We start from the raw sequence: 115343 nt of genomic DNA on the forward strand, positions 1-115343 counted from the left end.
ACTGGTTCGTCAGACATGCGGGGACAGCTACATCGAGACCGCTTTCAATGAAGCCCGTTTATACGTGGTGTTGCATGTTTCATCAAAGGGAACCACCGCGCTCACGACGTTCGCAGGAAAAGCCAGCGGCAGCATTGGCCTGGACGTCGGGTCGGTCAGTTCCTCCATCGGCGGCGACGCGACCATCAAACAAGCGAATAAAAGCGGAGCCATTAAAGTCGAGGTCTTTTCAGTCGGTTATGGGAACCCGCCTCCGGCGGCCGAGCCAATAGGCATCGCTCCCGCCGATGGGCTGGATGATATCGCCACAAAGGTAAACAAATACCTTAAAACGCTGACCATTACCGGGCAGCCCGTCAAATATCAGCTTGCCCCGATGCCTGGCATGAGAAACGGTTCGTTGCTGGATCAGCAATTCACCACTGCCATAAAGGAACTCAAGGCTGGCTATCTATCGGTGGAAGGTCGGGCAACGAATGTCACCCGGCTTCAAGGTAGCGATCCCCGCCGCGTCGCCTTCAGACAGCCAGACGCCGACAATGCCTTACAGTTATTGTCCCGAAGCCTTTCGCAATACTCCCGGGCAGTCGCGCGAGCACATGAGATCTGCCGGAAGGCCTCGGACATCAGCGTTTGTGATGCCGCCGTTCGGGAAGCCGGTCTGCCGCCTCCCATAGAGAGCATTGAACTACCGCCTGTTTCGTCACTGGCAGGCGAGCCGGTTAACGGTAATTTCATATTTGCCGTCGATGGCCGCCCCGTCTCACCGTCACAAAACATTTCGCTGTCAAGCGCTGCGGGGCAAACTCTTCTGGAAGCCGCGAGGAAGCAGGTTTCACCCGATGCTAAAAATGTCGATCTGATCGCGCCTCTACCCTCCCCATGGGTCGCGTACGTTGACTTGCTGATCGAGACACCACAATGGCCCAAGCCCTCTGTCATCATCGGTCGAACCCGCTTATTTACGGAGGATCTCGAACTGCCATATTATTTTCGACAGCGGGGGCTCGGGCACTATGCGATTCAGGTCGCACATGCTGACGAAGCAAGGCCTTGTAAAATCGGCGCGGCGCCGAGCGCTATATTGCCGCTTAGCCTGCTTGAACCCTCCTGCCTGACAGCGACCGGGCAGATCCTCCGGAATGTCGCATCGGCGTCAGCAGCGAGCCACGCGCTGTACGCAAAAACTCACGGTGCGATCAATTCATCAGAGATTCTGACCGCTGTTATTACGGATTGCTTCGGGAAACACATGGCTGCCAACGCCGCTAACCTAGCCTTCACAGTTTCGCTTGGTACAAATATCTCAGCAATGCATTCATTGTCGGTTCAAACCGCTGGTGGGATCTTCCAATTGAGCGAAGGAACCGAATCGCGAAGTTTTTCTGACTGGCAGAAGGTAGCAGACCAGCGCACAGGTGAATTAACCGGACCACGACAATTTCTGTTCGCGCCGTCGTTGTGCACGAGTCATTTACCGTAAAGCCGTAAATCTGGCACATCGCGCAGGGTCAACGCCAATTACGTTCGTTCAGATGGCCGAGATGGAATGGACACCGCTTTTTCCACTAGGGATGAATCACCGTTTGGAGCACTCGCGTTCAATCGGTCGATCTCGCGCTGACGTACCGTCTCGAGCTCGCCAGACCCCTTTGGGGCCCTGATTTCTACAGCCATCCTCATCGGCTTTAGCGCACTGGCAACCACAACTGTTTCTACGAGCCGTTTTATGTTGTCGGCCAGCACTTGACAACTCATTCTGGTGTGCACTCGCCCAAGCGTGGAGGTTACGTCGTGGGTGGCAGCCATCCATTGCCTGAACGTATCGAATACAAGCCCGACAGTGCTTCTGCGCATGGTCATTGTCCCGCGCTTGCGCTCAGGACGACGTTACACGGCTTCCAGTGTGTATGCATGTCAGTGCGTATTCCCGTCGCCAACTGCATCAATCGTCTCGGGGCGAACAACGCGCCATGAGCAGGAAATGCGAGCAGGTGCTGGTCCTACACATTCCGTCGACAGGGACGGACCGAAACAATGAGGGTACGCAAGACGCTCAACAGAAACAACCCATTCGTGTCGTAGCGGGCATTGCCTGCTGAACCCTGCGCCCGTAGGCAACCGGTGCGCCTAGGCGCGAAGGCAGTGCGTCGTGTTTTATGTTTCGGGCGTTACGCCCGGATCCACGAATGTTCGATGCCGCACAGACGACGCAGGAATTCCAGGCGTCCAATGGACGCTAAACCATTGACAACCGCTGCCTGCATGCCCCCCGCTGTGACGGTGATTTCACAGACCGTCCAGCCCCGCTTTCCCGATACCGGCTGACCATCCCCCCTCGTCACACCCCGGGTGAACGGCTTGGGCACAGACACAGATCGCGGGCATTGCACTGATTCATGCGGGCGCATCGATTCCGGGCCGATCGTGAACATCCTGCAGATGGTTGAAGCACGTAGGGCACTCAAGGTAGCAGCAGATCGCCCGGACCCGCCGCAGAGGGAACCCGCCAGCTGTCGGCCGCCCGACGCACCCGTGTACACGCCAGCCCCCGCACACCGTGTCTACCCCGTCTCATGCCCGCCCGGGTCCCGACGATCCCACCGGACGGTGCGTGCACGCATGCCCCGCGCACACGCTCGCCGGCACCCACCGGACTTGCGCGCACAACACCCTGTGCAGCCACACCACGTTGGCCATACAGCCTGGCCAGCCCCCGCGCCCGGATGAGTGGCGCCTTCCTAGCGCCAGGTGCAGACCATGCATTACGCGACGTGCTCCCCCCAGGAGATGTCCGGCCAGACAGTCGCGATCAGCTTTTCCGGGGGCCACGCGAAGATGACCCGCTCCAGGTCCACCTTCGCACCGCCCTGTCAAAGACCGGGAGACAGACATGGATCTATGGTATGGAACGAGCTGGGACAAGCGTCAACAGATCGATGTGGGCAAACCCGGCAGCCCGGTCACAGCGCCCGGGCAGGTGTGGATCGGTCTGAATGCGCACACACGAATACTGCTGCGCACGGGAGTCGCCACTATCCAGCGGCACAGCGCAGTCACCGTCGTGCAATGCGACCCGCAATCGCTGCTACCCGGTGACCGCACCCTGTGCGAGGTGACGTTCGAGCTCACCGCGTCAGCGCTCACACTCAAGGTACGCGGCCCATCACCATCGCATCGCTGGATAACCGTTGATCTGGACGTGAAGGCAGACGTTCAGGCGCGCTGGGGCAGCAACCTCCCCGTACCCCAGGACGCATGTCAGCGCGTCCTCGCGGCGCTCGCGCACCCGACCGAGCAATACAGTGGCAAGAACCTCATGCTCGGCGTGGGCCTCGCAACCTTGCCGGGTCCTGGCCGGGACGAGTTCGAGCCTGCGTGGATGATCTACCCGTACCTGTCACTCAGGTCAGGCGTCAGCCAGCGCGCGCCCATCTATCTCGCGTATCTGCGAAAGCTGGAAGTTGCCAACGACAGTGGCATGACGGCCTACACGGGGTCCGGCGTATTCTGGAGAAAACTGCCCGTCGCCTCTGCGCACACCGCACGGTGGTACGGGCTCATCGACAACTGGCCGCGCGTGCAGCGGGCCAGCCCAAGCAATCCGGGCGCGGCGCCCGGGCGCGGCCTGATTGCACAGGACGCCCTCCAGGCGTGGAACCGGGCCGCGCTTGCCGGGCTCTTCGGGGCGCGCCAGGTGCGCGCCGGCACCCCCTGGTGGTTCGTTCCGCTGATTCAGGCGAAATCACCCGGCACGCCCGCGATGTTTGTCCAGGCAGGCCCATCGGGGCTCGACGTGCTCGGCGCCTTTCCAGCCGCCCAGGGCCAGCCCGGCTCGCTCGACAAGCTCACGCTTCGATGGCCGTGGCAGGCCACAGGCCTGCCACCGTATGCATCGCCCGCACTCGACGGGGAGAGCGATAACCTTCGCGAACCGGCCCTCGTGCTTGAGTTCGATCTGGACCCGCAAGAGGAACAACATCACCTGAGCCTGGGGCGTGACGTCACAGATTTCAGGCCCGCGGCGGGAGCGGCCATCCGCGATCTCGTTTCCTTCATGCAGCCCAGCCCCCCGCGCCCCCTGATGGAGCTGCACCTGTGCGGCAATCCGAAATCGCCCCCACCGACACTCAGTTTCGTTATCGGCGGCCTGGCGTTCCGCCTGGACCCCTCTCGCTGGCACAAGGCGCACGCGCGCCTGAGCATGAGCGGCGTGTGGCGCTCATCCACGTGCGATGTGTACCCCGACGTATTGCTGCACCTTCCCTGTTCGGTCAGCCTCTCGGGTACAGCTGACGTTCAGGATAACGATACAATGGTGATTCTGGATGGCGGACACACCCTCATTGACCGGCTTCAGCGCCCGTCGGCGCCCATCATTGACGGTACAACAGAACTGATGCAGCAGGCCATGCTCGAGCTGCACGTAAAAGGGGCGAGCGGCCAGAGCCTGGTCGCAGCCCTCAAGGTGACAGGCACACCCGTTGAGAACGCAGCGGGCGGGGCCCGGCTCATCCAGATGCGACCTTTCATGGTGGCCGAGCTCACGAAGGTCGTGTTCGAATCGCAGGATGCGTTCACCTGGCGCAGCGACGACCCGGATGGCGCGCAGTGGCGCGTGCCCTCGCAGACGCAGACGTTGCGTCTGCCGCCCCAGGCCGTCGGTGAAGAAATGGAGCGCGGCTGCCGGTTCTGGACCGACACGGCCGCAAACGCAGATGGCAGCCTGCGCTTGGTGAGCTACATCGACCCCGTCCGCCCCGTGCGCTACGTGTTCTCGCCGCCCACATCGATCACGCTGCGGCCCGTGAAGCGCCGCCGCTACACGACGCTGCCCGCCAACCTGCTGGAGACCGTCGCGGACTCGGCCGTGGTCTCCTTCATCACGGAACCCGTCTATCCGCTGCAGATCACCTTCAAGCGCGACGAGAAGGATCTGCCCGATCTCAATCTCGCCGAGCTTGGCACATTTCTCGGCTCGCCTGCGCCCGCTCTGCCGGCCGCGCCCGCGCCCGCACAGGGCGCCCCAAACCTGGAAGAATGGCGCGTGCTGCTGCGCCGGGTACTCGTCGAGGATCTGGTGGATGCCGTGCCCGATGCCCGCATTGCAGATGTGGCGAGCCGCTACGATGCGCTTCGCCTGCGTGCGGCCATTGCGCGCGCGAACTTCCATTCGCGTCTGGCCGTCCTGAGACTTTACGATCCCGGGCGGGCGGACCGCGGATTGCGCCTTGATCGGGGCCTGACGTTTGTACTGCGGGACACGACGCTTGGCGCACCAGCCATGCTCAACCCCTTCGCGTACGGGGAGGATCTCACCGCGCGTGAGAAGACTCTGGTGGCAAGCTTTCTTGACGCGCACGGGCAATGGGGCACCCGCGCGGCGGGCTCGCTGGCCGCAGGCCTGCTGTACAGCATCGAGGACCCGGGCGAGCTGCGCAACATCCTCCAGAAACCCTCCAGCACTATGGGCACCATCGAGCGGCTGAGCTTCTCCGCGCTGGGCGCGTCGGGTTCACTCTCCGTCGCGTTCGATTCCGGCCTGACCGAGTTCACGGCGACCTTCGAGTTTGGCCAGCTCATGCGCCTTGAACGCCGCCGGCTCGGACGCGCAGGCCTCATGTGGAACAGGGCGCGCCACGTGGTCGTCTATGAGCGCACAACCGAGCGCTCGATTCAGTTCGAAAACGAACAGAGCGCCGGTTTCGATGGCTGGCCGATCCTGCGCAAGACAGAGGAATTTGTCGAGCCGATCGAAAAAACGCGCCGCTTCGCAGAAGAGAGCAATGCCCCGCATACCGCGACCGTCCCCGTGGACGCGGGCCATTTCGCCTCTGAACGCATCTATGTCAACGGAGCGTGGCGCAGGCGCACAGGGCCACCCGGCAACGAAACCGGTTACGAGATTCCTCTGTGGGACCCCGATGCCGATGCGCAATCGTATCCGAAACCGTCCATCGCCATTCTGGCGCACAACGGCAGTACCGAACGCTCACGGCAGCGCATTGCCAAACCCCAGAACGTGTATTTCTATTCACGCACCGCCCCCGACACGGATCCGGATCCGGACAGATGGCCGTCGCTGCCGGGTCTTGATGTCTCGCGGCTCGGGCGCGTCGGACTCGCCGTGCGGCCAGATCAAGGGCGCGACGGCTCTGCGCTGCAAAGCGCAACTTACCTGGCGCCAGCGGTCGGTTTCGCGGAGCCGCGCTTTGCCCTCGAGGTCGAGCCCGACGGACCCACGAACCTGCTGCACGGGCGCGGCGATGACGTGCTGCTCGCACCACTGCGCGTGATCCACCTCGGACGTGCAAGCGCACAGGAGCCCCAGGCGCCGGTAGCCAGTACCGATCGCGCCGCGCAGCTGGAGCGCATGGCGACGGCATCGGCACGGCTTGCGCGGGTGGACGCGGAATTCAAGGCATTCGTCTCGCGTGTGAACGCCGTGCTGGCGGGCATTTCAAGACTCGATTGCGCGCAGATCCAGCGCCAGCTTCACCGGGAGCGGGAAAACTGTCTATCAGGCCTCTGCAAATCGTGGCAGGCAGCACTCAGGGAAGATCTGACGGCGCTGGTGCAGAAGCAGGGCACGCAGGCAAACCCGCGCTGGCAGGCCGACATCCGGCAACAGCTGCTCGTTGACCCGCAGATCCTGGTCGAACTCGTACCTGGCCTGCTTGAGCGTTTTGCGCGCATCCGGGACATGACCGATGCCGCCATTGACGCCGATCGCGACGGCTGTTTGCAACGTATTACCGCCGTGATGGCCGAGGCCTTCACGCTGCTCGCACGCCTTCACGACAACGCAGCCGCCATCACGCGCTTTGAAGAGGCGGGCGAAGCCCTGAACACGGCGGCAGTCAACGTGCTTGCTGCCCTCCCGGGCTTTGACGCCACCCTCGCCGCCTACCTGCGCGCGCCTGGAGCCCCCGGTGCACAGACGCTGCTCGCCAATGCGAGGTCACAGCTGGACGCCATCCACATCGCGCTCGCGCCCCTTACGGACAAAAACTACCGGGACGCGGGCAGCGCGCTGGCCGCCGTGGCTGACATGGCGAACGCCGCACTGGCGATGGCGATGGCGATGGCACAGTTGTCCGATCCACAAGCGATCGTTAGCGCAACAGCGATCGTTAGCGCATGCAAGACCGCCAGCGGCGCGCTCGCGACGAAGCTGGACGCGTGCCACACGGCACTCAGGGCATTCAATACGGATGTCGGCCACGTGGCCGCTACCGTCAGTGCGCATGTGGCGCAGTCAAAGACGCTCGCCGAGCAGGCGGTGACGACGGCAGAGCAGTACGCTGCAGGCCAGGCGGGCGTGAGTGCAGCGCAGGTTAAACAGGCGCTCGCATCCACGCTGGGCGAGCTGGAACAGTTGCTGTGGCCCGTCGGTGAAACGCTGGAGTCGGCCGCGCACAGCGCCTGGCGTGAGCTGCAGGGCATAACCGGCAATGCACTTGCCGCGCTCGCCGCAGCCGTCTTTGACATCATGACGGGTATCCAGAATGAGATCACGGCACTCCAGCTGTCGGTCGGGAACGCCTCAACCCGGATCGCCAATAATATCGAGCACGTCATCAAACAGCTCGACACGGACATCACCGCGATCATTGACGCGGCAACAGCCGGATGTGCGAACCTCCAGCAGCAGCTGGAGGACGTCATCACAAAAACGCGCGACAGCGCACAGGACCAGGCGCTGGCGCTGCGCTCGCGCTGGCTTGACAGTGAGGCGCAGAAGCTGCTCGCCGAAATCGGGGCAGATGTCACCGAGGTGAAGGACATCGCCGGCACGAGCATGAAGCTCATGAAATGTGTGGGCGGCCTGCCGGCCTTGCCATCCATGACCTTCAACATCGAGCAGGCCGAATACGTCTTCCTTGACGACATCAGGACGGCGATTGGCACATCCGGGCTGGTGGCCCGCCTGCACGACGCCGAAGGCTATCTGAAGGAACTGGGGCTTGCCCTGCCCACATCGTCGATCGCCAGCCACATGATGGCCGACATGGCCCAGATCCAGGCCATCAAGGCGCGTATCGGACAGATCATGGATGGCCTGTCCGGGTTCGACATGCGCCTGTTCCAGTTTGATTTCCCCCATGCGCCCGACGGTGTGCGCATCGCACACGGGCTGGACAAGGCCACGCGCACAGCCTGGGTCGCCGCAGAAGTGAACATGGCGCAAAGCGGCGAAAACAGCCTCTTTGAAAAGTTCGGCTTCGAGCTGCGGGCGCGCGATGTTCACATGCAGGCGCGCGCACAGGTGACGGTTAGGCCCGGGTTCGCACCCGTGAGCACCCAGACAGGATCGCTCACGGCAGACTGGATGCTGGTGTTCGCCGGCGAGAAGCTGGCCGTGTTCCGCCAGACCACCCTTTCCATGGGTGCCAATGGCAGCTTCAGCTTCGACTGCTCTGCCGAGCGCATCGAATACCACGAGGTGCTCAAGTTCATCGCAGACTTTGCGCGCCGGTTGCAAAATGCCGTGCCCGATGACGTCACGCTGGAGTGCGACCCCAACACGGGCCGCCCCGTTGGCGTGAGCGCATCGGCCACGATGCCCGTCGCGCTGCCCCCCCTGGGTGCCGTGGAAATCGCGCCTTTCGAGATCGCGTCGGGCTTTGGCATGCGCGCAACCCCGGATGGATTCTCGCTGTTTGCAAAAGTATCGGTCGGCTCAAAGGCGTCGCCCGTGTTCGTGCAGATCGGTTACCTAGGCGGCGGCATGTGGCTTGAGGCCAGGGCCGAGCAGGTGAAGGGGCAGCTCGTGCCCCACGTCTCGGCTGCCCTGGCTGTCGGCGCCATGCGCGCTTTCAACCTGGGCGGTATTGCCCAAGGCGGCTTTAGCATCCACCTTTTTCTGGAGGTCGAGGTCGATGCAACGGGCGGCCAGCTGCATGCGGGCCTGCGGCTCGAGGGTGGCGCCCGCATCCTGGGCTATCTCGACGCGTCAGTGCGCCTGCTGCTCGAGGTCGAGCACTCGGGCGGGCAGATGAAAGGGCGCGGCACGCTCGACGTCAGGGTGAAAATCTGCTGGTGCTACACAGCCCGCATCCGCAGACAGGTCGAGCACGATTTCTAGCACGGGGAGGATTGGGCCATGGCAGCATCGAAAGCGTTCGGCTGGTCACTGCACGTCTCGCGCTGTGCTACGTGGGATGATCCCGCCCTCGGACGGGCCTTCAGCGTCAACCTGCTCCTGCCCTGGGGCAATCCGGAGGATGCAACCTACAATCCCGGTGCGCCCACGAACGACAGCAGTACTGCGACCTGGGACACGAGTTCGCATGGTGAGCCCGAACAGATGGCACCTGGCCTGTTTCGCCCATGGAAGTGGACATTCGACGCCAGCCCCTGGCGCGCCTTTCGGCGAACGACCCCGGGGACATGGGAAGAACTCGACCATGTGCAGGTCATGGCGTGCATCCCGCTCCCACCCGCTGAGCTCACGGGTCTGCGCGACGCCGTCGACGATGATTTCACGACGGCGACCCGCGACTGCAGCAAGCCCTTCTCGACAACTCAGGAAACCATCGCCATCGCGCACAACGCGAAGGACGGATATGGACAAAGCATGGCGCATCTTGCCTGTGCGCTCACACACCAGGTCGCCGTACTCACCAGGCAGGTGCTCGGCATGAACTGGATGCTTCATGTGGACGGGCTGGCCGATACGGACACGATCCTGCTGCTGCCCTCAGCGCAACTGGAAAACGCCATGACGCTCTCGCCCACCGTCACCGCGCGCGTTCTGGACGTGCGCGGCGAGAAGGCCGGGATCGTGTGGGCGAGACTCGCGTCAACGCACAATGGATCGACCGACGTCCAGTTCGTCACCAACACCGCCTCCGTCAACGATCCTGCGGATGTCGCCAGTCAGATCCTGCCTGCTGCAATCGAGCTCGACAGTGTGCCCGTCCAGAAACTGGAGTCGCTCGCCATAGCGCATCTGAACCCCATATCGCTTTTCGGGCTGGGGCTCGCCCGCGTCGAGCCGCAGCAGCCAGGCTGCCCCACGATCGAGGACCTGGCTGAATCACTCGCGACGCTGTGGGGCCTGGGCTTTGAAGCGCTTGAGCAGGACGAAAGGCAGCTACCCGGTATCGTTCCCCGGCACGTCGCCGAGCTCAGCGAGCCGTTACGGACACACCTCGCCAGTGCCCCCAACACGCAGGGAAAAATCTGGCAGCAGGCGCTCTTCGATGCGCGGCTCGACGCGAGCGTCGTGCCGCGCGTCGTTGCGCAATTCTGTGACCGCCTGAAGGCAGCCGGGCTTGCCGATGATTACGCATACTTCGGCCAGCTCGACAGGAATCGCGGCGTGCCGTTCAATGGCTGGCATGACGTGGCCGGGCGTGTCAGTCAATGGCAGTGGACGCTCTGGCGCCACTGGCTTGTCGCAACGCTGGTCGTCCACCTCGGGGCGTCAGAAACGGAAGTCGCGGACATCACCGAGGCGCTTACTGCGACGCAGCGTGCTGACTGGTTCAGGCGCATGGGGCTGGGCGCCTGGGACGCACTCGGGTTTGACCCGGTGCCGCTGAAAAATGACGCGCAGCAGACTATCGAAAATGGCGCGAAGCAGCGTCTGTCGAAGGTATGGAGTGCGATCGAACCAGGGTGGACAGCGGCCCTGCAGCAGGCGCTCGATGAACTGGCGCGCGCCACTGCGAACGCGCGCGCCCAGCCCGGTGTCGATCACCCGCCCCGGTTGTACGTCAACCCGGGCTCGCATCCCGGCAACGAGCGCGAAATACAGGGCATCGCACTGTGTGTGGGTACAGGCGTGTCAGACGCAAGCGGAAAACTGACATGGGGCGCATCCGCCTGGGTAACCCAGCACGAGCTCGCCTGGGGCGCGCCCCGCTCACGCACGCGCACACGCGGCGTGATCGCACAGGGCGCGATTCCCGTGAACATGAGCGACGGCCGGCCGGGCCTGGACCACGGGTATGAGGGGCGACCGTGGTCGGGCTCAGGTGCACCCGACATGGGCACGCCAGTGTCCATCAGGCCCGTGTGGTCGTCCGCATGGGAAGTACCTGCGCTGGGCTTTGGCCTGGTCTATCGTGCGGCGTTCGTGCCGATGAACAATGTGGGTGCCCCTGTTCCCCAGACAGGCGGTCTGGACAGATCCTACCCACCCGTGTTCCCCCAGGCCGAGGCGCTGCTTGACGACCTGCAGCCACCCGCCTCCACGCCCTACCTGTCGCGTGTCAAGCCTAACCGGGTTGAAGTTACCGTGCTCCCCCAGGCACCTTTCACGCTGCAGGACATGACGGAGCTTGGGGCGCAGTCCCGCGCGCTTGCGACCCTGCAGGACGGCGAAGCGCTCACGCAGGCAAACCGCACCGTCCATATGCTGCAGGGACCCAACGCCCACAGGTGGTACACGCCGCGCGCAACAAACCTCACGCTCAGACTCGATGTCCCGCGCGCAAGCGTCCAGTTTTATGAACGCTGGATAGCGGGTGATCTCGTGCGTCGCAAAGCTGGGATTCGTGACGGGTTGACGCCCTCGCTTGATGCGATCGATCTGCTCACGCTCACGCACATGCATGAGCAGGCCATGGCGTTGCAGGACACGCGCATCACGCAGCAGAACCAGCCTGATCTGCAGACGTTCGCGCACCCCGCCGTATGCGGCTACGGCATCAGCGTGACCTTCAATGACAGACCGGATCCCAGCGTGTTCGTGATGCCGCTCGCCCCGCATGCGCACACTGCCTCGCTTGTGGTCGAAGGCGCAACGCACTCCGGCGTGGACGCCGGGGCCGCACGCGTGAGCGTGGCGCCCGGTGAGTTTGCGGCCGTACGGGTTTTCGCACTGATCGAGGAGCACTGGTTCAGCTCGCCCGGTATCAGCCGCTTCACCCCCGCGCTCATCTCAGAATACCCCCTGGCGGGGGTAGACCCCCACTACCGCTGGTTCAGTCCGCACGAGTTCCTCTTCGAGGTGGTCCCTGACTTGGATCAGGTCTCGGCTTCGGCACCCCTCACCCTGACGCTGCCAATCCTCGTCGACCGACTGGACACAACGACGCTATGCGTGCGCAACGAAGCCGATGTGAACCTCGACCAGATCGCCGCCGTCTCACTCACCAGTCACGTTCCCGAATGGAGCGGTCTGCCCGTGCAGTTCCCAGCCGACATGGATGGCCCGGAGTTGCTCGCCGAAAGACTGCTCGCGACCGCAAACAGCGCAACGCGTCCGCAGCCCGAGCGCAAGGTGCTCACCGCCAGGCGCGATCGCACGAGCGGCACCTGGACCTTTCCAGCCGCCCAGGCACTATGGGACAGAATGCAGCCTGCCGAGCGGGGCGCACGCCTTCTCGCCGTGGTCGCCCGACCCGAGGCACGCTTCGCCAAGTGGCTGTTGCCGGGCCTCGTCAAAACCGTTCCACGCGCGACGATGAAGCCTGTGCGCGGTGCCTCCTCGTGGGTCGACCATGGCCGCCTGCCCCCGCCTGTGCTGATGCAGCCCGTTGCGCTCACATCAACCCTGCAGCAGGTGGGCAACACCGGCATGAAAGCGGGCACCAACGGCTGTCTGATGCTCTTTGACGAAGCGATCTATCGTACAGACGATCTTGCCCGCTACGGCGGCATCGGGGAAGTACTTGAGCTTGAGGTGGAAGACGCGCGACAGCAGAACCGCTCACAGGCGGGCGTGAACCCCATCGTGCATCCGCTGAAGGACAACGATGACCTAGGCGTGAAGCTGTCCATGGGGACACCTTTCGGACTGTCACAGGACCTTGTCGCAGGGGGACTGCAAACCCAGACGGCCGTGATCGTGACGCCCGGATTCAAGGCAGGCTCACCGGCGAGCCGATGGATACTCGCCAAAACCCGTGTGCGCCGCATGGTGCTCCCGGAAACCCTCGAGCAGCCAGCCGCAGGGGTCGCGCCACCGGGCCACGCAACAGGATTGCGCGTGAGACCGTCGCAGGGCGGATGGGTCCCGTACGACTTCTGCCTCGATTGCACGAGCCTGCCAGCTGCGCCCGCGCAAGTGATCCTGAGCCTGCGCAATTCGGCGGGCACTGCGTGGCAGTGCACCCTGGCACTGCCTGCAGGCGCGAGAACATCGCCGGGACCCTACCGTTTCCTGGTAACGTGGCACCAGGGGCGCTGGCAGGGTCAGGGCGACCCGATATGGCGCGCGCAGACGCTCCTCCAGGAGCGCTCGCCAGACGTCCTGCTGTGGCGCGAAACAGCCAGACTGAGCGCCTGGCAGCAACCCGGCTCGGAGTTGCCGGCCGCGTGGAGCGCGGACCGTGGACAACCTCTGGCCGCCATCAACGCGGGCGCCGGCTTCCTGCCCGTCCTCTATCCACAGGTGAGCGACTATGGCGAGCCTGTATGGCTGCATTTCATCGGGTCCATGGGCGAGAGCGTCGGCCTGCCAGAGAACTACCGGTTACGCATTGGCGCGGATAACGCACTGACACTGTTCGAGCGAAACAGCAGCACCTGGGTGCCAAGCCAGCTGCGCCTGCCTGGGCCGGGCTCCCCCAATCCCCTGGCGCCAACATCGTTTCACCTGCTCCTCGTGGTGCGCCCGGTGGCCGACCTGATCCGCGGCGATCTGGCACCCGACAGCGGCGCGCTCATTGCCGTATACGAGTGGTGCGAAAAAGGAAAAAAGCCGCCGTGCGCCGGCTCCTTCATTCCATTCGGGCAGCGCCAGAGGTCCAGGCCAGGAAGCGGCGACCTCGCATATGTCGTCACCTTCATGCACCCCAACACCGATCTGGCGTTCACCCCGCCCACGTCATGGGATGAGATCTGGCAGCAGATGTTTCCCCCTGCGCCAGTGCAATCGGCACTGCGCATGGATGCGCGATTCCTTGGACCGATCCTGCTGGAATAGGCAGGTACGCGCGGGCGTGCAGGTTTGCTGCGTCAGACCTGCGTCCGCCGTGAGCCCGGGCTCTTCATGGACAGTCCCGCGGCCACGGGCACTAACGCAGGCGCAATCAGTCGTATAGGGCGGGACCCGGGGATGCGTTCGAACACCGTATCATAGTGGCAGCTATTTTTCATGTAACGCATTAGACATCCTAACTGTGATACAAATCGTATGCGGTCGAGAAACGACACTTTAATCAGAACGCTCCATTGCATTGCATAACTAAACATAAGGCTAGTGTCGCCAAACGGCGAATCTAAACTGGGGCTGTGCGCGATCGGGTGCAGTACCTGTGACTGATTGAAGGCTATCTGACGCTGAATTGCATGCGGCCGCGATACGATGGCTGCTACGAGTGACACGGCGCTGCTCTTTGTGAGGTTCATCATCGACATCAATAGGGGAATTCCGGAATTTGATGACGCGTTCTCGGGAACGTCAAACGCGTCGCTCGAATGCTCGTAAGCGAGAAACGCAGCGAACGAGGTGGCATTGCAGGCGTCGCATCGTTGTGGTGCGGCTAGGGGTAAGAGACCCTCGAAAGCATCGCTCAACCCGTGGTCGGGGAGTTTTTCAATACAATGCTATAAGCAGCAGCCACTCGAATGATCAAGTGACGGATGCAATGAATAAACCGCTCGTGGACCGAACTCTGCCCGACACAGACCGCGATCGCTCGCCGCTCACGGAAATCATGCGGATGGCGTAAACCGACCGTCATCAACCGGTCGTAATCTCGAGATGGGATTGACGATCACTTCAGACGGCTGGATTGTGTCGGGAGTTTCACGTGACGTCACGTTCGCGATCATTGTTGCGCGAATGCATGTGCGCAAGCCCACATAAGGTCTGAACTCGGGCACCTGCCCACTCCTATCATTCGTTCGAACAGCCTGATGGGGGTGTCGTTTGTCAGTGCTGCAGGCTCTGGTACAACTGCGCCCGTCTGCATTCGACCCTGCGCCATGTCAGCCCAATGTGAGTCGAGCTAAACTGACTTGCGGCTCACCCTAGGCAAGCCAACGCGTGACTCGGTTATCTTTCGCGACTCTGATGAGGTTGGCACTGAAATCATCTCGATCATATTTGAAATGAGGAGCTGGGGCGATCGCACCGCGACGAAGAACAGGAGCGATGACTTGGCCCGATTCAACTTCCTGATCGCCACGTCCTGTACGGGAAACAGTCAGAGAAACAACCCGACGAGCAGTGATCGCTGACGGAGTCGGATTCACGCTCGATGACGGGCGACGCCGCGTCGAATTGCGCCCTATGTGTATGAAGATAAATGCATCTGCCGGGAAGGTCGAATGAACACGAGATACGTGTTCCGCCGTTTGATCGCTATCCTGCCGGTATTCCTGGCTGGTTTAAGCATTGCGTTTTCGCGGGCGGCCTCGTCAGCGCCAGCTTTTGCGTCTGCTTCTTCAGCGACAGAAGCGTCCGGCGCGCCATCCATGATCGTGGCAGATCTGGCAAGAGCTCTTGCGTGGCCCTTGACCGCACTGGCAATTGCGGTTATTTTCCGTACACCGCTATCCCAGTTTGTCTCCGCAATCGGTGGTCGCGTCAACAAACTGTCGGCCTTCAAGATTGAAGTTGAACTCGCATCCGCGAGTGCTCCGACTTATGCGCCACTGCTCGACTATATCCGTACCGGCACAAGCATAGCGCCTCTGGCTGACTCATCCAGCACGCTTATTGACCAGCTCAAATCGACAGAGCCTGCGGATTTTGCGGTGATCTACATTGGCGATGGAAAGCAGTGGATAACCTCGCGCCTATTTCTCGCGTCGGTCATGATGGAACGTATGCGTAGCGTGAAGGTGTTCGTGTTCGTCGAACGCGCTGCCCAGACAGACCGGCATTTCGTTGCCGTGATATCGGTTCGGGAACTGCGCTGGCTGTTGGCCATGCGGTATCCATGGCTCCAGGTCGCATTGGTGAAAGCAGAAGCGGACACGCTACAGTACGACGACCCGGCAACGAGTGACGTGAAGCGAATCACCACAAACACTGGTGCAATCGAAACCTACAGCGCGCAACAACTTGCAGACAATTTTATGAAGGCAATACAGCGGCCGATCCAGGACGACGCCGAGCAGGGGATTGTCGGAGCCGCTGCAGTTCCACCCAGAGGCTGGACGAAGCTCGAGACCTATGAGGAGCGTGCACGATGGGTAACACGAGCCTTTCTGACATCATTCCTTCCGTCCGATGCGTTCGAAGCGGCAGCAAAAATCCCAAGTGAATATTCCAGAGCCAGACGTGCCCGCGCCCTACTTCGCTGCCGTGCCCCCTTCGTTGCGCTGATTGACGACGATCGACGATTTGTTCGCCTCGTTAACCGACTGGCTTACCTTGAAGAAGTGGCTGCCGCGCTCGGCGAGGAGCCAGACTCTGGGAGCGGCTGACGTAGGAACACTGGGAGCGCAAACGCTCCGTTTCGGGGACGTTCACGTCCTTCGTCTGATCCGGGCGCACCTCGGCGTGATAAATGATGGTGCGGTCCTGGAAGGTGTGCAGTCACTCAAGACCCGGTCTATTGCCCCGATGCAAGCTCGTGGCCTGTCTATGCAGCACCGCGAAGAAGCGGTCGAGCTCAGTCTGCACACGGGCACAGTTGCAGCCGAGAAACCAGCTGATCAGTGTGGCGAAATCCAGTTTGCGGAGACGGCTGAAATGTCTCGGATCGGCAACATGACGCGTGCGCAGTTCCGCGAAATGAAGGTAGCTGATGAACCCGCTCAGTATAGGGATAACCCGAGTTCATATCGTGATAATGAGGACTACGGCAGCCTGCAACCTACCCGTTCAGCCCGTGTTTACAGGCGAAAGCGCTTAAATTACGAGGATCGGGTGAAGAGGCACAACGCACAAAATATCATTGATGCGCATGGAGAGGCCCTGCTAGAAATAAAAGCGCTATACCCAAGAAACATGGAAATACCATCATTGAGGAATTCGGGGGAAGGGTGAAAACGTCAAACGGAATCAGGTCACGGGCGCCGAGGTCGATGAAGCTTGCCTCGTGAAACTGATCCGAGAAGACCTGCCACCGCCTAAGAAAAACTTCTATCGAGAGGCAAGAACCTGTAGCGAACTATCCGCGCTGCACAGATTCCTAACCGACGATAGTGTACTAGTCGCAGGAATTTGCGACACGTTTGACGGTCGGATCAAATCGATTCCGTATATGATATTTGTTCGGGATTAGGAAGGCCGAAACCTTGATCTGCCGGAGATGTGCTCCAGATCTTTTACGGGCTAGTCCCACGCTCGCTGGACCACCGGCCGCCCGATCGTGCGAGACATCGTGCCTGCCGATAACACAAAGGGGGTATCACCGTCATTACTCATGGTCGCTCAGCGGAACGGCTTGAACGGTTGCGAGCGCAGGCAACGCACATGCCGCTGCGCATCGCGCGCCGTGGGGCGAGAGGGCTCGTACCGGAAAACACGATCGACGCGTTCAGGAAGGCCGTCGAGCTTGGCAGCGATATGATCGAGTTCGACGTTCATCTCTCCCGCGACGGGCATGCCGTCGTCATGCACGATGACACGCTCGTCCGATGCAGTGATGTAAAGCGCCGCTTTCCGAACCGCTCAAGCTACTTCGTGTCCGATTACAGCCTCGCGGAGCTTCAGTCGCTTGATGCAGGTAGTTGGCATGTCGATCAAATCAACCTGCCAGCGGACGTTCGGCAGGCTTATCTTCGGACGTTGCGGCCTGACGAGCTGTGTCGTCACGTTTCCGATTCGGAATGGAGGTGGTTCGAATCGGGGAATGTGCGAATACCTTTGCTAGCGGATGCTTTGTCCTTCTTTGCCGAGACCGAAATATTAATCAACATCGAACTCAAGACGATTCCGCGCATGTATCCGGGTATCGCCAAAAAGGTGACCACGCAGATCAAGCATCACAGCCTTGAGACCCGCGTGCTCATTTCTTCTTTCGACCATGAGCAACTTTTGAGAATCCGTGCGCTCGACTGTGACATGCCGACTGCGGTCCTGACAAGCGACCGACTATCCGCGCTGACGAGCTACCTCGACGCGATCGATGCTGACGCCTTTCATCCGGGCTGCTACGCAGAGTACGACACGCTGGGATTCGGTTCGGTTGACGGGGCACTGCAACTGCAAACCGTCGCCGAAGTGTTGGCATCAGGTAGATGGGTCAACGCGTGGACTTGCAACGACGAAAGTCAAATCAGTGCCTTATCCGCGCAGGGTTTAGCGGGATCATGACGGGCTATCCAAACCGCTTTGGACCTTTTTAGCGACGCCTCCAAACCAAAAGGGATGCAAGGTCAAGTCCAAACCGAGTTCCCACATAAGTAGTATGGACGTAACAGCGCTTGCGGGTGCCGGATGGCAGCGTGCAGTATTAAGCGGCGGTTGGAATGACCTCCTCACTGGATCGGTGAGCGACAGCAAGTTGCCGGTTGCGCGCGCTGAGTTGTACCGGCTCAACGCGGCCACTGGCCCGAGCGAGCGGCACCTTCCCGACGGCGGCCCTACGAGGCATGCGCTGAAAGCATACAATCGGCCGAGAGCCGCCATTTATCGGTTGTATGAGCCAAGGTAGGCCATCCGTCCGCGGCGTCGAACAACATGTTCTAAGAGGTTTTATTTTCGATTGATCGGACTCTCCGAAGGTTCGAATTCGTCTGGAAAAGCGTCAGTAAAATAAAAACACGAAAGCTCGCGTACACCAAATGTGGCGAACGTTTCTGGATGGAGGTCCGACAAGCAGATAACGTTAAGGCGAAGGAAAATGATTGGCCGTTGCAGATCCTCTCGATGAAAGGGGTAAGCGTTACGATCAAAACTTTCACAAGCGCTCGGACCCTCGCATTCGATCTCAGCGCGACAAGCCATTTTCCCCGTTTCTGAGCCAGCCCATGATCCTTAAACTCAGGTCGTAATTTTCGACAAGGTTCGAATGGTTGATCTCCAAGTACTCCGGATACTCGCGAAAGTGTCGACGGCTAGAGAAGCAGCCTGCGAACAATTGGCTCGACAGCGAACTGCTCGTTTCGGAAACGAGCCCGTCATTGTCACCAGGGTTCAGGAGTCTCTGGAGTCGAAAATTCATTGCCGCGTTGTAGAGCGGATTCTTTCCGAACTGCAGCCGCCGCCTGCCACCGGAGATGCTGAGCACGGGAATCGATTGCGCATTCGGGTTATTTTCGCTCAGGCGATCGAGCAGTGCGGGGCGATCCTCATTACCTGTTAGCTGGCGTGCAGACAGACAGCCCTTTTCGGTGAAGCCGGGCACAGACTCAGTGACGAATTCCCCCCATCGCAGGAAACAACTCACGATGAAGCTGTTTCCTAACGTTCCACTATGCGGGGTGCCGAGTGTGACGATCCGCTTTACATACACGCAAGCGCCATGTCGATGCGTAAATGCGCGTGCTACCAGCCCGCCCATGCTGTGACAGACCAGATCGAACCGCCTGTGCTCAATGGTTCCCCTGGCGCCTAAGTCGACCAGCGATAGCTTATCGAGTCCGGCAATTAATGCGTGCAAGGTTTCCGCCGCCTTTTGAATTCCCCGATAAGAGTTGTAGTTGAAAACGAAACAGTTGAAACCGTTTTCGCCGAAATAACTGCTAAGTGTCTTGAGATAGGTCCCGTGAGCCGTGAACCCATGTATGAAAATCACGTTGTCCTTGTGATCGAAATCTGCGATTTTCGCGCGCAGGTTCGTACTGCAATAAATCAATTCGTCGCCCTGAAAAAGATGCCGCAGGGCCGGATTCAGTTCTTTTGGCATTTAGCCAACCTCCACGCCTACGATGATTACTTGCGACTCTAAATTTCCGTTGTAGGCCGATTCGTCCATGTCCGCATCGGGATCTAACAATTCGAGGCCATCGCTGATTTCGATGTGTACTCCGCGTGCGGAAGAATGAATGACCTTGCCTATGCTACGGATCGCGCCGCTGCCGAAAACACCCACAACGCCAACGCTCGGGAATAGGTCGGGTGCAGCGATTGTCTCGAGAGACCACGCAAGCTCAATCTCCATCGTGGGAATGGAAGCTAGATGCTGAACGAAATCATCCAATGTCGAACATGGGTCTGTTTTCAATGCGACACCAAGGCCCGTCGTACAAATGTAGTCGGCGTATGGCGAATCGTGTTTTTCGAGTAATGCTCGAAGTTCCTGTGGTTCGATCCGTTCCGATATGACCACGACCTTTGCTCCATTCTCCTTATGGAGTCGCTTGGTACCATCTTCAGGCATCCGTTCGGGTTCGGCTTTCGTGAGCCTCTCTCCTTTTGCTATGCGCTGAACCGTTCTTTCGATAGCCCGCTCCACTTCGCGCATATTCCTGTGTGGCATCCCACCTTCGCCCGCGTGCACCACAATATAGAGTTGGGCAAGCGGCCACTCGTCTGACAGATACGGCCTGATCTCGACACTGGCGCCATTGAACGCCTTCATCAGCATTCTGCCAATGTGGCGGCGAAGTTTACTGTTAAACGCGTCGCGCGGCACGAACACAAGGCAGGAGATGAAACGGTTGAATGGGTCGCGACCTACGAATGCGCGCGTACTTGGATATCGATCAAGGCGAAGGATGCGCAAAGTCAACCGAACGAGCGCCGCGGTGTTTGCCTGAAACAGTTCTTCCCGTGGAAGCCGCTCGAAGAATGCGCGTAACCATTCTTCAGACGCCCATTTACCCACGCGTTGCACGATGGTAGCGCACTTGCGGCGCACGATCGGAATCTCGAAGGGCGGGACCATGTAGGCGGTCGACGTATAGAGGCCAACAAAGCGCCGCTCGCCGATGACCGCGCCATCCATGTCAAGCCGCTTCACGCTCACGTAATCGAGATATGCCGGCCTAAGCACCGTCGAGCGCTCGGTGGACTTGGTCAGGAAGATTGGCGCCTTGTCTTCGAAAATCGCAACTGCTTCCCGTGACAGTGCAAAGGTGCTGTCCTTGCCGGATGGACGCAGCGTCTCGCGCAGGATGCCCGCGCCTGATTCCGGTCTGCCGCGCAACGTCAATGCGCCATCGGTGCCGAAGAGATCGTAGTCACCATAGCCGAGGAAGGTGAAATGATCAGCGATCATCCATTCCAGAAACGCGCGCGCCTCGATGCCATCACGGCTCTCGTTCATAGTCCTAAGTCTGCCGACGGATGCGCGCGCCAGACTGACGATCTTCAACCAATCTTCCACGGCGGCACGCACGTCTTGCAGGACGCGTACTATGCACAGGCGCAACTTGACGAGTTCCGATTTCTCGTCGCAGCGGTCAACCTCGAAACGTATGAAGGCTTCGATCGAGGACCTACCGTCGCCGGATCGATTTTGCACGACGTCCATACGCACGATCTCGCGCGAAGAGCCGCGCCATACTCGAAAGACAGGATGTGCCGGTGCGCGTAGCGCAAGTTCAAGTTGGTTGATTGCCGCCGTCACGGAGTCGAGGAGAAAAGGCATGTCGTCGGCGACTATTTCGACGACCGTGCCATCTGAGCGGTAGCCGTCACGCTCTGGGTCGGGGTTGTAGACGCGCACCACGTAGGCGCCCGTCGTGAACCTCTGCGCGAACCGCCAATGCGCCATGGCGGCGCCGTACAAGTCCACAGGATCGATGTGCTGGAGGTCGTCAATGTCCGCGAGTTCGTAGTATCCTCTCAGGAAGGGTTCAACGACCGTGAACACGTTGAGTGGTAATGTGGCACGCGCAATCTCCACTATCCCACCGAACGTTCTCTCAGCGATTTGCTCGTTCGTTTCCGTGATGGCCTCCGGGGGTGACCAAAAAGGGCGACATATAGTCGGCCCTGATCGAAACTGCGTGCATCGGCGACGGCAAGATTATCTCTCGAATTTCGACACTTAAATATAGCCGCTTTTGAAGCGACTAGGCTATTTTAGACGACCTCGATTGACTCCCGGAAAATTAACCGTTCGCTTCGGCCTCCGCGAGGTCCTGCCGGTCGACACCCGGTGCGCCCCTGTTCGAGCGACACTGGGCGTACGCATGTACCAGCACATCCTCACAATAGATCGCGTCGTCCAGAGCATAGAGCGGTTCCCGGCTTCTGCCTTCGCTTTCGCGTGTAACGCCATCTGCAGCTTCTGAACACGAATCGGAGTTGATAGGTTACCCAATGTCCACGTCCTCTCTACGTACTTAGCGCTTAAATTTTCTCTTTCTGGATCCAACGCGTCGCACAAGATCAGAAAGTAACCATTTCGCAACCAGTTCCGGACTCGTAACTCCATATTCGGCAAACTTGATTTCACTCCCGTAATAGTTGACGTCCATTCGCCCAGAGTATGCGACCCATTGCCAGCAAGACTTTCCACTGCTCCCAGAGAAGCACCTCATAAGCACACTGCTTCATTCCCAGCAACAAGAAATCCTTGCCATGCCTATTCGTCAAGGCCCAGAGAAGGTGTGCGCGATGGCACATCTCGTGCTGTCTACTTTCGACGAAGAGAGTCTGATCGCTCCACCGCGCTCCACACCTTGACTTTAGAGAATGCACATGACGTCACAAATCGAACTGGAAAAATCACCGCTTTCATCCGGCACCGACTACGAACTACTGGCCGCCAAGTTCAGGCCGATCTTCAAGCGCATTGCGGAGGGTGCGCTCGAACGCGAGCGCGCACGTGCGCTGCCTTATGAGCAGATCATCTGGCTGAAGGAAGCCGGGTTCGGCGCCGTCAGAGTGCCGGTCGAGTATGGCGGTGCCGGCGCGTCGCTACCTCAGCTCGTGCAACTTCTGATCGAACTGGCCGAGGCCGACTCGAGCTTGCCGCAAGCATTGCGTGGCCACTTCGCTTTCGTCGAGGATAGGATCAACGCGGCGCCTGGCGCTGCCAGGGAGAAATGGCTTCAACGCTTCGTTGCGGGTGAAATTGTCGGCAATGCGTGGACCGAAGTCGGCGTAGTCAAGATAGGCGATGTGATCACACGCGTGTCGCGCAACGGCGGCCAATGGGTTGTCAACGGGACGAAGTACTACAGCACAGGAAGCATCTTCGCCGACTGGATCGACGTCTACGCGCAGCGCGACGACAACGGCACCGACGTCATCGCCGCGGTGAATACGCACCAGTCAGGCGTCAAGCAAAGCGATGACTGGGATGGCTTTGGCCAACGCACCACCGGAAGCGGGACCTCCGTATTCGAAAATGCGATTGTCGACGAGGAAAACATCATCGACTTCTCCACGCGCTTCAAATATCAGACGGCGTTCTATCAACTCGTGCTGATCGCTGCGATCGCGGGAACGGGCCGCGCGGCATTGCGCGACATTTCGGATGAGGTCCGCAAACGTACACGCATTTACAGCCATGGCAACGCGCCACGCGTCAGCGAAGATGCTCAGGTGCAGCAGGTGGTGGGACAAATCGCGGCGTGCGTGTACGCTGCAGAGGCGGCCGCTGTACGTGCGGCCGAACCGTCGCAAAGGGCGTACGAAACGCGCTTCGGCACCGACCGCAGTGCCGAACAGGCCGCAAACGTGGCAGCGGAAATCGAATCTGCAAAAGCACAGGTGGCTGCCGCGGGTCTGATTCTGCAGGCGACGACTGACCTGTTCAACGCGCTCGGAGCTTCCGGCACGAGCGAAAACAAACTGTTAGACCGTCACTGGCGCAACGCTCGCACCGCGGCATCGCACAACCCGCTGATTTATAAGGAACGGATCGTCGGCGACTGGGAAATTAACGGCAAGGAGCCGCCCTTCGTCTGGCAGATCGGCAACAGCCGAACGGCCACCTAGTCCGCTACCGCCAAGGCGTGCGTCGTCGAGTGGGTCGGTCTCGCGGCCGGTCCGCTTCGATCTCCGATGCCACGCAATCAACTGCCTCGACGACCACGCGCTTGCGTCTACTTCTGCGCCGAAATCTGCTTTGCGCGAATCGTAGAAAAAAATAAGTTTGTCACCTCTTGCGGAATAAATTCGTCAACCCAACGCTAGTCAATCTGGTCGATAGCAGGAATCTCACACAATCAATGGATTGAGACGAGCGAATTAAAGTTGACACCTCTTGTCCACACGCGAAGTGTCAATCCGAGATGAAAACGACTGAAGCCGACGATCGATTGCTCACGTTCTGACGTTTAACCCCAGCATCGCGCAAAATAACGACGCGTGAATGCCGTGCGATGCTCCGGTATCATCGGCCGTGCAATATTCGGTAACCAGTAAGGTCGGGTGTATGGCATCAGACAATTTCCACACCGGTATGGTGCCTCTAGTAGTTGCACGTTCACGCGATAAGGAGCCTCACAGCCACAGCGCTGACACATCGCTTCGAGCGCGCAACGATGTGCTGGACACTGATCCGTTCCTTCGAACTGGTGTACGACACTGTGATACCCCCGCGACAGGCAGCGTCGACAGTAGCGAAATACGCCTTTACAACTTCGCTGCTCCCTTTGCCTGATCAGCGAGGCGCGAAGCGTTTTTAACGGCAAGCCGAGTGTGAGCCGAAGACGATCAACATCGATGACGTCCTGACAAGGCGCAATACCTTCATAGGGGTCAACGTCCGGCCCCACGAGCCGCGCAAGTACAGTGCCGGACAAGCCATTGGCTCTTTCAAATTTCCATAGTATCGAGATCAGTGACTCATGCGGGTAGAGCCACTGCTTCCTGAACACATAACCCAGCGCCGGTGTCAGCCTGCTTTCGTCTAGCGCGAGAATCGGGAATTTCAGGGCCTGCAGTGGCGCGACGGGCGCGACGCTACGCCGCTGCGACAAGGACGCGGCCGGTTGCATGGCGGGTCTGTATATAACCACACTGGCGCACTGCGTGCTCCCACAGGATCTGGTCCGGACAGTAATCGCGCGCGTCTCTCAGTTCACTGTCCTTGAGAACGATCTCGACTGCACGTGCGAACGACTCCATCGGAATCTCCAGTTGGCCAGGGAGATTTGCCTTGTGATGAGCGGCCTCGAATGTATTCCACAGCGTATCGGCATCATTGACCAAACGATATCCGCCATCGAAGGCTTGCGGAACGTAGAAGCGCGTGAAGCTCCATGCACTTCCTTCCGGGTAGGCGGTCTGATCGTAGCCGTCCAGACACGTCGCAACATCGTGTGCATTGCGAATACCGTAAAACGACAACTCTTCAACCATCAGACGTGCAACGATCTGAGTTTTGCCCGCGACCTGCAACGCAGTCTTCTGCGCGAGCAGTTCCTGCTGCCCAACCAGGAACGTGAACAGCTTGATCTGTTGCCGGTCTAGCGCATCGTGTACATCGCGTAACCATTCATATTCGTTGTCGTTGTAGCGCTGTGCTTCATCACAGAATAGCAATACCACGCCACTACCTGCACGGGATGCCGCCTGGCGGATCCTGAGCGTCAAACGCATCCGCTTTGACTGGCTAGACCCGGCGTTGGGATCCGGATCACCCACCGCCTCCAGCAGATTCGAAAAAAACGGTCCTTCTGCATGCCGTGGCTTATGCTCGCATTGTGCGTGATAGCTCGTCATCCGCCGATAATTGCGCGCCATTAGCAGTCTTACATATTCAATCGCCCGGGTCTTCCCGATGCGTGAGGGACCGTAGATGAGCGCACCCATGATCCGGTAATGCAGGCACCGGGCGACGAGTTCATAGAACGCTTCGATCGCTGGTGTGGCGATGCGATAGTTGCCTGTCACCAGCGGGTGTAGTGACGGATCGACTGGACGAGGAATATCTAGCGACATAATGCCCTCCAACGAGGGAGTGTTAAAAGACCTGGCCGTTACCTATAGTGAGTCTTCGAGGACGCGTCGGTGTCCGCACTACGGGTTCCCTTTCTGGCTTTGCTTCCGGCGACCGATTGGATACCGTTGTCGCGACCATCGCGGCTTTGGCGGGACCGACAGGTGTGCGTGCAGTTGGTGCAGCGGAGAGCATTCTCTTCGCCTGAGCAAGCTCGGAGGCCGCCCTGCGCGCCTTCTTGGCCTTCGTGAGTTTGTCGTGCACGTATTCTTCAATCGGGTTGGCATAACCCGCCGTATCCGAGCGTCGGTTTCCCTTCTCCTTCAGGATTTGCTGTCGAAGTTTGAGGTTGTGTGGTACCACTCGCCACGCTCCCTGTGCGTCAAGAACGCCAAGCTCTGCGCCATCCGGCAGAAATGCACGCACGCTACGCAGGTCATCGGCATTCACATAGACAAGCAACCGCCTGCCAATCAGGTGCGTGCTGCATGCGAGCGTGTCACTCGTATAGCGCGCGCCGTACAGGTTAATGTGCGGACGGACGCCCTTCTCGAGATAGGCTCGCACCGGGCACCGCATCGCTGACTGCATCAGGCATAACGTGCGGCGATGATGTTCTGGCAGCCACATAAGCAGCTGCTGCCTGCCACGAACAAAATACTCCATCGCCTCCAGTGGCGTGACGTTGTTGAGACCGGCGTGCGGCGTTCCGTGGTAGCTCGCGATCGCGAACTCGATGAGTTCATCCAGCTCATCGAGTGAAACATACAGTCGCAGGTTGCCCTTCGGGTCTGCCAGTGCCCGTCGGAGATCACGGGTATGTGAGCCCGTGTAGCCCGGTAGTCGGGACGACAGTCTGCTGGCTATGGTGCCAAAGAACCGCTCGATATACGGCCGCTCATCTGGGCTATACGTAGGCCCGGCGTCAACACAGCAGCCGACAAATTCACACAAGGCGGCACGCGACTCGTTCGCTAGATTCGCCTTCGCGTTGTCAAGCTTCATCCATTCCCATGTGACGTAAGCGAGTTCTGCCAGCCGTTGGGACGGGAATCCATCACGCGGTCCATACGCAAGGCCTGGAATCGTAAAGCATCTGGCGCGATGCGGTTCCAGCGCATTCTCAATGGTCTTGATTACGTCATAGCGGCTGTATTCGCGTCCGAGCGCGATGTGATAGCCAAGAACCGCCCGGGTGCACACGTCGATGATCGCAAGCAGCCACACCCGCTCAATCTCGAACGCCTGCTCGACACCCAACTGGTCAAGTACTACGACTTTAAGCCGGATATCGAGCCGGTGACCGTCAAATTCCACGACCTGATATGGCCTGGTAGCAGCCGGACTGCGAGCTTCCTCGCCATGATAGGGCAGACCTTTAAGATGCGAGGCTCCCGCTGAGCGGGCGGCCGTTGCGAACGTGTGCAGCATCTCTGCTTTCAGATGCGCAGCAAGCGAGCGTATCCCGCGGCCATCTGTATTGAATGGATAATCTGCAACTGTGATCCCTGCATCACGGCATCGACAGAGAAACTCGGCGTGCAGCGGTTTCAGTCCTCGCAGTCGCGTATGCAAACGGCCTTCAGTATGTATCTGGACGAGTACCACGCGACGACGCTTGACCTGCAGACGTAACCACGCTGACAGGGCAGTGTGGCGTTCAAGAAGCTGAGAGAATGCACCAGCAAGTCCACGGCTGCCCCGCTCTCCTCTCACCGCAATCTGGCCAAGTCGGGCATATTCCTTGACCCTCACATAGCTTTGCAACCCGCGGAAGCCAAAAATCCGTCCGTCCGGATGAGGTGCCAGTGCACGTTCCAGCCATCGATAGATCTGGCGACGGTTCACACCGGCTGATCGCTCGATGTCCCCTATAGCGTCACCGCGTGCAAAGCGCTCAATCGCCTGTATCCGGTTCGAGAAAACCTTGCGCGCCCTCGCCTCATAATCCGTCCATGCAACAGTAGGCCACGACGCGAGATCGAGCGCCTGCAATTCAGGCTTGCGACGACTCATGATAGGCGCTCGCGGGAAGTAAAGCGGGTCATCAACGACAATGCGTCGGACCACAGTTCAGAGGCACTGGCGCGACCCGCATACAACAGCCAGAACGCCGCCGCCCGGGCGAGAATTGGATCACCACCTGAAAACTCGCGCTCGATTGCAAGTAGTGACTGTGGGCCGGAGATAAAGCACTGCACGGCATCAAGGAGGGCAGCAGACATCAGGTCGCGTGTGACCACGATACTGGGCAGCATGCGCTTCCAGTTATCAATCCACATCCGCGCCGCAGCCAGATCTGTGTAACTCACGGCCCGAACGCTCGCCGCCTCGTCATCGCGGGAACCGAAGTCATACTCGGTGCCGTCCTTGATTACCGCCCCCGGCAGAACGATCAGTTCCTGCCGATCTGATAAGGCAATCCAGAAGTCCACGAGTTGTCGCTGTCCATCAGCTTCAACGTATCCGGGACGCTCGCAAAACGTGCGTACCGTTGGGTCGGTTTCGATCAGGATCCACTGATCAAACGCGCAGCGCCGATATAGCGTCAACCGCCGGTTCAGCTTCGGACTGAACGCTTCTATCCAGTGCGCACCGCGTGGCCGGACGAGTGCAACGGGCTCAGGAGTCTTCATACATTCCTCCATGAGATCAATACATTAGTCGCGAGATTCGAAGTCTAGAACGCGAATTGACGAATTTAATGCGTATTTATGCGAATTGACTGATTTATTTGGCCTCGATTGCGAATAAAAATGTCAAGCTATTCGGCGGTGAGCCCCCGTCGCGCCCTTAACCGCGATTCTTGATTGACAAATTCATTTGGATTTACGAAAGCGGTGCCCGGGCTCGGCGTGGCCAGCGCCCGCGCGATCGAGGCGTTCTTCGCCGCGTGGCCGGCTCTCACGGAAAAGGCGCGTGCGCTGGTGGTCACCCGCCAGCGCAACGACATCGTGCCGTGGGAGGCGATCCGCCTGCCGTACGAGGTCGACGGGTCAGCGGGTACCTTCCGCGCCCCGCGTGCCACCTGTACGCTCGATGCGACCAGCGACTATCAGGCAGTCCAGACCTGGCTCGCGCTGCACGAATCCCCCGCGACCGTAGTACAAGACAAAACTGTCAACCTTTCCAAAATAAGATTGTCAATTGATTTAATGGCGACCATCCCGAGTGATAAAAACATCATAAAATCAATAGACTAGATATCCTGCACTGGAACTATCGGCGCTTCCTTCATGCGAAGCGTCAACTGAAAGGTCGCAACGCGAAATTCGACGTGCGGACTTGCTAAGAGGATCGACAGGCATCACGTCATCGGTAAGCGACGCCGCTAGTCAATCGCGGCCTATGCGGAACTGACCTTGTCTCGGATGGTCTCGGGGTATCGGCATCTAAGGTTACGAAAAAGCCTACCTTTCCAGCATATGATTTGCATCGGGGCTTGCCATCCCTCAATCAATTCGCAGTCCATATCAAATAGAAACTGGTTCTATAAATGGAGACCGTTTATCTTCTAGGCGGCGAAGACCTCTAAGATCAGATACGAGTGCCGCAAGTCGGGTCTTTTGATGTTGTAAGCTATACCTACCGCCTCGCCGTACTCGCAACGACGAAAAACACAATACTATCAATTGTTTGGGTGGCCACTTTGGTCTTCGAACATCAGTTGACTACTTTAATCCGATCTCATGTGAGTTGACGGTTTTGTTTCGTTGGAAGTGAAATTGATCTTGTCAGCCCAATCCCGCGCTTCCCTATCCAGCTTGCCTTTTCGGGGATTCTGGATTGACAGAATTATTTCGGCTTACGGCAGCAGTCCGACTGCGCTCGACGCCTCGCGCGCCTTTACGGACGGCGAATGGGCGCTGGTGCGCACGATCGCTGACGGGCTCGAGTGGTCCTATGGATGGAGCGCACCCGCCGCGCAGCGGCTGCGTTTCCTGCTCGATCTCGGCTACGCGACCGGCCTGCGGGCCAGCGAACTGGTTGGCGCAACCCTGGGCCAGGCAGAAACGGATGCACGCGGTGAACACTGGTTACGGGTTACGGGTAAAGGCAAAAAGCTCGCACGCGTCGCGCTGCCGCCGCTCGCGTGGGAGGCACTCGCGCGCTATCTGGCCGAACGGGGTCTGCCAGTTGTGCCTGTGCGCTGGCATCCGTAAACGCCCGTCATCGGCAGTCTGGAGACGGACAGCGGCGCGGCTATCAGCAGTGCACGCCTGTGGGTCGTGATGCGACGGTTTTTTTTGCTTGCCGCGAAGTCGATCGAAGCGGATCACGCGCCGCTGGCCGACAAGCTGCGGCGGGCCAGCCCCCACTGGATGCGCCACACGCACGCCACGCACGCGCTGGGCAGCGGTGCGGAACTGACCGCCGTGCGCGACAACCTCCGGCACGCCTCGGTCTCCACCACTTCAATCTACCTGCATAGCGATGAGGTCAAACGCGCGCGCCAGTTCGCGGAGGCCTTCGCCGTTCGAAAATGACGCTGCGGTATGTGCAAACCGGGTACATGTGCGGCCAGCTTACGGTGAGCTTCTTCAGGATCATCGAAGGCGAAGCGTCACAAACCAGGCAGCGATCGGGTACCCCAATATTCACGCCGCATTCTCTGTGCAACAATCATTCAACCGCTTCTTTGCCTTCCGTGCTGATTCCCATGGACACCCTTGAAGTCGCCCCTCAGGTGCTCGCCGGTCGCGGCGTAGCGTTCAGCCTTCCTGGTCCCCAGGGGATAGTTGAATGCGTGGTGACGATCAGGGCATTGCAGGACTGCTTCTGGCTTGAACCCCAGGCCGATGACATCCGGATCCTGCGCGCCTTCCAGAATAGCTACGGCCGTATCCGCGCGATCGCCGAGCGCAAGGTGCTCGCTCATCCAGCCACGCACCTCGAACTGACGGCCGCCGATTTCGCGCGCCCGTGAACGCGTAGCCATGTCATGTTCGAGTTTTCCGATCAGTAATCGCCGCCGTTGCGGCCAGCGTGCTCGAACCATTTGCGATTAGCAGCTTGCGCAGTCTCCGGGCTGTATTCGCGGCCGGACGCAACCAGCGCAGGTTCGTCAACGTCCGTTCGGCGCCATCGATGCTGTCCGTGTTCCGATCGCTTCAAGTTGCAACCTGAAGCACGTATTGAAGCGCCGGTTTTCCGCTGAACTGATCCGTTATCTTCTGCGGCTCGCCCAACCCGATCTTTTCGGCTACCCGCTGCGAAACAGCGTTGTCAGCGCCGACGATCGCTTCAATGCAAAAGCTTTTCACGCCTGCGCGCCCAAACCCGTGTTGCATTTCGGCAATCGCTGCAAGAACTAAGTCTGATGCAGATCCGTGCCCCCTATATACGGGAGGCACCGCATAGCCGAGTTGAAAGCAAGCAACGCCTTCGATCGGCTCGACAACGACGAAGACACCAAGCGACGTGACCGTCTTGCCATCTAGGCGTACGTAGGTAAAGCGAGGCTTACCGTTGGGATGGTCCAGATGGACAAAAAGCTCGCGATCCAGCTTGCATCTTTCGGGCGTCAGTAAGCCATCACGCAAGGCTTCCTGAAATGCAGTGAGCGTGTCGGTCGGATCAGTCATTCGCGGCACATCGTTGCCACGCTGCTTGGCTTGCTCTACTCGCTGAATCCCGCGACCCTCGTTGCTTTGCTTGTCCCATGTGCCTCTCTCGTTTTCCGTTCTCTCTGATTTCGGGCACGCGAAAATCGCTGTTGTGTTTCCGTTGTCTCAATGCCCTACGGAATTGTGACCGCGGCGGGAGGCCCGAGAGGCCGCCGCGCCTACCAGCATCGCGATACCTGCGATTAGGAGCACCACCGGCAGCCGGAATCCGACGATGACGTATCCAGATAGCCATTGAAAGACCGATTCGAACGCCGCATCGGGTGCTGGCAAGCCGACTACGAAAAGCAAAGCGCCAAAATAAATCAACAGCGCGGCGGGCGCGAGCCATAAGCCGAAAACGCGCCCCATGTCTTGAAAAAGTCTAAAGACAGCCCACACTACCCCGATCGGCGCCAGCAGCACGAAGAAAAGCACGCTAATCATTTTTAGTTCCTGTTTTCCTACGGGTTCGAGCCTGATTTGTCGCCCTTCATAAATCCAATGGCGATGCAGGACATGCCGCCGATCAACCCAACGGTTGCGCCGACAGCAGACCACGCATAGCCGTGTACTAAGTGGTACGGCAGAGTTATTCCGCACATGCCAACCATCAAGCCACCGAACGAGCCAAAGAACACGTTGCTCTTGGTCATATTGCTGTTTTCCGTTATTCGGGATGAAATTCTCGCGACAGCACGTCATCGACGGACCACGGTAGTACTTCGGGGAACACATCAAGATCAAGGCCCGTTTCGTTGCTCGCGAGACTACGCGCCTTCGACCAGACGATGTCGAGCCAAGCCGCATCGTTAAACTTGCCGCGTAGGCTCGGCGCTTCATTGAGCACGTAGTCCACTTCCTTGCGCTGCGTGCGGATCGTGAACTGCCAGCTTTTGCTGCGACGTGACGGCTGAAATTGCCATTTCAACAGATGCGCGAGAAGTACCGACATGCGGCTCGCCAGTTCACGTTGCTCACTCTTGCCCACGTCCTCGATCTCCTCGGCGATATGCTCGACGTCGATGGCCGACAGTTTGCCAGCGCGCAGCAGCGCGGCTTGCTCGCCCGCCCACGCCACTACGTCCTGTTCGTATCTCGTTCCCATGACAGCTCCCTATCGAGACATTGATTAGATTATATGGTGCACATGTGCACCTCGTCAATGCCCTTTTGGAACCTTGCCAATCGTCTTTCTGGCATGTTCAAGGACGTTGATTGGGCATACCCGCCGCCGTGCACTATCAGGTGCTGCGAGATATGCTTTCCACGTGGATAGGGCAATTGGGAACGCTTGCCCCTTGTTCAGGGCGGCAAGCGCATCAGCCTGCGTAAGTCCGGCCTGCTCGATAAGGGCGCGTAGCGCGATGCCGTTGTCAGTAGCCTCGTTCATAGCTCAACAATTTGGTGTACAAGTGCACCAAGCATAACACGCTCGACAGTGCATTACCGGCCTTCGGGGCACACCCCGGCGCGCACCGCTGGCCCAGAGGCAGGCCCCGCATTCGGGGATTGTGCTACCTCGTGGTCGGCGAGCTTGTGGCCATGGCACGCACGGGTGTGGCTCAGGACGGATCATCTGGTCGAACTCTCGCTCGTCTGGATGCGCGCCAACGGTGTGAATCCAGAATGGCGGGACCGTATCGGCATAGTCCGCATGGCGGTCGACCGGGCACCCGACAGCCTGGCGATGTTCGGGCTCACGACCGAGAAAGCCATGGCTTTACTTTTTACGAACGGTGGCTGTCTCGATTATCGCGTGCCACTCGTGGGCCAGATTCACGATCAGTTTGCTGCGAGATTGCAGCCCGCGTAGACACACCGTGCGAGCCTCTATCCGCGAAGGGCCTTCCGTGAGAAATTCTCGCCACGAAAAAACGCCCACGGCCGGTATGGGCGGTGGGCTTCAACACGCACCAAAAGTCAGGGGTACTGCTTCTTTTGGAGCCGTCGATGCTACATGGGGTCCGTTAACGGAGCAAGCCACCCGACCGAAAACAGTCAGGTGATCAACGCTCCCTCGCGGTAGCCAGGCCGCCCGTCATGTCGGGCCGATATCAGCCTGCATTGACAGCGTCCTTGAAGGCCTTGCCTGCCGTGAACTTGACGGTCTTCGCCGCCGCAATTGTGATGGTCTCGCCGGTAGAAGGATTGCGACCGGTGCGTTCCGCGCGGGCCCCCGTCGAAAATGAGCCGAATCCGATCAGCTGGACTGTGTCGCCGCGCGTGACTGCGGCCGTGACGGCCTCGAGAATGGCGTCAATGGCTTCGCCTGTGCTGGCCTTGCTTTCGCCTGTGGTAGCAGTAATAGCGTCAATCAGTTCGTGCTTGTTCATCTGTCAGTCTCCCTTTGTGTAATAAGGTCCGCGATGCTCGCGGACCGGTCGCCACCCTACCGCACGGGCGCTGTCCCGGCAACCTTCGTCTTGACCGAGAACGTAGCACCTCGCCTCACATGCCCCCGTCCTGTCGGCTGCTTTTTCGGCGCAGCTGGATTGGGTTACGGTGTGCCAGACAGTTAGTTGCGCGATGGCTCACTTGCAGTTCGCAGTTCTGAGTCTGCATGGTCAGGATCGGTATGCTTCGCGATGATTCTTGACCCACGATGATTAAACAAAAACCCTACGGGCTCCACACATGCAACAGCGACGCATGACTACACGACGCTCGTTAGTGGTCGCTGGTTGCGCAACCCTTCAAGCGAAAGCGCCCGACCTCAAGGATCTGAAGCCCCCAAAACGGCAACGTGCCACGTCTCAGGATTTATGTAAAAATTGGATAACGCTGGGCACTTTCAGCGCGACAACTCTAAGACTAACCACCTTCTGGCAGCCTCAAAGGTCGTAATCCGACTAATGTCGAATTCCATCTTTGCGATTCGGGTTGCATAGATGATCACCAATCGAAATAAGCGCGACAAGACCGTTCGATGCAAAACCAATATTTGAAGTTACTACGGGGAAGAAGCAAAGACGTTCCTTCCCATCGAAAGCTTCCGATCTAAGTGTCAAGATAGCTTTCCGAGGCTAGGTGTTGATAAAACTACAGCGGAATACATGTCGTATCGTGCCTTAGGCCAGATTACGACTCTCCCGGGCGACATGTCCCATGTCCTCTCTTGCGATATTTTAAACACGTTGCCCGACTACTATGAATCGTTTATTGATGCCTGTGCCACAACACTGATTCATTCTACGAGCGACGTTGAATTATCGAAGGTCGTTTCAGTACTTATTGCACTCGATTCCGCAGGTTTCACAGATTTTCGAATCTCAAAACTCCTATTTCTATGCGGCGTTAGCTGCTCACTGCAGTCAAATGGGACCAGTGACCGCTGCTCTCACAACACAAGCACTAGTCTACGAATTTCGACCGCGGGTGGTGGTAATGACGGGGATCTGCGGTGGGATTGACTCCAAGATTCAACTAGGCGATCTAATCATCGCTGACCGCAGTTGGGACTGGCAAAGCGGAAAGTGGAACGCAGATGGAGAGTTTGAGGCGGCACCTGATCAGTTTTCAGCGACACCGGGGTTACTCCAGGCGGCGCAAGCAGAAAGTGCCAGTCTTCCCGAACTTCGATCCTTATTTAGAGGTCCCGCACCGAAAGAAGTGAATCTCATTCCAGGCCCAATGGTATCCGGTAGTGCTGTCGTAGCCAGAGCGTCGATGCACGAGATGTTTAAACGCCAGCATCGGAAAGCATTGGCGGTCGACATGGAGTGCTTCGGCGTATATAGCGCATGCAACTCTGTCACGTCAGCGAAGCCAGCCGTCGTTTGTTTGAAGTCCGTTTCCGATCTCGCAAACCGCGATAAGGGAGACGATTATCAGCCATTTGGCAGCTATATCAGCGCGAAATTTGCGGAGCGTATGCTCGATCGATTTTTTCAAGACTTAAAGTATTGAAGTCTGGATCGTGCCTCTGACCTCTTGCGGGCACGCTCGATTCGCGGTATCAAGATTCATCAACTCGACTACGACTACTCGGAACTCACTGGCCGCTTTTCAGTGCGCGAGGTCACCATGCAAACGCCGTCCAGCGAACTGTCCAAAATTCAGTCATGCAAACGAGTCATTACTCGATCTTGGTAGATGGTTTCCACATTGGGAACAGTCTCCTGGGAGTTCACTCCTCGAATCATCGCACGTCGAGTCTCAGCATATTCGCGCCCGGCCGCCGTAGCCCTGCCCATGACCTAGTTCATTGTTGGTATTGCCGGCGCGGGCTTGGCAGCATCATCGGGAGCGGCGTTCACCGCGACCTCGGCCCGCTCTCCGATTTTCGGATTTTCTTGAGCACCTTGGGCATGGCGTTCCGGCTTTTATCGGGCAAGGCGAGACGTCGGCCTTTATCCGCGTCCGTCGCCATCAACAGTGCCAATACACCACGAGCCAGCGGATCGGTTCGCCGCGTGCCCGGTGCGTCCGCCATGCCCGTTCGAACCAAGTCAATACCGAATCTGCCGCCAATCTGTAAGCACGCACGTGTCTGGCAATTCTGTCTCGATGAACCGATCCGCGTGTGTCAAGGCGCCGAACGACACGCCGGCTTGAGTTTCGATCCAAGCTAGCGATCGCTGATATGTCTTGAACGCACCGAAGACAAATTCATCACCGGTGACGAGTTCTTTCTGCGCCATCGAATAGCCGGTCACGCTCAACTCTCCGGTCGTGTCGTGTACGAACGCAATCACTTTCCAGAACGTCAGCGGAATCCGCACGCCGTCGCGCAACGGGTCCGAAGCAAGCAATACCGGGCCGCTGATGACGCAGATTTTCATGCTGTCTTGGCGCGCGTGCTTTAGCGCATAGTCTTCCAGCCCGAGCCACAGACCGGCGTTGAGGCTTTGCATTTGCGGTACGACATTAGTGACGTGCATCGAATCGGCGTTGCCGCGCTCGGCTTCGGCGGCTGTGCCCCATGCCGGATCCTCGCGTCGCGTCATATGCCCCCGGCTGAACTTCGGCGGATTGCCGTAGCACTCGCGTAAGATCTGCCGATCTTTCGGAATGCGCGGGTCCAGCATCCATCCCGGCCGGATTGTTCTTCTATATCGATTGCCGTCTATATTCACCGCGCTGAAGAAACACATCCGGCGAGTCGCGTGCATCACCACCGAAAAATGTAGATAGCGAAGTTCCGTCTCCCGCTCGTTGCCATCAAACGAAAAGGAGAGCACCTGATCGGCGTCACGTACTACGCGCGGCAGCGCCACGTCGATGCCGTCACCGAGAAAATTGCGCAAGAACCCCTGCCGGCCCACGTAGTCCTGAGGTTTGCCTTCCGGTTCGACCTCGATGTCTGTGTCGGGCGATGAGGGAGCCGCAAGCGAGGCCACGACGCTGACCGACGATGTCGCGGAAGGCGTCGACGTGGCATGCACGCCGCCGTCGAGGCGAGCGATGAGGTCGCCAACATCGATCGTGACGTGAAGCGGAATCGTCAACGCAATCTGCTGGCGCGGCGACGCAGCCGGCTGAACCTGTACCGGCAAGCCCGGCCATTGCTCTACGCCCTGCTTCGTCGCAGACAGTGCGGACCGCTTGCCGCTCAGCACGCGATGTAATGCCTCTTCGAGTAACGCCGCCGGAACCGCGTAGTTGGCCTTCAGGAAGCGTCCAGCAAAATGCAGCCCGAGCGCGTGTCCGGTGGCGAGGTCGACGATCAGCGATCCCGAGTTGCCGCCAAGCGTCGTGCAGTCGTGGAGCAACGCCGCGTCGTCCGCGAAGGTGATCTGCCCCGGCGCGAAGCGCTTGCAGTCGTACACGTTGCCGAACAGCCGGTCCATCAGCGGCGCATCCGGAATCCGGCTGTCGCGCGCAGGATAACCGATAACGGCCACGGTCTGCGCCAGACGGCTGGGACGCGTCGACAGTTTGACCGGCGCCGCGAAATCCGACTCTGCAATGCGGAGAAAGGCGAAATCCGGCCCGTCGTCTTCTTCGATATGGAGCACCTCGCGTAGCGCCAGTACACGCCGTTCTTCACGCTCGAATTCAGCGAGGAAATTCACGTCGACTTCCATCGACGGTTGACCGACGCCGATCCTGAACGTGAAACCGTCGCCGGAGCGCTTCGCAAATTCGCGCGCCACGTGGCGGTTGGTGACCATCACGTCCGACCGAATCAACCATCCGGTTCCGACCCAGGTCAGGTACGGATGGCCTTTCAGTTCGATCCGTCCGACGCCGCGAATTGGCTGATTCAACACGGCGCTCGCCTGCGCAATCCGCGCGCGCCACGTCTCACTCTCGGCAAACTGCACGTCGAGGCGCACCGCGTCCTCGCGAATCCCCAGCACGGGACGGCCGGTGCGTAATACGATGGTTTCCGGCGTCAACGCGGCCGCATCGGATCCGTTTCGTGGCACAAACGCGACTTCCGGCGTGGCGGCCCGAAGACGCCGCTGAAGTTCCTCGCCGAGTTCCGGATCCTGCGCCCGGAGCATGCGAAGCTTTTCGATAACCGCTGCCTGATCGACCATTGACGGAGTCCTTTTTGCTGGAAAACGATGCCTGCGCGACGTGCGTCGCGGCGGCTAGAGCTCAATGCCCTTCGCAACAATGCCCCGCAACACCCGCGCGATTGCAATACCTTCGTTTTTCGTCAGAGCCGCCTGCCCCGCTACTTCCTGCGGCCGGCCGCCCGCTCGGTGCAACGCAATGACGTTGCCGTCGGGGTCCAGCACGGGCGACCCCGACGAACCCTCCTCCGTGTCGCTGAGATATTGCACGACCTGATCGTCGCAATACGTGATCTGGTTGCGCGCATACGCGATCCGTTTGCGCTGACCGTTCGGGTGCTGAACGATGAAGGCGCCTAGGCCGGAACGCGCGATGACGCCATGATCCAGACGAAGCGTCGGCACGCCGTCGGGAATCGGCGCCGCGACGCGAATCACACCCCAATCGTCCGCGCCGTCGGCGATGATGGAAGCGGGCAGGCACGCGATCGCCCGGCCGTCGAGTCCAGTGCCCGCGGCATCGTCCTCGTAGCCGAACGTGGCGGTGACAGCGACAGGGTCCAGCCCCTCCGGCCTGAGTACGTGACAGTTGGTCAACAGCAGGTCGGGGCCGATACGAAACGCGGTACCCCTCGCCTCGCCGAGCGCAATCGTGACCTCCAGACGACACACGGCGGGCATCAGCGCGTGCACCCGTTCCAGAGCCGCAATCAGCGGTTTCAGTTGACCGCTGCGCAGCGTCAGATCGTCGTGAAACAGCAGCGCTTCAGGTTCGCTGACGTCATCACTGCCGTGGCGGAACCTCGGTTTGCCGTCGCTGTCGCGCGGTTCCGGCTGGACGCGTGGACGACGATCGTCCAGTAGCGCGGTCAGAAAGTCGTGCGACGGGCTGCGCGGAAACTCGGTCGCCGCAAGTTCGACGATACCTCGCGTCAAGCCTGCGGGCGCCGCGCAAGTGAGAATCTCGTACCAGATCATGTAGGGCGACTGGTCAGTATTGATCCGGTAGGCCCCGATCCCCGCCTTGTCTGCCGCGAACGCCGCCGCTTTCGAAGTCGGGTAAAGCCGGGTCAGCGTAAGATGCAGATCGCGCGCGACAGACAGATGGAACGGATACTGCGGTTCGTCGAATAGCGAACTCATGTCACACCCCCTTGGAAAGGCTGCCCGCGAAACGATCCACCAGCATCTCGAGCGGATTGGAGGCAGTGCAACAGAAAGCGAGCGCGCTCGCCCGGGCCTGGTTTGCTTCATCCAGCCGGACATGGCGATCGGGACTGAAATTCTCCAGGTACCAGTCGATCCCGCGGTCAGACAGAATACTTTGTGGTGTGAGTTTGCCGAGAAGATCGCGGACGTCGCTTTTTCCCACGGTGAGCCGCAAGCCGGGAATCGCCGCGAAAATCCCCAGCGTCGACAGTATCGAGTTCGTCAACGCGTTGAACGTGTACTGCTCCATGATCTGCATGAAAACATCGAACAGGCCATATCGCGACGCGATGGCCCATCGGCGCCAAGCGCCGTCGAGAATAACTCTGGCTGCGGGAGGAACGCTCCTTGGCCACGAGGCGACTTCCACGGGCCGGTCCCGGGAGATGCCTTGCCAAACAGAGTCGAGCCCCGGTGGTTCAGCGCCCCAGCCTTGATGCAAACGCCTAAGTTCCTCGAACGTCCGAAGCAGACTGCGAGGTGTGTGTGACTGTGCCGTCAGATCGATGGTCACCCCTAGATCTTTCGATAAACGGGCCCCTTGCGCCAGTGCCGTGGCAAGTCTCGGCAATAAAACGTCGACGGGGGTCAGCCACGTCATCCGTCTGCGCTGGTTCTCGGTGGCGCCTTCCAGTTCCTGAGCGAGTTGCAATTCGTCGTTCAGGTGCATGTTTAAGCGTATTCGCGTGGCGAGGACAGCGCCGAGTTCGACCACATGATCTGTCCGGTCCAGCCAGCGCTCGGACAGACACCATTCCTTGAGGATGTCGTCCGCTTTCTTGAACTGGCTCTTTTCCATCTGAATCAATGCGGCAAGCATTGCGCGCTCGCGCACGATCGAAATTTCGGCCGTCGTACCCGCCCGGGTCAGCAACTCCAATGCAGAGGCGGAAAGCGTCTGCTTACGCAATAGATAGGCTTTATGAAATAGCAGAGGATCCTGATCGCCACGCTCGGCGCGTTCGTCGAGAATACCCGACACGCTCTCATCCAGCCCGCGGGAACGTGCGGACCGGATGCGCTCCGCCGCATCCGCTTCCCATACCTCCAGCGGAACCTGATCCAGCTGCGCCATGCCGAGACGCGCTTGTAGCCACCGTTTCGCGTCGCCCTTGAGGCTTTCATCCGCATAGACCAGATACGCGCCGCAGCCGTCGCGCCAAGCGCTGTTAGCGCCTTCGACATCGTCGAGGCGTAGCCGGTGATAAACGAGCTCGGCGGCCATTTCAGGGTCGTCTGTGTCCTGCGAACGGTACCACGCCGACGCGCGTTCGTCGATCTGGCGAACCATCGCGCCATCGGCTTCTTCGAGCACCTCAAGCGCCGAGGCCCGTATCTCGTGCCGCAGCCTTACGGCTTCGGTGCCTTCGACCAGCGACACCTCGCGGCAAATCTCGCGAAACCACTCGTCCGGCTCGCCGTCAGGCAGCTCGACGATTCCCTCCAGCACCGGCCGGATCATATTCGCACTAAACCGTCTTAGCACCAGCGTGCCCATGGTCAGTTTCTGGTAGGCAGGGTTCTGCACGCGATTGATGATGCGGTCGTATAGAAAGCCTATGAGGATTTTCTCGGGCAGTTGCTCCGGCAAATGGTCGATCCGGCCGCCGGCCAGCGCGAGACGGTGCGCCAGATGTAGGATCAGCGGCAAACCTCGTGAGCGCGTCACGACCTCTTCCCGCACAACCGGTTCCGAGATGCCGTGCGTGGTGAGCCACGCGCGCGCGGTATCTGGCGGCAGACCGCCAAGGGGCAGCGAGCGGACCGCGCGTCCGTGCAGTTCCAGCGCGTATTGTGGCGCCCGCCCCGACACGATCACGCGCAGCCGATCGAGTGTGCTGCTCAGGCGTTCCAGCACCGGCCAGAGTTCCTGATACCGCTCTGCGTACTGGGCGACTTCGAAGCTGTCGAGCACGAGCAGCAATGGCCGACTACCGGCCTTGTCGTCGATCTGGCGGGCGAGCGCGTCGGCGCATCCGGCCCAGTCTTGCGCGTCGATATCGACGGGCTCGAACCCGTCGATCTGTGTTCTGCACTGGTCGAGCAGCGCCGCGAGAACCGACCGGGCGTTATCAGGCGCGAGGTCCGCGCGATCGAAGTCGAGCCACAGTAGCAGCAGGTTCTCCGGCAACGACTGAATGAAGCGGGCCGTCAGCGCGGATTTGCCGACACCGCCTACGCCGTAAATCGTCATCGCAGCCGGCTGGGACTCGTCGAACCACGCCGCGAGTACCTTCAGCTCTTCTTCGCGGCCGACGAAATCCTCTCCGGCGATTGTGAGCAGACGGTTGCGCGTGCGCCGCTGTTGCAGTGCCCGGTTCACTTCGAACGACGTAGGCAGCTCGTTCGGGACGTCGGCGAACCAGCGAATGATCTGAAGCCACCAGGCAAGTTCTTCCTCGGTGGTGTCCGACAGCGCGTACGGCGCGCCGGCCAGCACCCGCGCGACCACCCTGCCCGCCGCGGACTGGTCGTCGACGGGCGCGGCGAGCCGCAACGCTTCCAGCGAACCCGCCGCGCGGATGGCGGATTGCCGTGCCACCGGCTGCAACGTCCACTCCTTCGCATGCGGATTGACGACCAGGGGCTGCATGCGGACGCGATCCGTTCGGGACAATCCATCGGGGGAGAACGTGGAACGCAGTGCGAAACCCGTCAGTTGCCGGTCGGACGTTTCGGGTTTGCCACGCTTGTGCGTCTCGCTGAGCGCACTCGATGCCCGCGATACGTCGGCCAACTGGTGATGCCGATAGATCTCGTCGCGATATCTGGAGGTTTGTAACAGCTCCAGCAACCTCGCCCGCGTGATGCCGCGGCTGATGTCTCCCTGAGACGCCATGTGAATTCCGATCACGCGCCAGTCGCTATCGAACACCGGTGCGCCGCTGCTGCCGGCTGTCGTATGCGCGTCATAACCCAGCATGGTGGCGCTGCGCTCGACCAGTTCTCCGGGGCTGAAGCGCACTTCGTCAGGCGGAAAGGACACCACCGAGATCGGGGCACCGGGATCGAGCGTTGCCACGCTCAGGCGCAACGGCGGTACGCGGGCTATCACATCCAATTTCACCAGCGCGATGCCGTAGCCGAGTTCGTCGCCCAGTCGCTCCACAGCCTCTATGGTTGTCCGCACAAACGACTGCTCGTACGGTGCGCGACCGAGGCTAAATCGCACGGTCAACTCACTTTGCGCCGAATCCCGCCCGTCGAGAAAAATATGATCCGGGAAGACGACGAGCGACGGTGTGATTAGCCAACCCGTACTATCGGTGTACGCGCGGCCCGATTCGACCGTCACTTTGACGACCGCCCTGATCGCCCGCCGCAGCCCGCTCGAGAATTGCAGAGCGTTGAACGACGGCTTACTGGTCTCGATCATGAGAGCGCCTCACAGGTTCGTCAGAAGGAGGTTCAGATCGTCGTTGATGGTTTCCAGCCGTTGCGCGTCCGGAACCTTTTTCGCATCGACCCGCGCGATTGCTTCGTGTGCGAGCTTCGCCGCGTCTTCAGCGGCCAGCGCTTTCCCGTGGTACTTCGTCCAGCGAAGCAGGAAGTCGCCTATCTCGCTTTCGTTAATGTCCGCGACCCGCAGCCGGTCTTCCTCCCAAGAGCTCTTCTTCCATCTGGTGGGGACGGGTCCCTCCGGATAGTCGATAAGCACCAGCCGAAACCACTTGGCAAACGTCGGCTTGAGCATGTTTAGCGCCATCTGATCGAACAGGGCGCGAATCCGCGGGTCGAGCGCCGGGACACCGTCGATCAGACCGAGATCGTCGGCTACGATCCACGCACCCCTATTGCGCTCCTCCGCACGGCGAAGCATGCTGGTGCACGCTGTCTTGAACCAGGCCTCGTCGGTGGTCTGCACGTCCGGCAGCCCCCCTCCACCCAACTCTGCGAAGATCTGATCGAGTACATCTTCGGCGGTCGCGACCAAACCAGCACAGAGATAAGCGCAATTGATGCCCAGCGACTCGGCCTGACGAAAGACGATTTCTCTGGAATACGTCTTGCCCGATCCCCGTTCTCCGCGGATCAGCAGTACCTTCTGCGCAGCTTTCGGCTGCGCGAGCCGTTTCAACGCGTCACGCAGATTCACCCGATTCACGAAAATCGGGCCGTCGGACACACCGGCCGCTTCGACCGGATCTTCCGCGTCTTCCAACGCCTTGAATGCGGTGTTGACGAAAGGAAAGTTTCTTTCGCGCAAAAGCTCGCCGAGTCGACGGAGCAATTGGGCAGCCGCCAGCCTGTCCAATACCTCCGTCCACATTATGTCCGCAGCCCCTGGAGCGATGGGGGTGAGGCCTGGCCCGCACGAATTCATGAGCAGCGAGATCTCCGGCTGCAGCTTGAACGCTGTGTATAGCTGGCGATGGAAATGCTGCGCTTCCTCGCGATGCCACGGATAACGTTCCGTTTCGAAGTATGGGTGAGCCAAAACCGTTCTCCTGCTTGCGTGCCTATCATGCTCAAGATTGGCTATTCTATTTTCGCCGCAGAGTTTAATGGAGCGGCCGGTCGATGACCATGCCATATTGCTCAACATTTTGGCGAGGGCCGGACTGTCAGGGTGAAGGCGCACACAGGCAACCTCGGACTGGTGTTGTTCGTCGCGAGCGAGATCGCAAAAGCACACCACGGCACTATCGAGACTCGATCTGACGATACGGCTACAACTTTTTCGGTGTCACTGCCACGCAAGCGTGGAGTCGGGCAAAGTGCCTGAGAGGTCATGACTCGCGATGCTTGGAACGGCCTAACCCCTACTCCGTGCGGTGACCATCGTGCGGCAGGAGGCAGAATACGCGAGGCTGCTGGGAGCGCACTGTGGCGGCGACGTCGCTGTCGGGAGGATGGACTCGGCGTACGTCGGACGCACGGAAGATGACGATGTCAGCCGGGAGGACTTGATCGCGATGTGGTCAGGGTGGTCGCCGCACCAATATCGTGAGCTCGTAACGGCGGCAGAAAGGCGCCAGCGCTTATCATCATCTGATGCGCCTGCCGCAATTCGTCAGCGGTGAGGATGCCGTTCTTGAGACACCGCAACAGCAGTCCAATCGTCCCTGTCAGGCGTGGTCGACCTAGCAACGCCACGACCACGCCGCGTGCCTTCCTGTCGTCACTGCATACAACCAAGTCGTCAGAGGCAATAGCGTGGGCCAAACATTCTGTTTCACCTTCGCCGAGCCCGTACTTATCAACGAGTTCCAAAAAAACAGCGGCATTGAGGTCTTCGTTGCGCAATCGCACAAGCGTGCCCAATGCGAAATGTTGGGTGAGTAACTCAGCAATGGTTGTCGACTCTGCTTCGACCAGCGGACCGACTACGTACAGAGTAAGCGGAAGCGATATGATCCCTTCAAATGCGCCTCCGTTCACCCAGTTTAAGAGGCAACAGGTGTCTACTACGATTCGCTCAGTGTAGCGTGTTGGAGTTGTAGTCATAGAGCTGCGGGATAGTCATCCGAAGCATCGACGAAGCCTTTCCAATCGACAGTTCACCTCTACGCACCTTCTCGATTGCCACGTCGATCAACTCAGTAGGGACATTTCGGAATTCGATGTCCGGTCGGGGCGGTAGGCCAAGTGCATCCGCCCGTCTTTCCGGACTGACGTGTTCTTTCACCAGCCATTCATACAGAGAACGCGCGCCTCCCGCGGGAAGAAGCTGCAGATCCTCGCAGCGTCGCGCGGCAACTTCAAAACTCACGCCAAAGATGCGGGACAGATAAAGAATCTCGATGTCTCCGAGATTTCCGCTCGTTTTGAGAATCGCTCGAAGCTTCGACAGCGCTATGCCGACACCTTTCGCCGGAAGCAACAGCGCCGACGCAAACGCATCTGCAAACAGTTCACTCTTCGCACGTGAACGGGAGAGCGTGCCCAACGAGTCAGCTTCATCGACACAGGCGACTTCATTCCCGCGCAGATGACCTGCCACCAGGTGCCCAAGTTCATGTGCAAGCGTAAACAGCATTCGTGGCTTAAATGTACGCGGCGACAAAAAGATAAACGCGCGGCCACCTACAATTGCCGACGCTCCTTCGATCCCCTGCTCTGGCACGACGAAAAGTAATACACCCAGTTCTTCACTCACAAGCTTCGGAAGTCCAAACAGTGGGCTCACAAGATCTTCGCGATAGTGAAGTGCGCGAAACCGGTCGGCCAGCAGTTCGGCCTCTTCGTGCGTCTCCGCCTCTGGTCTGAATGATTCAAGCCATTGCAGCTTATGAAATAGCGGTGTGGCGAAATCAAGGCAGCTCGACAGTTGATCACTGATACGGCGGACCGACTCCCATGACCTGCCTGCCTTGGGAGTACTCTGGCGAAACAGCATTTCGGTTCGGGTCGCCTGGTCCGAGTGCTTCGCGAATTCGGACGCTTTGATGCCCAACGCACTGGCAAAAGCGCTCAACTCAGCCAAGCTAAGGTCTCCCCCGCCGAGGACCGCTTCAACGCGCTCAATACTGAGGCCTGACTTCTTCGACAATTCGCGAGAAGTCATCCCGGACAACAACAATCGTTCTTTAACGCCTTGCATCGCGTGCTTCTACCTTCAGTTCAGACAGCGCGCCTCTGAGGTCCTCGATCTGTCCACCGCTCATCTTACGAAAGCGCCCGATTACGCCGCTGATGCTCTGGGCGTAATCCCTCGCAAAAAGATGTTGCAACAGCGCCAGAGAGCGCTCTCTGCCTAATTCAACTTCTTTCGGCGTCTCAAGCACGACGGGGTCACGGCCGACAACGTAGTTTTCGAGGCGACGCTCAAAGTTACCGTGGTAGTCAAAGTCGTTCTGCCGTCCGTCATGCCCGACAATGATGTTGCCCCGCAGGCTACCGTCACCTTCCCGAGCTTGACGGTATTCGGGGAAACGCTCATAAGCGGCGAGAGCATGAATTTTCTCGTCAACTGCAAATCCGCCCACGATATATTGCTGCACGCCCGATACTCGCCCGCTGATGACGAAAATCTGGTCGCCAGGCTGCACGAACCGCCGGATATTAGGCATGCATGCGCCGAGTGTCGGACGCTTCCCAAAGATAGGATCAGTCATATTCCAGCCCACCCCAGGGTCCGCCCCTGCAAACATTGTATAGATATACCCTTTCACTCGCTCACCCCATCCCAAAAGACGTTCCTTCCGGTCGCAGCCTGGAACATACCGTCATAGTGCAGACTGGTTGCCACAAAGGCGTCTGCGACGCACTGTTCAATGACGACCCAACCATGTATGGCCACTGCCTCATCCGCAATTGCGAGCGCTCGTGCCGCATGTTGCTGGTCCAGTGGACCATGAACGAGATAGGTCTGTGCGGCATCCGGAGATAGTCCGTAGATACCCGTATAGGCCTCATAGATTCGCGGGCATAGCGAGGCGTAGTAGTGCTCCACCGCTCCTGCCCCCAGAATGTGACAAGCGGCGCCTCGCAGGCCAATGTCGCGATAGAGTGCCATCGCTGCTGCATTGCCAGGCGTAGGCCGCGCCCTCTCGATGTCATCCTTCGTGGCGCCAGCAGCGACCACCAAGCTTTTTATCATGTCTAGATGACTGGGCATTCCATCGTGGGCCGTGCATTCTTCCAGATATGTATCGAGCACCGCTGCAAAAATCGTCGGGCTGATCGCCTGCGCTTCGGAAACCGCCACCGCACGAAGCTTTTGTCCCGCCGCAGTACGGATGCAGTGCTGAATTTCAGCGGCAACGACCTGCTGTAAGGAAAACTGCCCGGATAACACCGCGTTCCACACGGGATGCCGGTGGAACGGAAAACGATCGTACAGCGAAAGCAATTTAGCCTGCACTGACATAATCGGGTCTCGACGCAACGTTTTTTTCAGACAATACCATACTGGCGCTGGCATGTTTGTTCCGCATTGCAACACAACAGTGCACACTGGTGCCCTCATAGTTATGGCCGTACCGTTGGTGGGTCAACGAGAATGTCGACTTGCCCACACAAGTCAAGCCGCACACGAACCAGTGAGCCATGCGCGAAGCGCTTCAATCTTTGTCGGCGATGACCGCTTTCGGTGAACCGGGTCTGAACTTGTCCGTTAGAGAGTCGAATGCTGCAAATATTGAATCGACGCCATACCCTGCGAGAAAAGCGATAGCGAGCGGGGGCAGGCTAAACTTGGCTGAGAGATCCGCAAACAAACCTACAACCGAGCCCATCAACACTCCAAGTGCCTGCCTAACAAGATTGCGAGGTCGGGATGCGGGGACGTACGCCCCATCTTCAATTTGCCGAAGGATATGTCGAATCACAAACGCGGTCGCACCCAAAAGGCCAAACAAAATTGGTAAAATGAAGGACGTCAAGATCCCGATATACAGAGATAAATAAGTCTTCAAATCTTTAAATTGACTAATCAGATTCTCGGGTTCAAGCATCGGATCGACTGAGTGCGTCTCTTTCTTCTTTGCCTCTGTCTGCAGGGTCAAAGATTCGAGGAATTGCGGCGGTGTAAATGGGGAAATATTTTTTATGGTTACCGCAATGCCTCTAAGTCTAGCTGTATCGCCTTTTATTTCTGTTAGGAGATCTACTGCCCGGATTTCTTTATAAGTATCACTTTTATCCCTATTTGAATCGACGAGATTCTTGAACTGCACAATATTGATCGCCATTGTGGCAGCCAAGTCATCCCCTTCTTTGAACAAGCTAGTTCCAAACCATGCGTAGAGTTGAATTGGCAGGATGGCTAAGATTAGGAAAGTCAGCCCTACAATATAGTTTCGAGAAATAATATCCGCATCAGACACCGTTCTTGTTCTAAACAGCCATGCTGGAGCGCGAGTCGGCTTCGTGGCGCGCATTGCCCTTATGGATTCGATTGTGACGGGCTTTATCAGATTGCATATCACATTAAAGTTGACCCAAAGCTTGCCAGATATCGCGGGAGACCAATGCCGCTCGGTCGCCGCCGTCTGCGCTTCCTCAATCTCACGTGCCAAGTCCGGAGGAAGTACTTTAATATTCTCGGACGCGAACCTCAAAACGACGATCGCATCCTCGAGAAGTTCGCTCTCATGTGCAGATGGTTCTGTGGTTTCAGGCTGATTTAGCATCGCTTCTCCGCTCACGATTGCATGCCCATCGCAGATTGAGGGCTTCCTTAGGGATAGTAGATCAAAAGCGTCTTTGCTACGCTCCCTTTTTTTGATTCAGGCAAGGAACACTCTCGCGAATGGGAATAATCAGATGCTGTCCGCCCGAATAAAAGCGCGCGATACCCATTTTGGGGGCGTTGTTGGGCTTTTCGTTGTAAGGCTAGTCTCTCGGCACGCAAGGTGGCCATGGCTTGCATGCCACTGACGACTCATAACCAAGGACATGATCTGAGGCAAAAAGGCGAACGATGCAATTGACTTGATTCGAGCACAGCGTTGCCTAAGCGGGAGCGAACCTTCGAATCCCCGTGTGAACTCATACGCCGACGACCGTAGTTTGCCGTCTCTGCCCGACGCAGTTGACCGTGGTTTCCTATGCCATTTTCGTGGCCCACCAGCACCACGCGTTTAGACTAGTCGTCTTGATGCTGGTGGACCGTTTGCAAATCCGGGAACGTTCTCCGGGAATTCATCCCTCGAATCACCACAGATCGCTTCTCGGCATGATCGCACCAGACCGCTGTAGTACTGCTCACTGTCGGGCGGCTTCGGCGGCATCGCCTCGTCTATAATCGGCACATCCAGAATCCACACCGCATGGAGCCGTATTTTATGAGTCAAGCCCGCGGGCGATATGCGGGATCCCGGCGCAACGGTCAACGCCAACTTCCACACGAGAAAAAACCTCCACCCCAACGGCAGGGGTCCTCGTATGTGAAGGCGCCGGCCAAAGACGCCTCGCAGACCGCCTCCATCTTCAAGACACGATCGTTTCAGTTTCTGGTCGATGCGGTCGGTGCAGAGAATATCGCCATCGCACTCGAATCGAACATGACGCGCGTCGCCGAATTGATGAAAGGCGAGCGATTCACGCCAGAGACCGCCTTTCACATGGAAACCACGCTGGGGTTGCCGCATGGCTTCTTTGACCAACCTAACCCTGCGCTCGCGGACGAGACCATTGCCCGTCTGAAGTCACCGCTCGACCTCGTTCAGATCGATGAGGGATTCGACGCAGCGTCCGAAGCACTCGAGCCGGCGGCCGCCACGACAGTCGACCAGCAGGCCGTTCCAGAAGTCAGTATGTCCGAGGAAGTGCACATGCCAAAGAAAGTCGGTGCCGGCTCACCGGGAGCCGTCAAGAAAAGCCGAAGCAAGACGCCAAACCAGTCTGTGCCTCGCGCCCCGCTCAAGGCTTCGACCTCGAAAGACAGGACTTCTTCCAAAACGCCACAACAGCAACCGCTGGCACTGAGCGACAGTGCTGAGCTGGAGACCATCCGGCGCACCAACCTGCGCCTTCTCACGCGTCGCAACGGATCGAAGGTAAAACTTGGCGTGGTCATGGAGATGAGTGGGTTCAACATCGCCGATCGGCTCCACGGCAAGAAGCGAATGGACAGTGTCGAAGCTAACCGCTTCACGGAGCGACTCGGACTGCCAGTTGGCTGGCTGGACGGCCCGCGCACCGAAGCCGACATTCCAGAGTCCGTGTCGCTTATGCTTGCACCGGCTCCGCGTGGGCGCGCATCCGTCAGGCAGGACGAGCCGGTAGCGCCAGCCACGAACGATGGCGTCCAGGCGAAACCCGCCGGCGAGGAAGCGCGTACGTGGCGCAAGCGTGCGAACGCTGCGGGTGACCTGGCGCAGCCCTCACCTGCCCCAGCAGCTGTCACGGAAGAAAAAGACACAACCACCGCCAGTCCCGAGGCCCACGCGAATGGATTCCATGACGATCCCACAAGCCGCACACCGGCACAAAGTCATGACGCGGTTCCGGTATCGCAATTGGCGAGCCCCGGGTCGATGCCGGAGTCGTTGCCGGCCTCCGGGACCTCGGGACAAGATCCGGCTCTGCCCGACGTCACCTCCACGACAAGTCTGGACACCCTGCACGGTATTGCCCCAATCGCAGAAGCGTTGATCAAGACGCTGGCCGGTAAGGCACGCACGGGTCGGCTGGACGAGCTGAAAGCGCTGGAGCTGCTGCAGCAGGCGATCCTGCTGTAGGGGTCGCGAAGGGCGTGACGGCGTCGGTCTACCCGCGACGCCGCCACCGCCGGTCGGCATGAGCGCCGGGCGCCAGGCAGACCGACGCCTGCCGTTGATATCGCGCGTTATGTCGAACCGCCACATCCCGACTCGCTCCGGCGCCCTCCCCGCCCTCGCAAGCTATATCCGCTGATCGGCCATTGCCGACATTGGGGTGTCGGCCACCGTGAAGCTGCTGATCGGCGGTTTTCCGACGTTCGCCCCGTCGCAGTCTCGAATGTCGAGACCCGATCCGGGCGAAGAGTACTTGCGACCCATCAGCGCCACTCAGGAAATGTCTACGACTGTCCGCTCCGCTGTCAGCATGAGACGGACCCCACACTACCGAGGATTGTATTTATCCCATAATTTGTTCCGAAATCGGTTGCTCGGATCCACTAGCGAAGCGGCGGCACTTCAAGATGAAGCACACACAGCCTGTGAATGAGATCCTCGCGAAAGCCTTGCTGCAAGGGGCCCCTCACGCCGTTACCGCCAGAAAATGCACGGAAAGTACGATCCCCCTGATTGGGTTCGATGCCTTGTGGGGAAAATCAGAGCGAGCGTGTGCAATACGCGCGTGGATGCGCTCAATGGGGGTTTTCGCTCTCTTCCAGTTGCTGGCACCTTTGACCTCGTGCGCCGTGCAGCGCTAATACTTCGTAAGCCGCTCCTTATGCTCGCGCGGCGACGCGAGCAGCGTGTTGAAGCTGTCGTCCAACATGGTGGCGAAGCGTGCAACACCTTCGTCGATGCCGAGTTCAGAGTCGTGCGCCCCCCCAAAGAAGGAAGTGACTTCCGTGCGATCACTGCACACGGAACATATGCAGATGCCTTTAAACTGTGCCACAGTCGCGACCAACAGACTCGACAGCTCATTCATCGATTCGCACGTATTGATCAGCGTACGACCGGCGCGAACACCGATGGCAGTCAATCCACGCTCTTCATCCAGCGGCAATGCAAAAGACCATCTCCCGCGTCGAACGTTTTCTTTCTGGCGAGCGCCTTATGAAAGCGCCAAAATCAACGGACACATGCAGCATCGTTTGCTCTTTTACTCGCTAACGTAAGCCGTTATAAAGTTGGCTCTGCGCGCTGTGTCAGGAAGGTCTGCTCATCAAACCTTTATTGCCAAGTAAGGCTCTGAAGGTCGATTCATGCTTCCGCTGCCACTGTTACGCGCAAATTCGGCTTCATTAACCCAGTTTCCTCGGTGTGCGTTCTGCGTCCAACCCAAAGCGACAAAGTCCAAGGCGATTGCTTACCTCGATATCGCGTTTCCACGTCGCGGACGGTTGCGCGATCTCGCTAGCTTGCCACAAATACACACCACAAGAAACGCTGCACTGCGTTGTCTTCCTGTTCAGCATAGCTCAGCTGGAACGCCTTGATCATCGCTGGCTATATGAGAAGGCAGTTTTCAGTCGCGTCTGTCTAGTCACGTATGCACAGATCTCACGGTGCCCGCTGGCGACCTCGAAGGCGTCATTTGCATCTGGATTTGTACGCTGTGTCAGGAAAAGGTCATCGGTTCTTCTCCATTGACCAGTAAGCCTGAGAGCCAGAGTCTGCGATTCCGCTTGCCGTCTTATGCGCAAATTAAACGGATGGTGAAGGGAGCCCGGTATTCATCTTATACAACGCAGGCCACCTCTGTCCGGCCACGTAACGCGGGGGCTGACACTCTTCGATCGGGCAAAACTGAGAGAGCACACTCCTCCCTTTCGCCAGGTCAATTTGTCGCCATATCTGGTAGTTCTCTTGGACTCAAACGCAGATGGAAAGCCTCCATCACCCTGGCGAAGCTATTTCTGGTAGATAACCTACCCGAACGCACTCTTTCACCGAAATTGGGCCGTCTGATGACCGGGACTTCACGATCAGTGACGAACTAGAGCGCGTCAGCCAGAATATGTCTAAACCCGCGCTGACGCGACGGTCGATCTGCAATGCAGTACGCTGTTGACTGGCGAAGGGACGGTGTATGAGAGTTTTGTCTGGGAGGAACTGGGGGCTTTCTCTGACGTCATCCAGGACCGTTGACCCAGTAACAGGTACTAGTCCCAGACAACCTGAACGGAATCGGGCGACGCGGCGACCACGCGACTTGATGCTTCGGCACGTCAAGATAACGGGGCAAGCCATTATAGCTCCCAGGTTCAATCACGTACCGTGCTCGAACTACGATGATGCCGTGTGGCGTGCCAACGTGCGAGAGGTGCGTCAGCAGGGATGCTGTGACTGTGCCAGTCTGATCATACGGTTTAGACCCCAATTTATTTGCAAACCTAATTTGTTGTATGTGTGAAAGCTAACGCGATCGATCCCCATCGCGAGAACCTTTTTTGTGGCGCGACACAGGCCAGCCTTGATGTTACTAAGAAGCCTTAACAAAATTATTACTTTGATCTGTTAACTTCCAACGATTGCTGTGAACCTCGTCATTGTTTTGGTGACGAGGAGGCCACGGCCAAAGTACTCGATGATGAGTTGTGGGCACTCATTGAACCCTCTATGAACGCGTCTCTATGAACGCGTCCCGTTTTGCAACAGTTTTCTTGTGCTCAGACTGACAGGATGGGCTGCAGCTCTCTATCCGGCCTTCATGCAGCCGATACCGCCGCTGCGGGCCCGTATGAAATCCGCTGACTCGCTCCTCATTCTTGCAACGAGCTCGGAGCTCCCGGTTCAATTCAGGTTTTGCGAGTCCCAGGTCCTACCTGACTGGTCATCACACTCGATTGCTGCGCAACCTTTCGACGTTCACCCTTTGTTAAAGCGTTAATCTTCTAAATCGCACTACTCGTTCAGACTGGCTTTACGCTCACGTAGTCCTTCTGGTAAGGCCGGTTTTTGGCCAGAACCGCCCAGATCGTGCGAGCCATCTTGTTTGCCAGTGCGACGATCACCACATTCTTCGGTCTTCGTTTCTGGATCTTCTCAACCCATTCGCCGGGTTCCTTCGCATGCGTTAGGACCGACCGTGCGCCATGGATTAGCAGGGTGCGTAAATACGTGTCGCCTCGCTTGCTGATTCCGTGCAGGTTCACCTTGCCACCTGAACCCGTTTGTTTAGGTACGATCCCAACCCACGCAGCAAACTCCCGGCCGGACTTGAATGCTTTCGCATCGCCCATTGCGGCGACAACTGCCGTTGCCGTCAACAAACCGACACCCGCAATCTCGCTTATTGCCTTTACGTCCTTGTCGCTCTTCTTCCACTCGCGCATCCGGCGCTCGATCTGCGCCACCTGCTCATCAAGCTTCGCCAGCCCGTTCCATTGTTCGCGCAATGTGTCAACGACTACGGCTGGCAGACGCTCTGCGACACGCTCAAGCACTTCCGCGATCTCCTTGTCCAGCTTCACGCGGCTCTTGCTCATCACCTCGCCGTACTCTGTCAGCAGCCCCCGAAGGCTGTTGATCTGCATTGTGCGAAACTTGATCAATTGCTGGCGCATCCGGTGTAGCGCCAGCATCGCCTGCTGCATCTCGGTCTTCACTGCCACCGGCTTGCCGGGCTGCTGCACGGCTAGCCAGATCGCCCGTGCGTCCGCGGCATCATTTTTGTTTCGGATATTGAACGCCTTCACGAACTCGGCTGGCATCAGCTTTACCTCGTGACCCATCTTCTTCAGTTGGCGAGCCCAGTGGTGCGCTCCCCCGCACGCTTCCATTCCGATCAGGCAGGTAGCACGGTTCACGAAGAATTCGAGAAACTTCGCTCGCTTGACCGCCTTGTTCACAATCTCCCCGGTTTCCTGATCGACGTAGTGCACCTGGAACACCGACTTCGCAATATCCACACCGACTGCCGTACAGTTGATCACTGGATCCTCCGGTTGCTTTGGGGAAATTTCGTATTTTCCAAGTTTTCCACATCAATGCCGGCGGCACGAGAGGATTCACCTTCCTTTTCCTCCTACGCGATCAGGGGGTGGGACGCGTTCATTTCATTCTTGCTGCCCCCACCCAAACCTCGCCGCTCACGGTATCCCGGACGCAAACCACTGGATGACCGGGCCATGCTTACCGGCATCCTGTTCATCTTGCAGACGGGCCTGCGCTGAGACCTGCAGCCACGCGAGATGGGCTGCGGCAGTGGCATGAGTTGCTGGCGCCGTCTACGAGACTGGCAGGCTGCCGGCGTCTGGGACCGGCTACACGAAGTCCTGCTCGCGAAGCTACGCGAGTCCGACCGGATTGACTGGTCCCGTGTCGTTGTCGACTCCTCCTCGATCCGCGCGGTGGGTGCAGGTCAAAAACGGGACCGAATCCCACTGACCGCGCGCGACCCGATTCAAAACACCACCTCATTGCCGAAGCGCAGGGCATCCCGCTCGCGGTAATCCTCACCGGCGCCAACCGTCACGATGTCACCCAGCTACACGCGCTGGTTTATGCGATCCCGCCCATTGCCGGCAAGCGCTGCCGGCTGCTTTCGAAGCCCCGCATCGTTCAGGGCGATCGGGGCTACGATCACGACAAATACCGCCGTCCGCTGCACGCAGCCGGCATCGCTACCGAAATCGCCCGACGTGGCCAGCCTCATGGCAGCGGACTTGGCAAAACCCGCTGGGTCGTCGAACGAACCATTTCGTGGCTTCACAACTTCCGGCGACTGCGCATCCGCTTCGAACGCCTTTGCCTTCATCCGCGAAGCCTTCATGACACTCGCCTGCTGCATCATCTGTTGGCCAAGGCTGAAGAACTCATTTTGTTAACGCCTCTAAAGCGGGATTTTCCGTTCGAAGACGAACGTAGGCTGTGCCATAGAAGGCTTCAACATCTTTAAGATCTCCTGACAGGGGCAACACTGGCGCAATTACGAGTTGAATCGACGGTAGCGCGATGAAGAATCCGGCGTCAGCTATAGGGTGCTACGGCCATGTTTGGACTTCAGATGCACATAATCCTGATGTTGTCACATCTGTCGTTGAAATCCCGCGCTTTAGCAGGAGCGAAGACAGTCATTGGCTTTGCCGGGGCCGCAGGATGAACGTGCCGGGAAAGCATTTCCCGTATCTGATCCCGCGGCCGCGACAACAACTGAAGTATGCAGAACAAATCTCAATGTATTACTCGTCCAACTTTGCTATTCTTCATCAAACAGGATTTTCGTGATTTCAACCCTGACTTGCTCTGACGCGCCATCTACAAACTCATACCATTGTTGTTCAAACTGATCCGCCGTTATCTCCAGAAACCGTTCTCCGCCGGAGGAAATACATTGGCCCATAACGTGCAACTCGAGGTTGCAGACTTCCTTTGCGCTGCTAGAAACCAGGCGAAGATGAAGTTCGCGGAGCATGCTTACTGTGACAGCGGCAACGGCCTCCGCGAGCAGATAACTCAGCCCAATACCACGACATGCCGGATCAATAAAAACTGTCCCAATCTCAATTTCTGCGTCGAGAGCACCACCGTCGCAAAAAGACATCAGAGTCAGCGTCACAGTACAGTATCCGGCTGACTTATTGTCAGTCGAGCACAAGACAAAACGATGGCAAACAGAAACGCATGCGTAACCTTCATCAGCCGGTACAGCATTGACGCTGGTATTCGGCCAGATGCCCGACTTCTTTGTCAGATCGAACCCTGTCAACCAGTTGTCATGGAATGACGATGACTGGTCGATTTCGCGTGCCGCCCGGATTTTCCGCTTAAGCGAGCGCATCGTGGAGAGTTGGCTCACGCCCGGTGCGTTATTCTGGAATACCGCCCACTGCCATTGACCATCCGGGTCATCCACCTGGGCAAAGGGGGGCGACGCATCGCCAATGATCTGAAATGGGACTGACATCGCGTCCTCGATGGCTTGCCTTAGACACGCGTTGACAGACTGACCTTGCTCACATCCCTTGGTCAATGCCCATGTAACAGCATTGGCCTCTAGCTCCATGTTGCATTTCTTCATTTACTCTCCGTTGATTTAACTTTGTCGCCCGGTATTTCATGCCCACCGGACATCCTTAAAAATCCCATCGTCGGGGGGCCTTCTTCCCGTCCATCTCGTTAGATCGAGGCCGGTCGCGCTCCTATCCAATTGCCTTCAATGCAGCCATGCCGGCAAGAAAGTCGGTAGGTAGTGTTCCTGGAGGGAGTGAAAGCGAATTAAGATGAAGATCCGATTCGGGCGGTGATACCGCATTCAGATCTGTTCGGCTTGCTTCCGTGCTGACGGGTGCAGATTCGTCGCGAATCCACCGCAAGGTTTCCGCTGCGAAGCGCTTCAGAAGCGCCGCGCGTGCACGTGGATTTTGCTGCTCCTTCAGGGCGGCGTACAGACTTGGGAATTCCTCGTTCCGTACCGTGACCCGCATATCAAAGACCTGACAGCCGGATCCCGCGGGCTGCCTCAGCGGCATCCGCGGCATGTCACGTGAAAAGCGATGTGAACTCGAATATGAAGCACGCACGCCCTCCTCCGCAAGCCATTTGAGCCAGCCAGTTCGGGCGCGTGCGTCTGGCAGCGAACACAGCTCGGCGGCCAGCGATGCGTATACAGGACCACGAATCACCACAGTTAATGTTAGAGGTGCAGTCATTGCGGCCTCATGACTTGTGTTGTTCGCCATACAACAAGAATCCGGCGACGTTTGTGAACCGACTTTGCTGTAACTCGATGAGATGATTCTTTGGAAACACCTTGGATAGTGCATCCCGGTACAGATGACCGCCTCCACCCGTCAGGATCAGCGTGAGATCCTCCGCGCTACGCACCCTGGCACGTATCGAGCGCGCGGTATCCAGGGTTCGTTCTGTCGCGCACGCCAGAAAGCGCTGGATATTGACGGGATGGCCGAAGGCCTGCAGCGGGGTGCCAGTCCTCAGCGCAAGTTCGATCTGGTCGATGCCCTCATAGGGTTCGTCGAGCTCCGCCGACAGGCCCTCGGCCATGGCGCGGTACACATGGCTTGCACCACCTGGGCGGCCACCGCTACGTTCGTAACTTATCGAGTACTTTTGACTGATGAGCCAATCGACTGAGTAGTGACCAACGTCGATCAGACAGGTCGTCGCTCCCTCGAGGCTTGCATCGCCCTTGGCGGTAAGGGTCAGGAGCGACCCGACAGGTTCGGGAACAATCAGCACCCGGTCCACCAATACGTGGCGCATCCCGAATGAAAGCGTGCCCTGGAAAGTTCTCTGAAGGTCTTCCGCGTATCGTGAAAACCTGTGCATGGGCAGCCCCATGACCAGGGTCCCGACACGGGTGGCGTCGAGATGAGCGAGCGTCGCGAACACCAGCGCGCGATGCTCGGGGCGTCCCGCAAAGTCGTTGGTTTCGTTCCTCTCGCCCGTCGATTTTCTGATGGGCGAGTTTTCGGTCACATCGACATCAAACTTTTTTCCGTCGACCATCACTGTCTTGACAGATGATCCCGTCTGGGTCTGTCGCATCGATGCGGCAAGCATTGACTCGTCGTGTGCAATCGCCTGTGAACGGAACGAACCTGTGTAGATGCGCCCGCTTGCCTCACGATAGGCGTACTTTGTAAACCCGTGCCCTGGGTCCAAACCGAGTGTGGGAATGTACATTCTTAACCTCCAGTCTGTTAATCAAACGCCCCGCTGCGTCGTTAGCAACCCTTAATAGCGTGTAACAGGCACCAGGACAGCTTGCCCGCACCTGTTACCAGGCAGCCGGGCATCCAACCCAAATCGACAATCAAAAAAGGAACAACGAACTGCATGAAGCACCAGCAGAGAGAGATCACACCCTGACGGGTGGCGGCTGCCCGCAGGCAGCCTGAGGTCCGCCGGACTGCGCGGGAAACGTTGCTGTTTCATGGGGCCGCGAAATAGCGGCGGAGAGAGATGGATTTCGGAAGCGCGCACCACCTGGGTAGCGCAAACGCGATGGCTGCCGGGTCGGGAACCCGATCCGGATGTTGATGTGGGCTGGCGCCCGTCGCGCTAGAGATAGATTGCGAAGACAAAAAAGCCCGCAACCGCTTTCGCGGTTCGGGCTTTCCGGGGCAGCGGAAACGCGCTTGCGTCTCACATCCTGCCGTTGGTCTCATCGGACATGGCTGTCCGATAGAGATATTCAATACTTCATAAATTTACACGTCGTGCCGGGGAGTCCCCTGCATCAGAATAAGACTGCCAAGCGAATGGCTGGTTCCAATATTACTCTATCCTTTGGAAGAAAAACAAGCACCCTTTGCAATTTCCCCTCCATGCTGACATAACACACACAGTTCACGAAACATTCCGCGTCGCCGGGAGAGTAAAGACAGTGCAAACTCCGATCCGGCGTCACTCATCGCTTGAGTCGCGTGAATTCGAATTCGACATAACCTTTTGTCTGGTGCGGACCTTTGCTCTCCATTCGCGTACGTGCGTGACTCTCGCGTGGTCGAGCAGCAATTCTGCTTCCGAAGAAAAATTGGCAGTTCGCGATGGCTGATGATCGATAAGCCAATGTGGCTCGCAGCGACGTGCCGCCGGAACCAGGTCTGGTCGACCAGCACGCAGCAGCTCATCGATCGCGCGTCGAACCGCGAGGTCGAGCGCGATGGAAAGGCGCCTGCCCACCCTGCCTTCCATCTCTGCGCCATGACCCAGGAGGAACAATTCGTTGAGGATGTCCTGAGGAAGGTGGCGTGCGACGATATCTACCACCTCGATTTGAATAGCCTGGTCCTGAACACGCGCAATCCAGGGACACACTTCATTCGTCAATCCCTCGCTGGCTGCCCATCGCCACACTTGGCGTAGTCTCCTGATCAGCGTCTCGGTTCTGACCGAGCCGATCCGTGATCCGCGGCGAAACGCCTGGCAATGGGCATCATTCAATTCCACCACGAGCGGGTCGCCGATTTCTTGAATAGCCTGATTGAGCAGGCGTATTTCCCTGCTGAACGCGACGCGCGCCTTGCCCTCTCCAGGGCGGTGTCGCTCTCCATATTCAGTAACGATCCACGACACCCGAAGGGGCTGCGGGACAACCATCGACCGCCGCCTCATTGTTAGCCACTCCGTGTAGGCCGCGTCCCAGTCGGTACCAGCATGGACCTCCTGCCCGCTCTCGGGAGCATAAACAGCAAAGCGGTATGTTTTGCGTGCGCCCGCACGGATGATCAGGCCCGGAGGATGAAATTTGATGCAACCCATGTTCATCCCTGACGAGGTTGATAGTAGTCCAGAATCGGACGGAAGTGCCCAAGCTCGATGCTAACAAGCCTGATAGCCTGCATGAATTCATAGTTCGACGCCATCAACTCGCGCACCCGGCGCTGGGCGTAGGCATGGCGCAGACCGTGAGCGCCGCAGGAAGTGCCGAGCCCGCGCAAGCTGGCGTCAGAAAAGCTTTGGCTAAATGCCTGACCACCACCGATCCGGTAATATGACTGGAGGCGCACGCCCCGATCCACAATGATCACAGGCTTCGGACGTCGCCGCGCTTCGAGCGCCTCGGCCAGGCAGCGCGACAACGCGACTGGACGCCGCAATCCACCCTTGCCGGTAACGATCATCCGCACCACGTCGTGTCGACCCAGAAACATGGTTTGCGGCCAGACGCGATGGCGAGATGGCTCAATTTCGGTCGCGCGGCGCAGCGTATGCAATTCCACAGCGCGCAAGCCGGCGTCGAGCGCGACCAGGGTCGAAACTGCGTTGGGCTCGGACTGGTGCGACGTGGCGGCTTTTACTTCCTCCCACCGCGTAGCACGCCCTGCCCTGACTATCTCGATCAGGCTCTCAACGGGAGGTAGCCGGAGCGACAGGACCCGGCCCAGCGCAATGCGGGTTGTATCCACATCCGACTGAACGTGCATCTCCGCATACTCCTGTATAAATTCCAGTACCTCAGCCTTGAGATAGGGACCATTAAGGTCGAGACCGTTTTCTTTGCGCCATTCCAGAAATCGCCGCTCCGCCTGTATCGTCACGCGTTCGGTGCCGATCGATGTGATGATCGTCCTGCGGAGGTCGCCGAGTTCCGATTTCGGCACACCGTGCAAGGCCACCGACTTGCGGATGTCACTGATCACGTTCGATTTGCTCATTTTTGATAACGCTCCATTCCATCAATCAGACCCCAGACGACCATCCGTCGCTGAAGAGTTGATACTACAAAACGGCGACCTGAATGACGCTCAATTAATTGCGCAAGGCGTGCATATGTATAGTGCGACCGGTGTGCCGATTGAGCACGTCGGCGGATAAAGCTCTCTGCAATATGGCGATAGGCATCAAGCCCCGAGCGGCGACGGCGACGCGGACGTCGCAGCAGGCTCGACTCGCTGCCCTGGTCCTCAGGGGCAGATGCAGCGTCCGACGCTGGCGGCGCTGCTCCATAGTGCGATTCCAACTGAAGGATGAGCGCTAAAACAGGCGGACCAGACATGGGTACTCCTAGGCGATGAAATCGATGAACGGGGCAAACGCACAGCGGGTAAGACACGTGGCCGATCGGGCGGCCGCGAGACGACGCGAAAAGACGGGATGATTTGCGGACGACGAGATTCTGATCGTGATCCACGAAGGCAAATGGTGGCGTAACAGCGCGCCAACGCGACGGCAAAGCGGCCGTCAGGTACGCGTTCAGTGGACGTTCGTTAATCGAAACGGGAAGGAGATTTGCTGAACCTCGGCGAGCACAATGGCCCGATCCGAGATTGAGTTCAGCTGCATCAGCCTGACCAGGCAGATGCAATAGTTTGCTTGCGCCGCTTTACGGGAAGCCCACGAAGCGAACAACGATGAAATTACGAGTGAATCGTGCCGAGCAAACGGCTGCGTGGATTCTCGCACCAGAATTCTTCAACGTCAACACCGCTCGCGACGTGTGAGTTGTCGTCTAACGGAAATGGCACGGTCAGGAACCAGAAGATCGCCGATCGCGCTTTCACACCGCTGGAGAGGGGACGCGAGCGCGCCAAACCGCGATCGGTTGATCCGCCGACGCCCTACGTGCTTCATTTCATGTTCATCTAGAAACGCCTGTGTGCGAGTTGCGATGCGTTGGGACGACTGCAGTGGTGTTGAAGCCTCTCCAACGTCCAGACAGACGATTGCCCATCCAAAAAATCTGTTCGTCTTCCACTCTATCTCAGCTGGTTTTGATACGAATCCAAGCCTTCTCGCTCTCTGTATCGCGAAGTTGCGTAGGGCGTTTCGTCATAGAAACTTGTCGGGTGTCTTCGAGATGCGTCCCGTCTTGACGGTCACATTCTTTAACTATCTGAGATGGAGTACAAATGAAATTTATTGGAAAAATCTGGTCGCGTTTCTTTCCATGCAGAAGTGACGAAATCCCAGCTATTTGTGTCGCGTTTTCTGTATCGGCATTGAGTTGCGGCTGTGTTGTGCTGTGGTTGTGGATTGTGCACACGCCCAGCTCATTGACAGCAACGGATGACGCGCATGAAACGTGTTCGAGTCAGTTCCAAAGCTCTTGTAGTCCAACTGCAGATTAGCGCGTTCGAAATTGCCAGATAACCGGACATCAAGAGGCAAATGCGATGGGAAATTTCAGAACCTACTGGAAGATATTCTGGACTGAATGTTTTGAGCTGTTCCTCGATTTGGTCAGGCCGTTGATCGTCTTTATCCGTTGGTTGTGCGGAAGAGACAGGACCTGATCCATCAGCTGTATTGCACCCATACCAGAAATGGTATGGGCGGCGCGTTTTCGGCGCTCCACCTTTCCCTTGTTCCCCATTTTTGACGAGCCTGTCTTGCATTAGTCCGACTCGCATTTCTTGGCAACCAAGACCTTCGACACAACGCGCCGGGAATTCACGCCTTCATGCACCTTCCGATCAACTCAGGTCTGCCTCTCATATGGAGCAGATTTTCCATGAACTTGCGTCTCGCAGACCCGGTGCGATCCTGGTGCTACCTGCAACGGTAGATGCGGGCGGAACAGGAGCCGGACGGTAGCCGGCACTTGCCACTTCGATCTGTGATTCGTCAGGATACCAAACACGATAGATGGACTGGGAATCATCGACGGTTACCACTATCACCGGAAAACTGGATATGAAATCAAGACGTTTTATTTTCAACAGAAATGCTCAGGAAGTCATCGAGGTGACGCACGGCGATGTCACCGGTTACATCGCAGCCTCCATTTCGCCAGAAGTACTTCGACTCTGGCACCGTCGTCTCACGGCACGACTGAAGCGTATGCAACGACCCAGGGTTCGCGCGCGACCAGACAAATGCCTAAGATCGAAACCAAAACGCACTCGCCCACGTCGGCAACTTCCGAAAAAACGCCATCGTGGCCGAGTCCGATTCCTGACCGGCGGCTGACGTTGGGAACCCACGCTTGCAACGTTAGGGGTACAACCGATACGTGACAGTGCGCTCGCACGCGCCGTTTTGCAGCGTTGCGCGCTGGCTGGAACCGTCTTCGAATTGCTTTTTGAGGTGAGAAATGAATCGATTTAATATGCCTGGCCTGCTCATTCTGCGTTGGGTTTTTGTCGCGATGTTTGTTCTTATTGTCGTCGGATCCTTGCGCCCTGGCTTGCACGTGGGTGCGGACCAGTTTTATGTATTGCTGATTACGTCCGTTCTGGCTGCCGCCGCCGTCTCGGCCCAGAATCCAGCGAGTGCCAGGTGGATTAGCTTGGGTATATTCACATTTACCGTTGGAATCCTGCGGCTCCTGTATGCATTCAATGAGTACAGCGTATATGCCGCCGCCATTTGGAGTCTTGCCGTCATCGCGGTGGTCACGATCCGCAGGTATGCAATTGCGACGCCAGATCTCGCTCTGCAGCCCATGTGCAGGAAAGCCGTGACACAACCTGCACATCATTCTGAAGAGCCTGTTAGGCCTAACTATTCGTTCACCCGAAACATTCGCCGTGCCCGTTACTCGTTTGACGATCTTGTCGGAATGGCCGATACGAAGAAACGTCTTTTCGCAGCCGGCGAATCCATCATCGACCGTCCCGGTGAAGGACGCAATGGCATCCTGCTCTTTGGCGAACCTGGAAACGGCAAGACGATGTTTGCCGAAGCGCTGAGCGGTGAACTTAATGTACCGTTCTTTCCAGTCACCTATGGCGATGTAGCGTCGAAATGGATCAACGAGACACCTCAAAAACTTGACGCAGTGTTCAGACAGGCACGAGAGGCCGCGCCGTGCATTTTGTTCCTGGATGAAATGGATTCCATGGTGAAGCCCCGCGAAAGCTCCCATGCGATGGATAGAGACCTGGTCAACGTGATGCTCACGAACATCGCTGATCTTCACGGCACGCAGGTTGTGCTGGTTGCTGCGACGAACTTCATTGACAGCCTGGATCCTGCGGCAATCCGTGAGGGTCGGTTCGATTTTCGCGTTGAAATTCCACCGCCGGACCTTGACGCGCGTCGGGCCATTTTGCGCAGATCGATTGGAAACGCGGTGGGTTATGGAATGGTCGACAGCAGGCTCATCACGAGCCTTGCGGCAAGGTGGGAGGGTTTTAGCGCAAGCCGGCTGGCCGGCGTGGGTGGCCCCCTTGCAGATATGCAGCGAGACGGCGTAATCGGCCCGGGCCGCGTCACCTTCGATCATGGAATGCGCGCCATGCGCATGCTGCAGGGACGTTGTGGTCGCCTCCCAGAAGACGTGAAATCCCTTGATGAGATTATTATGCCTCCCGCTTCCCGGAATGCGTTGCGTGATCTCGCATTCAGGATGAAGCAAATACATCGGCTCGAACAGATAGGTGGCGGCCTGCCTACCGGACTCGTTTTTTTCGGGCCGCCCGGAACCGGCAAGACCCAGGCGGCGATGGCACTCGCAAAGACAAGCGGATACGCATTTCTGAAAACCACGGGTGCGAACATCATCGGTAAGCCGGAATCATGGGACAAACTGGTACGCGAAGGTAAAGATATCCGACCCGTTGTAATCCTGATTGATGAAGCGGATGACATCCTGGTTGATCGCCGGTACTCATCCGTTGTCTCGCTCACGAACCGGATCCTGACGACGCTTGACGGTGCCGATGGCCGTATCGCCGATGTCATCTATATTGCGGCAACGAATCACTATGACAGGCTCGACAGCGCAGCGATTCGCGGCGGGCGATTTGAGGAAAAAATCCGATTTGACGTGCCGAGTTTTCAAGACTTGAGGCAATACATAATTACCAGCCTGAAGAAGATCTCCGATCAACGCTACACGATCGTAAGCGGTGTGACCGAACGTTGTCTTTCTATTTTCACGGGTCATTCAATCTCAGATGTCGATGCCGTATTTTCCCGAGCAATCAACTTTGCCGCCGTTCGAGCGCTGCAGGAAAACGTGGCTGAACTTCGCCCTACCGATATTTCAGCCGCGGCTGAGATCGTGCTGATTGATTAATGCCGTTCGATGGTTTAAGCACACACCTGTCATTTGCTGACCGTCTTCACGATAGTGGTTAGACGCGTCAATACATTTGCATCGTCAGCCGAGAAACTTATCCTGGAACGATACCGGATGAAAGGCACCGGAACTCACCGCCTTTATCTAACCGGTCCAACACCACTTACCTGAAGGAGAGTTTTATGAAAGCAAAGGATAACAAACGAGACCTGAAAATTATCGATGACAGCTTCGACCTCCCTGAGGTTGTCGCCGCGTTGATCAATCTTGTCGGCTACGTAACAATGGCGCTGCCGTTCGCCACGGTCCTGATCGCTCTCTTCCTGGGCATGTGGGGCGCGGACGAGGTCGGCGACGCCATTGCGGCTGCACTGCCCGACTGGCGGGCCGTGGCAACTGGCGTTGTCACTGGCGTCAAGCTACTCGTAGTGCTAATGGCGGCGCGTACCATTTTTGTGACGCTGACCGCTCTGCCACCGTTCCTGCCCGAGTTCATCGAGATCATACGGCGCGAGTTGCGCAAAGACTTCGACTTATGACGCCACATTCGCGGTGAGGCGAAACACTCCTCGCCAGCCCTCGCCGTCAATTGCAGCTCTCGAAAAAACTGGGCCGTTGAGGCTGCATCGCCCCTGCTATTTCCAAGGGGCGTTCCAAAAGCCCCATCATGCGAGCGGGAAAAACCTCTTACAGAATCCGTCGCATACGTCCAACTGGAAGCCACGTTCCGGGCATCTTCGTCGAGGCGCAAAGCGTCGAGGCAAGGCGAGCCGACCACCACCACAATCTAGGAGTGTCCGACCGGCGGCATCACAAAGAGGCGTTCGTCCCACACCACAGGTTGCGGCTCGGTAACGGCAATCCGTGTCGCGTCGGGGTGTGCGGGATTGACCAGCACGTTGAACTCTGCACGGACGACGACGGAAGGTACGATCAGGAGCGCGGTACGCGACTCGGACAGCCAGGCGTCGCCGAACTCCCTTGCCGCCTGCAGTGCTGGCGCATCCCATCCCCCCGGCAACGATTCGGCCGAATGGCGTTCGACGCGAATATCGTCGGGAACCGCTGCTTCAACCCATCCGTGTGTCTTCGGTACCTTGCCGATGCGCGCATGAACAAGAACCTCGAGCATCGCACCGGCGAAGGTCGACGCGGCGTAGATGACCGGTCGCCCCGGGCTATTGAAGCGGCCGCCCACCAGCATCGCGCCGGTGCCACTCCAGATCGTGTGTCGAGTGTCGGCGATTCGAAACAACTTCACGCCGGCAACCCATAAAACAGTTTCCAGAGCAGCTCTTCGACCCGGCGCGCGCCAAGTTCGGTCAGCGCAACATCGAGCGGCGCCCGCCCTTCGAGCTCCGGATGCGGCGTCGCCAGGAATTCCCGCGCGTCCTCTTCGTCGTTCCAGACGTAGGTCGTCGTCGCGACGATCCTGGCCAGCCGCTCAGTCTTTTCCGATTCGTCTGGCGTCAGCCGATCGCGACGCCGCTTATAGGTCGCTTCGGGGATGATGCGGGCAAGTAGCGCACGCCGGGCGTCGGCACCCTGCGTCGCATGTTCGACGCCCGCGCGCAGCGCGGACTTGGGCAGGCCGTCGCGCACAAGTGCCTCGAGTTCCGCGAGCGTGTGCGGGACCTGCCGCAGTTCCATGACCGCGGCCACTGCTTCAGGCGTAATCAGTGACATGCGACCCCCGACTAAAGTATCAATTGATACCTAATGATAGCGCAATTGATACCGTCCGCAAACCCATCTTCAATCTGGCGGGCTCCAGCGGGGAGACTGTCGAGGCAGCCACCTCGGCATCGTCCGTGCCATGCGAGGATCGCTCACATTGCACGACGGCACGTTACGTGCCTACAGAAATCTTTCATACACGAAACGCTCAAGCAATTAAGCATCCGCTGGCGACAGGAAGCCGCACCGCGCACGCGGATAAACCATTTATAGTGCACTGCACAAGCCCGTTCGATCGGTGGGTGCGATCTGACGGTCGTGTTATAGCGCACTGCACAAACCCCGTCCGATCGGCAAGTGCGATCCGACGACCGCGTCCGGCGTTCCCGGGTTGCGGACAGACATGCCGCTGAAGGTGATTCGACACGCCTGTCAGCTTCGCCCAGTTTCTGTCTACACCATCAAGATGAGGTTCCTATGAAATACCTTCCCCGCATCGCCGCGTCTGGAGCACTCCTGGTCGTCGCTCTCGCTATCGTCACCTTCGCCCAGATCAAACTCGCGCCGCAATCCGCAGACAACAACCCGCTCGCGCGGATCGTCCTGAACATCGAGTCGCAACTGAACGGCTGAGTGACTCCACCGCTGTATGTAGCCCGCGCCCCGCAGGCAAAGAAAAACCCGCCATGCTCAAAAGAGAACTGGCGGGTTTGAGCGACTGATTTCGGATTCGCATACAGGCAATGACAACGGAGTTGTCGCGTGCTCAGGCTCCTCCAGCGACCAGTCAGCCTCCATGTCCACGGCATCCAGCACCTTGGGCAGGTCACCAATCGTCAATTCGAAGCGCTTCATCGTGGCCTCGTGATACAGACAATCTTCCCCTTCGATCAGAAACTTGAAGAGCGTGTCGCCACACTGATCCAGCGTAAGCCAGCCCTCCCCGCCTTGCGAGAATTGTCACTGCGCAACCTGAAGGCATGGCCGAATCCAGATTTTGTGCAGCGGCCTCCTGCACAAATTGAAATCTCTCGGCTCGGCAAACATAGGATTACGAATTAAATATCGATCAATTGATATATGTCGAATGTCAATTGATGCCACAGCTAGCACTCGAATGCCTAAAGTCCCGCTCAAGATAGCGGTAAAACGTTCAGCTAGGCCGCGTCACGCGAATCGGCACAAAAACAGCGGCGATTCGCGCGGTATTATCCTAAGCCTGCGCCGGCGGCTCCTTGTCAGAATAGTGGCGGACCCAGCATATAGTCCACCGCACGCTCGGACCCCGCAGGGAATGGATCGCCTTGCGCTTCAACGGAATGTCGGTACGCCTCCTGCTCCGCCTCGCGCATGAAATCGATAAATCCGACCTGTCTTCGCTAAGTTCAAATGTCGTGTGGCCGGCTACATAGAAATGTCGGGTTTTGCCCTGTTCTTTTTTCTGGTTGTGGGGTGGGGCGGCGCAGCCGCGCTCCGCCATCGTCTTCAGCAGCTTCCCCTGCTCAAGAGGCAACAGGCGTGACAGCTCATCCCGATGTACTTCGAGTGCATCGGCGTATGCGTTGAGGTACTTCTGGCGCCCGTCGTAGCCTAGCGCAGGCCAGGCTTTGAACGCATGACTGGCGGCTGCGACGGTTTCGTGAAGCTGTTCCGCTGTGGCTGATGGAGCCTTGGCGAATGCTTGACCTGTAGCCAGGTTGATTACGTCAAAGCTATCGTGCGACTGCAAAAGATTACCAGCGATGCTGAGGTAATAAGGGCCGTTGAAATCCAACGGACTTAACTGCTTGAGGTAATGCAGACACAAATTATTCTCCGGGGTATGGAGGGCTGAAGTGCTGCTGTCGCGAATCCCGCCACAAATCGAAGTGGATTTTCGGAGTCTTGTAGGAGTACTTTATTCAAAAAATGAAACGTTTCATGCATCCGCTGGTACGGAGAACGCCGGCTGCGTGCATACGCTGGGCCTCTCCTGCATTCTTTCGTACCACTCCAGTAGCGCGGTGCATTCAGCCGGCACCGGCAGCTTGACGATAGAAGCGAAGACCAGGCCGCCGATCACGGTGATGTCGGCCATTGAAAATTCTTTACCTGCGACATACGGCTGGTTTCGAAGAACAGCATCGAGGTAATGCATTCCGCGCAGGGCCTTCGCGCTGCCTGAATCCCCATTCGGCGTTCTGGTACAGTTCAACCTGCGGCCCCAATCCCGGCGTTCCATGATGGCAATAAACGCTTATGGCGTCGAGCAGTTCCAGTTCGGCACGCTTGCTCATCATGTGGATCAACCCTTTTTCGAGCGGTGCCCTGCCAGTCAGCGTCGGCACGCCATCGAGTCCGTCAAGGTACTCCGTTATGGCCGTGCACTCGGCAATACAGGTCCCGTCATCAAGTTCGAGCACTGGCAGCGTGCCCGAGTAGTTCTTGCTCCCCATGAATTCGGGCTTCTTGTGCTCGCCCGCGTACAGGTCGACCAGCACGAACCGCACTCGCGATTGCAGATTACGCAATGCGCACACGCGTCGGATACGGCCCTTGCGGGAAGTCATAGACCGTCATTGTCGACGGCTGATTGTCATTGATACTCGTTGCAATAGCACTCATTTGGCTTTCCTTTCGCAGTGGTGTCGGGGCGAACGGCAATCGCGTATACCCAACGTTCGTTAGATTTACAACATGCATTACAATCCGGGTTGTCAACACCGCGTAGTCATGCGGAGAACGGTACAAATACGGAACGAATCGAACTCGGGCTCCAGGGAGCGGATCCTGGCGGCGGCCACGAAGATTGCTCAGGCCCACGGCTACAGTGGATTGAATTTTCAGGATCTCGCGGAAGACGTTGGTATCAGACCCGCCAGCATCTATCACCACTTCACGAACAAGGCTGACCTCGGCGCAGCGGTGGCACGACGGTATTGGGAGGACTCGGCAGCGGTTCTTGAAGCTCTCCAGTCCGAGTCCCCCGACTCGTTGCACTGCCTGCACCGCTATCCCGATACGTTTCGCAAGGCGCTGAAAAACGCAAATCGCATCTGCTTGTGCAGCTTCATGGCTGCCGAAAGCGATGACCTCCCCGGTGGAGTGATGCGGGAAGTCCGAACCTTCGGTGAGGTGCACATTGCCTGGCTGAGCAAGGTTCTCTCAGCGGCGAGGGTTGTTGACTCAAAAGGGAGTGATCCACGGGCCCACGCTATCTTCGCCGCCGTGGCTGGCGCACAGCTCATTGCGAGGAGCCGTTCGGATGTCTCGCTCTACGACACACTGATCGACGGTTATCGTGCTGCCGGGCTACTTCCTGCCTGGCACGCTTGTGAATTGCGTGAGCGACGCGCGTATCGCAAACGGTATTGAGTTGTCGACGAACGACTCACGGCAACCGACCTACCGGTTGTAGCCGAACTCGACCAGATAGCGAACTCAACGCAAGCGTGCTCGCTCCCCTTCGAGACCCGCATACAAGATTCAACGAAGTGGCGAATTATCGGTCGGTATCCAGATCGTCGATGTCGCGTCAAAAAACTGATCTGGTCCTCCCTTGGGCGGCCACACGCCATCCGCGTATGACTTCGCGCGGATCGCGATCCGCTCATCGAGACTTTCCCACGGCCAGACGTGGGTGATGCGAGGAGCGCCGTCAAGCGCATACATATTGACTGTCAGGGGTGAGCGTTTCGAGCGCTCAGGCATCGCGGTCTTCCAGGCTTCAATAGTCGGCTCAAGTCCACCCGGCCGCAGCCAGTATGTTCGGAATTCGTAGTATTTGCCGAAGGAGCCCGGCTCTACCGGAGGAAGAAACGAAAACCCGGCGTAACTCTCCATCTCGATCCGACAGTCGCTTGTAGTTGCCCCGAAAGGATTCGAGTGATGGAGCGCACGTTCTCGTTCACGCGTCAGTTCGTGAGCGTTATTGAATCCCCGCAGTATCCGCAGGCTGCCAAGCGGACCATTTTCGGAGGTCCATGCGCCGAGCCAACGCCCCGATATTCCAGAGCGATGGAGATAGACCTCCGCGTTCTCGATAACCTGGGGCAGTTTAAGGATGTGCGAGGACAGAGTAGTGAGTTCGTAAAGCATGTCCAATCTCCATCGTGTTTTGGACGATCGTGTGCGTCCGATTGATGACCAGATTAGACTCAGACGTTCTCGCTCGGTATTCCCAATACGTTCACACGCTCCGTCAAAAATTCACTATGTTCGACTGGCAAGATTTGCAGTACTTCCTCGTGCTCGCACGCACTGGATCACTCTCAGGTGCTGCCAGTGAGCTTTCTGTTGAGCACGCAACGGTCGGACGTCGCATAGCATCGCTCGAGGCGACGCTTGGGTTGAAACTCGTACATCGGCTACCCAGGAGCACCCGATTAACGGAAGATGGAATGGTCGTTGCCGAACTCGCCGTCAGGATGACGCAAAGCGCACAGGCAATCGACGCATTCGCACTTCGGACCTCGGCCGTGATGTCCGGGTCGGTGCGGATCAGCGTGCCGCCTACGATCGGCAATTTCTGCGTTGCCCCGTATATTCAAGAGTTCCGCGAGCGCCATCCGTCCTTGAAGCTCGTTATGGCGAGTACCCCGGAAATCGCCCCGCTTGACAGGGGTGTTGCAGATATCGCGATTCGAATGTTCAAGCCACAAGAGGCAAGTCTACTTTCGCGCCGGGTTGGTGCAATTCGCTTCGGCTTATACGCAAGCCGCGCCTATGCAGCACGCCCTTCCGCACAGTGGGCGTTCATCGCCTACGACACGTCGTTGGATCACGTGAAGCATCAGGTCTGGCTGCGCCGATTTCTCGACGGCAGACCCATCGTGTTCGAAACGAGCGACGTTGTCGCACAGCAGATGGCCGCGCGCAACGATGTTGGCGTTGCGGTTCTACCCACGATGCTCGGCGAGCGCGACGCAGAGCTCGTCAGGCTACACGTCGATGTCAACCCGCCCGATGCAGCATTGTGGCTTGTTACATATCCTGATCTGCGGCGCACGCCGGCTATCCAGGCGGCTATGGCATTCCTGGCGGATTGCATACATCGCGAACCGCAGTTGAAATGATTTAACCGCGCGCCCTAACCAGACACTCAATCTGCAGGCGGTTTAATTCAATAGACTAAGTATTTACCCTAGTGTGAAATACGAACTGTTGCCGCGAAAGAAAAGCGGCTTACTTCACGCAAAAAGGGTGGACCATGAATCCCGTCATCAAAGCCGCTATCGTGACCGTTGCCGTCCTGCTTCCCGCAGCGGCCTTCGCTCAGTCGAACGAACCGCTGACACGCGGACAGGTTCGCGCGGAACTGCTTCAGCTCGAAGACGCGGGTTACAACCCGCTCAGCAATTGCACCGGCGATTGCCCAGGCAGCCTGCGACGTGCCGAAGCATTGCTGGCTCGACGTCAGCAAAATGCCAGCGCCTCTTACGGCCCTGGCACGGGCGGCACGGAACAATCGGGCAGATAACGAAGCAATGCGCCAGCATTACCTGGCGATATCGCTGGGCTGCGAGCTTCCGCTCCTGCCTGCATCGTAGCCAGTCGGGTCCGCAGCCGCCCTGCGCGCCGCTTTGCGGAATTCAGCGGCCTGGACCTCGCCATACGGGAAATCCGCCCAGGCTGTCGGACTGTATCCGGCCTTTTCCGCCTGCACGAGCTCGGCACGAACTTGCGCGCGGGTGAGTGACGGGCTGCCCTGTGCGAAGGAAATGACTGGCGCAGCGAAGGCCAGCGCGACGACTGCGATACGGAGCGATTTCATGGCGACATCTCCCCAGCATTGCTCGACTGCACTGCGTCGCCGGCTCGCGCGCGGTGCCCAATACAGTCTAGCAGCCTTGCGGGATGGCCTGCAGTCGAGGCAACTGCATCGTCGGCGCCGTAAAGCTGGGCGGATAGACGCACCATGAACCGTCGCCATGACGGAAGAAAACAATCGCAAACGCCGTCGACGAACGCATCACCTCGATGCGGACGGCGCGCCACGGCATGTTTCTCGAACGCGCGGGCCGACTGACGCGGATGTTGTCCACCTGGCCCAGCCAGTCATGCATGAGGAGCCGAAGCGATGTCGTGCGCTTGCTCATGAGTTGTCCCTGTCAATATCGATCAAACCTCAATGCAACGCATCGCGGTTTGCGAGGGGTTTGAAGAGCCGGCTCCATGCAACGCTGACCAGCACCGTGGCAACCCCGCCAACCACGACCGAGCCGATCACACCCAGCGCCGTCGCACTCACGCCGGATTCGAATTCGCCGAGCTGATTGCTCGCGCCGATGAAGAGCGTATTCACGGCGGCCACGCGTCCGCGCATGCGATCAGGCGTTTCCAGTTGAATCAGCGTTTGCCGCACGATCACGCTGATGGTGTCCGCGCCACCCGAAATCGCCAGCAGAAGCAGCGACACGCCGAACCATCGCGACAGCCCAAAGCCGACGATGGAGATGCCGTAAATAGCCACGGCAATCAGCAGCTTTTTGCCGACGCCGCTGACAATCGCCCGTCGCGAAAGAAATAGCCCGACGCACAGCGCGCCGACCGCGGGCGCGGAGCGCAGCAATCCCAACCCTTGCGGGCCGACGTGCAAAATCAACCTTGCGTAGACCGGCAGCAGCGCGGTCGCGCCGCCGAACAGCACAGCAAAGAGATCGAGCGAGATGGCGCCGAGCAGCAGCGGACTGCTCCAGATAAAGCGCAGGCCTGCCAGAATCGTATCGACGGTAACGGGTTCGCGCGGCGGCGGCGTGTAGTCGTAGCGCACCAGCGCATACATCACAGCGCTGACGCAGAAAAGCAGCGCGCTGGTCAGGTACACCGTGACCACGCTGACGGCAAACAGGATGCCGCCCAGCGCGGGGCCCGCGATCACGGATATTTGCTGAACCACCGTGCTGAGCGCCATCGATCGCGCGAGCAGCTTCGGCGGAACGAGCATCGGCAACAAAGCCTGCTGTCCCGCCATCTGGAACGGCCGGATTGCGCCAAGCGCGAGCGAGAGCGCCAGCAGCGCATCGCGTGTGACGCTGTGACTGGCCGTGGAAATAGACAGCAACGTCGCCGCCACGGCCTGCAGCGCGAGACATGCCGCAACCATCCGCCCGCGGTGCAGGCGGTCGGCACAATGCCCCGCGATGAGCGTCGTCGCGAGACCTGGGACGAACTGAAACAGTCCGACGAGCCCAAGATCCCATGCGCTCGATGTGAGATCGTACATATGCCAGCTGATCGCCAGCATCAGCATCTGCTGCGCGGTGATGGACCCGGCGCGGGCAACCAGAAAACGCGTCAGCGGCGCGTGCCGCAGCAACGACGTGGTGTCGCCGGAGCGCGTCCGCATGGCGGGCGACGAGGTATCGCGTGAAGGCGTCATGAGAAGTCACGCGTCAATGCTTGGGTTATCACGTTGCACACCGCCACGCCTCGCCATCCGTTTCATGTCAACCCAGACTGCCGGTCACATCGTCGAACAGTTCGTCGACGGACAGACGCCGCGGAATGATCTTCTGGTCGAGCGCCCAGTCGACCGCGAGTTGCAGACCTTTGCGGTTCGCTTCCAGCCCGATCGGCGGAAACACGACGGGGAGGCTGTCGGCGGCGTTGCGGCTCTCGACCACCATGCGATACAGCTCGCGCACGATGTCCGGCCGTTCCTTCGACAGCTTCTCGTGCACGACGAACATATGGTTGATCGGCACCACGCCCGTGCGCGCGAACCAGTCTTTCGCGGTGGCCTGCGCATCGGGCACGAGCGTGCGCACGCGCTCGTCCTTCGGCATGTCTTCGCCTAGCAGCGCAGCCGTCAGCTCTCCATCGAGCATCAGTTGCGGAATCGACGATCCCACCGGCAAACGCTGGCAATTCGACGGGTCGCTGTACTCGGCGAGATGGCCGTCGCCGAGCGTCATCCATGTCACCTTGTCGAGATCAACACCGTATTCGTGGCGCAAAATGCCGCGAATCCACAGCGCGGTGGTCTGCGTGTACGTACGCACGCCGACCTTCCTGCCTTCAATATCCTTCGGATCGAGATGGCCGAAGTCGAGGTTGTATCCCGCGCAGTGATGCTGGAAACGACCCGAGATCGGCGCCGGCAGCAACACGTAAGGCTTGCCGTAGGCCTTCGCCTGCAGGAAGGTGACGATCGCCAGCTCGCCGGCGTCGAAGCGGCTCTCGCGCACCATCGCCTTGAAGCCGTTATGCGCGGGCGTCGGGCCGCAAAAGTCGAGATTCACGAGGTCCGATTTCACGCGTCCGTCGCGCATCGCCTTCGTCACGGCATACTCCGCGAGATTGACTCGCAGCGTCGGCGCTTCTGTCTGCGTCGTTGTCATGGTGTGTGTTCCTGTTGCTGGTATCAGTAGCCCGCCAGTTCCCGTGCGAGTCCGACCACGCCATACGTGCGTGCCGGCGCCGACATCAGGAAGCGATAACCTCCTTCCTGCAGGCGGCGATGATTTTTCGCCGTCACGTGCGGATTGCCGACCACGACGTTGTGCTTGTGGCAGATCTCGACGATCTCGCGCATCGCGGCGAGCACTTCAGGATGTTCGTACTGACGCGGCAGCCCCAGTTCCTGGCTCAGATCGCCTTCGCCGATCAGGATGAACCCGATGCCCGGCACGTTGGCGAGCATGTCGTCGAGGTTCGCGATTGCCTGCGTGCTCTCGCACATCAGGCCCACGAGCAGTTCGCCTTGCGGTGCGAGCGGCCAGACATCGGCCTTCTCGTAGTATTCCTGCATCGACAGGCCCCAGTAGCGCGCAGCATTGGCGGGGCCGTCACCGCGCACGCCTTTCGGCTCGTACAGCGGCGCGCTTTTTGGGCGCGCGTAGCGGCACGACGCGACCGCGTTGTACGCCTGCTCGACGGTTGCGACATGCGGCCAGATCACGCCATACGCGCCTCGATCGAGCACCTGCTTCGCAAAGCTCTGGTTCATCTCAGCGCCGTTCGCGGGAATGCGCGCGAGCGGCGTCACCTTCGGCGCAACCGAGCCGGACTCGGCGATCTGCTTGCGGCTGAGCATGTACTGAAGCGCATCGCCGAGCGCCGACACATCGTACGGGTTGTGCTCCATCTCGAAGACGATGCCGTCATACGGCGAATCGCTCATTTCGATGGCGGTCTGCTTGTCGAGCTTCGCAAAAGCGGCATGCGCCGGCTTGCCCAATTCAAAAGCGCGGATGATGCTGTTCAGGCGGGTGTTTGACATGATGGTCTCTCGTTGTCGCGGCGCGCTGCTTTGAGCGGGGCACGCGCGGTTGCGATGTTTCCGGCTTCAGCCCAAGGCGGGATAGAGCTTCTGCGCCGTCTTGCCGAAGATCCATGTCCGGTCTTCGTCACTGAGGCAGGCAAGCCCTTCCTGAGCCGTGGCGAGAATTTCGGTGAGCGAGCCTGGCGAGGTCGGGAAATTCGAACCCCAGGCGAGGCGCTGCGCGCCGAATGCTTCCACGACGCGCGGGAAAAACGTCTCTGCGCTCGCCTGCTCTTTCCTGACGTCGCCGAAAATGCGCGGCGTGAGCTTCATGTAGATGTTCGGCAGATCGCGCAACTCGAACAGTCCGGCAGCCTTTGCATACGGCGGGCCGTCGAGCACGTCAGGACGCGCGAGGTGATCCAGGATGATGTTCACGCCAGGAAAGCGCTCGGCGAGCATGCGCACCTGCGGCAGGCCGATGGGACCGGTCTGGATGCACATCGGCAGCTTCAGTTCCGCGAGCATCTCCCATGCCCTGAACGATTTGGGGTTATCCAGTTCGCTCGGATCGAAGTCCTTGGTCGAGCCGCCGGTGAAGATGCGTAGCCCCGCGAGGCCCTTATCCGCCCAGGCCCGGATGACAGCCGGCACGTCGTCGGCCAGCATGTCGACGGAGCCCACCGCGATCAGGCGGTCCTTGTACTGATTGCAGCCGTCCACCACGTAGCTGTTATCGAAGCCGTACGTCGTCGACGAATGCACGACCGCCGCTTTCGCAACGCCGGCTTCGTCCATCGCCTTGATCAGCGCCTCGACGGTGTTCGGGCGCTCCTGCGACCAGTCCGAGCGCTTGCCGAACAACGGCGCGGGCGGATAGCGCTTCTCGTCGTCGGAGATGATGTGCGGATGAATATCGATGATGTTCATGGTTTTCCTTCTGGCCGGCGCTTACAGGCCTTTTGCCTTGAGGTGCCGGTCGAGACGCGGATAGACGCGGCGTGCATTGCCTTCGAAAATCGCCTGGCGGTCCGCATCGCTGAGCGCTTCGCAGGCGTCGATATAGCGCTTCGTATCGTCGAAATACTCGCCGGTATCCGGATCGCGGCCGCGCACGGCGCCGATCATTTCCGAGCCGAACAGCACGTTGCTGGTCGGCACGACCGTCGTCAGCAGTTCCACGCCCGGATGGTGATAGACGCAGGTATCAAAGAAGATGTTGTCGAGCAGGCCTTCGAGGGGCCGTTTGGCAATTTCCAGCGACATGCCGCGATAGCGTCCCCAGTGATACGGAACCGCGCCGCCGCCATGCGGGATGACCAGACGCAGCGTCGGGAAATCCTTGAACAGATCGCCTTGCAGCAGCTGCATGAACACCGACGTGTCCGCGTTCAGATAATGCGCACCCGTGCCGTGATGACACGGATTGCACGATGCCGCCACGTGGATCATGGCCGGCACGTCGAGATCGCACAGCGCTTCGTACACGGGATACCACTCGCGGTCCGTCATCGGCTTGCCGGTCCAGTAGCCGCCGCTCGGGTCCGGATTCAGGTTGCAGCCGACAAAACCCATCTCCTCGACGCAACGGCGCAACTCGGCCACCGAGTTTTTCGGCGGCGCCAGCGGCGATTGCGGCAACTGGCAGACGGGCACGAAGTTGTCCGGATACAGGTCGCACACGCGGCGCACGAGATTGTTCGACACCTCGGCCCATTCCAGGCTGGTTCGCTCGTTGCCCAGGTGATGGCTCATCAGGCCGGCGATCGGCGAGAAGAGCGTGAGGTCGCCGCCGCGCTCCTGTTGCAGACGCAACTGACCATTGCCCACGCCCTCGCGGATGTCGTCATCGGAAACATGTGCGCCGGACAGCGGTGGTGCGTTGGCGGGATCGTCGGCGGACGCGATCTGCTTCGCGCGCCAGTCGCGGAACGAAGCGGGGACAGTCGTGAAGTGACCGTGGCAATCGATAATCATGTTGTTGGCTTTCCGTGCGGGTTTCAGACGCGGGGATCGACGAACAGCTCATCCATGGACATGCGCCGCGGCGTCAGGCCCTGCTTGAACGCGGTTGCTTCGAGCGCTTCGATGGTTTTGCGGTTTTCTTCGATGCCGTAAGGCAGCGGGTCGTTGCCGACGATCTTCTGCAACTCGACGTACTTCCTGTTCTTCTTGTCGGTCAGTTCGCCTGCATTGAGCTTCGCGAGCCAGTCCTGCTTCGCCTTGTCGAACGCGTCGTAGATCGACTTCGCGACCCACGGATGCTCGGCAAGCACCGAGTCCTTGACGACGATGGTGCCGTGCATCGGATACACGCCGGTGCGCGCGTAGTATTCCGCTTCCAGTTCCGCGGCATTCGGGAACATATCCGGGTAGTTCGCCTCGACTTCTTTCCAGCCGCCCGTCGGGTCGCCCGTGCGGCCAATCCCTGCGTTGCCGTGAAAGCCCGCGACCAGTTCGCCGCTGGCCATCATGTCCGCGAGCGACGTGCCCTTGGGCGCGTGAATCACGTTCGGCGGCAGTTGCAATTGCGTGACGTGCTCTTCGTCATCCACGACCCACGTGACCTTCGACGGATCGAGCCCGAACTCGTCGATCAGCACCTGGCGCGTCCACGCGCCCGTCGTCACCGAGTACGCACGCACGCCGACCTTCTTGCCTTCGAGATCCTTCGGCGTCGTGATGCCGGCGTCCGGGCGCACCAGCAAGCCGGAGTGATGGAAGCGGCGCACCACGAAAATTGGCAGCGCGACGAACGGCGCGCCATAGGCACGGGCGATGATGTACGTGGTCGGCGCCAGTTCGCACACGTCGAATTCGACATCGCGAACCATGCGGCGAAACGCGCCGATCTGCGGATGCACGGTGATGAACTCGGCGTCCACGCCTTCGATCGGGATCGAACCGTCGCGGATTGCCGCGGTATGCGGATGCTCGGCGATCGCGAGCTTGAGATGAACCTTGCTGGCCAATTTTGTCTCCTTGGTGGGATGATTGATCGAGTCGCCTGCTTCGTTCGTGGCGTGATGACGCGGCGAGTCGGACTGCTACAGGGATGCGTTTTCGTTGACAACATGATCTTTCGACACCACCGCTGCCGTCTATTGAATTAACTGGCGCGGGACTTAACCGTTTGGTAAAGGTGTGGACGTTTCAGATGCCACGCAAGTCTTCTACTTAGTACGGATGACTAACTAATAAAAGCAAATTTTAAGCGCGACCAAAGATCGCGCGCTCAGGTCTTCAGGCAATACCGCTTTGCAACTGCTGGGCAGCTTCCTCCAGACAGGCAACCATCAGTTGCGCGCTCGGCGTCAGTCCGCGGTTGCGGTTCCAGAGCACGCCCGACGGACGCAATAGCCGCGGCAACGTCAACGGCAGCGCATAGAGCGGTTGCGCGGCATCGTTGGCAGGCGTGCCGACCATGACCGCGATGAAGTCCGATATCTGCAAATGCGCGCGCGTCACATGGACCGAAAGCGTCTCGATGTAGTTGTTGGTCAGCGGTACGTCATGGGCGCGCAGCGTACGTTCCAGCGAGTCTCTCAGGATCGAGCCTTGCGGCGGCAATATCCACGGATAAGGAATCAGATCCGACCAGTTCAGATGCTTGCGCCGCGCCAGCGGATGATGCCGTCCCGTCATTAAGGTCACGGGTTCTTCGAGCAGCGCTTTTTCCTCAAAGCTGCCGAGCGTGTCCGGTGCGGGCAGGCGCCCTACGATCAGGTCGAGGCGACCTTGCCACAGCTCAGGAAGCAGCGCGCCGCGCGTGCCTTCCACGACCCGCACATTGGTTCCCGGCGACTGGATCTTCAGCAGATTGAGCGCCTGCGGCAACAGCGCGGAGGCCGAAGCGGGCAACATGCCGATATGCACCTTGCCCTCCGTACCCGAACTCAGCGCTTTCATTTCATCGCGCGCCTGATGGAGGATCGTCAGCATTTCGCGCGCGTGACGTATCAGACATTCGCCATGCGGCGTCGGCACGAGCCCTTGCGCCGTGCGTGAAAACAGCGTGAGTCCGAGACCCCGCTCCAGTTCGGCCAGTGACTTCGATACCGCCGGCATCGTGACGTGGGTGACTTCCGCCACCTGCGTCAGATTGCGATAGGTATCGATGGTCACGATCAGGCGGAGATGCCTCGCCTTCAGATTCACCTGCAAATAGCCGTCAAGCCCTGTCACGATAGATCTCCCACAGCTTCACCACGTTAATCGGCACTGGCGGTCCGTTCAGTCTTTGGGCTTCAGCGCATGCAAGGTCATGCCGAGCGAAATCGACGTGAAGTAGCCGATCGTGACGAGCAGTTCCGCGATCGCCGCACGGCCCAGTTCCGCATCGTATCGGGCGAAGCGCGCGTCGTTGATCGATCCACCGGCGAGGATCTCGCTCACCGCGTCGCACACAAGTCCCAGCCGTCCCGATGCGCCTTCGGGCCGGCGCTTTTCCAGAATCGCCGCTACAACCGGCTCGGGGATGCCCGATTTCAACGCGTGCCGCCGATGGTTGGCGATCACATACAGCGCATTCCAGAATACCGCCGTCGAAAGAATCGCGACCTCCGTTTCCGCCTCGCTGAGCACCGGCGAGTGATCCACGTGGGTGCCGATGATCTCCATGCCTTCAGCCAGACGCGGGTTGTGCAGCCAGATATTGAACGGCGTCGGAATGCGTCCTCGCCCTTCGCCCAGCTTCGCGATAACCCGTTTCTGTTCGTCGGTTGCCTGCTCTGCATCGATGCGCGCCAGTCGATCTTGGGTCATACGTTTTTCCTTCTCTTCAAAAGACAGTCATCCAGTGTGGCTTCGCTTTCTCGCGCTGCAATCAACCGCCGCCCAGCGCCGGCAGCCACTGTCCGAGAAAGCTGTCGGGCCAGGGAATATGCAGGATCTGATCGAACACGATGTAGAGGAACACCGTCACGCACGCGGCAAGAATCAGACTCAGCTTCCATGACTCGCGCCCTTCGATCCGCATATACGCGGCGATCATCAGCGGCACCGTCGGCAACATGCCGATCACCGACACGCACGCCAGAAACGCGACGAACCAGCCGAAAAAGCGCGCGGCGCGCGCGAGCACGATCCGCTCGGGCAACTTCTCGTCGTGATCGCTGGATACGTCCATATGGACGCCGCCAGCGCGCGCCACGCCGTGCGCCGGAACCACAAAAATCTTGTACGCGAGACTCGTTGTTGCGGCGATGACCAGAATGCTGGCCACGACCGTCGGCCCTATTCTCGCCATCAGCAACCAGCTTTGCGAACTCACCAGCATGTACAGCCCGATGCCGATAAAAAAGACATAGACGAGGTCTTCGCGCTTCACGACGATCGAACCGCTCGGTTTGAATTGCGCCATTCCGCCCGTACGCAATGCAGTGAAAAGCGGCTTGAAGAACACCAGTGCGGCGAGACTCAGCAACACGATGACCACCGGTCGCGTGAGCCAGTCGGTTCCGTAGCGGACGAACGAAATCGACATATACCGCTCCATCAGCACGCCGAGCACGAGGCCGAGAATCAGCGGCGGACGCGCCCATCTGAGCCGCTTCATCGTCCATCCGATCACGCCCGCGATCAGCAACACGAAGAGATCGCCCCAACTGCGCGAACCCTGAAACGCGCCCACATAGATGACGGGCATGATCACAGGAAGAATCAGCGTGTAGCGCAGCGTGGAGACTTTGGCGAACTGGCCGCTGAGCAGGAAGCACAGACCCGCGCCGAAGATGTTGGCGAGTGCGATCGACCAGACCATCGAATAGGTGAAGTCGAGGTGCCGCGTCAGCATGTCCGGGCCGGGAATAAAGCCGTGAACCATCATCGCGCCCAGCAGGATGGCCTGCGCCGCGCCGCCAGGCACGCCGAACGACAACATGGGGACGAGACTGCCGCCCTCGCGCGCATTGTTGGCCGCTTCGGGCGCGATCACGCCGCGCACGTCGCCCTTCGTGAACGACTGCTTCGCGCCTTTGGCGGTCTGCAGCGCGTGGCCGTATGCGATCCAGTCCGTTACCGCGCCCGTGATGCCCGGCACCGCGCCGAGGATCGCGCCGAGGCCGCCGCAGCGAAGCACCAGAAACCAGTTGCGAAAGCTGTCGATGACACCCTGGCGCATGCCTTCGCGCGACGTGAACTGCACGTTCTCGGCGATGGCCGTGCGGCGGATTGCGAGCTCGCACAACTCCGGCAGCGCAAAAATGCCGAGGATGATCGGCACCAGCGGGATACCGTCCTGCAGATAGAGAATGTCGCCCGTCCAGCGCATTTGCCCCGTCGCGACATTGGTGCCGATCATGCCGACCAGAATACCGAAGCAGGCCGCGACCACACCGCGCAGCGGCGCATTGCCGGACAGCGCCGACACCATCGACACACCGAACACCGTGAGCGACAGCATCTCCGGCGTGCCGATCGACAGCACGAACGGGCGCACCAGCGGCAGCGACACGGCCAGAATCACTGCGCCGATCAGTCCGCCCATCAGCGACGACATGTAGCATGCGCTCAATGCCCGTGACGCCTCGCCGCGTTTGGTCATCGGCAGACCGTCGAGCACGGTGGCCTGAGAGGCCGCGTGGCCCGGAACACCGAACAGCACGGCGGGAATCACATCCGAGGTGGTGATGACGGATGCCATCCCGAGCAGCATCGCGAACGCGACATACGGGTCCATCGTGTACGTGAACGGCACGAGGAGCGCAAAGCCCGTCAGCCCGCCGATACCCGGCAACAATCCGATTGCGAGCCCGACCGTCACGCCGAATACCAGAAAGACGATCCGGTTGAACTGCAGGAGCGTCGACAGCGCATGACCGGCCGCCATCAACGTCGCATCATTGAAGAACTCCATATGTCATCCTGATGGAATGGTGAGCTTCGTCGGCTCACCTGTTTTTCGTCCGAGACAAACCTGCTACTTCGGTCAAGCCCCGGCGTGCGTGACGGGTTCTGCCAGCATCGGATAAAGCGCCTTGGCGGTGCGTCCCCAGATCCACGCGCGCTGTTCGTCGCTGAGCCCAGCGAAGCATGCACTGCCCTGTTCGACCAGCTTCTTCAACGGTCCCGCCGACGCCGGATAGTTCGAGCCGAACGCCAGGTGATCGGCGCCGAACACTTCCACGAGCTTCGCGAAGACCGGCTCGGCGCCGCCCGGCGCGGCCTGAGCGAGATCGAACGTGCGCGGCGTGATCTTCATGTACACGTTGTGGTATTTCGCGAGCCCGAACAGTCCCGCGCAATTCGCATACGGCGGGCCTTCTTCCAGATTCGGCCGGCCGCAGTGATCGAGCGCGATCTTCACGGTCGGGAAACGCTCGGCCAGTTCCGCCACCATCGACAGACCGTCGGGCGTGGTCTGCACCGCCATCGTCATGCCGAGCGCCGCGCAGCGCTCCCAGATCGGAAAGGTCGCGGGATTGACCAGCCAGCTACCGTCGCTCTGATGCGTGGCGCCGCCGGTGAAAAGACGGATGCCGCCCATGCCATGCGCGAGCCAGTAGTCGAAGATTTCCAATGCGTCCGGCGCCAGCAGATCGAACGAATACACGCCTGTGAAGCGCTCCGGGTATTGCGCGACGCTGTCTGCAACATACGAGTTGTTCGTGCCGTATGTCGTCGACGAATGAACGATCGCGGCTTTCGATACGCCGGCTTCATCCATCTCGGCGATCAGCTGTTCGAACGTGATGGGCCGCGTTGCCGACCACTTGGAGCGATGGCCGTGATGAGGCGCGATCGGATAGCGCTCCGTGTCGGTCGAAATGATGTGCGGATGAATATCGATGATTTCGGGCGTCATATGGGTAATCCGTTTGATGAGGGCGTTCTGTCGCGCCGCTTCGCGAAAGCGGCCGATGCGCACAGGTCAGTGAGAGCTGAAGATGAGCTTGCGGGCGTCTTCGAGTTGCGGCTGGGGCGTGGCGTAAAGCTTCGTGACGATCTGCTCCACCGCATTGCCATCGATCGGATCGATCGGATAACCCGACTGCTTCATCGCGTCGATGAAATCAGGATCGGCGATGGTCTTCGCGAATGCATCGCGCAACGCGTCGAGCCGGTCCTGAGGCACGTCCTTCGGCACAGCGATCGGACGCCCGGCCTGAAACGGCAGGATGAACAGATTGAAGAGTGCCTTCACGTCCGGCTGCGTGATATAGGAAGACAGGTTCGGAACATCCGCGAACCCTGCGGGGCTTTTCCAGCCCAGATGCAGCAGCACTTTCATCTTGCCGGTCTTGAGCAGGCGCACCGGTTCGCCCTGCTGCAAACCGTCGATGGTCGATGCCCAGCCATCCACTTCGCCGCGCTGCATCGCCAGATACACTTCTCCGCGGCCTGTATAGCCCGGCACGATGTTCATCTTCGCGCCGATATATTCGTCGAGCAGCGCGGGCAAGGTGCGATCCTCGTTGGCGAAACCGGTCGCGCCGATATAGATCTTCTTTTTGCTCAGATCATCTGCTGTCGTCACGCCGGAACGCGTCATCGCAACGAGGCAGTATTCGACCTTGTTGAGGCTGCCGAGCCAGCGGACCTTGCGCGGATCGAAACGGTTCTGCCGTTCGTCGAGCAACGGAATATAGAGGTTGTTTCGCTGCAGAAAGCCGATGACGGTGCCATCGCTCGGCTGGCGCGACTGGAGCGATGCAGCGGCGACCATGCCGCCCGCGCCGACCACGTTCATCACAATGGCTTTGGGATGCCCCGGAACATACTTGACGAAGAAACGCGAGAACTGACGCGCGATGATGTCCGTCGGCGTTCCCGCATCCGCGCTAACCATCAGCGTTAGCGCCTTGCCGCGATAAAAGTCTTCCACGGACTGACTGGACCCAGGGCCCGCATATGCCGTGGCGGCGAAACCGAACAGCGCCGCACAAGCGCAAATCGCGGTCCTGTAATTCATCATCGTCCTCGTCTCCGTGTAGATGAGCGCAACTGTCCGTGCCCTGACCGGCAAGCGGCTTGCCGGTGCCGGTTCGCGTCGTCGCGCGTTATCGTTGAGTGCGAGTCAATTGTGCCAGTGCGTTTCACCCCGCGGGTTGAATAAAAGTGCCCCTGGGTTGACTGATCGGTTAAGGTGCGGGAACGCGGTCTTCCGCTGCGTTCATGCGCATGCCGGCGGGGGGACGTTAGTGCTTTTTTTCTGCTTCTTCTGCCAGACGTTGCGCCGCTTCTTCGAGACACGACACCATCAGTTGCGCGCTCGGCGTGAGCCCTCGCACGCTGTTCCACAGTACACCAGCAGGCCGCAGCAGGCGCGGCAGGCTCAGCGGCAGCGTATGGAGCGGTTGCGGGTGGCCGGTGTCATGCGCGGACGTATCGGCCATGACGGCGATGCAGTCGGACACCTGCAGGTGCGCGCGGATAACGTGCAGCGACAGCGTCTCAATGTAGTTGTTTGTCAGCGGCACACCGTGTGCTTCAAGTGCGCGTTCCAGCGGATCGCGCAGGAGCGAGCCGACGGGCGGAAGTATCCATGGATATGGCAGCAGGTCCGACCATTTGAGTGTTTTTTTGCGCGCGAGAGGATGCTGACGCCCCGTCACAAGCGCGACCGGCTCTTCGAGCAATTCCCTTTCCTCGAAGCTTCTGAGCGCATCGGGCGCGGGCAGGCGGCCGACGATGAGATCGAGATGACCTTGCCACAACTCGGGCAGCAGCGACGCCGTGGTGCCCTCGACAACCTTCACGTTGGTGCCCGGCGAGCGATGCTTGAGCAGGTTCAGCGCTTGCGTCAGCAAAATATACGCCGACGCCGGTAACACGCCAATTTCGATCTTGCCCTCGGTCCCGGCGCTCAGCGCTTTCAGCTCATCGCGCGCCTGATGCAGGACGTGCAGCATCGCTCGCGCATGGCGTGTCAGACATTCGCCGTACGGCGTGGGCACGAGGCCCTGCGCCGTACGCGTGAAGAGCGTAAGACCGAGACCGCGCTCCAGTTCCGTCAGCGACTTCGACACCGCAGGCAGCGTGACGTGCGTGACTTCCGCGACCTGGCTCAGATTGCGATACGTATCGATCGTCACCAGCAACCGCAAATGTCGTGCCTTGAGGTTGATCTGCAGATACCAGTCGAGTTCCGACATATCGCGCACATCTCCCGGTATGAGCAAATGGTTAAGTCATCGGCCATTTTACTCAATCGACCGTGTGTGGATGCGTCGGCACAATTCAACCGTAAATCGCGCCGGCCGATTGCGCCGTGGCTTCGCACGCACAATCGACGCCGGACAATGCAGGGCCGACGTCGTGCATGGCGATTCGCTGCGCACAGAAACCCATTTCTATCAGCTGGCTCGACCAGCATCCGGAGACACGCAGATGACGTACAATTCATCCCGCCGCAGGTTCCTGCGCAAAGCGGGCGCCCTCGGTATCGGTCTGGCAGCGGGGAGTCTTGCCGCGCCTTACATCGCCAGAGCCGCTTCGGCTGAAATTCGCATCGTCAGCAATCCAGGGCTGGAGAATGCGACGCTAAACGCGCTGATGGATGAACTCGGTTACTTCAGGATGTACGGCGTCAATGCGCGGATCATCCAGGTGCCCGGTCCGACCGGGCCGTTCGATGCGATTGCGCGCGGCGCAGCGGACGTCTGCATGATATCCGGGTACAACCTGGTGCTCACGCGCATCGAGCAGGGCGCGCCGGTGAAGATCATCGGCGCCGGCATGAAGAAATGCGCGCTGACGATCTTCGCCAGACCCGACGGTCCTAAAACACTCGACGCGTTGCGCGGCAAGACCGTCGCGGTCGGACCGAAGCTCGGGCTGCTGCATACACTGATGCTTCAACTGATGAAGGAACGCGGCATCGATGCATCGCAGATCACCTTCGTCGATCATGGCAGCAATGACCAGTGCTTCGATGCCGTCGCGAGCGGTGCCGCCGATGCCTGCTGCTCCAGCATCTCCCATCTCAACGACGATGCCGGTCCCGTCGCGATTCCAGCAGGCAACCTGTGGCAGGCGCTGCCCGGTTGCGTGTTCCAGACGGCCTATGCATCGAATGACGCGCTCGGCGACAGGCACGAGGGATTGGTCTCGGTGATGGCGGCCTATGGCGCGCTCTACGACTACCTGATGTCGCCCGCTTCGCACGATGCGTTCTTCGAGGCACGTAAGCGCGCCCAGAAACGCTTCGACGCTCCATCGGCCAAGGCGATCTGGGACTTCAACCAGACACAGCGGCCCTATTCGCGCGACTTGTCGCTGACGGAGAGTGACATCGGTTACCTGCAGGACATGGATATCGGCGTGGGAACTCTCACGCGCAAGCAACCGTTTGGGGAAGTGGCCGATATGTCGGCGGCGATCGCCGCCGCCAAGCGCACCGGCTGAGCGTGCATACTGAACGCGCAGCGGGCGCGTTTAGCGGGGAAGCAGATGCTTCCCCGCAATCCTGTCTAGAACGTATGCCGGATACCGGCAATGATGGAGATCTGCGAACCGCCCGCGGGCGGTGTCGGCACGGGCGAGAGCGTGGTCGCCGCGAGTGCCAGATTGCCGAAGTTCTGAATGTGTTCGCCGGTCAGATAAAGGAGCGTGCGCTTGGAGAGCAGGTATTCGCCACGCAAGACTTCGATCAGCGCCTTGTTCGGTGAATGCTCGTATTTGAGTTCCGCGAGCATGCCGTCCACATGGAAGAACGGCGTCACGGGTACCGTCCCCGTTACCCACACGAGATTGCTTCGCGGCGTGGCAATCCCTTCGTTCACCCGTCTGATCCAGCCCACGCCGAACTTCGCCTTGTGGATCATGAAGTAGCCGCCCAGCGTGAAGCGGCTATCCTTCAGATCCGGCGATGTCAATCCGCCCCACGTCGCCGAGGTGCCACCGTAGTTGCGCTCGTAGGACGTCGCCAGCCCCCAGGTGTGGCCTTCGTATTTGAGCAGTGCAGAATACTCGCGGCATTGATTCGACGGCGACGTCTGGCCCGGACAGTTCGTCGCGACGTTGCTGTTGCCCGCAACCGCATCGCGGCCAAAGCTGTAGTTCACACCAGCTTCGAAGTCGCCGAGGAAGTAGCGATAGCTGACGGAATTATCGGCGCGCGCGTTGGCGATCCCGTTGTCGAGCGTCGTGAGGCCTTGCGCACCCGTGCCGAACGGGTTGATGAACGAGATGCCGAAAAAGCGCATCGTGTACTGACGGCCGAAGGTGAGGCGGCCATATTTTCCGTCGATACCCACGTATGATTGCCGGCCGAAAAGCCGCCCGCCCTGCCGCGATGCGCCCGTCGTCGGGCTGAAGCCGCCCTGCAGATCGAAAATCGCCTTAACGCCGTCTCCCAGGTCCTCGCTGCCCCGGATGCCGAAGTACGAGGTAGCCGTGCCGTCTCCCGTGCGCCATCCGTTAGCGGTCTTGTTCTTGCCGTCCGCGACGTTGTTGACGAATTCAAGACCCTGATCGATCAAACCATACAGCGTCACCGTGCTCGCGCCAACGGGCTTCGCGGGTGCGGCGTCCTCGTCCTGATCTTGCGCCCTGGCCGAGCTTGCGCAAAGAAGTGCTACGCCGACGCATATCGCGGTCCGAAATTTCATGTCTCTGTGTCTCCGTCATGTTGCTCACTCGGCCAGACGTGCAATGTCGGGATCGCCTCGCCGTGAGCTTTTTTCGATTTGTTATTGCAGTGACGAAATTCTGCCAGCGTGATGCCATCTGCAAGTTGAAAAAATCGGCGCTCCGATTGAGCAAAAGGTTAATGGCGCCGCAGAAGCGCCATGCGTGCGAACACGAATCAGATCGCGCCAGAATCGGAGCATGTGATCCGCGCGTCTGCGGGAACACAAATGGATCGTTTCAATATCGCACACGATTCAGGATTTGCCGTTTTGCTCGACGAGGGAATCGGCTTGTGGGAGTTTCGAGCATGTTTTCCGCTAGCAGTAGCTCTGAACATGATCAGCGTGTCAGGTACCGCGATGCCGCGCCGTTGCGCCGCCAGAAAGAAGCCCGCAGCATGGCGATCGAGCGATGCGAAGCTAGCGATCTGCATCGCCGCGTCATAGCCCGCCGACCCGGACGGATGCGGCTCGATCTCGACGAGCATCGGTGTCTAGTAGGCTTAGACGATATCGAACAGGCCAGACTCACTCCGCCACCGCTGACAACGGTGCGCGTGCTGTCGTTTGAGATCGGGATGCGTGCCGCGCGTCACTTGATAGCTTCAATTGACGGACCGGATGGCGACCATGAGATCGCGCCGGATGCGCCCGTAGTAGAGCGCGGAACGCTTGCACGACCAAAGGAAGATAAAGCGTCTGCCAGACGATGACGGCAATGTCCACGTCAGGCTGATCCGTCTCAGCATCGCGCTGCGAACGCCCTCCCCCCGACGCCATCGTGCCCGCGATGCCAGATGTGATGATGTGTGTCGCGCTGACTGGCAGGTCCGACGTCACACGATGATTCGAGATGCCGGTTCCATCCCCGAGCGCTACTCCGCCAGAGTCAATTCGCCGTTGCTGTTCGAAGCTTGCGTTTGACTGCTCCATCGCCTTGCGCGTGAGAATGGCTATCGTCGTCGCGTCCGGCGTCTTTTAGGTTTCGAAGGCGTTAGCGCGGCAGTCCAGAGTCTGGCCGATTCGCGTCTTGCTGCCGACGCCGCGTGGCCGCGAGTCGTGCCGAGCACCGCATTCGCGCCACTGAGCCACATGCTCAGTAACGGGTTTTTCTTCAACCACGGGTTTTTCACGTTTCTCTCCCGATACGTGCCGCTTGCAAAGCGACCAACGTCACTTTCACGAACCAGCCAACGCGATTACTGTTGTGACCCGCCCAGTCGTCGGAAATCGCCTGAGCACGCATGCGTGAGGATACGTGTCTGACGGTCAATCAGTCTTGTTATCGCGAACGGGACGATACAACTGTGGCATCGGTGCTGACAATCTGCATCGCTTCCTTTGCGCCCTGCACCGCATGTGTCGGATCGCCGGTCAGAATCGTCGATCCCACCCCCGACGCTGCGTCTTCGAATGCACTGTTTACTGCCATAAAGCTGCTGTTCAGTCGCCTCTCCGCGCCGTTGACGGCGTCGACCATGGCGTCGAGTACGATTTCGTTGAGATGACGCCAATATGCGGTCGCTTTCGCGGCTCCCGCGAGCGTGTAACTCATCTGCAGGCGCCAGGCGCCGAAGGGAGAGCGCTCGTTGGCGACTTCCATCGCAATCGCGCGTTGTTCGGCGATCGTTGTACGCACTGCACGCCGGTTGAGATCGGAAATCCGCTCTGCCGTGGTGACGCACAGTTGGGCAAGGTCATTCATTTCCGCAACGGCCGACGCCGCGCGTCGAGGCGATTGCGCTTTGATGTCCTCAGGTAGGGCAATGACACTCTGGCTCATTTGAGACCTCCGTCAGGGTTCGTGACAATTTCGAAGCTCCGGACAGGGAGCTACATACTGCACTGCCGCAAGGGGCGTTCCCAACGGCCCGCAACCAACGTGCTATGCGGATGCGCCAGCCAGTGGCAGACGATATTCGCCCGAACGCCTCACCACTGACGCTCACCGAGCTTACGAGAGACATGATTTATGACGCGCGTCTGATGAAGTCCTGCCGCAACCGCATTCGACCCCGCAAATATGCGCAACCTGAAGATATGCCGCCACGATTGCACTCGTCGCAAGAAAACAAACGACGCGCGCTTCATCACGGGCCGCGTCGACGACAGCCGCGAATCCACTCGCGCAATCGGACAAGGATTTTGTGCAGACAGCATCAATGGCATCATCGACTGAAATCGATGCCGCCAAGCTCGCGACAGCGAACTCGGAAGACAAGGATGTAAAGTCGTTCGCTCGTCATATGATGCTCGACCACACGAAACTGACCGTACAGCTGAAAATGGCCGCGCCGCATGGCGTAGCTGTACCAAAGGACAATTCCGACACAGCTGTTCTCGGCTCGCTGAGGGGACTCAAAGGCAAGGCGTTCGACCAGGCCTATATATCGAAGGTTGGCGTAGAGGGTCACAAGGAAGCGGTTGCCGCGTTCCAGAAAGAGATTGCAGAAGGCCAGGATGCGAAGCTCAAGAAAGCCGCGCAGGATGCTTCCCGTTCGGAGCCGCGGGCTCGCTCGCCGTGCTCATGAGGTGGCTGTATTTCTGCGGCTTGTCCGCCAGCCTCGTTATCGACCAGTTTCAATGCGTTCTCCAAAGAAAATCATCCGGTAAGGGAACGAAACGCCTGTCTTTGAGCTTAAAACATGCGGCGAACGCATTTGCGAAGCAGCCCCGCGTTTGTTGCACACGGGGCTTCTTTCGCTCGATTACTCCGATTACAACAGAGCGCCGGCGCTGCTAAACAACGGCAGTCTGCTTGAAGACCTGCGAGGCAACTTCATCCACAGCTGCCTTGGTCAACTTGACGATTTCATCGACTTCGGCACGTGTCGTCACGAGCGGCGGCGCAAAGCCGAGAATGTCGCCATGCGGCATCGCGCGTGCAATGAGTCCGTATTGCAGCGCAGCGGCCGACACGCGCGGGCCGACCTTAAATGCGGCATCGAATGGACGGCGCTCTTCCTTATCCGCCATGAATTCCAGTGCGGCGAGCATCCCTGCGCCGCGTACTTCGCCGACGAGCGGATGCGCGTCGAACGCGGCATGCAGTTGTTGAAGCAGATAGCCGCCGACATCCGCCGCATTTTGCGTCAGGTTCTCGCGCTCGAGTATTTCCAGGTTTGCCAGCGCCGCAGCGGCGCAAACAGGATGCCCCGAGTACGTCCAGCCATGCCCCATCGGACCGAATTCCTGCGAGCCCTGAGCTATCACATCCCAGACCTTTTCGCCGACGATAACGGCCGACAGCGGCGCATACGCGCTCGTCAAGCCCTTCGCGACCGTGATCAGGTCCGGCTCGATGCCGAAATGCTGCGCGCCCATCTTCGAGCCCAGCCGCCCGAAGCCGCACACCACCTCGTCGCTGATCAACAGAATGTCGTGTTTCTTCAGTACTTTCTGGATTGCGGGCCAATAACCGGCCGGCGGCGGCAGAATGCCGCCCGTGCCCATCACCGGTTCGCCGATGAAAGCGGCGATCGTATCCGCGCCTTCCTTCGCGATCAGTTTCTCCAGTTCTTCGACGCAATAGTCGACGAACTGCGCATCGCTCATGCCAGCGGGGGCCTGACGATACCAATGCGGACATACCGTGTGCCTGACGCGATCGATGGGCAAATCAAAGTGCTGATGAAAACTCGGCAGGCCTGTCAGGCTGCCCGTCACGATGCCAGACCCGTGATAGCCACGCTGGCGCGAAATGATCTTCTTCTTGTTCGGCCGGCCTTTTACGTTGTTGTAGTACCAGACGATCTTGATCTGCGTTTCGTTCGCATCGGAACCGGACATGCCGTAGTACACCTTCTTCATGCCCTTGGGCGACCAGTCGATGATGCGTGACGACAGTTCAATGATCGTATCCGTCGAATGCCCGACGTACGTGTGGTAATACGCGAGCTTCTTCGCCTGTTCATAGATTGCGTCGGCGACTTCCGTGCGGCCGTAGCCGATGTTCACGCAATAAAGACCAGCGAATGCGTCGATAAATGATTTACCTTGATGATCTTCGATGCGGATGCCTTTGGCGCCCGTGACGATGCGGCCGGGCAGCGCGCCGCTGGCGTGATCGTGAGCGTGCGTCGACGGGTGCATGAAATGCGCGCGGTCCGCGCTAAACAGTTGATCGAGCTGGGTCATAAGACACTCCGTTTCTGATCGATAGTTGAATGATTGACTCACGCGGCAAGCGGCCGATGAGCACAAGAAGCAGCGTCGGCTACAGGCAAGCCAAGTTGACCGAGGCAGAAATAACGTGTTTCGACGAACGGCTCGAAGCCTTCGAGTCCGCCTTCGCGGCCGAGACCCGATGCCTTCATACCGCCGAATGGAATCGGCGCGCCCGTGAATTTCGCTCCGTTCACGGAGATCATCGCGAAATCCAGTTGGCGAATCACCTGAAAGACCGTATTCAGATCTTTCGCGCACAGATAGGCGGCGAGCCCGTATTCCGTGTCGTTCGCGCGCGCGATCGCTTCCTCCAGTGTGTCGAACGGCGACACGGCAGAAATGGGCGCGAAGTTCTCTTCGTCGTAAATACGCATGCCCTTCGATGCATCGGCAATCACGGTCGGCTCGAAGAACCAGCCGCCGCGCGCATGCGGCGCACCGCCAACCACGATGCGTGCGCCTTTGACGCGAGCATCTTCGACGCGTTCCACGGTTGCATCGAACGCGGCCTGATGCATCAGCGGGCCGACCTCGCTGCCTGGTTCGAATGCCGATCCAACCTTCAATGCGCGCACGGCTTGCGCATAACGCTCGACGAATGCGTCGTACACGTGGCGCGCAACCAGAATGCGATTCGCCGCGCAGCAGTCTTGTCCCGACGTCTGGAACTTCCCGGCCACTGCCACGCGCACTGCCTGTTCGAGATCGGCGTCTTCCGTCACGATGAATGGTGCGTTGCCGCCCAGTTCGAGCGCTGTCTTCTTGATGCCGCTTTGCGCGACGGCCTGCATCACGAGTCCGCCGACACGCGTCGAACCCGTAAAGCTCACCGTGCGCACGCGCGGATCGCGCACCAACGTTTCCATCGCCATTTGCGGCTCGCCTAGCACGACGTTGAACACACCCTGCGGAAAACCCGCCTCTTCCGCGAGCTGCGCCAGCGCGAGCGCGGAGAACGGCGTCTCGTGCGCGGGCTTCACGACGACCGTGCAGCCTGCCGCGAGCGCCGCTGCTGCCTTGCGGGTGATCATTGCATTGGGGAAATTCCACGGGGTGATCAACGCGGCAACGCCAACGGGCTCCATCATTGTGCCGAGATGCGCGCCGTCGATATGCGTCGGAATCGTGCGGCCATTCAGGCGCTTTCCTTCGTGCGCAAACCATTCGATAAAGCTTGCCCCATACGCGATCTCTCCCGCAGCCTCGGCAAGCGGCTTGCCCTGTTCGAGCGCGAGAATGCCCGCGAGGTCGTTGTGATGACGCAGCACGAGTTCATGCCAGCGCAACAGCAAGGCCGCGCGCCTCACGACGGGAACCCTGCGCCACGTTTCGAATGCGCGGTGCGCGGCGTCGACGGCCTGCGTGATCTGCTGCGCTTCCAGCATCGGCACATGGCCGATCACTTCCTGATCCGCCGGATTCTGCACGGCCACCGTGGATGCCGTTTCGCTATGGACCCAACGGCCATCGACATAACACAGCGACTTGAACAGAACGGGATGACCCAGCAACATGACGATCTCCTATGTGCGATATCTGACTATTAGTGTACGGTCGATACGCATGCGATTCTTTCCGTTCGGGCCGCTCGAACTGCGTGCTTTTTCTGTTTTGAAACGTGCCGGCACGAAGTTTTCGTGTGCGTTTTACGCACCGCCGTTCGCTGCCTCATCGGCCCAGTCAGGCATCGACTCGGGCGCGTTCTTCACCATCTTGGTGACCACATAGGTGAAGTACCGTTCGATGCCAAGTTCATCCGTGAGCAGCGCATCAATAAAGCGTTGATAGTGGTCGATGTCACGCGACATCACATGGAGCACATAATCGACGCCACCGCCCGTCGCATGACATTGCGTCACTTCCGGCGCCGCCGCGACGCGTTCTTCGAAACGTTGCATGTCGTGCGCCGTATGCCGCGCAAGCGTCACTTCGACGATGATGCGGCTGCCCTTGAACGCCTTAGCCCAGTCGATATCCGTTCGATAGCCACAAATCACGCCGCTCTCTTCGAGCCGCCGCACGCGTTCCCACGCGGGCGAGATCGACAGGTTCACTTCCTCCGCAAGACGTGACTTCGTAATGCGCCCGTCCTGCGCGAGGATGCGAAGAATCGCGACATCGTAGCGATCGAGTTTCATCATCGGCGTGGCCTCTAGCTTCTCGCCGTGTCGAACTTACCCGACGAAACGGGAATGCCGCGCTCCACGATATCGGCGACCACAGCCACCGTATCGCCGATATGCACAAGCCCCGGAAAATGCCGAGCGGCGAGCAGGCCGCTGCGGCGCGCACGATATTCGACGGGTTGTGCGCCCGTGCGCGTCGCATCGTGAACGCGCGCGATCACTTCGTTCGCTTCGACGCTGTCGCCGAGGTCCTTGCATAGTTCGAGCAGGCCATCATGTTCGCTTGTCGTATAGCAGGTGCCGTCCGGCATATTGAGCAAGGTCGTCGTGCGCGACGTTGTTTCTTCACCATCGCGCAACGCCAGTACGCCTGCATTCGCGAGAAATCCGCGCACGCCGCGCTCGGCCACGCCGACGCTCGCCACCGTCGCCGTCCCGCCACCGCCCAGTTCCGTCGACACGAATACCTTGCCCGCTTCTTCGACCGCCGTGTCGAACAAGCCCACACTATCCAGTTCGAGCATCCGCATCGAATACGGCGCGCCGAACGCGCGCATCGCCGCTTCGCAACGCGCCTGCTGTTTCGCATCGTTCAGTACGTGCACCGCAGAGAAAGGCACGAAGTCGAGCGTGCGGCCGCCCGCGTGCAGGTCGAGCACATAGTCCGCCAGCGGCAGCAAATAGCGCTGAAAGTAGTCGGCAATCTTCTCGGTGACGCTGCCATCCGGCTTGCCCGGAAAACTGCGGTTGAGATTGCCGCGATCGATCGGCGACGTGCGGCTCCCCGCCCGAAACGCCGGATAGTTCATGAACGGCACGATGATCACGCGCCCAGTCACATCGCTTGCCTTCAATGTCGATGCGAGCTTCGACAGCACGATGGGACCTTCGTACTCGTCGCCGTGATTGCCGCCCGTCAGTAACGCGGTCGGACCGTCGCCATTGCGGATCACCGTGATGGGAATCATCACGGCGCCCCACGCGGATGCATCGTGCGAATGCGGCAACTTCAGGAAGCCGTGCTGTTCGCCGTCGGCCTCGAAATCGATCGTGGCGGAAATGGGTGATGCCCGCATTGCCCTACTCCTTGACGAACAGCTTGCGCGGCGTATTGCAAAAGGTCTCGACGCCCGACTCGGTAATCAGGATGCTTTCCGTGATTTCGAGTCCCCAGTCGTCGAGCCACAGGCCCGGCATGAAGTGAAACGTCATGCCGGGTTCGAGGACGGTCTTGTCCCCCGGACGCAGGCTCATCGTGCGCTCGCCCCAATCGGGCGGATAGCTCGCGCCGATGGGATAACCGCACCGGCTATTCTTCTCGATGCCCGATTTGCGCAACACGGCAAAGAACGCATTCGCGATGTCCTCGCAGGTGTTGCCGGGTTTCGCGGCAGCGAGACCCATTTCGATGCCTTCAATTACGGCCTTCTCGGCATCGATGAAATGCTGCGGCGGCTTGCCGAGATACACGGTACGCGACTGCGGGCAGTGATAACGCTTGAAGCAGCCGGCAATTTCGAAGAACGTGCCTGCGTCCTTTTCAAACGGCGAGTCGTCCCATGTGAGATGCGGCGCGGCGGCATCGACGCCTGTCGGCAGTAGCGGCACGATCGCGGGATAGTCGCCGCCATAACCATCGACGCCCGTAATCCCAGCCGAATAGATCTGCGCAACGAGATCGCTCTTGCGCATGCCCGGCTCGATCCGCTCGACGATCTGCGCATGCATCTTCTCGACGATGCGCGCGGCAATGCGCATGTACCCGATCTCGCGCGGCGACTTCACGGCGCGCTGCCAGTTGACGAGCGCTGTCGCATCGCGCCATGTCGCGTTGGGCAGATTGCGCTGCAACGATGCAAACGCGGCAGCGCTGAAATAGTAGTTGTCCATTTCGACACCGATGCGGCGCGCCTGCCAGCCACGCGCTTCGATCAATTCGCGCGCAAGATAGTCCATCGGATGACGCTCGGTGGACTGCACGTAATGATCCGGATAGCCGACGATGTTCTCGCGCTTCATGAACACCGTGCGCAGCGCGCCGTTCGCGTCCTGCCCACGTCCATACCAGACGGGCTCGCCGTCCAGCGCGAGCAGCACGCACTGATGCACATAGAACGACCAGCCGTCGTAACCGGTGAGCCATCCCATGTTGGTGGGGTCCGTCACGATCAGCAGATCGATCTGGGCCTTCTCCATCGCGCGGCGCGTCTTCGCGATGCGCGCGTCGTACTCGCTGCGATCGAATGGCAAGCGGGCCACAGGTGCCGCCTGCTTTACGTCGTCCCGCTCCAGTTGATGTGTATCTGACATGGTCTCCTCTCAGCGCTTCATGTCGTTGCGGAAAAGGGTGCCTGCATTGGCCGCGCGCGCACGCGCGACGGCAAGCGTCGCGATGGCCGTGTCCTGAGCGCCTGTGCCCGTGAGGTCGCATAACGTTATGTCGCTGTCGCTCGTACGACCTTGGGCCTGTCCTGCGATGATCTGTCCGAGTTCTGCATGCTGTGCGTTCGCGTCGACGACGGCCGCTTCGATCGCGTGATGAAGCTCGCCGAGCACACGCGTCTGCGTGGCGCGGTCGCACACATAGCGCGCCGCCACCAGTGCTTGCGGCGCGATCTCGTTCTTATGTTCCGCATCCGAGCCCATCGCCGTGATGTGCAGGCCCGGATGCAGATCGGCCGCGTGAATCAGCGGCTCGGTGCTCGGCGTCGTCGTGATCGCGATGTCCGCTTCAGCGAGCGCGTGATGCACGTCGCGCGCAACTTCGCACGCGATGTGCAATTGCGCGGACATGTCGGCTGCGAATTGCTCGGCGCTCGCACGATTGCGCGCCCATACCGTTACGCGCTCGACTTTTCGCACCATCGCGAGCGCCTGCAATTGCAGACGCGCCTGTTCGCCCGCGCCGATCACCGCGACATTCGGCGCGTGCTGCTTCGCAAGCCAGCGCGCCGCGACTGCGCCCGCGGCCGCCGTACGCACGGCCGTCAGATAGCCGTTATCGAGCAGCACGGCTTCCGTCAGTCCCGTTTTTGTCGACAACACGAGCATCAGGCCATTGAGACTCGGCAAGCCAAGTTTCGGGTTGTCGAAGAAGCCGGGGCTGACCTTGATCGCGAAGCTTTCGAAGCGCGGCAGATACGCGGTCTTCACATCGACTTCGCCGCGACGCTCAGGCAAATCGAGCCGCAGGATCGGCGGCATCGCGACGGCTTCCGTCGCAAGCGACAGAAACGCGGCTTCGATCTGATCGATAGCGGCGAGATCGAGTGGCACGAGTTCCCTGAGTTGCGCTTCGCCGAGCAAGGTAATAGCTGTCATCCGTCACTCCGTATCAGGCCGCACCGACTATGCGGCGATGCTGGTTCATGTCGATATTGGCGCCCGTCACGATCAGCACGATCGGACCGCGTGCAGCAGCCCCAATGCTCAGACGCCCCGCGATCAGCGCGGCAATACCGACGGCGGCAGCGCCTTCGAGCACCAGATGTTCGGCTTCGTAGGCATGCACGATGCCGCGCGCAATCGATACCTCGTCGAGCAATATGACCTCGTCGATCAGTTCGCGCGTCAGTGAAAACGTGTGCCGGTTGTCGAGTCCGATTCCGCCGCCCAGCGAGTCCGCGAGCGTCTCCCGCTCATCGACGAGTACCGGTTTGCCTGCCGCGAGGCTCGCATGCATCGCGGCGCCGCGCGCCATCGTCACGCCCGTCAGGCGGACGCTGGGTGCGATCTGCTTCGCGGCGAACGCGACCCCTGAAAAAAGACCGCCGCCCGAGAGCGGCGCCGCGATATGCGCGACGTCGGGCAAGTCTTCCACGATCTCGATGCCGATGGTCGCCTGCCCGGCGATCACGTCGAGATGATCGAACGGCGGCACGTACGCGTAGCCTTCTTCGCGCACGAGGCGTTGCGCTTCATGTTGCGCATCGTCCTGGCTCTCGCCGACGATGTGCGCCTGCGCGCCCAGCGCGCGCACGGCCTCGACCTTGTTCGACGGCACGAGCGACGACATGCACACGGCCGCCTCGATGCCGAGCGCACGTGCCGCATGCGCGACCGCGCGCCCGTGATTGCCCGTTGACGCCGTAACTACGCGCGTGCATCCCGCTTCCGCGAGACGCACGAGTGCATTCGTCGCGCCGCGCAGCTTGAAGCTGCCCGTCGGCTGGACGGTTTCGAGTTTCAGATAGACGGGTGCATTCGCAACCGCCGACAAGGCGTGGGATTCGACGAGGGGCGTGCGCAGCACGCGCTGCTGGATACGTCGGCGTGCGGCATAAACATCGGCAAGCGAAAGTACGGACATTGACGGCCCTTGCACCTGTTCACGACCACTGTGGCCCGCGTCGCAGGAATTCGACGCGGGTCACAGCGGACTCAGTGCGGCCAGTCTAATGTTCTAAAACCTGTTTTCTATTGTCCTGGTACATTTCGTTTTGCCCGTTCGCGTGCGATGACGCGTTCAGCCAAAGTCATGCACCTGCGGGTATTGCTCGAACACGTCGCGCATCGTTTCAAGCGCGTCCTGATAGACCTCGTCGCTCACTTCCGCGCCAACGCATAAGCGCACGGCATTGGGCCGGTCCGCGCCGCGCACGAGAAACGGATCGGGCGACGTCACGGCGATATTGCGATTGCGCAACTCGCGCACGAGCCGGTCGGCCTGCCAGTGATCTGGCACGCGCAGCCATACCGACAATCCTTGCGGATGCGATCCGAGTACATACGGGTCGAGTATTTTTTTCGCGAGCGCCTGGCGGATCGCCAGCCGCCCGCGCTGCATGTCGACGAGCCGCGCGGCCGTACCGTCGTTGATCCAGCGTGTCGCCACTTCCGCCATCGGCGAGGTCGCCATCCAGCTGCTCACGCGCAACACACTCTCGGCGCGCAGCGCGAGCCGGCGCGGCGTCGTCAAATAGCCGATGCGCAAGCCCGCGAGCACGGACTTCGACATGCTCGTGCAGTAAAACGACAGGTCCGGAATATGACTCGAAATCGGCGCGGGACGCGACGCGGGCAACGGACCATACACGTCGTCCTCGATCACGAACACACCGTAGCGTTCCGCGATCCGTGCAATCGAACGGCGTCGCGACTCGGGCATCATCGCAACGGTGGGGTTGTTCAGCGTGGGCGTGCAGACGAGCGCCGTGATGCGCTCGCTGTCGCACATTTCTTCGAAATGCTCGGGGTGAATGCCGTACTCGTCGATCTCGAGTCCTTTCAGCGTAAATCCCAGCACATTCGCGGAGCCGATTACGCCGTGATCGGTCAGGCTTTCGCATAGCACCGTGTCGCCGGGACCGACCAGCGACGCGAGCGCGAGAAAGATCCCATGCGCCGCGCCATTGGTGACGAGCATCGTATCCATCGAAGCGGGCATGCCCATCGTCTGCAGCCACGCAATCCCCGCCTGCCGGTGATGCTCGAAGCCCGCAATCGGCCTGAACGCGCGGATCCACGGCTGGTCTTCGATCTTCGAGAGTGTCGCGCAAACCTTGCGCCACATCGCGTCGTGCTCAGGCGTATGGATGATGCGTGCAATTGAAAAATCGATGACAGAGCGCTCGGCCGTATCGAGCATGTAATTCGACATCGTCTCCGTGACGCGCTCGGCGACGAAGCTGCCCCGTCCCACTTCGCAACGGATCAACCCTTGCCGCTCCAGCTCCTTATACGCATTCGTCACCGTCTGCACGCTGATCGACAGCTCTGAAGCGACGTCCCGCTGCGGCGGCAGACGCGCGCCCGCGCGCAGCGACTCACTTTCGATATCGGTCGTAATCGCCTTCACCAGCCGCTTGTATTTCGACTCGACGCCATGCACCGCGCCGACCGCTTCCCGCCATTGCTCGATCACCTGCTGACTCCCGTCTCATGCAGCACCACCCATGCGGCGCGCCTGACACCATGCATAGTGCGACAAAAGGGGCACTAAAAATTATTGTCCTAGAGCAATCGCAACAAAAAAATGGCTTTGTATGCTGCGTTCATGGGTCGCATCACGGGACATCTCGAACGCCCCGGAAGTGGATACCACATCGGGTTTTCCCGGGTTCATGGCGCACGCCGCACTGCGCCATTCATCACTCTCTTTTTCGCCCTCATACGGAATCGCCATGAAATCGAAGCGCACGTCAGTCATGCTCGGCGCCCTCTGCCTCGCGGCAGCGAGCCTCGCCATGCACACCCAGTTCGCGTCGGCTGAAACGACGTTGCAGCGCATCCAGCGCACCGGCGAGGTGCGCATCGGTTATGCGAACGAGGCACCGTTCGCCTACACGCAGCCGGATGGCAAGGTGACAGGCGAGTCGCCTGAAATTTCGCGCAAGGTCTTCGAGAAGCTCGGCGTCAAGAAAGTAGATGCCGTGCTGACGGAATGGGGCTCGCTGATTCCCGGCCTGCGCGCGGGACGCTTCGACGTCATCGCCGCAGGCATGTACATCACGCCCGAGCGGTGCAAGCAGGTTGCCTTCGCCGATCCGCAATACCAGATCCAGGACACACTGCTAGTGATGAAGGGCAATCCGAAGAATCTGCACAGCTATGGCGATGTCGCGAAGCAGCCGGACCTCAAGCTCGCAGTGATGGCGGGCGCCGTCGAAGTCGCCAATTCGCGCGACGCGGGTGTCAATGACGCGCAACTGCTGCAGGTGCCCGACACGACAGCGCAACTGCAGGCTGTGCGCACGCGTCGCGCAGACGCCGCGGCCGGCACGGCGCTGACAATGAAGGGACTCGCATCGAAAGATGCAGGCCAGGTCGAAACCGTCTCGTTCTTCAAGGACGATCCGAACCACACGGGTTACGGCGCGCTGGCGTTCCGCCCGGAAGACACCGATCTGCGTGATGCCGTGAACAAGCAACTGCATCTATGGCTCGGCACGCCCGATCATCTCGCGACTGTTGGACCCTTCGGCTTCGACAAGACCAATCTGACCACGAAGACAGCCGCGCAAATCTGCGGCCAGTGATTCGTCGCAATAGGTACGCATCGTGAATGCGTACCTATTGCGGGGCACGTCAATTTCACGCGCCGCGAACGCACCACAGCGCTTGCGGTGCAACGCGAATCGTGCACGCCAGGGAGGCACCGAGATTGCTTCCCGTATCCAATCCAGCGCGCATCCGTGCGCCATCATGCAAGCGAGGCAACCGCCATGCGTGAACTGTTTCCCCTGCTGCTGCAAGGCACGCTCGTCACCATCGAGATTGCCGCGCTCGGCACGCTGCTCGCCATCGCCATGGCCTTCGTCGCCACGGCTGCAAAGCTCGCGCCATGGGCGCCCGTGCGCTGGATCGGCAACGTGTATGTCGAAGTCTTTCGCGGCACGTCGCTGCTCGTACAGTTGTTCTGGTTCTTCTTCGTGCTGCCGCTGCCGCCGTTCAGGATCGAGCTGACGCCTTTCACGGTGGCCATCGTCGGGCTTGGCCTGCACTACGGCGCGTACGGCTCGGAGATTCTGCGCGGGGCGCTGCGCTCGGTGCCGGGCGGCCAGTTCGAAGCAGCCGTCGCGCTGAACATGTCGGCCTTCTCGCGCATGCGCCGCATCATTCTGCCGCAGGCGATGATCAACGCGCTGCCGCCCGCGACCAACCTGATGATCGAGTTGTTGAAGGGCACCTCGCTCGTCTCGTTGATCACGCTATCGGATCTCACGTTCCGCGCGCGCCAGCTCGATGAAGCGACGTTCAAGACCGCCGAGATCTTCTGCCTCACGCTAGTCATCTACTTCGTGCTCGCGCAAGTGCTTGTCATGCTGATGCGTCATTTCGAGCGGCGCGTGAGCCACGGCATCATCGCTCACAGTTCGCGTCAGATCACGCAAAAGGCGGCGTCATGAATCACTTCTTCGATCTTCAGTACGCCGCGCATATCCTGCCCGACCTTGCGCGCGCGTCCATCTACACGATCCTGATCACTCTGATCGGCTTTGCGATCGCGCTCGTGCTCGGCCTCGTACTCGCGATCCTGCGGCGCAGCCCGATCAAGGCTGTGTCGCGCACTGTCGGGTTCGTCGTCGAGTTCATCCGCAGCACGCCGCTGCTGATCCAGGTCTACGTGCTGTTCTATGTGCTGCCGGCTTTTGGCATCACGATGTCCGCGCTCACGGCGGGCACGATCGGCATCGCGCTGCACTACGCGTGCTACACGTCCGAGGTGTATCGCGCGGGTTTGAATGGCGTCGCGCGTGGTCAGTGGGAAGCGGCGTGCGCGTTGTCGCTGTCGCCGTGGCGTACGTATAGCGGCGTGATCCTGCCGCAGGCCGTGCGGCCCATCATTCCCGCGCTCGGCAATTACCTCGTCGCGATGTTCAAGGACACGCCCGTGCTATCGGCCATCACCGTGGTCGAACTGATGCAGCAGGCAAAGAACGTCGGCTCCGAAACTTTCCGTTATCTGGAGCCGATCACGCTCGCAGGCCTGTTCTTCCTCGTCATCAGCGTGACGTTCGCGCAACTCGTGCGGCAGCTGGAATTCCGCCTGAGGCTGCCATGAAGACACACGCAGATACCGACGCCACTTTGCAGTCCGAGTCCCCCGTGATGGAGAAAGAGATGAAGCGAGACCCCGTTGCCGCGCTGAGCGAAACACCGAATGTGAACGGCGACCAGCCGATGGTCCGGTTCGCCGGCGTGACCAAGCGCTACGGCGCGCTCACCGTGCTCGACGAACTCGATCTGGAGATCGCTCCAAACGAGAAAGTGGCGATCATCGGGCCCAGCGGCTCGGGCAAGTCGACGCTGCTACGCGTGTTGATGACGCTCGATCCGCTGACAAGCGGCATGATCGAAGTGGACGGCGAGCCGCTCACTCACATGCGCAAGAATGGCGCGCTCGCACCTGCCTCGCACGCGCATCTGCGCCGTGTGCGCAGCAAGATCGGCATGGTGTTCCAGAGCTTCAATCTGTTCCCGCACATGACGGCGCTCGCCAATACGATCGAAGCACCGATGCAGGTGCTCGGCCTGTCGCGCAAGGAAGCAACGGAACGCGCGCGGGAGTTGCTTTCGCTCGTGGGGCTCGCGGACAAGTGCAATCACTATCCGTCGCAGTTGTCGGGCGGTCAGCAACAGCGCGTGGCGATTGCCCGCGCATTGGCAATGCGCCCGAAGGTGATGCTGTTCGACGAAGTGACGTCCGCGCTCGATCCCGAGCTATGCGGCGAAGTGCTGAACGTGATCCGCCGGCTTGGCGAAGAACACAATCTGACGATGCTCATGGTGACGCATCAGATGGGCTTCGCGCGTGAATTTGCGGACCGCGTCTGCTTCTTCTCGCAGGGCAAGATCATCGAGCAGGGACCGCCGCAGCAGTTCTTCACGTCGCCGCAGCACGAACGCACGCAACAGTTCCTACGCGCAGTCCGCGAAGCGGTTTGAAGCGCCGATGGCTCACCGTCAATCTATGCGTTGGGTGAGCAACCACAGGGCCTCGATATGCACACGCCGAACGGTCGCATCGCGACGCAGTTCATGCCCCGCGAGCGCAAGCCGTTTTCGGGGAGCGACAGGTTGGACAGCATGCCGGACGAGTATCGTGAAGAAGGCACTTCGTATATCGCGTACCTCAGTTTCTTCGCTGTCGACGCGGATAATCAATCGTTGCCTCACTCGATGTTCGTATCGAACTTTCCGAATTGGCTTGTCAATGCGCAGCCGCGCGTCATTCGAATGGAAGAGGACAGAATGCTATTTAGCGCGGCCATCCTTCCCTTCCGGACGCCATGCGGGCATGTCCTACATCATGTGGCAACGTGTGGAGCAGAACTGAGCTTAAGCGTGCGCCGGCGTCGCTGTCACTTCGTATAGCTCGAGCGGAAGGCCATCGGGGTCGGCGAAGAAGACGAAACGCCGGTTTGTATATTCGTCGATACGCACGGCCTCAACAGAGACGCCTTTCGATTCGAGTTCCGCTTTGCAGGTATCGACGTCGTCGACGCCGAAGGCCAGGTGTCGCAAGCCACACGCTTCCGGGTAGGACGGTCGCGGTGGAGCATCGGGAAACGAAAACAGCTCGACCTGCGAGCCGTCCGGAAGCATGAGGTCGAGCTTGTATGACTGTCGTTGCTCCCTATAGTGCTCGGCGATGATCTTGAGACCGAGTGTCTCTGTGTAGAAGCAGCGAGATACCTGATAGTTCGAGCAAATGATGGCGGCGTGATGAATGCGAAGAAGCATGGAGATTGGGCGGAAGTGGTCTAAGACGTAGTCCAGCGACGTTGCTGCCACTACTGAAGGCCCGCCCCATGATCTGATGCGCCGGGGATTGCGCTGTGCAACAGCACGCGATCGCTTAAGAGAATTAGATCATAAATGTTATCGCTTCCCGGTTACGGCTTTCCTCAGTGGGCACTGCACACGAATACTGGCAAATGGCGAAGAGACACGACGGAATGAAGCATTCGCTGTGCCTGTCAGACATAGCTTAGGCACGCACGATCCAACAGTTCTGCGCCAATCACGTCGCCAAGGTCATGGCGGAAGGCTTTAGAAGACGACGATTCCGACCATCCGTCCGGATCCGCCATAAAGATGGCGGGCGCTTTTATAGCTCAGAGACTTACGATAGAAAGACTGGTTGACCGCTCCCATTGCCGTGGCGGAGCCAGGGGGACCAACAGGGCAGAACGGTCCCGCGGCGCACTTCGATGGACACTCCGCAGGGGGACGGCACATGAACGTGGCGAATGGAAGTATCAGACGAAACGATACCAAGCGTTTCGTAGTGTCCGGCCAAGGTGAGCCTGCGCATTCGGGTGCGGGTCGCTTCGATACAGACATCGACGCCCCACTGCCTTTGCGGGGCAAGCGCCTTGCGCTCTGGGTTGCGTGGGCAAGCGCATCATTGGCTGTCGGAGTCATGGGTGTCGTCGTATCTGGCGGTCGGTTCGGTTTTGATGACGCACTCGGGACCATCGAGTCCACGTCGTCATCGCAACATACGTCCTGGTCTGGGGATGTCGCGCCAACATCGTCGTTATCCACTCGCGGAACTGCGGCCGCCAGTGCTGAACTAGCCCCGCCTGTATTGTCCGCTCCATCCGATCACAGCACTAAACCAATTCCGGATTCTGCTGCACCGCATTCGGTCACAAATCGCCGTCAACCGCCGCCGCATGTGAGAACAAAGTTGCGGCATGGACCTGCGATCAATCGACCCACGTCGTTTGCGCAACATGCATCGTCGTCTGATCAAGTCGCGCGATCATCGTCGGCTCCCGCCCGGGAGACTGCGCTTGGCAAAGCTGAGATCGCTCATCCAGTGGATTCTGCTTCGTTCAATCAACGCGCTGCCCCTCCTCCAAATTCTGCTTCACAGCAGTTGGCTGAAGGACAGCTTGCAGGTAGCCATGGCGGAAGTGGTTCGGGCATAGGCGGTTCGGGTGCGGGCAGTTCAGGTGCCGGTAGTTCGGGTGCAGGCAGTTCGGGTGCCGGTAGTTCAGGTGCCGGTAGTTCAGGTGCCGGTAGTTCAGGTGCCGGTAGTTCGGGTGCCGGTAGTTCGGGTGCCGGTAGTTCGGGTGCCGGTAGTTCGGGTGCAGGCAGTTCGGGTGCGGGCGGGCACGGCGCTGGCAGTTCGGGCTCAGGCAGTTCGGGCGCTGGCAGTTCGGGCGCTGGCAGTTCGGGTGCTGGCAGTTCGGGTGCTGGCAGTTCGGGTGCTGGCAGTTCGGGCGCTGGCAGTTCGGGCGCTGGCAGTTCGGGCGCTGGCAGTTCGGGCGCTGGCAGTTCGGGCGCTGGCAGTTCGGGCGCTGGCAGTTCGGGTGCTGGCAGTTCGGGTGCTGGCAGTTCGGGTGCTGGCAGTTCGGGTGCTGGCAGTTCGGGTGCTGGCAGTTCGGGTGCCGGCAGTTCGGGCGCAGGCGGGCACGGCGCTGGCAGTTCAGGCGCAGGCGGTCACGGCGCAGGTGGAAACGGTGGAAACGGTGGAAACGGCGGAGGCGGCGGAGGCGGTCACGGTGGGGGTTCAAGGTAATCGGCCGCCGTGTTTTTAGCCGCCGTTCGTGCAAGCAAAGCAGGTTATGGTGGCCACCGGGCCGCATAATTCGATTATGGAAACACTGAGCGGCGCGGGGATGCCAGGTGCCGCCGCCACAACTGAACGGGCCTTACAAAGTCAGTCGGGAAAGTTCGTCATAAAGCTGTTTCGAGAGTGCCCCGTGTCGCGGACTGCGTTGCAGCGCGTCCGTTTGCATAACTAAAGTTGTTCGCAACTTCGTGCGATGCAACATCCGTTGCGAGTGGCCGCCACGTAAAGCCAAGGGTCGTTTTGCCTGAAGGACACGCAGGTTTTTCAGGTCGATTTGTGGAGCGCGCGCGCCAACGCGTCGGGCGACTTTCTCGACATCTCCGAGCGCGCGAAGGATATCCAGTATTCGAGCCGCACGCGCGCAATCACGAACATGCTCGCCGAGCGCCAGAAGCACGCGCGCTTCATCAAGGAACTCCTCGAGCATGTGCCGGGTTCGGTGCTGAAGGCGGACCCGTTGTTCCATCTCGCCAAACAGGCTGCGGACGGCAGCGCGATCAACGTCGTGCATCTGATCTACAGGAACAAGCCGTACCAAGGCCATTACAAGGACTACGAGTTCAGCATGGATACGATGCTCGAGCACTGGCAAAGCGGTCTCGACGATATCCGCGATTCGTTCTCGCATCGCGACTGGTTCGACGTGCCGAGCCGCGAGCTGGGTTTCGTCACGCATGACGTGCACCGCCCTGCCGGCTCCGTGCCCGAATCCGAGTCCGATAAACAACCTGTCGAAGCCGAACTCGGCGAGCAGCGCAAGCAGGCGGCCTGAGTATCGCAGTCGCAGTACGCCTGTTTCGACAATGAATTACGGCTCTGCGATATCCCTCGCAGAGCCGTAATTCATATGGCCGATGCAAACGCTGCGCAGAATTTACGTGCCGCCGGGGAAGCCAAGCGCGGTCGCCTTTGCGCGCAGATCGGCGAAGCGTCCGCCAGGCGGGTTGGCCACGGCCGGTTGCGAAGCCGATGTCGACGGAATCTGCTGGCTATGATCGACGCCACCAAGCCCCGGAATGATCCCCGCCGTCGAGCACTCGACCCCGAACGTGCCCTGCGTCACGGCAATGGCGGGCGCATCCGTGCGCGCAGCGTCGGTGAAGTCGAGCGCGTAGGCCATGTTGAATGTGCTCGGGTCGGTCGCCCGCACGCCTAACGCATCGAGACCGAAGCGCCACGCGAGTAATTGATGAATCGAACTGGGATCGAACGGATAGCGCGAGACCACGTTTGCGCGAACACGCGGCCCGAACAGCATGCAGGGCACGCGAAAGCCCAGCCGGCCATCGTTGCCGACGCCCTGCTCCGCCGTCGATACAGGCTTGACGGGTGGCACCGCGTGCTCCATGAAGCCGCCCCATTCGTCATACACGAGGATCATCAGCGTCGTGCTCCAGTTCGGGCTGGTGCGCAGCGCGTCGTAGATCTGGCCGAGCAGTACCTGGCCGTTGCGCACGTCGGCATGCGGGTGATCGTCATTCGATGTGCCTTGCGCCTCGCCCGCAAAACTCGGATCGACCATGCAGAACGACGGCAGATTGCCGGAAGCCGCATCCGAGAGGAAGTCCGCGAACAGTTTGGAGCGGCCAACATAGCGCGTGCCATACAGCGCCGTGAACGGCACGTCGTGGAAGTAGTACGTCGATGAGACGTTCTTTGCGTCGAGCCGGTCCCAGATGGTCGGCAACGTTGACGTGTCGACGCTGTCGTCGAGGCGATCCGTCTCGCCGCTATGCAGGTAGAGACGGTTCGGAAACGTCGCCGAAAGAATACCGCTCATGTAGTAGTCGCAAACCGTGTATTGCGTGACGGCGCCGCGATAGAAGTCGAGATCGGCCGCGCCGAGATAGCCGATGGGCAACAGGTCGCCACGCGTGAGGCTGGTACCGGGCGTCAGCAGAAAGCCGTTCATCGCGCCTCCGGCGAGATGCGTGCGCCCCGCGTCATACAGATGGTTCGGATCGGCGAACGAACACGCCTGAAACCCGTATGCCGTATTCGATGTCAACGCGAACGACGCTTGCGCCTGGCCGAATGCGTCGGTGAACTGGCGGGCCTGTTGATGCTCCGCGTTCGGCACCCAGCCAAACATATGATCGAACGAGCGGTTCTCCATCGTGACCAGCACGATGTGATCGACGCCTGAAGCGGCTGGGGCCGGCAACGCGGGTCGCGGGAGATTCGCGCGGTCGGGCGGTATGCCGCTCGTCGAACCCGTGCTGCCAGACGATCCGCCACCTCCACCGCAGGCCGACAACGCCACACTCCCCGCGAGCGCAGCAAGGATCTTGCGACGTGTGGGATCCGGCACATCCGAAGAAGGTGATTCGCTCATGACGTCGTCTCCATTGTCGTGACTGTCGACCGGCTGCCCTACCCGTGGCCGATCAGCCCATGTCAGGACCGGTCAGCACTTCACGTACCCGCGCGTGACGGAATGCATGCGCTGCGGCGCAGCGCATGTTGCGAGCCGGTGTGATCGCTCATGTTGGTGTTGGTGTTGGTGCGGCAATCGGGGTAGTCCTGAAAGCCGTTCCCGTTCAATGATTTGGGCAATCGCGATTTGCTCGACAGGTGACGACACGCAGGGGCTTGCTGCGAGCGACTTTGCGCGGTGGTGCCGCCAGATTCGGCACAAAAGGGACGATTACCCCGGTAACGGAGTGGATCCGGTTTTGTCTGGTGGAAAAGGCGCGATCTGCGCAAACAGCTTTGCGAGCAGTCAATGCGCGCACGAAAAACGCACGAGCAGCAGGTGCGCGACCGCGCGGGCCAGCGCATAGATGTCGCGCGACATGATCGAGGACATCGAGTCACACGACAAGAATCGACAGAAATCTGGCGCAGCTATTAATGTGGCTTGAGGTTGAATTTGCGGACGCGCCACTCTCCCCTTTGCGATCAAAGGTGCCCGGTTATTAACTCAGTATGCGCCGAAGATCCGGTCGAGCGCCGCGAGAATGGCCTCACGTCGATCTGAAAGGGAACCGATGCATTTGCCAAGAGCATTCAGGGGGACCGCGCTCATGCCGGGCGTATCAAGGAAACATTCTTCGCCGTGGATTTCGAACACGGGGAGTAGATCGGATGGCTTGCCGGAAAAGGCGAGATGTCCGACAGGTCGCAGAGGAATCGGGATGCGTGTCGGCAAAATACCGACACGGGTGCTTTGAACGTCGAGCAGATAAGGTGCCAGTTTGCGTCTCAACGTCGGGGTTCGCGTAGAGATCAAACCTGGCCATCAAAACGTCCTGTATTTCGCAAGCGGAAGCCCGTCACGATCGACCATCGCAGTGTATGCGGCGACCAGTTCGGCGTTATCTTCTGCCCAACGGCGGGCCTCCGCCTCCTGGATTCCTTCACGCACGCCGCGCTCGCTCGCCCGCAAAAGATTGATGCCAAGTTGCTTGGCGCGCTCAAGTACCTCGGGCGGCAAGGTAACGTTGGTGGATTTGCGCGGTCGACCCTCGAGTGCCTTGCCCATGTGCGACTCCATGTTGCATATCATCTGCATCATGCTCCACAAATACGGTGAGTCACAAGCGTGTTGGCTGCCGGCAGATTCCTGTCAGACCGGTATCGGAAATCAGGGCGATTCACGATAATTTTATTTATCACCGGTTTGAGGTCGGATCATCCACGCCTTGGGAATGCCACTTGCTGTCTGAACGCCTGACGGGAGACGATTATGTTCCGATTATTTGGCAGTCTGGTACTCGCAGTCGCCGTGTCGGGATGCGTAGCGGTTCCGCCTTACGGTTACAACGATCCGGCATACGGCCCGGCCTATTACGCGCCTGGTCCCAGTATCGGCGTGGGCGTGGGAGGCGGCAGCATGGGCGGCGGATTAGGCGTGGGCCTGGGAGTGGGCTTCTAATAACGGGTTATCCGTTTCACAGACAAAAAAAAACGGGTTATCCGTTTCGCAGACAAAAAAAGGCCGGGGAAAGCCGCGGTCCAAGCCTTTCCGGGTTCCCCGCACAGATCCACCAGCCGGGACCGTCGTTCGCCAAATGAACCTATATCGGTGCGCGTCTATCTTTGATCTCAAGCCACGATCAGTGAGACCGGCGCCGGCATATAAAATCCGTTTGTGACGGATCAAGTTGTCGCGCAAGTATGCAAGACATCCGGAGGAAACATGCGCCTTGATGATGAAGCAGAAAGTCAGAACGTCGAAGACCGGCGAGGCGGCGGAATGCGGGTCGGAGGTGGCATCGGTATAGGCACCATCATCATCGCACTGGCCGCTTCGTATTTCTTTGGCATCAATCCACTCACCATCATCAATGGTGCACAGGTGCTCCAGGGAAGCGCTCAACAGCACCCAGGGCCAACGAATGCGCGTCCCATCGAAGATCCGGGCAGCCAGTTTGTACGTCGTGTGCTCGGTAACACGGAACGCACCTGGCAGCAGATCTTCCGGACGCGCTTCAATCAGGACTACCCGGCGCCCAAACTCGTGCTTTTCACCGACGCGACGCCAACTGCTTGCGGTACCGGCCAATCCGCCATGGGCCCTTTCTACTGCCCGCCTGACCGCACCGTTTATATCGATCTGTCGTTCTACCGTGAATTACGTGACCGCTTCGGTGCCGGTGGTGACTTCGCACAAGCGTATGTGATCGCGCACGAGGTCGGGCATCATGTGCAGAATGTCCTGGGCATCTCTGACAAGTATGAAGCGGCCCGTGCGCGTATGTCTGGCGCACGGGGCAACGCGTTGTCCGTGCGCCTTGAATTGCAGGCCGACTGTTTTGCCGGTGTATGGGCTGCGGTCGCGAAGCAACAAAATGCCAGGCTGATCGAGCCGGGCGATTTCGAACAGGGCCTCAACGCAGCCGGCGCAATCGGCGACGACCGTCTGCAACGGCAATCGCAGGGGCGTGTCGTGCCCGAAGCATTTACGCATGGAACGAGTGAGCAAAGGCAGCGCTGGCTGCGGCGCGGCTTGTCGAGCGGCGATATCCGCCAGTGCGACACGTTCTCAGCGCAGTCGCTATGATTCCTGGACATCGCGAATATCGTTCCAGCGCGCGCCTGCAGGCCGTCTGGCATCGCGTAGCGGCCGCTGGCGAGTATGACGCTATGTCGGCAGATGCCGCACGCCCTGCCCGTCCACAACTGCCCGAAGCTCCAGGCTACTTTCAGCGGCAATGTTCTCCGCGGCCTGCGCCAGTTCGCGTCCATGTAGCGTCGCCACCAGAGTGCGTTCCAGAAATGAGTCACGCCACAAACGAGGCGCGTAAGCCGCGACCGACGGTTTGACTGCCCCCTAATGCCGATAGCGCGCGCAGAATCAGAAGGTTCTATCCAAAAACCGCGCTTCAAGGGAAGCGCTGGGCTTCATGCCGGGATAGTTCACGCGTCGAAGTAGATTGATTCGAGCGACAGCGAGATGTCGAAGATGGATTGCTTCCGTAGTCCCTCGGTGCCATAAAACTGCACCTGGCCGCGTGATCTGATGATTGCGACTTCGCGAGCGCCGCTTTCCAGATAAGCGTTCACCCTGTTTGCAATGCCTGTCGTAGGCCGATCAAGAAGCACTTCTACACAGAGATCTGGCGCAAACGGAACGGGGAGATCCCGGTCAATTCCTTCCCACTTTTCTGGGAGCATCCACACCACGTCTGGTACACGGATGCCGAACGACCGTGTCATAACGGCAGTCGACAGCCCGGCGATATGGCCAAGCTGCTCAGTAATCTGACAGTAGATATCCGTTGCAATAATCTGTCGCCGGGCTGATTGTTGTGGAAACGCTACCACTTCGCCATGCTGACCCACCTCAGAACAAACAGTCCTACTGTGTTCCGCGCCAACGTTGATTCGACACCAGGTTGCTACGAGTCCGTCCTGTTCCAGAAGAGTCGACACAAGCAAACGCCTCAATAGGGAAGTTTCCTAAGGGTATTCCCTTTCTGCGTTTTTGAACATATTGTTTTTGTGTGCAATGCACAATGCAGCTGTGCGGTTCGCAATGCAATTGGCCGGCATCCGGCAAATCCTGTTTTATGCCGATATTTGGAGGCGTTATGCAGCAACCGTTTGCTGGACATTGTTGATCTTGTCGATTAAGAATTTGTGCGGCGCGGAACAATTTCTGAATCACCGTTGTTCTATTCAGTCTGATGCCCTACGCCCATCGATGCCTTGGACGGCGTGGGCTTTTCCGGCGTGTTAGCGTATTGAATGCTTGAGGCTCGTCGTACGTGAACACGTTTCCTCAGGAGTCGCTCGTCACCAGACCTACGGTAAACCTGCCGTAACTGTGAAGAGCTAGCATTCGCGTGATCACAGGAACTGACATGGAACTGGACTTAGACACTTTTCGACGGTTACGTCGCCTCGCCCCCGTACTTGACGACGTGCTAAACGCACGTGAGATTGAACACGCAGATCAGGCCGTGTACCTCGACGACCTCGCGCAACTCTGCTCTCAACTATTTAACGAGTATCGTCGTCAGCACCCTGAAGAGACTGCACAGGCTCAGCTTGAGGCGCTTGCGCCACAGTGAGATTCCTGGACAGGCGATCGCAGGCACACACGCCTGGAAGCCTGCCTCGCGCTGTCATGCCGCAATCAGGTATCTTGGTCCACGTCCCAGGTAACTTTCCCGCCCGGCATCCAGTTGGACCTCACCTACAACCTCACGTGAAAGCGGATGCGCGTCCGCGCACGAACCGGGTCTCACTCTCACGCGGGCCATCCGCGACGAGCTATCGTTGCCGTATCGATATCCGGCCCCACGGATGGCTCTGTGTCGACGCAACAAGCACACGCAGCATGTGCCGACCACGCAGATGAACAGTTACATCATGCGACGTGGTCGCTATCCAATTCGTGTCGTTGCGGAGTCGAAAAAAGGGAATCAATAAATGTATGTGCCCGCTTTTCGCCGTAGCGCAACGCGTCCTGCTCCGAGAGAAAATCAAATTGTTCCGGGAAGCTGACAACCTGCCCGTCAGGGCGACCGGGGGAAGAAACTGTCCAGACGACTCGGTATCGCCGATATGCGCCGCCAAGCGCATGCGTTCGTCCGGGCGTCACGCGGACATCGACGGTGCAGTTGCGGTAAGGACGATAGGACGGAGTTGACATCTGTCTTCCTCCTGCTGCGCTGCAGCGGTCAAGGCTCACACAAGAGAACGCCGATACGACGACGTTCGGCGTGAGGATTGCAGCAATCGCTATGCCATTCGAATGAAGCGGTGTACAAGGTCGTGATCGGGTGGCACCTGCCCTGACGCGACCCGGCTTTTGCGATCAATCACGGCATAACCGAAGGTCAGCCATGCACGACACTGCGCCTAGGGCACTTTCGCGAGCAGTTCGGTCAATGTCTTCAGATCAACAGGCTTGACGAGATGATGGTCAAACCCGGCCATGCGCGAAGCGCGGAAATCCTCGTCCTGTCCATGTCCCGTCAATGCAATCAGCAGCGACGCGGCGTTGAATGGGCTGGCGCGGATTGTCCGTGCAACCTCGAAGCCGTCTGGCTGCGGCATGCCCAGGTCGATGATTGCCACATCGAATCGATTGCGACTGTTAAATGCAAGTGCCGCCCTGCCAGTATGAACAGAATGGACTTCGTGCCCCAGTGTTCGAAGCAGCATCGACAACGAGGCAGCATTGTCCGGGTCATCATCGACCACGAGGATGGAACGACGCGAGACATTTTCGACGCCCGATGCACCGGGCAGGCCGGTCCGCAGAACTGAGCCGTTAAATACTGGCAATGTCAGTGTGAATTCTGCGCCGGTTCCTGGGCCCTTCGAGTGCGCGGTGACCGCGCCACCATGCAGTTCCGCGAGCGCTCTCACCAGGGCCAGGCCAATCCCGAGTCCACCGCTATAAGCTTCTTCCGTTCTTGGCGATTGAACAAAGGGCTCGAAAATCCTTGCCGTGTCTTCTGTAGCAATGCCGATACCCTTGTCCAGCACGTGAATCGACACCGCGCCCTCGCCTTCTTCGGCATGGATGTTTATGCAGGTGCCGTGGGGTGAGTATCTGGAGGCGTTAGACACAAGGTTGCTCAACATCTGCACCATACGCACACGGTCTCCCCACACCGATACACGTGGCAGCGGCTTGACGGTTACTGACTGTCTGCGCGTGTCGAGTTGAGGCTGATTGATCTCAATGGCGGTGGCGACATTCGCGGCGACGTCGATGCTCTCAAAATCGAGTCTGAGCTTCCCATGCGCGAGACTGGAAACATCCCGCAGGTCGTCGACCAGGCGCGAGAGGTGATCGACGTGTCGGCCAACTGTTTGCCAGGCCGCGTGGATGGCGTCCTGGCTCGCCGCGTACCTGGGGTCGGTCAGTTCGATTGCGTTTCGAATGGGCGCAAGGGGGTTACGAAGTTCATGGCCGAGGATGGCGATGAATTCCAGTTTGCGCCGGTCGGCTTCGCGCAGCGACCGCTCGGCACGGCTGAGCCGAAGCAGCGCACGAACATTGGCCACCAGTTCCGGACCGGCGATGGGCTCGGTGATGTAGCTGTCGGCACCGGTTTCAAGTGACTGCACCCTGTCTGCGCTCGACAACAGCACTGCCGAGGTTTGCAAGACGAGCACATGGCGGGTTCGAGCATCCTTTTTTATCCGCTGGCAAACGTGGATGCCATCGATGTCAGGGAGCCGTACGTCGAGAAGAACGAGAGAAGGCAAGCTCGTCTGGACCATCTCCAGGGCTTGCTCGCCCGACTCTGCCTCGACGACAGTCAAACCCGCGGCCCGAAGTAACCGGGTTTTGATGAGGCGAGCCGCGGAATTGTCATCCACGTTCAGGATGAGGTCCCTTTCGAGGGACGAATGGGGTGTGACTGGCCGACTCTGCATGATTGAACCCGGTTTGGGCCAGCAGATCGCCTGGCGAGGGAGGCCGCCGCGACTTCAACAGGGCGGCACGAGTGGAACGACACAGCAGACGTCGGTCCCATCATGAGGCAATAGCACAGGTTTGTCACGCCCGCGGACACGTAGGCGGGCAGTCGGATGAAACTTCTCGCACCTGCGCTCGCTATTGCGGCGTCGGTCCTTTGTATGTTTCCGGAGACAGCAGTCGACCCGTTTCAGCCAGTCACACCTCCCGAGATCTGCCACTCGAGGATTCATTTCGATTATGAACATCCGCGCTTGCCGGGCTTCCCAACGTTCGGTTTTGATCGGCGCATAGC

General features: G+C 59.4%; 92 protein-coding genes and 8 pseudogenes (1 of these 100 cut by a window edge). 31 read left to right on the forward strand and 69 right to left on the reverse strand.

Features of this window, described 5'->3' with window-relative positions; translation table 11 throughout:
* From G3O01_RS07945 to G3O01_RS07970, 6 genes are all read left to right on the forward strand, one after another.
* A protein-coding gene (locus G3O01_RS07945; protein WP_205803962.1) for a hypothetical protein crosses the window boundary here: on the forward strand, window positions 1-1483 show its 3' portion. 458 nt of this gene lie to the left of the window's left edge; the window shows 1483 of its 1941 coding nt (coding positions 459-1941); its start codon lies off the left edge, out of view; the stop codon is at window positions 1481-1483.
* Window positions 1484-2893: 1410 nt separating this feature from the next.
* Complete coding sequence (locus tag G3O01_RS07950) at window positions 2894-9088, forward strand: type II toxin-antitoxin system VapC family toxin (protein WP_205803963.1); 6195 nt, start codon at window positions 2894-2896, stop codon at window positions 9086-9088.
* An 18-nt stretch (window positions 9089-9106) separates the two neighbouring features.
* The gene (locus tag G3O01_RS07955) at window positions 9107-13882 is read left to right on the forward strand and encodes a hypothetical protein (RefSeq protein WP_205803964.1); all 4776 of its coding nucleotides are present in this window, start codon (window positions 9107-9109) and stop codon (window positions 13880-13882) included.
* 1349 nt (window positions 13883-15231) lie between these two features.
* A complete protein-coding gene (locus G3O01_RS07960; RefSeq protein WP_205803965.1) occupies window positions 15232-16335 on the forward strand; it encodes a hypothetical protein in 1104 nt (367 codons plus the stop codon).
* A gap of 160 nt (window positions 16336-16495) precedes the next feature.
* Complete coding sequence (locus G3O01_RS07965) at window positions 16496-16900, forward strand: hypothetical protein (protein WP_205803966.1); 405 nt, start codon at window positions 16496-16498, stop codon at window positions 16898-16900.
* A 429-nt stretch (window positions 16901-17329) separates the two neighbouring features.
* Window positions 17330-18172 carry a glycerophosphodiester phosphodiesterase family protein gene (locus G3O01_RS07970; protein WP_205803967.1) on the forward strand — a complete coding sequence of 281 codons (843 nt, stop codon included), beginning with the start codon at window positions 17330-17332 and terminating at the stop codon, window positions 18170-18172.
* Between the two features lie 616 nt (window positions 18173-18788).
* Here the strand turns inward: G3O01_RS07970 and G3O01_RS07975 are convergent.
* Together G3O01_RS07975 and G3O01_RS07980 are read right to left on the reverse strand one after the other, a co-directional pair.
* Window positions 18789-19706: an alpha/beta fold hydrolase gene (locus G3O01_RS07975; RefSeq protein WP_205803968.1), complete on the reverse strand. Its 918-nt coding sequence runs from the start codon at window positions 19704-19706 to the stop codon at window positions 18789-18791.
* Window positions 19707-21650, reverse strand: coding sequence for an NAD-glutamate dehydrogenase domain-containing protein (locus G3O01_RS07980; protein WP_205803969.1), 1944 nt, complete (start codon window positions 21648-21650; stop codon window positions 19707-19709). It lies immediately after the preceding gene.
* An 800-nt stretch (window positions 21651-22450) separates the two neighbouring features.
* Between G3O01_RS07980 and G3O01_RS07985 the strand changes: the two genes are divergently transcribed.
* Window positions 22451-23695 carry an acyl-CoA dehydrogenase family protein gene (locus tag G3O01_RS07985; protein WP_205803970.1) on the forward strand — a complete coding sequence of 415 codons (1245 nt, stop codon included), beginning with the start codon at window positions 22451-22453 and terminating at the stop codon, window positions 23693-23695.
* Window positions 23696-24036: 341 nt separating this feature from the next.
* Here G3O01_RS07985 and G3O01_RS07990 read toward each other — a convergent pair whose 3' ends face one another.
* The 4 genes from G3O01_RS07990 to G3O01_RS08005 are packed head-to-tail and all read right to left on the reverse strand — an operon-like array spanning window position 24037 to window position 28279.
* Complete coding sequence (locus G3O01_RS07990) at window positions 24037-24699, reverse strand: TniQ family protein (RefSeq protein ID WP_205803971.1); 663 nt, start codon at window positions 24697-24699, stop codon at window positions 24037-24039.
* Window positions 24665-25645: an ATP-binding protein gene (locus tag G3O01_RS07995; protein WP_205803972.1), complete on the reverse strand. Its 981-nt coding sequence runs from the start codon at window positions 25643-25645 to the stop codon at window positions 24665-24667. The genes G3O01_RS07990 and G3O01_RS07995 overlap by 35 nt, the downstream gene beginning before the upstream one ends.
* A gap of 22 nt (window positions 25646-25667) precedes the next feature.
* Entirely contained in the window at window positions 25668-27659 is a 1992-nt protein-coding gene (locus tag G3O01_RS08000; protein ID WP_205803973.1) for an integrase, read from the reverse strand.
* Window positions 27656-28279 (reverse strand): hypothetical protein, encoded by a 624-nt coding sequence (locus G3O01_RS08005; RefSeq protein ID WP_241023769.1) that lies wholly within the window; start codon window positions 28277-28279, stop codon window positions 27656-27658. The genes G3O01_RS08000 and G3O01_RS08005 overlap by 4 nt, the downstream gene beginning before the upstream one ends.
* A 189-nt stretch (window positions 28280-28468) precedes the next feature.
* Between G3O01_RS08005 and G3O01_RS08010 the strand changes: the two are divergent.
* The 3 genes and pseudogenes from G3O01_RS08010 to G3O01_RS08020 form a co-directional block, all read left to right on the forward strand.
* Window positions 28469-28732: pseudogene (locus G3O01_RS08010) on the forward strand (phage integrase family protein); the annotation flags it as partial.
* Between the two features lie 729 nt (window positions 28733-29461).
* A pseudogene (locus G3O01_RS08015) lies at window positions 29462-30130 on the forward strand (tyrosine-type recombinase/integrase); the annotation flags it as partial.
* 173 nt (window positions 30131-30303) lie between these two features.
* Complete coding sequence (locus G3O01_RS08020) at window positions 30304-30570, forward strand: DUF1488 family protein (RefSeq protein WP_205803975.1); 267 nt, start codon at window positions 30304-30306, stop codon at window positions 30568-30570.
* Between the two features lie 184 nt (window positions 30571-30754).
* Here the strand turns inward: G3O01_RS08020 and G3O01_RS08025 are convergent, their stop codons facing one another.
* From G3O01_RS08025 to G3O01_RS08040, 4 genes are all read right to left on the reverse strand, one after another.
* Window positions 30755-31228: a GNAT family protein gene (locus tag G3O01_RS08025; RefSeq protein ID WP_205803976.1), complete on the reverse strand. Its 474-nt coding sequence runs from the start codon at window positions 31226-31228 to the stop codon at window positions 30755-30757.
* 147 nt (window positions 31229-31375) lie between these two features.
* Window positions 31376-31696 carry a hypothetical protein gene (locus G3O01_RS08030; RefSeq protein WP_205803977.1) on the reverse strand — a complete coding sequence of 107 codons (321 nt, stop codon included), beginning with the start codon at window positions 31694-31696 and terminating at the stop codon, window positions 31376-31378.
* Window positions 31697-31713: 17 nt separating this feature from the next.
* Entirely contained in the window at window positions 31714-31905 is a 192-nt protein-coding gene (locus tag G3O01_RS08035; RefSeq protein WP_205803978.1) for a hypothetical protein, read from the reverse strand.
* A gap of 14 nt (window positions 31906-31919) precedes the next feature.
* Window positions 31920-32357, reverse strand: a complete 438-nt coding sequence (locus G3O01_RS08040; protein WP_205803979.1) for a DUF29 domain-containing protein — start codon at window positions 32355-32357, stop codon at window positions 31920-31922.
* Window positions 32358-32807: 450 nt separating this feature from the next.
* On the opposite strand from G3O01_RS08040, the gene G3O01_RS08045 reads away from it, so the two are divergent.
* The gene (locus tag G3O01_RS08045) at window positions 32808-33065 is read left to right on the forward strand and encodes a hypothetical protein (protein WP_205803980.1); all 258 of its coding nucleotides are present in this window, start codon (window positions 32808-32810) and stop codon (window positions 33063-33065) included.
* Window positions 33066-33306: 241 nt separating this feature from the next.
* On the opposite strand, the gene G3O01_RS08050 is transcribed toward G3O01_RS08045, so the two are convergent.
* The gene (locus G3O01_RS08050) at window positions 33307-33585 is read right to left on the reverse strand and encodes an HU family DNA-binding protein (protein WP_205803981.1); all 279 of its coding nucleotides are present in this window, start codon (window positions 33583-33585) and stop codon (window positions 33307-33309) included.
* An 868-nt stretch (window positions 33586-34453) separates the two neighbouring features.
* On the opposite strand from G3O01_RS08050, the gene G3O01_RS08055 reads away from it, so the two are divergent.
* Complete coding sequence (locus tag G3O01_RS08055) at window positions 34454-35158, forward strand: 5'-methylthioadenosine/S-adenosylhomocysteine nucleosidase (protein ID WP_205803982.1); 705 nt, start codon at window positions 34454-34456, stop codon at window positions 35156-35158.
* A gap of 542 nt (window positions 35159-35700) precedes the next feature.
* Here G3O01_RS08055 and G3O01_RS08060 read toward each other — a convergent pair.
* The 9 genes from G3O01_RS08060 to G3O01_RS08100 all read right to left on the reverse strand — a co-directional run bounded on the left by G3O01_RS08060 (window position 35701) and on the right by G3O01_RS08100 (window position 48002).
* Entirely contained in the window at window positions 35701-37737 is a 2037-nt protein-coding gene (locus G3O01_RS08060; protein WP_205803983.1) for a DNA/RNA non-specific endonuclease, read from the reverse strand.
* A 54-nt stretch (window positions 37738-37791) separates the two neighbouring features.
* Entirely contained in the window at window positions 37792-38859 is a 1068-nt protein-coding gene (locus G3O01_RS08065; RefSeq protein ID WP_205803984.1) for a serine protease, read from the reverse strand.
* Between the two features lies 1 nt (window position 38860).
* A complete protein-coding gene (locus G3O01_RS08070) occupies window positions 38861-42301 on the reverse strand; it encodes a serine protease (protein WP_205803985.1) in 3441 nt (1146 codons plus the stop codon).
* A 9-nt stretch (window positions 42302-42310) separates the two neighbouring features.
* Window positions 42311-43363 (reverse strand): hypothetical protein, encoded by a 1053-nt coding sequence (locus G3O01_RS08075; RefSeq protein ID WP_205803986.1) that lies wholly within the window; start codon window positions 43361-43363, stop codon window positions 42311-42313.
* A gap of 455 nt (window positions 43364-43818) precedes the next feature.
* Window positions 43819-44373 (reverse strand): hypothetical protein, encoded by a 555-nt coding sequence (locus G3O01_RS08080; RefSeq protein WP_205803987.1) that lies wholly within the window; start codon window positions 44371-44373, stop codon window positions 43819-43821.
* Window positions 44345-45469 (reverse strand): XRE family transcriptional regulator, encoded by a 1125-nt coding sequence (locus tag G3O01_RS08085; RefSeq protein WP_205803988.1) that lies wholly within the window; start codon window positions 45467-45469, stop codon window positions 44345-44347. The genes G3O01_RS08080 and G3O01_RS08085 overlap by 29 nt, the downstream gene beginning before the upstream one ends.
* Complete coding sequence (locus tag G3O01_RS08090; protein ID WP_205803989.1) at window positions 45456-45983, reverse strand: hypothetical protein; 528 nt, start codon at window positions 45981-45983, stop codon at window positions 45456-45458. Before G3O01_RS08090 ends, G3O01_RS08085 begins: the two co-directional genes overlap by 14 nt.
* A gap of 53 nt (window positions 45984-46036) precedes the next feature.
* The gene (locus G3O01_RS08095; protein WP_205803990.1) at window positions 46037-46738 is read right to left on the reverse strand and encodes an iron-containing redox enzyme family protein; all 702 of its coding nucleotides are present in this window, start codon (window positions 46736-46738) and stop codon (window positions 46037-46039) included.
* Window positions 46739-46931: 193 nt separating this feature from the next.
* Window positions 46932-48002 carry a hypothetical protein gene (locus tag G3O01_RS08100; protein WP_205803991.1) on the reverse strand — a complete coding sequence of 357 codons (1071 nt, stop codon included), beginning with the start codon at window positions 48000-48002 and terminating at the stop codon, window positions 46932-46934.
* Between the two features lie 654 nt (window positions 48003-48656).
* On the opposite strand from G3O01_RS08100, the gene G3O01_RS08105 reads away from it, so the two are divergent.
* The gene (locus tag G3O01_RS08105) at window positions 48657-50054 is read left to right on the forward strand and encodes a hypothetical protein (RefSeq protein ID WP_205803992.1); all 1398 of its coding nucleotides are present in this window, start codon (window positions 48657-48659) and stop codon (window positions 50052-50054) included.
* A 673-nt stretch (window positions 50055-50727) separates the two neighbouring features.
* On the opposite strand, the gene G3O01_RS08110 is transcribed toward G3O01_RS08105, so the two are convergent.
* Together G3O01_RS08110 and G3O01_RS08115 are read right to left on the reverse strand one after the other, a co-directional pair.
* Window positions 50728-51036, reverse strand: coding sequence for a hypothetical protein (locus G3O01_RS08110; RefSeq protein WP_205803993.1), 309 nt, complete (start codon window positions 51034-51036; stop codon window positions 50728-50730).
* A 1849-nt stretch (window positions 51037-52885) separates the two neighbouring features.
* Window positions 52886-53905 (reverse strand): IS110 family transposase, encoded by a 1020-nt coding sequence (locus G3O01_RS08115; RefSeq protein ID WP_205804101.1) that lies wholly within the window; start codon window positions 53903-53905, stop codon window positions 52886-52888.
* A 57-nt stretch (window positions 53906-53962) separates the two neighbouring features.
* On the opposite strand from G3O01_RS08115, the pseudogene G3O01_RS08120 reads away from it, so the two are divergent.
* Window positions 53963-54802, forward strand: a pseudogene (locus G3O01_RS08120) (IS5 family transposase).
* A 371-nt stretch (window positions 54803-55173) separates the two neighbouring features.
* Here the strand turns inward: G3O01_RS08120 and G3O01_RS08125 are convergent.
* The 5 genes from G3O01_RS08125 to G3O01_RS08145 all read right to left on the reverse strand — a co-directional run bounded on the left by G3O01_RS08125 (window position 55174) and on the right by G3O01_RS08145 (window position 60097).
* On the reverse strand, window positions 55174-55995 hold the full coding sequence (locus G3O01_RS08125; RefSeq protein ID WP_205803994.1) for a hypothetical protein: 822 nt from the start codon (window positions 55993-55995) through the stop codon (window positions 55174-55176).
* A 121-nt stretch (window positions 55996-56116) separates the two neighbouring features.
* Complete coding sequence (locus G3O01_RS08130; RefSeq protein ID WP_205803995.1) at window positions 56117-56656, reverse strand: hypothetical protein; 540 nt, start codon at window positions 56654-56656, stop codon at window positions 56117-56119.
* A complete protein-coding gene (locus G3O01_RS08135; protein WP_205803996.1) occupies window positions 56634-57620 on the reverse strand; it encodes a hypothetical protein in 987 nt (328 codons plus the stop codon). Before G3O01_RS08135 ends, G3O01_RS08130 begins: the two co-directional genes overlap by 23 nt.
* Before the next feature lie 723 nt (window positions 57621-58343).
* The gene (locus tag G3O01_RS08140; protein WP_205803997.1) at window positions 58344-59201 is read right to left on the reverse strand and encodes a hypothetical protein; all 858 of its coding nucleotides are present in this window, start codon (window positions 59199-59201) and stop codon (window positions 58344-58346) included.
* A 2-nt stretch (window positions 59202-59203) separates the two neighbouring features.
* Window positions 59204-60097 (reverse strand): hypothetical protein, encoded by an 894-nt coding sequence (locus G3O01_RS08145; protein ID WP_205803998.1) that lies wholly within the window; start codon window positions 60095-60097, stop codon window positions 59204-59206.
* 2378 nt (window positions 60098-62475) lie between these two features.
* Here G3O01_RS08145 and G3O01_RS08150 point away from each other — a divergent pair.
* The gene (locus G3O01_RS08150; RefSeq protein WP_205803999.1) at window positions 62476-64404 is read left to right on the forward strand and encodes an AAA family ATPase; all 1929 of its coding nucleotides are present in this window, start codon (window positions 62476-62478) and stop codon (window positions 64402-64404) included.
* 185 nt (window positions 64405-64589) lie between these two features.
* A complete protein-coding gene (locus G3O01_RS08155; RefSeq protein ID WP_205804000.1) occupies window positions 64590-64946 on the forward strand; it encodes a hypothetical protein in 357 nt (118 codons plus the stop codon).
* 248 nt (window positions 64947-65194) lie between these two features.
* Here the strand turns inward: G3O01_RS08155 and G3O01_RS08160 are convergent, their stop codons facing one another.
* Complete coding sequence (locus G3O01_RS08160) at window positions 65195-65668, reverse strand: RES domain-containing protein (protein ID WP_205804001.1); 474 nt, start codon at window positions 65666-65668, stop codon at window positions 65195-65197.
* Window positions 65665-66093: an antitoxin Xre/MbcA/ParS toxin-binding domain-containing protein gene (locus tag G3O01_RS08165; RefSeq protein WP_205804002.1), complete on the reverse strand. Its 429-nt coding sequence runs from the start codon at window positions 66091-66093 to the stop codon at window positions 65665-65667. Before G3O01_RS08165 ends, G3O01_RS08160 begins: the two co-directional genes overlap by 4 nt.
* 468 nt (window positions 66094-66561) lie before the next feature.
* On the opposite strand from G3O01_RS08165, the gene G3O01_RS08170 reads away from it, so the two are divergent.
* The gene (locus tag G3O01_RS08170; RefSeq protein ID WP_205804003.1) at window positions 66562-66717 is read left to right on the forward strand and encodes a hypothetical protein; all 156 of its coding nucleotides are present in this window, start codon (window positions 66562-66564) and stop codon (window positions 66715-66717) included.
* A 57-nt stretch (window positions 66718-66774) separates the two neighbouring features.
* On the opposite strand, the gene G3O01_RS08175 is transcribed toward G3O01_RS08170, so the two are convergent.
* From G3O01_RS08175 to G3O01_RS08185, 3 genes and pseudogenes are all read right to left on the reverse strand, one after another.
* Entirely contained in the window at window positions 66775-66939 is a 165-nt protein-coding gene (locus tag G3O01_RS08175; RefSeq protein WP_205804004.1) for a hypothetical protein, read from the reverse strand.
* Window positions 66940-67297: 358 nt separating this feature from the next.
* Window positions 67298-67858 carry an aldehyde dehydrogenase family protein gene (locus tag G3O01_RS45195; RefSeq protein ID WP_241023770.1) on the reverse strand — a complete coding sequence of 187 codons (561 nt, stop codon included), beginning with the start codon at window positions 67856-67858 and terminating at the stop codon, window positions 67298-67300.
* 144 nt (window positions 67859-68002) lie between these two features.
* Window positions 68003-68688: pseudogene (locus G3O01_RS08185) on the reverse strand (glutathione S-transferase).
* 126 nt (window positions 68689-68814) lie between these two features.
* On the opposite strand from G3O01_RS08185, the gene G3O01_RS08190 reads away from it, so the two are divergent.
* Window positions 68815-69438, forward strand: coding sequence for a TetR/AcrR family transcriptional regulator (locus tag G3O01_RS08190; protein ID WP_205804102.1), 624 nt, complete (start codon window positions 68815-68817; stop codon window positions 69436-69438).
* A 111-nt stretch (window positions 69439-69549) separates the two neighbouring features.
* Here the strand turns inward: G3O01_RS08190 and G3O01_RS08195 are convergent, their stop codons facing one another.
* Window positions 69550-70161, reverse strand: coding sequence for an NIPSNAP family protein (locus G3O01_RS08195; RefSeq protein ID WP_205804005.1), 612 nt, complete (start codon window positions 70159-70161; stop codon window positions 69550-69552).
* Window positions 70162-70277: 116 nt separating this feature from the next.
* Here G3O01_RS08195 and G3O01_RS45200 point away from each other — a divergent pair.
* The 3 genes and pseudogenes from G3O01_RS45200 to G3O01_RS08205 form a co-directional block, all read left to right on the forward strand.
* Window positions 70278-70451: pseudogene (locus G3O01_RS45200) on the forward strand (LysR family transcriptional regulator); the annotation flags it as partial.
* A 12-nt stretch (window positions 70452-70463) separates the two neighbouring features.
* Window positions 70464-71138, forward strand: a complete 675-nt coding sequence (locus G3O01_RS08200) for a LysR substrate-binding domain-containing protein (RefSeq protein WP_241023806.1) — start codon at window positions 70464-70466, stop codon at window positions 71136-71138.
* Window positions 71139-71272: 134 nt separating this feature from the next.
* Entirely contained in the window at window positions 71273-71542 is a 270-nt protein-coding gene (locus G3O01_RS08205; protein WP_205804007.1) for a DUF4148 domain-containing protein, read from the forward strand.
* 18 nt (window positions 71543-71560) lie between these two features.
* Here G3O01_RS08205 and G3O01_RS08210 read toward each other — a convergent pair whose 3' ends face one another.
* The 14 genes from G3O01_RS08210 to G3O01_RS08275 all read right to left on the reverse strand — a co-directional run bounded on the left by G3O01_RS08210 (window position 71561) and on the right by G3O01_RS08275 (window position 85362).
* A complete protein-coding gene (locus G3O01_RS08210; protein WP_205804008.1) occupies window positions 71561-71836 on the reverse strand; it encodes a DUF4148 domain-containing protein in 276 nt (91 codons plus the stop codon).
* A gap of 67 nt (window positions 71837-71903) precedes the next feature.
* Window positions 71904-72161, reverse strand: a complete 258-nt coding sequence (locus tag G3O01_RS08215) for a hypothetical protein (RefSeq protein WP_205804009.1) — start codon at window positions 72159-72161, stop codon at window positions 71904-71906.
* A gap of 29 nt (window positions 72162-72190) precedes the next feature.
* On the reverse strand, window positions 72191-73444 hold the full coding sequence (locus tag G3O01_RS08220) for an MFS transporter (protein WP_241023771.1): 1254 nt from the start codon (window positions 73442-73444) through the stop codon (window positions 72191-72193).
* A 67-nt stretch (window positions 73445-73511) separates the two neighbouring features.
* Window positions 73512-74405 (reverse strand): phosphate ABC transporter substrate-binding protein, encoded by an 894-nt coding sequence (locus tag G3O01_RS08225; RefSeq protein WP_205804010.1) that lies wholly within the window; start codon window positions 74403-74405, stop codon window positions 73512-73514.
* A 23-nt stretch (window positions 74406-74428) separates the two neighbouring features.
* A complete protein-coding gene (locus G3O01_RS08230) occupies window positions 74429-75286 on the reverse strand; it encodes an aldolase/citrate lyase family protein (protein ID WP_205804011.1) in 858 nt (285 codons plus the stop codon).
* A gap of 66 nt (window positions 75287-75352) precedes the next feature.
* Window positions 75353-76198, reverse strand: coding sequence for an amidohydrolase family protein (locus tag G3O01_RS08235; protein WP_205804012.1), 846 nt, complete (start codon window positions 76196-76198; stop codon window positions 75353-75355).
* Between the two features lie 21 nt (window positions 76199-76219).
* Window positions 76220-77245 carry an amidohydrolase family protein gene (locus tag G3O01_RS08240; RefSeq protein ID WP_205804013.1) on the reverse strand — a complete coding sequence of 342 codons (1026 nt, stop codon included), beginning with the start codon at window positions 77243-77245 and terminating at the stop codon, window positions 76220-76222.
* Between the two features lie 23 nt (window positions 77246-77268).
* Entirely contained in the window at window positions 77269-78240 is a 972-nt protein-coding gene (locus G3O01_RS08245; RefSeq protein WP_205804014.1) for an ABC transporter substrate-binding protein, read from the reverse strand.
* A gap of 271 nt (window positions 78241-78511) precedes the next feature.
* Window positions 78512-79453: a LysR substrate-binding domain-containing protein gene (locus G3O01_RS08250; RefSeq protein ID WP_205804015.1), complete on the reverse strand. Its 942-nt coding sequence runs from the start codon at window positions 79451-79453 to the stop codon at window positions 78512-78514.
* A 48-nt stretch (window positions 79454-79501) separates the two neighbouring features.
* Entirely contained in the window at window positions 79502-80032 is a 531-nt protein-coding gene (locus G3O01_RS08255) for a carboxymuconolactone decarboxylase (RefSeq protein WP_205804016.1), read from the reverse strand.
* 61 nt (window positions 80033-80093) lie between these two features.
* The gene (locus G3O01_RS08260; protein ID WP_205804017.1) at window positions 80094-82124 is read right to left on the reverse strand and encodes a tripartite tricarboxylate transporter permease; all 2031 of its coding nucleotides are present in this window, start codon (window positions 82122-82124) and stop codon (window positions 80094-80096) included.
* 72 nt (window positions 82125-82196) lie between these two features.
* On the reverse strand, window positions 82197-83072 hold the full coding sequence (locus G3O01_RS08265) for an amidohydrolase family protein (RefSeq protein ID WP_205804018.1): 876 nt from the start codon (window positions 83070-83072) through the stop codon (window positions 82197-82199).
* 66 nt (window positions 83073-83138) lie between these two features.
* The gene (locus G3O01_RS08270; protein WP_241023772.1) at window positions 83139-84182 is read right to left on the reverse strand and encodes a tripartite tricarboxylate transporter substrate-binding protein; all 1044 of its coding nucleotides are present in this window, start codon (window positions 84180-84182) and stop codon (window positions 83139-83141) included.
* A gap of 223 nt (window positions 84183-84405) precedes the next feature.
* Window positions 84406-85362, reverse strand: coding sequence for a LysR substrate-binding domain-containing protein (locus G3O01_RS08275; RefSeq protein ID WP_205804019.1), 957 nt, complete (start codon window positions 85360-85362; stop codon window positions 84406-84408).
* Between the two features lie 235 nt (window positions 85363-85597).
* On the opposite strand from G3O01_RS08275, the gene G3O01_RS08280 reads away from it, so the two are divergent.
* Window positions 85598-86614, forward strand: coding sequence for an ABC transporter substrate-binding protein (locus G3O01_RS08280; protein ID WP_205804020.1), 1017 nt, complete (start codon window positions 85598-85600; stop codon window positions 86612-86614).
* A 65-nt stretch (window positions 86615-86679) separates the two neighbouring features.
* Here G3O01_RS08280 and G3O01_RS08285 read toward each other — a convergent pair whose 3' ends face one another.
* The 3 genes from G3O01_RS08285 to phaP form a co-directional block, all read right to left on the reverse strand.
* Complete coding sequence (locus tag G3O01_RS08285; protein ID WP_205804021.1) at window positions 86680-87819, reverse strand: porin; 1140 nt, start codon at window positions 87817-87819, stop codon at window positions 86680-86682.
* A 197-nt stretch (window positions 87820-88016) separates the two neighbouring features.
* Window positions 88017-88328 (reverse strand): hypothetical protein, encoded by a 312-nt coding sequence (locus tag G3O01_RS45205; RefSeq protein WP_241023773.1) that lies wholly within the window; start codon window positions 88326-88328, stop codon window positions 88017-88019.
* Between the two features lie 794 nt (window positions 88329-89122).
* Window positions 89123-89623, reverse strand: coding sequence for a TIGR01841 family phasin (gene phaP / locus G3O01_RS08295; RefSeq protein WP_205804023.1), 501 nt, complete (start codon window positions 89621-89623; stop codon window positions 89123-89125).
* A 307-nt stretch (window positions 89624-89930) separates the two neighbouring features.
* Between phaP and G3O01_RS08300 the strand changes: the two are divergent.
* Window positions 89931-90326, forward strand: a pseudogene (locus G3O01_RS08300) (DUF4142 domain-containing protein); the annotation flags it as partial.
* Between the two features lie 253 nt (window positions 90327-90579).
* Here the strand turns inward: G3O01_RS08300 and G3O01_RS08305 are convergent.
* The 9 genes from G3O01_RS08305 to G3O01_RS08345 all read right to left on the reverse strand — a co-directional run bounded on the left by G3O01_RS08305 (window position 90580) and on the right by G3O01_RS08345 (window position 100281).
* Window positions 90580-91977 (reverse strand): aspartate aminotransferase family protein, encoded by a 1398-nt coding sequence (locus G3O01_RS08305; RefSeq protein WP_205804024.1) that lies wholly within the window; start codon window positions 91975-91977, stop codon window positions 90580-90582.
* 38 nt (window positions 91978-92015) lie between these two features.
* On the reverse strand, window positions 92016-93521 hold the full coding sequence (locus G3O01_RS08310) for an NAD-dependent succinate-semialdehyde dehydrogenase (protein ID WP_205804025.1): 1506 nt from the start codon (window positions 93519-93521) through the stop codon (window positions 92016-92018).
* Between the two features lie 132 nt (window positions 93522-93653).
* On the reverse strand, window positions 93654-94145 hold the full coding sequence (locus G3O01_RS08315) for an Lrp/AsnC family transcriptional regulator (protein ID WP_205804105.1): 492 nt from the start codon (window positions 94143-94145) through the stop codon (window positions 93654-93656).
* A 14-nt stretch (window positions 94146-94159) separates the two neighbouring features.
* Window positions 94160-95209, reverse strand: a complete 1050-nt coding sequence (gene doeB, locus G3O01_RS08320) for a N(2)-acetyl-L-2,4-diaminobutanoate deacetylase DoeB (RefSeq protein WP_205804026.1) — start codon at window positions 95207-95209, stop codon at window positions 94160-94162.
* Window positions 95210-95213: 4 nt separating this feature from the next.
* Window positions 95214-96443 (reverse strand): ectoine hydrolase DoeA, encoded by a 1230-nt coding sequence (doeA, locus tag G3O01_RS08325; RefSeq protein WP_205804027.1) that lies wholly within the window; start codon window positions 96441-96443, stop codon window positions 95214-95216.
* A gap of 9 nt (window positions 96444-96452) precedes the next feature.
* Window positions 96453-97454, reverse strand: coding sequence for a cyclodeaminase (locus tag G3O01_RS08330; protein WP_205804028.1), 1002 nt, complete (start codon window positions 97452-97454; stop codon window positions 96453-96455).
* Between the two features lie 13 nt (window positions 97455-97467).
* Window positions 97468-98442, reverse strand: a complete 975-nt coding sequence (gene eutB / locus G3O01_RS08335; protein ID WP_205804029.1) for a hydroxyectoine utilization dehydratase EutB — start codon at window positions 98440-98442, stop codon at window positions 97468-97470.
* A gap of 156 nt (window positions 98443-98598) precedes the next feature.
* Entirely contained in the window at window positions 98599-99996 is a 1398-nt protein-coding gene (locus G3O01_RS08340; RefSeq protein WP_205804030.1) for a PLP-dependent aminotransferase family protein, read from the reverse strand.
* Between the two features lie 81 nt (window positions 99997-100077).
* On the reverse strand, window positions 100078-100281 hold the full coding sequence (locus G3O01_RS08345) for a hypothetical protein (RefSeq protein ID WP_205804031.1): 204 nt from the start codon (window positions 100279-100281) through the stop codon (window positions 100078-100080).
* Here G3O01_RS08345 and ehuB point away from each other — a divergent pair.
* From ehuB to ehuA, 4 genes are all read left to right on the forward strand, one after another.
* Window positions 100256-101110, forward strand: a complete 855-nt coding sequence (gene ehuB, locus G3O01_RS08350; protein ID WP_205804032.1) for an ectoine/hydroxyectoine ABC transporter substrate-binding protein EhuB — start codon at window positions 100256-100258, stop codon at window positions 101108-101110. The genes G3O01_RS08345 and ehuB overlap by 26 nt on opposite strands.
* A 186-nt stretch (window positions 101111-101296) precedes the next feature.
* Window positions 101297-101980, forward strand: coding sequence for an ectoine/hydroxyectoine ABC transporter permease subunit EhuC (gene ehuC, locus G3O01_RS08355; RefSeq protein ID WP_205804033.1), 684 nt, complete (start codon window positions 101297-101299; stop codon window positions 101978-101980).
* Entirely contained in the window at window positions 101977-102636 is a 660-nt protein-coding gene (gene ehuD / locus G3O01_RS08360) for an ectoine/hydroxyectoine ABC transporter permease subunit EhuD (RefSeq protein WP_205804034.1), read from the forward strand. Before ehuC ends, ehuD begins: the two co-directional genes overlap by 4 nt.
* A gap of 59 nt (window positions 102637-102695) precedes the next feature.
* Complete coding sequence (gene ehuA / locus G3O01_RS08365) at window positions 102696-103520, forward strand: ectoine/hydroxyectoine ABC transporter ATP-binding protein EhuA (protein WP_277403016.1); 825 nt, start codon at window positions 102696-102698, stop codon at window positions 103518-103520.
* 393 nt (window positions 103521-103913) lie between these two features.
* Here the strand turns inward: ehuA and G3O01_RS08375 are convergent, their stop codons facing one another.
* Together G3O01_RS08375 and G3O01_RS45545 are read right to left on the reverse strand one after the other, a co-directional pair.
* Entirely contained in the window at window positions 103914-104318 is a 405-nt protein-coding gene (locus G3O01_RS08375) for a VOC family protein (protein WP_205804107.1), read from the reverse strand.
* Between the two features lie 1100 nt (window positions 104319-105418).
* Window positions 105419-106102, reverse strand: a complete 684-nt coding sequence (locus G3O01_RS45545; RefSeq protein WP_205804036.1) for a hypothetical protein — start codon at window positions 106100-106102, stop codon at window positions 105419-105421.
* A 306-nt stretch (window positions 106103-106408) separates the two neighbouring features.
* On the opposite strand from G3O01_RS45545, the pseudogene G3O01_RS08385 reads away from it, so the two are divergent.
* Window positions 106409-106933, forward strand: a pseudogene (locus G3O01_RS08385) (DUF3734 domain-containing protein); the annotation flags it as partial.
* A 102-nt stretch (window positions 106934-107035) separates the two neighbouring features.
* On the opposite strand, the gene G3O01_RS08390 reads toward G3O01_RS08385, so the two are convergent.
* From G3O01_RS08390 to G3O01_RS08405, 4 genes are all read right to left on the reverse strand, one after another.
* Window positions 107036-108496 (reverse strand): alkaline phosphatase family protein, encoded by a 1461-nt coding sequence (locus G3O01_RS08390; protein ID WP_205804037.1) that lies wholly within the window; start codon window positions 108494-108496, stop codon window positions 107036-107038.
* An 80-nt stretch (window positions 108497-108576) separates the two neighbouring features.
* Entirely contained in the window at window positions 108577-108717 is a 141-nt protein-coding gene (locus G3O01_RS08395) for a hypothetical protein (RefSeq protein WP_205804038.1), read from the reverse strand.
* A gap of 367 nt (window positions 108718-109084) precedes the next feature.
* Window positions 109085-109369, reverse strand: a complete 285-nt coding sequence (locus tag G3O01_RS08400) for a CcdB family protein (RefSeq protein ID WP_205804039.1) — start codon at window positions 109367-109369, stop codon at window positions 109085-109087.
* A gap of 33 nt (window positions 109370-109402) precedes the next feature.
* Window positions 109403-109645, reverse strand: coding sequence for a type II toxin-antitoxin system CcdA family antitoxin (locus G3O01_RS08405; RefSeq protein WP_241023774.1), 243 nt, complete (start codon window positions 109643-109645; stop codon window positions 109403-109405).
* Between the two features lie 204 nt (window positions 109646-109849).
* On the opposite strand from G3O01_RS08405, the gene G3O01_RS08410 reads away from it, so the two are divergent.
* Entirely contained in the window at window positions 109850-110038 is a 189-nt protein-coding gene (locus G3O01_RS08410; RefSeq protein WP_205804040.1) for a hypothetical protein, read from the forward strand.
* Window positions 110039-110302: 264 nt separating this feature from the next.
* The gene (locus G3O01_RS08415; RefSeq protein ID WP_205804041.1) at window positions 110303-111166 is read left to right on the forward strand and encodes a neutral zinc metallopeptidase; all 864 of its coding nucleotides are present in this window, start codon (window positions 110303-110305) and stop codon (window positions 111164-111166) included.
* 44 nt (window positions 111167-111210) lie between these two features.
* Here G3O01_RS08415 and G3O01_RS45215 read toward each other — a convergent pair.
* Both G3O01_RS45215 and G3O01_RS08420 read right to left on the reverse strand, forming a co-directional pair.
* Window positions 111211-111379: pseudogene (locus tag G3O01_RS45215) on the reverse strand (DUF3363 domain-containing protein); the annotation flags it as partial.
* A gap of 143 nt (window positions 111380-111522) precedes the next feature.
* Window positions 111523-112038, reverse strand: coding sequence for a Uma2 family endonuclease (locus G3O01_RS08420; RefSeq protein WP_205804042.1), 516 nt, complete (start codon window positions 112036-112038; stop codon window positions 111523-111525).
* 431 nt (window positions 112039-112469) lie between these two features.
* Between G3O01_RS08420 and G3O01_RS08425 the strand changes: the two genes are divergently transcribed.
* Complete coding sequence (locus G3O01_RS08425) at window positions 112470-112679, forward strand: hypothetical protein (protein ID WP_205804043.1); 210 nt, start codon at window positions 112470-112472, stop codon at window positions 112677-112679.
* Window positions 112680-112978: 299 nt separating this feature from the next.
* Here G3O01_RS08425 and G3O01_RS08430 read toward each other — a convergent pair whose 3' ends face one another.
* Together G3O01_RS08430 and G3O01_RS08435 are read right to left on the reverse strand one after the other, a co-directional pair.
* The gene (locus G3O01_RS08430) at window positions 112979-113263 is read right to left on the reverse strand and encodes a hypothetical protein (protein WP_205804044.1); all 285 of its coding nucleotides are present in this window, start codon (window positions 113261-113263) and stop codon (window positions 112979-112981) included.
* Window positions 113264-113472: 209 nt separating this feature from the next.
* Window positions 113473-114948 (reverse strand): response regulator, encoded by a 1476-nt coding sequence (locus tag G3O01_RS08435; RefSeq protein WP_346779162.1) that lies wholly within the window; start codon window positions 114946-114948, stop codon window positions 113473-113475.
* Window positions 114949-115343: the final 395 nt, after the last annotated feature.

The organism is Burkholderia sp. Ac-20365, assembly GCF_017104715.1.
In the GTDB taxonomy this organism is placed as follows: Bacteria; Pseudomonadota; Gammaproteobacteria; order Burkholderiales; family Burkholderiaceae; genus Paraburkholderia.

Excerpts from the sequence above, each read along its gene's own strand:
- G3O01_RS07950 (WP_205803963.1), top strand. The coding sequence starts at position 2,894 with ATGGATCTATGGTATGGAACGAGCTGGGACAAGCGTCAACAGATCGAT.
- G3O01_RS07955 (WP_205803964.1), top strand. The coding sequence starts at position 9,107 with ATGGCAGCATCGAAAGCGTTCGGCTGGTCACTGCACGTCTCGCGCTGT.
- G3O01_RS07960 (WP_205803965.1), top strand. The coding sequence starts at position 15,232 with ATGAACACGAGATACGTGTTCCGCCGTTTGATCGCTATCCTGCCGGTA.
- G3O01_RS07965 (WP_205803966.1), top strand. The coding sequence starts at position 16,496 with ATGCAGCACCGCGAAGAAGCGGTCGAGCTCAGTCTGCACACGGGCACA.
- G3O01_RS07970 (WP_205803967.1), top strand. The coding sequence starts at position 17,330 with ATGCCGCTGCGCATCGCGCGCCGTGGGGCGAGAGGGCTCGTACCGGAA.
- G3O01_RS07975 (WP_205803968.1), bottom strand. The coding sequence starts at position 19,706 with ATGCCAAAAGAACTGAATCCGGCCCTGCGGCATCTTTTTCAGGGCGAC.
- G3O01_RS07985 (WP_205803970.1), top strand. The coding sequence starts at position 22,451 with ATGACGTCACAAATCGAACTGGAAAAATCACCGCTTTCATCCGGCACC.
- G3O01_RS07990 (WP_205803971.1), bottom strand. The coding sequence starts at position 24,699 with ATGCAACCGGCCGCGTCCTTGTCGCAGCGGCGTAGCGTCGCGCCCGTC.
- G3O01_RS07995 (WP_205803972.1), bottom strand. The coding sequence starts at position 25,645 with ATGTCGCTAGATATTCCTCGTCCAGTCGATCCGTCACTACACCCGCTG.
- G3O01_RS08000 (WP_205803973.1), bottom strand. The coding sequence starts at position 27,659 with ATGAGTCGTCGCAAGCCTGAATTGCAGGCGCTCGATCTCGCGTCGTGG.
- G3O01_RS08005 (WP_241023769.1), bottom strand. The coding sequence starts at position 28,279 with ATGAAGACTCCTGAGCCCGTTGCACTCGTCCGGCCACGCGGTGCGCAC.
- G3O01_RS08020 (WP_205803975.1), top strand. The coding sequence starts at position 30,304 with ATGGACACCCTTGAAGTCGCCCCTCAGGTGCTCGCCGGTCGCGGCGTA.
- G3O01_RS08025 (WP_205803976.1), bottom strand. The coding sequence starts at position 31,228 with ATGACTGATCCGACCGACACGCTCACTGCATTTCAGGAAGCCTTGCGT.
- G3O01_RS08030 (WP_205803977.1), bottom strand. The coding sequence starts at position 31,696 with ATGATTAGCGTGCTTTTCTTCGTGCTGCTGGCGCCGATCGGGGTAGTG.
- G3O01_RS08035 (WP_205803978.1), bottom strand. The coding sequence starts at position 31,905 with ATGACCAAGAGCAACGTGTTCTTTGGCTCGTTCGGTGGCTTGATGGTT.
- G3O01_RS08040 (WP_205803979.1), bottom strand. The coding sequence starts at position 32,357 with ATGGGAACGAGATACGAACAGGACGTAGTGGCGTGGGCGGGCGAGCAA.
- G3O01_RS08050 (WP_205803981.1), bottom strand. The coding sequence starts at position 33,585 with ATGAACAAGCACGAACTGATTGACGCTATTACTGCTACCACAGGCGAA.
- G3O01_RS08060 (WP_205803983.1), bottom strand. The coding sequence starts at position 37,737 with ATGGTCGATCAGGCAGCGGTTATCGAAAAGCTTCGCATGCTCCGGGCG.
- G3O01_RS08065 (WP_205803984.1), bottom strand. The coding sequence starts at position 38,859 with ATGAGTTCGCTATTCGACGAACCGCAGTATCCGTTCCATCTGTCTGTC.
- G3O01_RS08070 (WP_205803985.1), bottom strand. The coding sequence starts at position 42,301 with ATGATCGAGACCAGTAAGCCGTCGTTCAACGCTCTGCAATTCTCGAGC.
- G3O01_RS08080 (WP_205803987.1), bottom strand. The coding sequence starts at position 44,373 with ATGACTACAACTCCAACACGCTACACTGAGCGAATCGTAGTAGACACC.
- G3O01_RS08085 (WP_205803988.1), bottom strand. The coding sequence starts at position 45,469 with ATGCAAGGCGTTAAAGAACGATTGTTGTTGTCCGGGATGACTTCTCGC.
- G3O01_RS08090 (WP_205803989.1), bottom strand. The coding sequence starts at position 45,983 with ATGACTGATCCTATCTTTGGGAAGCGTCCGACACTCGGCGCATGCATG.
- G3O01_RS08095 (WP_205803990.1), bottom strand. The coding sequence starts at position 46,738 with ATGTCAGTGCAGGCTAAATTGCTTTCGCTGTACGATCGTTTTCCGTTC.
- G3O01_RS08100 (WP_205803991.1), bottom strand. The coding sequence starts at position 48,002 with ATGCTAAATCAGCCTGAAACCACAGAACCATCTGCACATGAGAGCGAA.
- G3O01_RS08105 (WP_205803992.1), top strand. The coding sequence starts at position 48,657 with ATGAGTCAAGCCCGCGGGCGATATGCGGGATCCCGGCGCAACGGTCAA.
- G3O01_RS08125 (WP_205803994.1), bottom strand. The coding sequence starts at position 55,995 with ATGAAGAAATGCAACATGGAGCTAGAGGCCAATGCTGTTACATGGGCA.
- G3O01_RS08130 (WP_205803995.1), bottom strand. The coding sequence starts at position 56,656 with ATGGCGAACAACACAAGTCATGAGGCCGCAATGACTGCACCTCTAACA.
- G3O01_RS08135 (WP_205803996.1), bottom strand. The coding sequence starts at position 57,620 with ATGTACATTCCCACACTCGGTTTGGACCCAGGGCACGGGTTTACAAAG.
- G3O01_RS08140 (WP_205803997.1), bottom strand. The coding sequence starts at position 59,201 with ATGGGTTGCATCAAATTTCATCCTCCGGGCCTGATCATCCGTGCGGGC.
- G3O01_RS08145 (WP_205803998.1), bottom strand. The coding sequence starts at position 60,097 with ATGAGCAAATCGAACGTGATCAGTGACATCCGCAAGTCGGTGGCCTTG.
- G3O01_RS08150 (WP_205803999.1), top strand. The coding sequence starts at position 62,476 with ATGAATCGATTTAATATGCCTGGCCTGCTCATTCTGCGTTGGGTTTTT.
- G3O01_RS08155 (WP_205804000.1), top strand. The coding sequence starts at position 64,590 with ATGAAAGCAAAGGATAACAAACGAGACCTGAAAATTATCGATGACAGC.
- G3O01_RS08165 (WP_205804002.1), bottom strand. The coding sequence starts at position 66,093 with ATGTCACTGATTACGCCTGAAGCAGTGGCCGCGGTCATGGAACTGCGG.
- G3O01_RS08170 (WP_205804003.1), top strand. The coding sequence starts at position 66,562 with ATGAAATACCTTCCCCGCATCGCCGCGTCTGGAGCACTCCTGGTCGTC.
- G3O01_RS08175 (WP_205804004.1), bottom strand. The coding sequence starts at position 66,939 with ATGAAGCGCTTCGAATTGACGATTGGTGACCTGCCCAAGGTGCTGGAT.
- G3O01_RS08195 (WP_205804005.1), bottom strand. The coding sequence starts at position 70,161 with ATGCTTTACGAACTCACTACTCTGTCCTCGCACATCCTTAAACTGCCC.
- G3O01_RS08200 (WP_241023806.1), top strand. The coding sequence starts at position 70,464 with ATGGTCGTTGCCGAACTCGCCGTCAGGATGACGCAAAGCGCACAGGCA.
- G3O01_RS08205 (WP_205804007.1), top strand. The coding sequence starts at position 71,273 with ATGAATCCCGTCATCAAAGCCGCTATCGTGACCGTTGCCGTCCTGCTT.
- G3O01_RS08210 (WP_205804008.1), bottom strand. The coding sequence starts at position 71,836 with ATGAAATCGCTCCGTATCGCAGTCGTCGCGCTGGCCTTCGCTGCGCCA.
- G3O01_RS08215 (WP_205804009.1), bottom strand. The coding sequence starts at position 72,161 with ATGAGCAAGCGCACGACATCGCTTCGGCTCCTCATGCATGACTGGCTG.
- G3O01_RS08220 (WP_241023771.1), bottom strand. The coding sequence starts at position 73,444 with ATGACGCCTTCACGCGATACCTCGTCGCCCGCCATGCGGACGCGCTCC.
- G3O01_RS08225 (WP_205804010.1), bottom strand. The coding sequence starts at position 74,405 with ATGACAACGACGCAGACAGAAGCGCCGACGCTGCGAGTCAATCTCGCG.
- G3O01_RS08230 (WP_205804011.1), bottom strand. The coding sequence starts at position 75,286 with ATGTCAAACACCCGCCTGAACAGCATCATCCGCGCTTTTGAATTGGGC.
- G3O01_RS08235 (WP_205804012.1), bottom strand. The coding sequence starts at position 76,198 with ATGAACATCATCGATATTCATCCGCACATCATCTCCGACGACGAGAAG.
- G3O01_RS08240 (WP_205804013.1), bottom strand. The coding sequence starts at position 77,245 with ATGATTATCGATTGCCACGGTCACTTCACGACTGTCCCCGCTTCGTTC.
- G3O01_RS08255 (WP_205804016.1), bottom strand. The coding sequence starts at position 80,032 with ATGACCCAAGATCGACTGGCGCGCATCGATGCAGAGCAGGCAACCGAC.
- G3O01_RS08260 (WP_205804017.1), bottom strand. The coding sequence starts at position 82,124 with ATGGAGTTCTTCAATGATGCGACGTTGATGGCGGCCGGTCATGCGCTG.
- G3O01_RS08265 (WP_205804018.1), bottom strand. The coding sequence starts at position 83,072 with ATGACGCCCGAAATCATCGATATTCATCCGCACATCATTTCGACCGAC.
- G3O01_RS08270 (WP_241023772.1), bottom strand. The coding sequence starts at position 84,182 with ATGATGAATTACAGGACCGCGATTTGCGCTTGTGCGGCGCTGTTCGGT.
- G3O01_RS08275 (WP_205804019.1), bottom strand. The coding sequence starts at position 85,362 with ATGTCGGAACTCGACTGGTATCTGCAGATCAACCTCAAGGCACGACAT.
- G3O01_RS08280 (WP_205804020.1), top strand. The coding sequence starts at position 85,598 with ATGACGTACAATTCATCCCGCCGCAGGTTCCTGCGCAAAGCGGGCGCC.
- G3O01_RS08285 (WP_205804021.1), bottom strand. The coding sequence starts at position 87,819 with ATGAAATTTCGGACCGCGATATGCGTCGGCGTAGCACTTCTTTGCGCA.
- G3O01_RS45205 (WP_241023773.1), bottom strand. The coding sequence starts at position 88,328 with ATGCTCGTCGAGATCGAGCCGCATCCGTCCGGGTCGGCGGGCTATGAC.
- phaP (WP_205804023.1), bottom strand. The coding sequence starts at position 89,623 with ATGAGCCAGAGTGTCATTGCCCTACCTGAGGACATCAAAGCGCAATCG.
- G3O01_RS08305 (WP_205804024.1), bottom strand. The coding sequence starts at position 91,977 with ATGACCCAGCTCGATCAACTGTTTAGCGCGGACCGCGCGCATTTCATG.
- G3O01_RS08310 (WP_205804025.1), bottom strand. The coding sequence starts at position 93,521 with ATGTTGCTGGGTCATCCCGTTCTGTTCAAGTCGCTGTGTTATGTCGAT.
- G3O01_RS08315 (WP_205804105.1), bottom strand. The coding sequence starts at position 94,145 with ATGAAACTCGATCGCTACGATGTCGCGATTCTTCGCATCCTCGCGCAG.
- doeB (WP_205804026.1), bottom strand. The coding sequence starts at position 95,209 with ATGCGGGCATCACCCATTTCCGCCACGATCGATTTCGAGGCCGACGGC.
- doeA (WP_205804027.1), bottom strand. The coding sequence starts at position 96,443 with ATGTCAGATACACATCAACTGGAGCGGGACGACGTAAAGCAGGCGGCA.
- G3O01_RS08330 (WP_205804028.1), bottom strand. The coding sequence starts at position 97,454 with ATGACAGCTATTACCTTGCTCGGCGAAGCGCAACTCAGGGAACTCGTG.
- eutB (WP_205804029.1), bottom strand. The coding sequence starts at position 98,442 with ATGTCCGTACTTTCGCTTGCCGATGTTTATGCCGCACGCCGACGTATC.
- ehuB (WP_205804032.1), top strand. The coding sequence starts at position 100,256 with ATGAAATCGAAGCGCACGTCAGTCATGCTCGGCGCCCTCTGCCTCGCG.
- G3O01_RS08345 (WP_205804031.1), bottom strand. The coding sequence starts at position 100,281 with ATGACTGACGTGCGCTTCGATTTCATGGCGATTCCGTATGAGGGCGAA.
- ehuC (WP_205804033.1), top strand. The coding sequence starts at position 101,297 with ATGCGTGAACTGTTTCCCCTGCTGCTGCAAGGCACGCTCGTCACCATC.
- ehuD (WP_205804034.1), top strand. The coding sequence starts at position 101,977 with ATGAATCACTTCTTCGATCTTCAGTACGCCGCGCATATCCTGCCCGAC.
- ehuA (WP_277403016.1), top strand. The coding sequence starts at position 102,696 with ATGAAGCGAGACCCCGTTGCCGCGCTGAGCGAAACACCGAATGTGAAC.
- G3O01_RS08375 (WP_205804107.1), bottom strand. The coding sequence starts at position 104,318 with ATGCTTCTTCGCATTCATCACGCCGCCATCATTTGCTCGAACTATCAG.
- G3O01_RS08390 (WP_205804037.1), bottom strand. The coding sequence starts at position 108,496 with ATGAGCGAATCACCTTCTTCGGATGTGCCGGATCCCACACGTCGCAAG.
- G3O01_RS08405 (WP_241023774.1), bottom strand. The coding sequence starts at position 109,645 with ATGGGCAAGGCACTCGAGGGTCGACCGCGCAAATCCACCAACGTTACC.
- G3O01_RS08410 (WP_205804040.1), top strand. The coding sequence starts at position 109,850 with ATGTTCCGATTATTTGGCAGTCTGGTACTCGCAGTCGCCGTGTCGGGA.
- G3O01_RS08415 (WP_205804041.1), top strand. The coding sequence starts at position 110,303 with ATGCGCCTTGATGATGAAGCAGAAAGTCAGAACGTCGAAGACCGGCGA.
- G3O01_RS08425 (WP_205804043.1), top strand. The coding sequence starts at position 112,470 with ATGGAACTGGACTTAGACACTTTTCGACGGTTACGTCGCCTCGCCCCC.
- G3O01_RS08430 (WP_205804044.1), bottom strand. The coding sequence starts at position 113,263 with ATGTCAACTCCGTCCTATCGTCCTTACCGCAACTGCACCGTCGATGTC.